Origin of the sequence: Morganella morganii (assembly GCF_019242955.1) — a bacterium.
In the GTDB taxonomy this organism is placed as follows: Bacteria; Pseudomonadota; Gammaproteobacteria; order Enterobacterales; family Enterobacteriaceae; genus Morganella; species Morganella sibonii.
This window is the reverse complement of record NZ_CP066129.1, coordinates 3,575,630-3,690,972: the sequence shown is the minus strand read 5'-3', so window position 1 is coordinate 3,690,972 and position 115,343 is coordinate 3,575,630. Positions and strand designations below refer to the sequence as shown.

Here is a 115,343-nt window from a genome sequence, read left to right as displayed (position 1 = left end):
AATGTCTCCGCCAACCTGGCTTACTGATTTACGCATTTCTGTATCAGAATATTCTGGTTTTTTAATTAACTTATTTTCAATAGCAATTAATAACTTTATTTTTTCTTGAATATTGTTACCGGTATTATCGCTATCGATACCCTCTAATTGCATTCCAAGATAAACATCCTCCTTTTTATTGTAATTTTTTATAAGCCAGTCATGCAATCGTTTGGCTTTCCCGTCATCACTATTATGTATAATCTCCGGCTTTCCGGTTGTTACATCTGTTCTCATTGTTGTTATCCTGTTTTGTATCATTATAAGCAATCACCTGGAATAGATACGGAATTTACGGAAACAATACCGGCATTTATCTGCGATATTTTTTCATGTGCAAACGTTTCCGGTGTCAGATAAAGCAACTTTTTTCCGGTACGCAATATAATGTTGTGATTAAAGTGAAAAGAAACCGGAACAGCAATATCCGGATATTCAGCCATTACACTTTTAAGCGCTGCCGGAAGCATTAATTCACATTCGCACTCTGCGGAAAACTGTTCAACTAATTGGCGAATCAGCTTAAAACGTATTCCGGTATCATCAAAAAATGCAGATAACTCCGTTTCCAGGCCGGAAATGGCGCCGGCGAGGTTTTGATGAATAACCCATTTATATTCATTTATCACCCGCATCAGTTCAGGCATTGCCTGCGCCAGCCCTTGCTGAAAACCGGCATCAAATCCCGCTTTGCGATGTTGTTCTGCCCTGTCTTCAGCCTGTTTTATCAGGCGGGCAGCATGATGGTTTGCCTGCCGGGTCAAATTAGTGAGACGGCAGAGTGCGGAGATATGACGATGTTTGATCAGCACGCCGTGTCTGACGTGTGACAGCAGAGAATCAGGCAGTAAACGGCACATAATGTAATACCAGAGGTAAAAGGGAATCGGGCAGATGCGGCAGCCGTATATCTGCCTGCGGTAAAGTGGCATCTGTCATCAGCTGAAAGCGGGCCGCCAGTGCGGGAGAAAAACCGGATAATAATTGTGTCATGGCGATCAGGCCCGGCAGAACGGCCGGAATGTCCTGCAGTGTCTGTGCTTCCGGCCACGCGGGGAGTGACAAAACAGAACACAGAGACAGGAATGCCTGTTGCACCTGATCTGATTCAGTCTCACCGGGCAGATCATAAACGTGACGGATAAGACTACTCAGGTAGTGACAGACTGCCGGAAGTTGTATCCAGTGGCGCAGCAGCGGGATCGTCAGCGGGGAATAAAGATCAAAATCCCGTTCATGCGGCAGCCGGTAGTAATCCATGATGGCTGCATTCTGCATTCTGCGGTATGACGCCGATTGTGCTGCGGGAGGCAGTCCGGCAAATAAACGGCTGCTGTGCAGATAATCTGCCGGCTGGTACATCACCCTGGTAACAGCGCTCTGTATATCAAACCGGTTATTCATGATGTTTTACCTTCTGCCGCATCAGAAATGCCCGCAGTTGCGCGCGCCGGAAATAACCGGTGACTGCCAGCATTAAACCGGCGGGAAACAGCAGGAAAAAGGGTGACAGGCCTGTGCTTTCCGGTTGCAGCGGAAGGGATATCACCGGTTTTCTCGGATACAGGATCACCGAAACAGTTTCATCAGTCAGTCCGTTAAAGGCATTCATCACAAAGAGCTGAATATCCCGGGTGAACTGCACTTCATCCTCAATCCCTGAATGATAAATCAGTACTGAAGCCCGCGGAATTTCCGGCTGTTTTTTAGCACTGCCGGGCCCGGACAGCGGATAACTGAGATGAACACGGGCTTCGGTAACCGCATCAAATGACAGCAGCGATTGTTCCAGGCGTTGTTCAATAGCGGAAATCAGGCGGGCTTTTTCTGACTGCGGGGAGGCAATCAGTGAATCTGACGGAAATATACCTGCAATTTCGATTCGTTCATTACTGGGCAGATGGTATTCCTGCAAAATATGAATGGCATGACGACTCTGTTCTTCCGGCACTGAAATCGTAAACAGTCCTTTTCCCTGCGGGATCTTCACCGCCTGAATCTGGTGTTTGTGCAGTGCGGCCAGCACTTCATTAGACTGACGCTGATTCAGTGATGACAGAATGGTACCGTCATTACAGCCACCGAGCAGCAGTCCCATTCCTGCTATTATTAGTATAAACAATATATTGCGCATTACTGACCCTTAATCACCGTATCGGCGGCATTCAGGGTCAGATGCAGCATACGTGAATAAAAGCTGATCTCAGTATGCCATTTGGCCATCACCGCCTGGTTTTCCAGCATCATCATGACATCGCTGGTATCAGTGGCAGTTTTTTTTGAGGCCAGAGCCTGCGTTTTCCGGTGAAGATTTTTTCCTGCACTCTCCGGTAATACCAGGTTCCGGTTAGCGGACTGCTCCCGGCCGGCGAGATCGGCCAGTAACTCTGTCACACCGGTGATGTTTGAAACAGGTAAAATCTGATTAATTGATGACATCATAAAATCCTTTTTACGGAGAATGACAGGCGTGCAGCTGTCTGCATCCTGTCATTTTTACGCCATAAATCAGCGCATATTACCGATCGGTGTTGAGAGGTTTTCTTTGTGCTGGCGAATCATTGCCGAGAGGGCGGAGCACTTAATATTCAGTGATGATGAACAGGCTTGTAACATCGCCATATCATAAGCATTGGCGGTGTCTTTATTACCCGACTGCAAATTGTTCATCAGTTTGTTCAGTTCTACATTGTCTTCATGAATCGGTGACTTAAACTGCTCCGTCAGTGTGGAAAATGTAATTGCAACATTTTTTGGGGCAATATCCGGCATAAATATCCTTATTTATTATCAGAGATAAATTTTGTGTGGTTATCAGACAGATGAATATAATTGACTGATCCATATACTCCCGGATGAATTTCGCGGGAGGGGATTTCCTTGTACTGTACCAGCGTATTTCCCGGGGCTGAGAATATCGAGGTATTAATATCTTTAATAATATCGTTTATTTCTTTATTTCTCCTCGTGTCTGCATAAATGAAAATGGTATTTCCTGATTTTTTTACAGAATACCTGATTGACGTCTTTCTGAACCGGTCATTTATTAATTTAACAATATCACTGAATGATAATGTTTTGATGGTAATGTCGTCTCTGAACTCATCAGGGATAGTCAGTATTTCCTGGTTAACAGTTTTATTTTCATCATGTATATGAATGATTTCTTTTCTTTTATTAATGTCAAGCATGATAATAATATCATTTTTATCTGTTTTTATGTCTGATTTATTAACTGAATAAATGGTATACCCCGGGAGATCATTCTTTATCTTGTTGATATTGTTTTCGGTTGATGTAAATACAAGGATATTATTATTTTTTATAATGTATTCATTGTTATTTGTATGACTGCGTATAATATCTTCGTGATTTATCGTATGGTTGTTCGCATCTGTATTATTTTTGTTCTTCCCGGATATGAAGCCTGCTGTCAGTATGGCCGATAATATCAGTAACACATAAAAAAGAGGTCTCCGGGAACGTCTGCGACTGCCGGTTGTTCCTTTCATTGACAATATGTCCCCGCTCCAGGTGTCATGTTGTTCTTTTATAGCGAAAAAAGGTTTTCCCTGGTAAGAAAACGGCGTGTTATAGCAGATATCCATCGTTATCACGTCGTTACTGTGTGTGATGCAGGAAACATAATAATAGCTCTCATATAATTCTAGTTCGATACAGTACAGTGATGAATCAGGAACCGGGAGAGACAAGGGTATCAGCGCTTCATCAGATTCAATAGTATCGTTATTATTAATATGATATTTACCGGAAGGCAATGTTATTTCTTTTCCGGATGAATCTCCCATTATTATTATGTTATATAATTTATTCATTAATTATCCCAAGTGATAAATTTGTATGTTTTATAATTTGTGATTATCCTGATGCCAGTTTTTTTAAATGGTAGTGAGTTTTATAAAAAAATGGTAGTAAAAAGTAGTGTGATATTTTAAATTCACTCTCAATTTTTAGATTGTTCAATAAGCGTTTAATGTCGCACACGTATCTGTTATATATTCGGATGAAAAGGATGATGTGAATTCATATGGAAAAGATAAGTCGGATATATATTTATAATGATATATATAATACAGGCGGATGCAGCGGAGGTGGGCAGGCTGATTACTGTTTTCCGCTTTCAAAATGCATAAAATTATTGGCATTTATAGACTGTCATTATCATTTTCAACAAAAAGAGAATGATGAAATCGCAGAGAATACAGCCAGTCAGAATTACGAGGTAATTTTTTCTGTTCTGGGGGACGCGGATAATCCGGAATACCGGGTTGTCTGTGAGATGCTGAACGAAAACAGCGAGATAAAAACGTTTTTGAATACACTGCGTCACTCTGAGCATTACTGGCTGGTAAAACATCTGATCAGTGCCGCGGATTGCAAAAACAGTAATATCCGGGATATCAGCCAGCGCTACGGGTTATCCGGCACTCACTTCAGGCGTTTGTGTCAGCGTTATATCGGTAATCAGAGTAAGTATCAGCTGCGGCACTGGCGCGGCGTGGCTTCCGTGCTGGATATCCTGGTAAAAGAACACTCACTGACCCGTATCGCGGCAGATAACGGTTACTGCTCGGCATCCCATTTCTCTAATGAAATCAAAATACTATTTGGCATGTCCCCCCGGAAAATAAGGAATTTAAATCATGCGGTTAAAAAATAGTGCCGGGAAACTGCTCTGCTTCGTTTTCTGTCTGCTTTCCCTGCCGGTGATGGCGGAACAGGTCGTGTTATATGAAAAAAAACCGCCGCTTCAGGAGCAGTATGTGGCGAAAGAAACACGGCTGGACCATTTTTTCGATGCACTGGCAGGCAGGCTGGACGTCATGATTATTTCGTCGGATGCGGTGAAGAAAAAGAAAATTTCCGGCACATTTGATTTATCGGACCCGCAGGCTGCGCTATCGCAGATGCTGAAGACTATGTCACTGGTGTCATACAGGGAAAATCGCACTCTCTATATTTACAGCAGCAATGAGATTGAATCATCGATGCTGACGCTGAATGCCATCACCCGCCATGAACTGACGGTTTTTCTGAAACAAACCGGGCTGTTTGATGCGCAATATCCGCTGACATCTGACCGGCAGCAGCGGATTTTGTATATCACGGCTCCTCCGCGCTATTTGAGCCTTATCCGGTCAGCAGCGGATGCGCTTGAGGCACAGCACAGTATAGAGGAGCAGGGGATTTCGCCGGAAGATGAGCATATTCAGCTCGTTAAGCTGGAGAACAGTTTTGTGCAGGACAGGGAAATTACGTCGAGGGGAAAAAGCCTGATCTTGCCGGGGGTGGCGTCAGCATTGCGGGAATTACTGGACTCAGGGCCTGCGGCAAAAACCGGGCTGGTGCCGCAGGACGCAGAACAGGGCGATATTCAGCCGGCTGAAACCGTCTGGCTGGGTGGTGAGCGGGTGCGGATTGTACCGTTGCAGGGAGAAAACAGTCTGCTGTTAAAAGGTCAGCGTAATGCGCTGCACTTAATCAATCAGCTGATAAAGCAACTGGATACGGCCAAACCGCAGATCGAATTATCACTGTGGATTATTGATGTATCAAAAAATGAAGCCGATCAGCTGGGGATCAACTGGCAGGCCGATTACGGCACAGGAAACATGAAAGTGGCGTTTAATCTCAGCGAGCTTAATCAATTCACCGGTTTTTCATTCTTCAGTAAAATCAGGGCATTGTCAGCGAAAGGGCAGGCCAACATGGTATCCCGGCCGATTATCCTGACTCAGGATAACACCCCTGCTATTTTTGATAATAACACTACATTTTACAGCAAGTTACAGGGAGAACGAATGTCATCTCTGGAGAGTATCACGTATGGTACAAAGGTGAGTGTGACACCGCGGATAGCCAACCAGCGAAAATCAGTTGAGATGATCATTGATCTGGAAGACGGTGCACAGAAAAAAGAGGCTGACGGAACCGGCAGCGAAGATGCCTTACCTGTCATTAACCGGACAAATATCAGTACGATAGCCAGGGTCGCTCAGGGGAATACATTGCTGATTGGCGGATACACACGGGAAAATACCCGGCGCCATAACGATAAAATTCCGTTGCTGGGGGATATCCCGCTGGCTGGCCGGTTGTTTCAGTTTGAATCAGTGAAGACAGAAAAAATGGTCCGGCTTTTTCTATTGCAGCCCCGTATTCTTCAGCAGGATTTTTTCAGTGATACAGAGATCTCCGGACATGTCCCGTTTAATAATGAGAATAAACAAGGGATTGAGATGATGAAAAAACTGAAGCAGGACTATTGATATGATAAATGGCTTATCCGGCTCGTTCCGTCCGCCGGTCGCACCACAAAAACAACAGGGTGAGAGGGTTGCGGAGCAGCGTCCGGCAGAAAACCAGACAGAAAACCATGCCGAGCAGATGATGGACGTGATGGATGATATGGCTATGGTGTTGTCGCAGTTTAACCGCCGGCAGTACGGAAAAGAAGAGCATATCAGTCAGTTACCGGCATCGGAGCAGAAAAACAGCATGGGGGGCGCGGAGACAAAATTGGATCGGGTTGTGAAATGGTTTACCGCTTCCGCATGTTCAGTACGTGAGTTTCTTGATTATGTGCGCAATCTGTTTCCGGACCCCAGCGACTATGTGATGGCACTGCGCGCCCTGTTGCGGAAGCTGCCGTTTTCTGCGGAAGAAGCGGCTGAAATTGATGCGGAAATTGAGCAGTTGCTTTATGGCGAATATGCGCAGGAAACCCGTGCCGGAATCAATATCGCACTGAAAATCCGCCAGTATGCACCGGTGACACAGCTGGATTGCGCGCAGCTGAGAATGGTGTACCGCAGTTACATCAGCTGGAAGTTCGATATGCTGTATTTGTGGAAAGTATGGCTGGAGCAGTACCGGAAAAGCCGGGTCAAAAGCCTGCTGAATTATGTCCGTGACTCACTGGTGTGTGATATGGCGGCCGCGCTGCCGAGTTGCAGCCATCACAGTGAGTTCGGGGAACTGACCACCCGGCTGCATACACTGAATCAGCTTATTTCACTGAATGATATGTTTCATCAGAAAATTGCTTCACTTGACTGTACAGAGCCGGTGCTGGCGGAGGAAACGCGGATGAATCAGTTACTGATTTCCGGGTTGGGTGACTATGAAGCATTTCAGACAGAAACCGATGCGTTGCTGGCGGCGGCAGAAGATGACAAAAACAGACCGCGTATTTTACAGCGTCTGATTGTGATTTTTGGTGAGATACCGGAAGCGCTTTTTTTGCAGGAAGCAGGAAAAGCGGAAGTGGTTTCTTTTCTGAAAGCCCTTATGAGCAAAACTATTAATATCTTATAACTTTCACCGGCAATGGATTGCTATGCTGACAACTTTTATTCATGCGGTCAAAAGCAGGCCGGAGATCGCGGTACTGCTGATTATGGTCATGGTGATCGCGATGCTGATCATTCCGCTGCCGAAAATGCTGGTAGATTTTCTGATCGGCCTGAACATCGTGATCTCTATCCTGATGTTACTGCTCTCTTTTTATATTACCCGGATTCTGGGATTTACCTCTTTTCCCGCACTTTTGCTGATCACCACACTGTTCCGGCTGGCGCTGTCGATCAGCACCAGTCGTCTGATCCTGCTGGATGCGGACGCCGGGAATATCATTCAGTCATTTGGTGAATTTGTTATCGGCGAAAATATTGTGGTTGGTTTTGTTATCTTCGCCATTGTGACGGTGGTGCAGTTTATTGTCATTACCAAAGGTTCGGAGCGTGTGGCAGAGGTGGCGGCGCGTTTCTCCCTTGACGGTATGCCCGGCAAGCAGATGAGTATTGATGCCGATCTGAAATCCGGTCTGATTGATAACGAAGAAGTGCGTAAACGCCGTAAAGAGCTGGAGCAGGAAAGCCAGATGTACGGGGCGTTTGACGGTGCGATGAAGTTTATCAAAGGGGATGCGATCGCCGGTATTGTCATTATTTTCGTGAATTTTGCCGGCGGAATCGGTATCGGCGTCGCACAAATGTCGATGCCGTTCAGTGAGGCACTGAGCACGTACACGCTGCTGACGATCGGTGATGGTCTGGTGGCGCAGATCCCGGCATTGCTGATTGCTATCAGCGCGGGGTTTATTGTCACCCGGGTCAGCGGCACCAATCAGAATTTAGGGGCCAATATTGTCAGAGAACTGTTTTCTCATGATTTTACCCTGATTGTGACCGCCGTACTGGCATTATGTATGGGAATGCTGCCGGGGTTTCCGGCCGGTGTTTTTGGTCTGCTGGCGGCCGGACTGATGTTTTTCTACGGAATGCGTCTCAGACAGAACAAGCAGAAGCAGGCATCTGATCCGGCAAAAAGCCGCTCTGACAGCCGTTCTCCGGCCGCATCTGCGCCATCAGCAGGCGATTTTGCCCCGCGCGGACTGACGGCGGAAAATAATGAAGCTATTCCGCTGATTATTACACTCCACAGCCGCTATCAGACGCTGTTTGAAAAACAGAAGATTACGGATTGGTTACAGGAGGAATTTGCCTTCCGCTATGGTTTCTTTTTACCCGGTATCATCATCAATTACAGCCGGGAAATACCGGAACAGAAGGCGATGGTTTTAATCAATGAGATTCAGTCCGGTACGATTTACAGTTATCCGGATAAATACAGAATCACTGAAATTAATGATGCGTTTGATTCACTGAATATTGAGTCTGAGAGTATTCAGCCGGAAAGCGGCGAAAAAACAGTCTGGACAGATAAAAAATACGATGAGATATGCCGGGCTTCCGGGATGGTCACAGAACACGGGATTACCGTATTTTTTAATGAATTCAGCAAAATAATGACGCAAAACATTCAGGAGTTACTGGGCATCCAGGAAACCAAGACACTGCTGGATAATGTGGAAAATAAATATCCGGAACTGCTGAAAGAGTGTTACCGCTATTTATCTGTTCAGCGTATTGCCGATGTATTTCAGCGGCTTATTGCAGAGCAGATATCCATCCGCAATATCAAAATTATTCTTGGCGCACTGGTGCAGTGGGCTCAGAAAGAGAAAGATCCGCTGGTACTGGCTGAGCATGTCCGCAGCCATCTGGCCCGCTATATTTCGGAACACTTTGCCTGTGACCGGGTATTGCGGGCAGTGGTATTGTCAAACCCGCTGGAGGAAATGATCCGTCAGGGGATACGCCAGTCAGCGGGCGGCACATTTATTAATCTCGAACCGGCGCAGCTTGATCATTTCTATGATGCGATGGCGCTGGTGATGACACCACTGAAGCACCGGCAGGATATCGTGTTACTGACGGCCATGGATATCCGCCGTTTTGTCAGAAAATTGATCGAACTGCATTATCCGGGAATTGCTGTGCTGTCATTTTCTGAAATTGTGCCGTCGGCACAGGTGTCGGTGATTGACTCTGTTTAATGTCATAAAAAAGGAAATTAAAGATGGATCTTGCAACACTGGTAACAGAAGGAATGAAACTGATCGGGCGCGGCGATTTGGTGCCGGAAACTACAGCGCTGGATAATCACTCAACAATCTCATTATCACTGGGGGAGCAGCAGGTGATTCATATTGCGGTGGTTGATGAGTATCCGGTTATCTGGGCGCCGCTGCCGGCAGATTTACCGGCATTGCTGCCGGACGTCAAAGGCGCACTGCTGGATATCCTGACAGAAGAGCCGACCGCACTGTTTTGTCCGGGCTTACCGGCGCTGCGGCAGACGGATAACGGTGCGGAGCTGGTCGGCTGCTTCAGCAGCAGTGCTGTCAGCGGTGCGGAGTCATTTGTGCAGGCGCTGGATCAGTTTGTCCGTCTCAGTCAGCAGTGTCATGCGCTGATTCTGAAAAGCTGATTATGCTCAATGCATTACTCAGCCGGCGGGCATTTCCGGTGCATATCCGCGGGTATTACCTGGAAGCACCGCTGCCGGATGTCTTTATCGGGGAAATTTGTCTGTTATGGCAGGATTTATCCTGCCGGGTGCTGCTCGGCCGGGCTCAGGTGGTAGGGTTTAATGAGCACAATACCCTGCTGAGCCTGATCGGACAGGCATCCGGGCTGACGCTGACAACGGTGATCGCACCGACCGGCAGCGCGGTGACACTGACATTCACACCGCAGATCCCGGGCTCGGTGATTGATCCGTCCGGTAATACGCTGGCCAGGCTGAGTGAGATAACAGAACCGGATAACCGGGTTATCTCACGCCCCATCAATAGCGAAGCACCCGATGTGCTGTCCCGGCAGCGTATCACTGAGATCATGCCGACCGGTGTGAGAGCGGTGGATGCACTGCTGACCTGCGGAAAAGGTCAGCGGCTGGGGATTTTTGCCGGAGCCGGGTGCGGTAAAACGGTGCTGATGAATATGCTGATTACACACGCACAGGCGGATATTTTCATCATCGCCCTGATCGGTGAACGCGGGCGGGAAGTGACCGAACTGATTGATGAGCTGCGCAACAGTCCGCAGGCAGCAAAATGCATTCTGGTCTGCTCAACATCGGATAAACCGGCAGTGGATCGCTGTAATGCGGCGCTGGTGGCAACGTCACTGGCTGAATATTACCGTGACGAAGGGAAAGAAGTGATTCTGTTTGTTGATTCCCTGACCCGCTATGGCCGGGCATTACGGGATGTGGCGCTGAGTGCCGGTGAAGTTCCTGTCCGGCTGGGGTATCCGGCATCGGTATTTGAGCAGTTACCGGCACTGCTGGAACGCCCCGGCGCCACGACAACCGGGGTGATTACTGCGTTTTATACGGTTTTGCTTGATAGTGAAAATGAGCCGGATGGTTTTGGCGATGAAGTACGTTCGATTCTCGACGGGCATATTTACCTCTCCCGGCGGCTGGCGATGCAAAATCATTACCCGGCGATTGATATACCGGCCAGTATCAGCCGCGTTATGTCACAGATTGTCTCTCCCGGGCATCTGGCGGCGGCCGGGCGCTTCCGGGCATTACTGGCTAAACAGAATGAACTGAAACTGCTGGTGGAGCTGGGAGAATATAAACCGGGACTGAATGCAGAGAATGACAAGGCTGTTGAACTGACGTTACCGATGCGTCATTTTTTGTGTCAGTCACCGTCGGAATCCGTTGCAGCGGACGAAACAGGCAGGTTGCTTGAACAGCTCACGCAATGAATTGCAGCAACTGATCGCGCACTTCAGCCTGAAAGAGCATTATGCTCAGGCGGCACTGGCACAACTGCACCAGCGTCACCGGCAGGAACAGGAAAATAAAGATAAACTCTTGCTGTTAATCAATGGATTAGAGCAGCAAATTATTGATTTCGGGTGCCGCGGATTATTATCTTATACAGAGTTGAATGAGCGCCGGCGCAAGCAGGCAATATACCGCAAACACATTCTGGATGTCCGTGTCCGGGTTGATGAATCGTCTCTTCTGCTGGCGCAGATTGCGGATGATATCGCAGAAAGCCATAAAATGATAAATAGTCTGAAAAAGAAAGTGATTAAGTTCGGATTATATAGTGAGCGATAGTTTCATCCTATAAATACAAACAGGAAGCTATAATGAATATTGAATCTTATTGCGATGAGACGGAATTCGGGTTTTATGATAATGCTGATAATAAACAGATAGCCGATTTATTACCCGGGATGATTAAAAAAAAGGGAAAAAAACAGTATGACAATACTGCCCCGGTGAACTGCTCACCAATACAATTCAGTAATGATAAATATCATTATAGAAATAAAGTGTATTGTCAGATGACGAAAAAAAAAAGTGACTATCATTTCCGGGACAGACATAATATTGTACTGATATCAACACTATTACCGGAAAAAATAAAAAATACAGTATGTCTGAATAATATTGATCAATATTATTTATATGAAAATACTGGAGATACCCGGTCTGATAAAAGCCCTGCTAATGTGATATCTGCAGAAAAACCGGAAATAATCCCGGTAGAAAGCGTTCAGGCAGAAAGCGTTCAGGCAGAAAGTACTCAGGCAGAAAGTACTCAGGCAGAAAGTATTCAGGCAGAAAGTACTCAGGCAGAAAGTACTCAGGCAGAAAGCATTCCGGCGGAATATCGGCCGGACAGCGATTGTGCTGACCCCGGTGTCAAGCCGGTACAGATTATCGCCCCCGTGCTGCCGGAACTTCCTGTTTTCCGGCTTTCCGCTGTTTCCCCGGAGAGAAAACATCTTCCGTTGTGGCAACATGAGCAGGAAAAAGTATCTCAGACCATCTGCCACACCGGAAAAAATCAGGGTTCCCCGGAAAGCAGCAGGCCTGATTATTACTGTTCTTATTATTTCAGACAGAAACATCAGCCGCCGGAACCGGTGCTTATTTACCGGGAAAAACCGGGGCGGTTTAAACTGGAAACCTGTTCAGAGTCACTTAACAGGCGATTGAAATCCATAGTGAATATAAATGGAATTGATAATATTGATATATTATAAACGGATAAAATAAATGTATTATGATACATATCAGGCAATGGATTACCTGAGCTGTTACCTTCCTGAAAAAAAAGAAATTAACAGGCGTGTTATTTATTGTCGCCTGATTAATACACAGAATATATTGGATGTATTAATTGATATCGAATCATTTCTCCATTATTTAATTGGTGAAAATACCATTCCGTGGGAAATCATTCCGGAGAAATATCTGACTGAACTGATTAATGAACATAAAAAAGAGATCAGGCTGCCTTTTTTCTCTCCGGAATATTATTTCCCGGAACTCAGTACTGCAATACCCCCGGCAGATGGCATCCGTAAGCTTGCATTCAGCGGAGAGGGAGTTGATTTCTGTCTGATTGGCGCGAAAGGCAGGTTTGATATTACCGGCACACCGCTGGCTCAGGATCTTTCTGTTCCGGTAAATGCCGGAATTTATATAGGTTCAACCCGGACATTTACCGGGGTGATTCAGCAGATTACTGAAGGCGATGTCCTTTTTATTACACAAAACCAGCGGTTTCTGAGAGCAGGAGGCTATTTTCAGATGACACTGAAACAGGAACAGGATGAAACGGTTATCGCCGCACGCGGGATCGTTGCGGAAGAGCCGGTTTCCGTACCGGAAAATGCAGTGTTTGACAGCAGCAAAATACCGGTTCAGGTGGATTTTCTGCAATACCGCAGAGTGTTTCCGCTGTCTGAGCTGATGGCCTTGCAGCCGGGCGATAAACTGGTACTGCCGGCAGCGGATAATCACCTGATCACGCTGGAAATTAACGGACAGCGCTTTGCACAGGGTGAACTGGTGCGCATCGGGGAACAGTATGCCGTGGAAATTCATCATATTTTTCATAAGGGCGGATGATGACTGACAGCGCTGTTTCGATGATGCTGATGCTGGCTGCGGCATCTGTTTTACCGTTTATTCTGGCGGCGGGAACCTGTTACCTGAAATTTTCCATTGTCTTTGTGATGGTGCGTAACGCGCTGGGTGTGCAGCAGGTGCCGTCAAATATGGTGCTCAACGCCGTTGCGTTTATTCTGGCGATGGTGGTGATGTTCCCGCTGGTCAGTAAAACGTACCATTATGTAGCTGAGAACCCGGTGGAATTATCACAGCCGGAATCACTGTCACGTTTTGCGGATGAAGGATTGCAGGATTACCGGGACTATCTTTTCCGTTATGCGGACAAACCTTTGTTGTCTTTTTTTGCGCAAGCCGGCGTTGATGAAGATACGGACCCGGAACTGAATGATGCCCGTGAGATTGCCTTTTTTCCGCTGCTGGCGGCTTATGCGCTGGGGGAAATCAAATCGGCCTTTCTGATCAGCTTCTATCTCTATCTGCCGTTTATCGTGATTGATCTGGTGGTATCCAGTGTACTGCTGGCGCTCGGAATGATGATGATGAGTCCGGTGACACTGTCGGTGCCGATCAAACTGATCTTATTTATTGCGCTGGATGGCTGGTCATTGTTATCCACCAGTCTGGTGTCTCAGTATCTCGAACTTATGGATATTTAACATGGATGTTATTTATGCGGCAGATAAGGGCATTTATCTGGTGATTATATTATCGCTGCTGCCGGTGACCGTCGCCACCGTGGTAGGGCTGGTTGTCGGCCTGTTGCAGACTGTCACTCAGATCCAGGAACAAACACTGCCCTTCGGGCTGAAACTGATTGCCGTGTTTATCTGCATCTTAATGCAGCTCAACTGGCTGGGGGATTCCATGCTTAATTATGCCCGTGAAATGTTCTCACTCGCGCTCAGTACAACGGCGGCAGGTTAATTTCCGGTGCTGCTATTCTCCTGGTTTCATGATCTGCTTCAGAGCGTTCTGCTCAGCAGTGTGCGGTTATTTGCGGCTTTCTCTTTTCTGCCATTTCTGAATGATAAATTTATTCTCAGCCGTACCTCGCGGGGGATTGTAATTTGTATCCTGGCTTTGTGCCTTGGCGGCAATGACAGTCATTCCGGCGGGGATATTTCATGGCTCAGTGTACTGAGTGAAATCATTACCGGCACGGTGATGGGATTGATTTACAGCACACCGTTCTTTATTTTTGCCGCTTTCGGTGAGTATATTGATAACCAGCGGGGTGCGAATATCAGTGATACGGCTGATCCGACAACCGGGACAGATGCTTCGCCGTTTTCCACCTTCATGAATCTGTTTTCCGTCTCTTTTTTTCTGCTCAATGATGGTCTGGTATTATTGGTGGCCTCACTCCGGGACAGTTTCCGTTTATTACCGCCCGGCTCATTACTGACAGAAATACGGTACGCGGCGGTATTTGACTGGCTGACAAACAGTCTGTCATTTTCTTTGCTGTTCTGTATGCCGGTACTGATTATTCTATTTATTTCCGAGGTCAGTCTGGGCATTCTGGCGCTGTATAATTCACAGCTGAACCCGTTTTCATTATCGCTTTCAATAAAAAGTATTATTGCTTTTTTACTGGCGCTGATACTGTTCCGCAGTACGACGGTAACAGATGTGACCGTACTATTTGATACGTCCCCGGTAACACACTTTCTCAGGGGGAGCGATGGCTGAAAAAACCGAGAAACCTACCAGCAAAAAATTGCAGGATGAGTCCAAAAAAGGGAATTCATTTAAATATAAAGAATTGCTTTCCACAACCGGTTATATAACAGGTATCGCGTATCTGCTTTATGTTGCCGACTGGTCCGCCTTCAGCCATTTCTATCAGACGGTATTACGTAATGTGAATCATCTGTCTCTCCCGGTGTATATCCGGATGTTATCGGATATTTTTTTTCAGATGGTATTACCGCTGATTATTTTATGCAGTATGAGTGTCAGCTTTGTTTCCCTGATGCAGACCCGTTTTGCTGTGGCGACGGAAGCGATTAAATTTGATTTGAAAAAAATCGATCCGATTGCCGGGTTTAAACGGATTTTCACCAAAAAATCCCTGAAAAATCTGGTTAAGGCACTGATTTCAGTCATTATCTATTTATCCTCGGGTTATGCTTTTGTTTGTCTGTATACCGGCGATCTTTTTCAGGTCATTACGGCACCTTTCTCTGGTGTAAGTGACAGTTTTCTTTATTTCACCGGCCGTTATATTTTTATTTTCATCCTCTTATTACTGCCATTACTGGTGATTGATTATATTGTTGAATACTTTTTCTTTTTTAATGATATGAAAATGGAAAAGCACGAAGTTAAACAGGAGTATAAAAACAGCGAAGGTAATCAGGAGATAAAATCAGCCCGTAAACAGCAGCACCGGGAACTGCTGAATGCGGAAACCAAAGCGCTGATAAAAAACTCGGATGTTGTGGTGGTTAACCCGACACATATTGCTGTCGCGGTCTATCTTGATCCGGAAAATGGTGTTATGCCGCTGATTACCGTTAAAGAGAAAGGCGTATATGCACCGGCCGTCCGCCGGTATGCTGAAAAATACAAAGTACCGGTTGTCAGGGATATCCGTCTGGCCCGGACGTTATTCAGAAAATATCACGTTTTTGACACCATTATTGATGACGATCTGGATAAATTTCTGGATCTCTTACTGTGGCTGAATGAGGCAGAGCAGGCCGCATATGCCGGCGGCGATCCGCAGCAGCGTGCGCCGGCAGGATGATACTGAGGCGTATTTTATGAAAGTGATTATCAGTGCAATCAGATAGTATGGCCTGACTTGATAATCGGATATTATTAAGGAGTGTTGTTATGGATGACAATATTAATTCAGATATAAAGTCACTTGTGGAACAAATTTTTACTTATCTGGAGAATGGAACATTTTCTGATATATTCAGGCAGGATAAAGACCATGACTTCAGTAATGTTTACTCATTAGCCTGTGATTATTATGATAAAGGCCTTATCGAGCAGGCTGAGAAGATTTTCAGGTCATTGTGCCTTTATGATTTCAGTAATATTAACTATTTACTGGGTCTGGCTGCGGTAAAACAGGTTCAGAAACAATACCAGAAAGCGATTAATCTCTATTCACTGGCTATCAGTCTGGATAAAAATAATGCATCAGCTTATTTTTATATCGGTCAGAGCTACTTATTTTCGGGTGACAAGACTTTAGCAATGACCAGTTTCAGACAGTGTCTGTCAATGGCATGCAGCGACAATGAACGAAAAAGTGCGTTAGCATATTTATCAATGCTGGAAGGTGGTCAATGAATATAAATAATTATCATAATATTATACCTGATATCTCCGGGACTGAAGGTAAAGATAGTCTGAAAGAACCACGGGAACTGGCGGGTTTTATTGGTGATATATCCGGAATCATGCGTGCATCAGGTTATGATATTCAGCATTACGCTGATATCTTGTCAGAAAATAAAGATAATAAATATGTTTTAACCCGGTTTTTCTACGAGTTAAATGAAATAAATAAAGTATTATCAGATTCAGGGGTAACAGAGGAACAAGCACTGGAAGTATTGGATAAGTACAATAAACTGATCAGTGATCCTGTACTGAAAAAAATTCTGGCAACCACACAAAGTGAACTTGCTGATAAAATAAAGAATGTTCAGGATGATATTAAATATTTTTTCATGAAAAAAGAAATGATTACATTTGGCTATTTTGTGGAAAAAATGGATGTTGCATCAAAATACGGACATAATATCAGCGTAAGATGTTATCGTGACGGGTTTAGCCAGTACACTGAATTTTATAAGACATTAACAAAATTATTAAGTTCATATGGTGAGTACTCGAAAGGTGTCATTGATGACGGTAAAAAAACAAAATTCAAACAAAATTTATTTTACCATGACTTACATTTGGCATTAATGAAATATTATCCGGTTACAGGTGACTTAAAAAACAGTGATGGAAAAGATTGTTCACTCTATAAAGGACGATTTGAAATAGACACCAGTAAAGGAATAAATAATTGTTCAGTATATATTGATGGTGAGTTAATTGATTCAGGTGTTAACTACAATGATGCTGTAAGGAAAATGGAGTATTTCTTTTCTGTTATGAAAAAGCCGGTATCCGGAACCCAGGTTATTAAAAACATAAATACAGAAACAGACAGCAATGGCAAGTTAGTTAAGGTTGTTGGTATGGCAGATGTTATTGCTATGCCGGGTGCGCTGTTCAGGTGGCTGGAAATACCTGTAAGTAATGAAGATTACGATAAAGTAAATGCGGAGTTTGATGTTTCTCTTGAAACGCTGAAAAAATTTAATTTCATTAATGATGATTATTTGTCGGTATCTTCTTCGTATAACGAAACACTGAAAAAAACCAGTGAGATATTCAATGATAAACTAACGAAAAGTTATTTTGAAAAGGCAAAGAAAGGAATAAATGAAGAGTGGAAATTAGATCATGGGCAAATAAATTCATATAACACTATTATGGATGGGATAAAAAAAGAACTCCAGATGACGCTTGATGAATTTTCCCAGAGATATAACACGATTAACAGTAACTATGACAATATGCTCAGAGTAATTACCACAATGATTAGTGAATTAACTCAGGAGTTAAAAGGTTTTTTACGTATTTAAAAAGGGTGAATACATGGATGTATCAGGTATAAAATCAGCACAATTAGCCGTTTCCGGGGCATTAGCCGGGGAAATCGATGATACAGAAAAAAGTAAAGTTGTTAACCAGCAGGAAAATACATCCCATTCTGACAAAATTATTGAAGAACTGGGAGAACGATATAACCGGGATAATACGAAAAGAACAAAGCCACAGCTCAGCGGGAAACCAGCAGGAAAGCAACATGATGATAAAATGTCAGCAAAAAAAATATCAATCAGTGAACTGTTTTCATTGTTATCTGATAATCTTTCCGGTGAACAGATTAAAAATTCAGGCATAAATCAGAACATTAATAATAATGTAATGAAAAATATATGGTCAGAAAAAAAAAGAATCTGACTTATCTGAAGACATTAATAATTACGCCGGTATTCTTCTTGGCTGTGTTGACGAGTTATCAGAACGTTATTTTTCTGTCATTAATAACCATGGTGAGATATTTGATAGTATCAGATTATTCTTCACGGAAGATAAAAATTTAAAAATAAATAGCAAGGATGAGTTTTCTGTCTTTTTTAACAGGAAGCTGGGGGTTGATATTGTTCTGAAAAGTCTTTCGGAAAAAGGTGGCGATGCCGGAGCTAAAACAGCACTACTGGAAAAGTTACTGACTGACATTATTAGTCTTCCTGAAATACAAGATCAGATGTGGGTGATAGAACCTCAAAAATTAGCGTTGCTGACATCAGAGTTAAATACACTGAATACTATGGCCGGGATTTTGGCATCGGCAAAAGAGTGCCTGTCAGCCGCACAATCGCTGATCAGTATGAATAATAAAAATACCGTTGAGTATAATAATTCACTTGCGGTCCTGATGGGGAAACTGGCTGATTTACGTGATCAAATAGCGCAGAAAAAACTGGAAAATGATCGTGAGCTGGCCCGGCTTCAGCAGTTAGCATTACAGGTAAAAACAGATAAAGATGCAGCCGATATTGCAGAAAAAATAAAGAAAGCAGAACGCCTGCAAGCTCTATTTAAGTGGCTCGGACCGCTGCTGACTGTAATTACGGCGGTATTAACTGCCCTGACCGGCGGATTAATGGCAAAAGCACTGGCAGCGGTTATTGTTATTATGACCATTGTCAGTGAAGTCGTAAAAGCGACGGGTGGCCCTGATATTATGGCCAAAATCATGGAACCGGTGACCAAACTGCTGGAAAGCATCAAAAAGTTTATTAAAGATATCGCCATCGAAATCGCTAAAGAACAGGGGAAATCACCGGAAGAATTGAAAAAACTGGAAAAAACCATGGAAATCGTCGGTATGGTGCTGGCTGTTGTTGTGGTCATGGCATTATTTATTTCGGCTGCTTCAGCAGGGGCGGCAATCGTGGGAAAAATTACGGGCAGATTTGCATCAGAAGCAATGCAGACGGCAATGAACAGTATTTTCGCTCAAATACAGACTATGCTGACCACTTTAATGATGACAACAACAATTATAAACAGTGCCAGCTCTGTGACGAATGGCGTGTTACAGGCTGATATTATCCGTCATCGCGCAGATATGGATGTGGATTTGGTATTAATGGGCAGAATAACGGAACTCATGAATCAGATAATGGCCGTATTTTCTGAGTCGCAAAAGGAGCTGATTGCACTGAACGAAAAATTAAGTAAGTACGGAAATGAATCTTTTCAGAGAATAAAATCAATGCTGCAGCAGGGACAGCAGGCTGTTTAATTTATAAAGGGAATTGTGATGGAAATTACTAGTAATAACAGTACACAATCTTCTGGTTATATACCAGAGAATGACCTTGTACAGAAAAAATCGGTATTACCGGATAATATTGTTAACCAGGAAATCGTCAGATTAGTGGCTGAAAATCAGTATTCTCAGCAGAATACCGTCACCGGTAAAACGGCGGAAGAGATCATCAGGCCATTTTCACAGCATGTCATACCTCTTTTATTATCCGATTATGATAATAAACGAATGAGTGCCGTGATTGAGTTATGTAACGTGTTGCTGCTTGATGCTGTTAACCAGCAGGAGCGGCGGGATACATTAGAAAAGCTGGCTATGCAGCAGGCAACGCAATTAAAAAAGCTGAAAATTGAGGAAGCAGATTACCAGGTAGCGGCAGCTGTCGTCGGGGCTATTGTATCTGTGACGGTTGCGGTTATCGGCGGAAGTATGGCAATTAACGGGCTTAATCCGGCTAATCCGGGCGTATTGACGGCGCAAAGTATTGCCGGACAGGCAATATCCGGTTTATCACAGTCGCTCGGACAACTGGGTTCTCAGCCTCTTATGGCGATGGGAACACGTTTGCAGGGAGAAGGTGAGGTCGTTCGTGCTTTGAAAGATGTTCTGCTTAATACCATGTCTGTACATAATAAAGTGTCAGATGACCAGAAAGCATTCCAGAAAAAACTGCTGGAGATTCTGGTCAGTGAATTTGAGAATCGCAAAAATACGACACACAATCTGATCAATAACATGAAAGGATAATTTCTCACTCCTTTCATGAATCAAGGCCGCTTCCGACAGCGGCTTTTTTCTCATCATGAAGAAAATTCATCTTGTTTTGCCACTTCCGTTTTGATCTCTGCAGTGAATATCGGTATAAGAAAGGAATGTCTAAACGTCTGGACGTCTAAATAATAATATTCACCTGTGCGGTAAGGAAGAACACATGAAACTTGAAACGCTCTCTGTCCATGCCGGTTATTCACCGGACCCGGCCACAAAATCTGTTGCGGTTCCTATCTATCAGACCACCTCCTATGCCTTTGATGACACTCAGCATGGTGCGGATCTGTTTGATCTGAAAGTACCGGGAAATATCTATACCCGCATCATGAACCCGACCAACGATGTGCTGGAGCAGCGGGTGGCGGCACTGGAAGGCGGCATTGCCGGGCTGGCCGTGGCATCGGGCATGGCGGCGATCACCTATGCAATCCAAACCCTGGCCGGGGTCGGTGACAATATTATCAGTGTCTCCAAACTCTACGGTGGCACTTATAATTTGTTTGCGCATAATTTTCCGCGTATCGGGATCGACGTCCGTTTTGCCGATCATGATGACTTCGCACAGCTGGAATCCCTGATTGATAACAATACCAAAGCGCTTTTCTGTGAAACCATTTCCAACCCGGCAGGGCATATCGCGGATATTGAAAAACTGGCAGAGATAGCGCACCGTCACGGCGTCCCGCTGATTGTGGATAATACGGTAGCCTCCCCGGCACTGTGCCGCCCGATTGAGTTTGGTGCGGATATCGTGGTGCATTCACTGACTAAATATATCGGCGGGCACGGTTCCTCACTTGGCGGAATTGTTATCGACTCCGGAAAATTTCCGTGGCAGGAGCATGCTGAGCGCTTTGCGGTGCTGAATACTCCGGACCCGTCTTATCACGGTGTGAACTACAGCGAACACTTCGGTGCGGCGGCCTTTATTGCCCGCTGCCGTGTGGCTCCGCTGCGTAATACCGGTGCGGCATTATCGCCGTTTAACAGTTTCCTGATTTTACAGGGACTGGAAACACTGGCACTGCGCATGGAGCGCCATACTGAAAATGCTCTGCGTGTTGCGGAATATCTGCAACAGCATCCGCAGGTTGCCTGGGTCAAATATGCCGGACTGGCGGACAGCCCGGAGCATGCATTGGCGAAGAAATATGTGCAGGGCACCCCGGCGTCAATTATGTCTTTCGGCATCAAAGGCGGGGCAGAAGCAGGGGCGAAGTTTATCGATGCGCTTAAACTGATTGTCCGTCTGGTCAATATCGGTGATGCAAAATCCCTGGCCTGCCATCCGGCAACCACCACTCACCGTCAGCTGAATGAAGCCGAACTGGCCCGTGCCGGGGTATCACAGGATATGATCCGTTTATCCGTCGGTATTGAGCATATTGATGACATCCTGGCGGATATCAGTGCGGCACTGGACAGTGCGAAATAATATTATCAGTAAATAAAATATAACCATAACAATATGTTCCGGAGATAGTATGAGAAAAATTATTGTATCTGCACTGCTCGCCTGCACCACATTACTGGCAGTGTCCTGCTCACAGAATGAAGATGAAAAACCGCTGAAAGTGGCGATTAACACCGGGCCGGATCAGGCTATCTGGGATGAAGTGGTAAAAGTGGCCAAAGAGAAGCAGGGACTGGATGTTGAAGTTATCGCTTTCAATGACTATGTCCTGCCGAATGAAGCGCTGCGCAATAATGATGTTGATGCCAATGCATTCCAGACCGTGCCGTATTATGAAGCGCAAAGTAAAGAGCGCGGCTATCAGTTTGAAGTGATCGGCAAAACCTTTATCTTCCCGATAGCGGCATACTCGAAAAAAATCAAATCCGCAGCCGAACTGCCGGAGGGCGCAACAGTGGCTATCTCCAATGAAGCCACCACCCTCGGCCGCAGCCTGTTGCTGTTACAGGCTCAGGGGCTGATTAAACTGAAAGACGGCGTCGGTTACCTGCCGACGACACTGGATATCATTGAAAATCCGAAGAAACTGAAGTTTGCGGAAATCGACACCCCGCAACTGACACGTACACTGGATGATCCGGATGTGTATCTTTCCATTATCAACAATAACTTCTCATCTCAGGTCGGATTATCCGCTGCCCGTGACGGACTGTTTATGGAAGGGGCAGATTCCCCGTATGTGAACCTGATCGTGGTCAGAGCGGCAGATAAAGACAACGAGAAACTGAAAAAACTGGTCGCGGCATTCCAGAGTGATGAGGTTCTGAAAAAGGCGGATGAGGTTTATAATGGCGATGCTGTCCGGGCCTGGTAAATACGCGTCATCCTTCCGTCCATAGCGGCGTTGGCCGCACTCAGGGGCACGGGTGACGGGCAAAGAAAACAGAAAGCATGCGAGCCATGGATGGCGAGCCTGAGCGCACATGGAAGTGTTTACAGCGACTTTCTGTTTTTGCCCGTTGCCGGTGCAGGCACCGTAATCCCCGTTTTTACTCTTTCATCCTTATCTTGAATCCCCGGCGGATTGCCTGAATAATAGTCGCCACTGAGATAAGGAAAATACGATGAAACAACTGATTATCGGATTACTGGGTGTGGTGGTACTGGTCGGCGTACTGATGGTGTCCAACTACAACAGCATCCAGACACAGGACGAAGCGGTAACCGCATCCGCCTCTGAAATGCTCAACCAGTACAAACGCCGTGCTGACCTGATCCCGAACCTGGTGAAAACCGTACAGGCCTCTTCTGACTTTGAACGTCAGGTCTTACAGGATGTGGTCAATGCGCGGGCAAAAGTCGGGCAGATGAATATCAATGTCAGTGACCTGAGCGACCCGGCGCTGCTGGCTAAATTCCAGCAGGCACAGACTGAACTGGGTTCCTCGCTCTCCCGTCTGCTGGCGGTATCAGAACGCTATCCGGATCTGAAAAGTAACGCACTCTACAGCGACTTAATGGTACAGCTGGAAGGCAGTGAAAACCGGATCGCCGTGGCGCGCGGCCGCTATATCGAAAGTGTCCGTGAATACAACACCACTATCCGGAAATTCCCGGCAGTGATTATTGCAAACTATATGGGATATACCGCTAAACCCAACTTCAGCGTCGAAAACGAAGCAGAAGTCACAACAGTACCGGATGTGCAATTCAAATAAATAAAAAGGGATAACTGTTCAGTTATCCCTTCAGGCCGTTGACAAACCCGCAGGGGTTGGCGATGACCGACAGAGGTTGTAAAAATAAACCAGGAAAAACCACGTTTTATCCTGCTTTGTCAGCAATCTCAGGGGATAACCGTTCAGTTATCCCTTTTCTGTATTAATCAGCCGGTTTACAGGCTTTGTTTCAGTGCTTTCTCTGCGGCCTGTAATGCCCGGCTGCGTTCCGTGGCATTCATACCGGAATGATCACGGGCGAGCCGGGTGTAAACAGCCGGCAGAACAAACAGGGTAAAGAGTGTTCCGACCATCATCCCTGACACTATCACCACACCAAGACCGAAACGGCTGTTGGCACCGGCACCGGAAGCAAACAGCAGCGGGATAAGTCCTATCACCATCGCGGCCGTGGTCATCAGCACCGGACGCAGACGTATCTGTGCGGCGCGGATAATGGCCTGACGGCGGTCGAGCTTTTCATGCATCTGCAGTTCATTGGCAAACTCCACCATCAGAATACCGTGCTTACTGATAAGCCCGATCAGTGTCACCAATCCTATCTGAGTATAAATATTAAGCGTCGCATAGCCGAGCGCCAGCGGCAGCAGGGCACCGCAAACGGACAGCGGTACGGTGATCAGAATAATCAGCGGGTCTGTCAGGCTCTCATACTGTGCAGCCAGCACCAGATAAATAATGATCAGTGCCGCCGCGAAAGCAAACATCAGTGTATTTCCTTCCTGTTTGAACTGCCGGGCGTCTGACTGCCAGTCATAACTGAACCCGGCCGGCAGCGCCTGTCCGGCCTGCTCAAGGAAATTCACCGCCTCACCCAGCGTGACACCGGGGGCCGGTATTGCCTGAAAAACAGCCGCATTCTGCTGATCAAACTGGGTCAGTTTATTTGGTTCGACCGTGGTGCTGATTGTCACAATGGCAGAAAGCGAGATCAGCTGATTATCCCGGGTACGCACATACTGACGCTCCAGTGCCTGCGGTGTCAGGCGCTGTTCACGGGTACTCTGCGGAATGACATCATAGGAACGGCCATCCATCGCGAAGCGGTTAATATAGTTCTCCCCGACCAGCAGATTCAGTGATTCGCCGATATCACTCATGCGGATACCCAGACTGTTGGCTTTTTCACGGTTGATCTTCACCTGCACGACCGGGTTGTTGTAATCGAGATCACTGTCAACCACCATAAATAAACCACTCGCCCGCGCCTGCTGCTTGATGTCCTCCATGGCCTGATACAGCACCGGATAACCCAGCGGGCTGCGCAATACCATCTGCACCGGCAGGCCACCGGCTGACCCCGGCAGCGGCGGCAGCTGGAAGACAAATATCTGACTGCCTTCTATCTCACTGACCGCCTGTTGCAGTGACTGCTGAACCTGCGCTGCGGATGTGGTACGGGCTGACCAGTCAGACAGGTTGATCCCGCCGAAACTGGCAGACGGACCATCTGTACCGTTGATAATCCATGTGCTGTCACTTTCCGGCAGCGTCATCATGACCTCATGCAGCCGCTGGTTAAAACGCTCGGCATAGGCAAGATTGGCATGTTGCGGTGCTTTGACGGCGGTCAGAATACTGGCCTGATCTTCTGCCGGTGCCAGTTCCTGCTGTGCCTGCTGGTAAAGCAGCGGCAGGCTGATACAGACAGCGACAGCAAACAGGCCGGTGATCCAACGGTGATCGAGCAAAAAATTCAGGAGCCGGCCGTAGCCCGCAGCCAGTGAGCTGAAAACATACTCCGCACCCGCCGCCATCCGGCCTTCATTCTGTCCGGCGTTCAGCATAAAGGAGCTCATGACCGGAGACAGCGTCAGCGCGACAATACCGGAAACAATCACAGCACCGGCAAGTGTCAGGGCAAACTCTCTGAACAGTGCGCCGGTCAGTCCGGACATCAGGCCGATCGGCGCATAGACTGCCGCGAGAGTAATGGTCATGGCAATGACCGGTCCCGCAACTTCACGGGCACCGATCAGTGCCGCCAGCACCGGTGACTTACCTTCCTCAATATGGCGGTGGACGTTTTCCACCACCACGATGGCATCATCCACCACCAGGCCGATAGCAAGCACCATCGCCAGCAATGTAAGCAGGTTAATACTGAAACCGGCCGCCAGCATGATAATTGCTGCGCCCAGCATGGAGAGCGGGATCGCCAGTACCGGGATCAGCACACTGCGCAGGGAGCCGAGGCACAGGAAGATCACTGCGATCACGATCGCCAGTGCTTCCAGCAGTGTCTGCATTACCTGATCAATGGAGGCCTCAATAAAACGGGCGGTTTCAAAGGCCATCTCTGCCTTTACACCCGGCGGCAGCGTTTTTTCGATCCCCGGCAGTAACTTTTTCATACCGTCAACAATGACCAGCGGGTTACCGGACGGCGTGGAGAAAAGACCCAGATAAATCGCAGATTCGCCGTTCATCAGGCCGCTGGTTTCGGCTGATGCCGCACCGAGTTCGACGGTTGCCACATCTTTCAGCCGGACCAGGCCGTTGCCGTCACTGTGGATCACCATATCGCGGAACTCATCGACGCTGGTCAGATCGGTATTCACATATACGTTGGCTATCACAAACTCGCCTTTGACCTTGCCGGGCGCCGCCTGGTAGTTATTGCGCCGTACGGCATCCGCAACATCAGCCGCTGTCAGGCCGCGTCCGGCAAGGCGTTCTGCATCCAGCCACAGCCGCATTGCCAGCGTCTGTCCGCCAAAAACCTGTACTTTTGACACTCCCTCAATCGCAGAAAACTGCGGTTCAACCACCCGGGAAAGATAGTCAGTCAGCGCCGGCAATCCGATATCACCGCCGGAAAAACCGATATAGGCGACCGCTGTGGATTCCCCGGATGATAATTCAATCACCGGATCATATGCCTGCTCCGGCAGTTTATAGCGCACCTGGTTTACCTTGGCCATTGCCTGGGCAAGGGCTGCCGTCGGATCACGGTTCAGTTCCATCCTTACTGTCACGGTACTTTGCCCCTGTACAGAAGAGGAGGTGAGGTAGTCCACCCCCTCCACGGAAGAGACAGACTGAGCAATCGGCTGGGTGACGAAACCCTGTATCAGCTCAGCGGATGCTCCCGGATAGCTGGTGGTGATGGTGATAGCCGAGCTTTGCAGCATCGGATACTGGCGGACAGGTAATTTGCTTAATGCAAACAGCCCGAGCAGCACAATCAGGGCGCTGACAACCAGCGCCAGCACCGGACGTCTGACAAAAATATCAGTAAAGGTCATCACTTCCTCCGGGATGCGGTTGTCTGCGCGGCAGCCAGCGTGTCGCTGTCACTCTGTACAATGGGGCTGCCGTCAGATAACCGGAGCTGGCCGGATGTCACCACCTGCATACCGGCAGTCAGCCCTTCCGTAATTTCGGTTTTGCCATCCCAGCGTTTCCCGGTTTTGACCGCAATACGGCGGGCAATCAGCCGGTTATCCTCACTTTTTTGTGCCACAAACACGGTATCGCCGTAGGCACTGTAAGTTACCGCAGTTTCCGGCACCGCAAGTACCCTGGAAGCTTTTTTCTGCGAAACCTGCACGCCCGCATACATACCGGCTTTCAGTCTGCCGTCATGGTTCGGCAGTTCCGCCTGAACGCGCACTGTCCGGGATTTATCGATCAGGGGATCGACGGCCACAATTTTTGCTGAGAAAGTCTCACCCGGCCAGGCATCTGCCAGCACGGTGACCGGCTGCCCGGTATAAAGCTGAGGAACAGCCTGCTCATCCAGTGAAAAGTTGATTTTCAGTGTGTCAGCGTTGATCAGACTGACGACAGGATCACCCGCCTGAACATACTGACCTTCATGAACCTGACGTATTCCGAGTGTGCCGGAGAAAGGCGCACGGATTGTTTTTTGTGCGATCTGCGCCTGTGTCTGGCGGATAGCACCCCGTGCCATATCCCGTTCTGCGCGGGTATTATCCACCTGTGCGGCAGCCACCATATTTTTACTGAATAATTGTGTGGTCCGGTTATGAAGCTGCTCGGTATTGCGCAGCTGTGCCTGCAGTTTCGCGAGTTCTCCCTGTTCGATAGCATCATTGAGCTGCACCAGCGGCTGACCCTCTTTGACAGTATCACCCGAGACAAAACGGATAGCCGTAATACGCCCCGCGGTTTCCGGTGCCACCAGTACCTGGCGGGCGGCCTCCAGCTCTCCGACCCCGGCCAGTGTCCGGTTCAGCCCGGTTTCCTCAACCGGTGCCAGCGCAACCTGTACCGGCGGCATAACATACTGTCCGTCCGCGGTATCATCCTGCCCGGAGGCCATTACATAGGTACCGGCTGCACCGGCCAGGAGCACCGCGGCAGCCGCGGAACCGATCACATACTTTTTCTTCATCACTGTCAGCCCTTACAAAAAGCCATAAAACGGCATTAAAAAATAAAAAGAACCGGGATATTTGACACCGGAATGCCGTCGGACTATAAAACCTCAGGTTAAGTTGAGGTCAACACTCCGGATGCCGGAATAACACTAAAGGAACATTCATCATGAAAAATGCCGGAAAACCGATCGATTCCGCCCGGGTGCTGACGGTGGGGGAAGTGGCTAAACGGAGCGGTGTGACCGTCTCCGCGCTGCATTTTTATGAGGAGAAAGGGCTGATCACCAGCACCCGCAATCAGGGAAACCAGCGGCGTTATCCGTCTGTGGTGCTGCGCTATGTGGCATTTATCAAGGCGGCGCAGAGCACCGGGATCCCGCTGAAAGAGATTCAGGCGGTACTCAGTCAGTTTCCGGTCAACAGTAAGCTGACATCAGAACAGTGGCGCATCCTGTCGTCACGGGTGCGCCGTTATCTGGATGAGAAGATCACCCGCCTCACCCGGCTGCGGGATGAATTTGATAAATGTATCGGTTGTGGTTGTCTGTCTCTGACCGATTGCCCGCTGCGTAACCCGGAAGATAAGCTCGGTGCTCTGGGAGCAGGCGCTCAGATTCTGAACCGTCCGGCGGATGATGAGGAATTTACGGCGGGATAAATTGAGTTTCCGGGCAAAATCCGTTAGAAGGAGAGGATAATACTAAGGAGTTATCGTGATTACCGAAGAATTTCTCTCCAATAATGTGCTCAGCCTGATTGTGCTGGTGCTGTGTCTGCTCGGTTCCGGCGGACTGATGATTTATAACCGCAAGCGGGAAAAGGGCGAGCACGCCACATTAGTGCATGTTTCCCAGTTTATCATGTGGGCGCTGGGGGTGATTATCCTCGGGGATTTCACCGAACAGGGCATTGATCATTTTCAGTGGCGCTTTATCACCGCAGATACCGTCGGGATGATCTGCACCACACTGATCGTGCTGATGCTGATCCGCAAGCTGTTCCTGATGATAAACCGCCTGGCCGCCGCCCAGATCAAACGCGGCAGTGATGTCACGTCGGCGCATATTGTTTCCCGTGTGCTGAAAATCCTGATTGTGATAGTGGTTTTCCTGTTCTACGGTGAGCACTTCGGGATGAGCCTGTCCGGCCTGCTGACCTTCGGCGGTATCGGCGGTATTGCCATCGGTATGGCGGGGAAAGATATTCTCAGCAACCTCTTTTCCGGCATTATGCTCTATTTTGACCGTCCGTTTAAAATCGGTGACTGGGTCAGCTCGCCTGACCGGCAGATTGAGGGGACGGTGGTGGAAATCGGCTGGCGTATCACCAAAATCATTACTTTTGACCACCGACCGCTCTATATTCCGAACTCGCTGTTCTCCTCCATCAGTGTGGAAAACCCGGGGCGTATGACCAACCGGCGGATCAAAACCACAATTGGTCTGCGTTATGAGGATGCGGAGAAAATTTCACAGATTGTCAGTGAGATACGGGCCATGCTGAAAGCGGAGAGCAGCATTGATCAGCACCAGACGTTGCTGGTCTATTTTGATGAGTTTGGTGATTCCGCACTTAATATTATGGTGTACTGCTTTACCAAAACCACGGTCTGGGCGGAGTGGCTTGCGGCACAGCAGGCGGTGTATCTGAAAATTATTGATATCGTGCACCGCAACGGCGCAGATTTTGCCTTCCCGAGCCGGACACTCTATATGGAACGCAACAGTGTATCCCGCGAACCGCCGGGAGTGTGATCTGACGCCTTGCGTCATCCCCCCTGTTTCCGTTATTGTGCCGCCGGTTAATTCCTGAGAAGGTCATCAGAGGCGGCACAATATGGCGAAATATTTTTCCATCGGCGAGATGGCAAAGCTCCATAAAATCAGCATTCAGACACTGCGTTATTATGACCAGCTGGGGCTGTTCCGGCCGGTGTATGTCGATCAGGAAAGTAACTACCGCTATTACACTATCGATCAGTTTTCTCAGCTGGATATTATTAAGTATCTGAAATATCTGGGAATGCCGCTGAAAGATATCAAACACCGGCTGGAAGACAGTGATACGCAGATCCTCAGTCTGCTGACACGGAAAATTGCGGTGGTGGATGAAAAAATCCGCGAGCTTGAGCTGATTAAAAAGGTGCTCTCCACCAAAAAAGAGACGCTGGAAAAAGGGATTGATACCGACAGCATCGGTAAAATCACCCGGCGTTATATTCCGCGCCGCCATATTTTATCGATGGATTATGAGCCCGGTCTGAGCTTTGAGGAGACTATGGAGTTCTCGCGGCGGCAGATTGCCAATATCCTCGAAGAGAATATCTCTATTTTTTACGGCGGCGTCAGCGGGCTGGTCTCCCGCAGTGAGTTTCTTGCCACGCAGCAGGTGCATTATCTGAACAGTTTTGTGATTGTCGAGCGCGATCTGTTTAACCCGCAGGTTCAGGATAAAATCACGGAAATCCCGGACGGTGAATTTATCTGTCTGATGTATCAGGGACCCTACAGCGAAAATACCGCAGCGTTTAAAGCCCTGACGGATTATGCGGAATATAAACGCATTCCGGTGGATGACATGATGTATGAAATCCCGGTGATTGACCCGCTTTCCACCAATGATGAGCACCAGCTGCTGACTGAAATCCAGATCAAAGTGAAACGGCGTGAAATTGATACCCGCTGTCTGGTATAAAACTCTCCATATGCTATAGGTATTTATACTTTCAATACAAAAACAGGCTGATATTACTCAGCCTGTTTTTATTTTTAACACCGTATAATTACCCGTTTTGTGATGTGCATCCACTATATCGTAATTGACTCTATAGTAACTGGAGAGTCTATAGTTATCCACATTACAGCAATGGTTAAAAAGGTCATTACCGCCACACTATTACCCCCGCTGATCCTGAATCAGCCACCCGAACTGACTAATGATAATAAATGATGACATGCGGATCAGAGTGCTGATCTCATGAGGAGTCTGTTGTGCAAAAAAATACTGATTATGATTTGGAAACCAAACTGATCCACCAGGGTCATTCACCGGACCCGGCCACCGGCGCGCTGGCCAGTCCTATCTACCAGACCGCCACATTTGCGGCGCATTCTGTGGAGCACTTTGAAGAACTGTGCCGGACATGGGGCTATGTCTACAGCCGTGAGTGCAACCCGAACCTGACGGAGCTGGAAAGCAAACTGGCGATGCTGGAAGGGGCGGACAGTGCGATTGTCAGCGCATCCGGCATGGGGGCGATTGCCTCAACCTTGTTGTCACTGGTGAAAACCGGCGATCATATTGTCAGCGCGGACGGGATCTTCTCCCACACCCGCCTGCTGATGACAGAACTGCTGGCAAAATTCGGCGTGGAAATCACCTTTACTGATGCCACGAACAGCGACAATATCCGCGCCGCCATGAAACCGGCGACAAAGCTCGTGTATGTGGAAAGCCCGCTGAATCCGTCTCTGGAGCTGGTGGATATCCGCGCGGTGGCAGATATTGCCCATCAGAACAAAAGCCTGCTGATTGTTGACAGCACCTTCTGCACGCCGATCCTGCAACGTCCGCTGGAACTGGGAGCGGATCTGGTGGTTCACAGTCTGACCAAGTTTATGAACGGTCACGGTGATACCCTGGGCGGCGCGGTTATCGGTTCCCGCGAACTGATCGAACTGATCAAATGGCCGGGATTATGCTGCTTTACCGGCGCGGCACTGGCACCGAACAATGCCTGGATGATTATGCGCGGGATGAAAACCCTCGATATGCGCATGAAAAAACACTGCGAAAACGGCCTGGCACTGGCGGAATTCCTGGCCTCTCAGAGCGAAATCGAAGAAGTGCGTTATCCGGCACTGAAAAATCATCCGCATTATGAACTGTGTCAGTCCCAGATGAACGGCCTCGGCGGCGGTATTGTTTCTTTCCGTCTGAAAGAGGATATCCACGGCCTGACCCGCGACCAGGTGAGCCGCAAATTTGTGAACTCCCTGAAACTGACCACTATTGCCACCAGTCTGGGTGAAGAGCACACCCTGGTCCAGATGAACGGCGAAAACCTGATCCGTATTGCTGTCGGACTTGAGTCAGCAAAAGACATTATTGCGGATTTCCGCCAGGCCCTGGATGCAGTTCACGGCTGATAAGAAGAGATAACCATTATGGCAAATCACATGGCAAATCAATCCCGCGTCAGACGGATGCTGATTCTGTTTCTGCTGGCATTCGGCACCACCGCAATGTACAGCCTGCCTTACCTGAAGTCCTCGTTCTATGATCCGATGCAGCAGGCACTGGGGCTGACACACATTGAGATCGGTAACCTGCTCAGTCTGTATGGCCTGATCGGCATGTTTTCTTACTTTTTCGGCGGCTGGTTCGCGGACAGATTTTCTCTGCGTAACCTGATCACCTTCTCACTGATCGCATCCGGATCGCTGGGATTCTGGTTTGCGACTTTCCCGTCGTATAACACGATCCTGCTGATCCACGTTTTGTGGGGCGTCACAACGATCCTGACATTCTTCGCTGCGTCGATCAAAGTCGTGCGGATGCAGGGAACGGAGAAAGAGCAGGGGCGGATCTTCGGGTTTTACGAAGGATTATCCGGTGTGTCCGGTACACTGATCTCGTTTGTTGGTCTTTATTTCTTCGGCAAATTTGCCGAGGCGGCCATCGGCTTCCGTTATGTGGTCTGGCTTTATTCCGGTGCCTCGGTGATCTGCGGCATACTGCTGTTCTTCCTGATCGCGCACCGCAGCAGTACTGCGGAAAACGGCGAACCGGAAGAAAAAACCACATTCCGTTCTCTGATGAGTGTGGTGACCATGCCGAAAGCGTGGCTGATCGGGCTGATTATTTTTTCCACCTATGTGGTGTTCTCCAGCCTGACGTATCTCAGCCCGTATCTGTCACAGGTGTATGTGGTACCGATTACCCTGGTGACGGCGTTGTCGATTATCCGCACCTATGTGATCAAAATGGTGGCTTCTCCGGTGGCGGGGATCGTGACGGATAAAGTCGGATCATCTATCAGTGTGATGTTTGTCGGCTTTATTATCATGGCCGTGAACTGTGCTCTGTTCCTCGTGATCCCGAAAGGTAACGCCTTTATGTGGTTTGCGGTGGTGAATATGGTGGTGCTGAGTGCGTTACTGTTTGCATTCCGCGGTATCTATTTTGCCTCTGTTGCAGAATCGAAAATCCCGATGAAAACCACCGGTGCGGTTGTGGGCTTTGCCTCCTTTATCGGCTTCTCCCCGGATGCGTTCTATTATTCCGTGGCCGGCTACTGGCTGGATAAATACGGCGAAACCGGTTACAGCTATATCTTTATGCTCTCGGTCGCCTGTGCACTTCTGGGCGTGGTGGCAACGTTCCTGCTGCGTCAGATCAACCGCCGGGAAGCGGCAGGCAGCGGCATGACACTCTCACCGTCAGTCTGAAAATAAAAAGACGATACACAGCAGTTAAAAATATAAAACAGACAGCGCCCCCGGTAACGGGGGCGTTTTTTATGCATAATCGCGGTTTACGGATGAGGTACGGAGACAACGATATGAATCTGAAACCGGCAGGTGTTTTGCTGATGAGTCTGTTTACGGCACCGTATGCGGCGGCGGAGTCCGGCGGTTTACCGCCGGAAGTCGTACAGTTACAGCAGCAGGCACAACGTGGTGAGGCGCAGGCGCAATATCAGCTGGCAGTACGCTATCTCAGGGGAGATGGTGTGGAAAAAAATGAGGCGCAGGCGGTGACATGGCTGGAAAAATCGGCCGCACAACATAATGCGGATGCACAGTATGTGCTGGGATCGCTGTATGCACACGGAAACGGTGTGACGGAAGATAAGAATAAGGCAATTGAATTCTATGACAAAGCCAGAGAGCAGAATCATCCGGAGGCTCAATACATGCTGGGAATAATGTATCTGGAAGGAAAATATGTTGCCCCGAATTATAAATATGCCCGTTACCTGATAGGTGAAGCCTGTAAAGGCGGGGCAGGCGGTGCGTGTGATGCATTTTCCCGTCTGCCTCCGCCGTAAGCGGTAATAACCCCGCATAATTTATGCGGGGTTGTATGCGGAATTGTATGCGGCATCAGTAACGGTATTCCACGCCCAGCCAGAAGTTACGGCCCTCTTCCATATAGCCGTTGGTGTACCCGTAGGATTTATCAAACAGGTTATTGACGGAGGCATTGGCGGAAATGCCGTAACCGAAGTCATAATCCGCGCGCAACCCGGTGAGAGCATAACCGGCCACTTTCTCATTGCTGTCATTGTACTGATAGCTCCACGCGCGGAACTCTTCGGACAGCGTGATCGTCAGCGGCCCGATTGGTGTGACTTTCACCCAGGCATACATTTTATGCTTCGGCAGCCCTTCCGCGTGATCAACATCTTTCGGATCACTGTGGATGTAGCTGTAGTTGATCCCGGTTTTCAGCCAGTCACTGACTTCGCCTTTCACACCCAGATCCAGCCCGGTGTAATCCACACGGCCACTGTTCTGGTTCCGGAAGTAGCGGTCACCGTTTTTAATCACCGTGTGTGCGAGGATCGCATCATCCACGCGGTTATGATAGATGCTGGCCTGATAACCCCATTTATCGGTGATATTGCCTTCATAGGTTAAATCGAAGGTCAGTGCGCGTTCGGCTTTCAGGTTCGGGTTAATGATACCCGGCGAACCATCTTTTGGTTTCTCAGTGGTATAGCGCTCTTTTTGTGTCGGGAAGCGGCTGCGGTCAGAGACAGAGAACCGCACGTTATCCTGGTTGGCGAACGTGTATTTTGACATCACTTCCCAGTTAAACGCGTGCTGATCATTATCATCCGCACCTTTATCCGCCTGACGGCTTTCGCGCCAGTCATAGCCGATGGCACCGATAAAATCGAGATCAGACGTGGCTGCCCACTGGTATTCGGTGGCGACAGAATAAGTACGATCTTTGTAACGCAGAATATCCCCGTTGCGTTCTTTTTGCGCACGATGGACATCATCTTTCCAGTGTGCGGAGAACGACAGAAGATCGCTTTCGCGCATGTCGATCCCTAACTGGAGAGAGGCACCGTTGCTGAAATCATCGTAGTAGCTGTAATCGTACCCTTTGCCGTCTTTTTTATACATCAGCAGGGTATTTTCAAACTTATCATGGTACAGACGGCCCTGAAGATTCACGCCGTCTGTCAGCTGAGTGGTGCTGTTGAAATAGTAACTCTCTTTGTTGTAATCCGGCCATTCCCACCAGCTGTATTTGCCTTTGCCCGGCACAGCTGACGGTGAACTGTCTTTGCTGCCGTCCTGCTTCAGATAAGTAAAGACATACTGATCGGTTTCACGCGGGGTCCAGCCCACTTTCACCATACCGCGTTTATCATCGGATGAGGAGTGCGCACGGCGGCCGTTGCTGCCCGCCAGGGCATTGTCATCATCGGAGCCCGGCAGGCCGAGGAAACGCTGTTTGTACTGGCTGCCGCTGACCTGGATAAACCCGAGGTCGCTGCGTGCGCCGACACGGGCGCTGGTGTTATAGGCATTATCCGCACCGCGGGCGAAGCCCTGGCTGAATGACACATTGGCTTCAAACGGTTTTTTCGGGGTGGCGGTGGTGAGGTTGATAGCACCGCCCATCAGGTTCGGTCCCTGCAACAGCGAGGTATAGCCTTTGCTTACTTCAATGCTTTCCAGTTCGCTGGTCATAAAGCGGCCGAGGTCAAGGTTGCCGTCATACGGGACATATGTCGGGATACCGTCGAAGAAAACCGGTACCTGACGGCTGTCAAAACCACGGACTTTCACCGTCAGCTCATTGCGGTTGCCGGATTTTTCGAGAACCACACCCGGCATGGTGCTGATGGCTGTCGCCGCATTGGTTTTGTTCAGCGACTGCATCTGCGGCTGTGTGATGACATCCGGATTGGAGGCCACCGGGCTGCCCCAGACGGTCAGAATATCTGCGCTTTCTGCCTGTACCGCAGGCGCGGTTGCCAGCAGAATCGCTGAGCAGAGTAGAGTTCGTTTCATTATTATTTTTCCTGTTACCGATATGTATTTATTTATATAACGACTTGCCGGACAAAAGGATAAAACGGCCGGTTCAGTAACCTGACCGGTTTATCCTTTAACTCACTATAGGGTTGTGCGGTTTTCCGTCAGCGCGGATATAACCGGACTTTAATATCCGCCGGGGACGCATAATACGGCGCGGACGTGACAAACAGCTTCACGCCGGTGTCCGCATACCGCCCGATGGTTTCTGCATTCAGCCCGCCTGCGGCAGACAGTATGCAGTCCGGTGCCAGCACCGCGGCCTCTTTGACGAGACGGCGGATATCATCAGGACTGAATTTATCCAGCTGTAACACATCCGGGTGTCCTTTCAGCGCCTGACGGGCCTCATCCGGATTATCCGCTTCGACAATAATGGTTTTTTCCGGCGCTTCACGGCGCAGTGCGGCAATGGCTGTGCACCAGTTTTCCGGCTCTGCCAGGAAGCGGCGGTGATTGGCAAACAGCAGAATGGTTTCCGAACAGCCCTGACGGTGAATGATGCCTTTTCCGGCCAGTACGGCAGCCGTTGCCAGCAGCTTGGTGCCGGGGATATTTTTACGGGTGCAGGCCAGCTGCGCATCCGGCTGATACTGACGGAGGGTATCCGTCATGCTGCGGGTCATGTGTGTCACGCCGCTGCTCCATTCGATCACATTCTGGACAATTTTCCAGCCCTGATGCAGGGCATCAGCACGTCCGGTGGCTGTCAGAAGGAGAGTACCGGCTTCGGCATAATCGCCGTCGTTCGCGTATAATTGAGCCTGTAAACCGAGTTTTTCCAGTAATTTCTGACCCAACACTAATCCGCTGACATAACCGGCCTGCTTGCAGGAAAAGTGCATTTCCCCGCTCTGCGCGCCGAGGCCGAGTGCGCGGGTGGTGAGATCGCCGTAATGAATATCCTCCAGCAGGAGGCTGTCCAGAAAGGCATCACTGTAGTAGATCACTTCTGGCCTCCCGGCAGCAGCAGAGCAGATTCCGGTACCACACTCCATGAAACCATGGCCCAGTCGCGGGTGGCCGGTACCACCGGCAGGCCGTCAGCCGCCTGCTTGTCGTAATAACGGCGCAGCAGGGTCATTTCATGGTCATCAAGCTGTCCCAGCGACCAGACCACACCGTCGGCAAACTGCTCAAACGTCATGTTGTCGCGGCTCTGGCAGTTCGGGCTGCGGATGAACTCCACGTCCGGATGAATGCCGAGTTGATTGAGGATATTCACCGCATAAATGTACGTCGGCAGCGTGACCGGCTTGCGGCCGATGGCGCGGATCACACGGATATCGACAAATGTCGGGCTGACAGTATGCGTGGTGTAAACCCGCAGCCGCGCGTGGCGGTTCAGTTTCAGCAGTGCGGCCTGTAAATCCATCACCAGTGTGGAGCGTGAGGCCACGGCGATATCGCACGGCGGCAGGGCTGACCAGTCATCTTCCCAGGCGCAGTGGCGGAAAGTGACGTGTGAACAACCCTGAGTCTCGGCCCGCTGGCGGGCGACTTTCAGCATTCCTTCGCTGTAATCAATGCCGGTGACCTGCTCAAAGCTGTCTGCCAGCTGTAACGCGACAGAGCCCGGTCCGCAGCCGACATCCAGCAGGGTTTTCGCGCCGGTAGTATCGACGATCTCTTTAAAGCGGATCAGGTACGGATCGGAGGGGTTCGCACAGTTTTGTGCCATTTTCTCCGCACGTTTATCCCAGTGTTCCGGATCTTTGCGGGTTCGTCCGGCCTGTGCGAGATGGTCGCGGTAGAGTTGTGCGAAATCGATATCATCAATAGTCATGATCATCCCTTATAAGCGGGCTGCGCAAAGTGCGCAGCAATATGTTCTGGTGTCACATGATAAAGTGCCGCCAGGGTTTCCGGTGTGAGCAGCGCGGCAGGTTTGTCCTGGCAGGCGGGACGGTCTTTGCTGAGCATCACAATGCTGTCTGCCACCGCCGCCGCATGCTGCGGGTGGTGGGTGGACATCAGTATGGTGATCCCTCTCTCACGTAACTGTTCGATTTTATTCAATAATTTTATCTGATTGCCGAAATCGAGGCTGGCCGCCGGTTCATCCATAATCAGCAGTCCCGGTTGCTGGACCAGGGCGCGGGCAATCAGTACCAGTTGTTTTTCCCCGCCGCTCAGACAGGAGTAGGTACGTTGTGCCAGATGGGCGATCCCCAGATGAGCCAGTTCCTGCTCCGCCATCTGCCGTTCGGCACGTCCCGGGGCGGCAAACAGAGAAAGGTGAGCACTGCGTCCGAGTGCCACCATATCCGCCACGCAAAAAGAAAACGGCATGTTGTGCGCCTGCGGTACATAGGCAACACGGCGGGCGAGTGCGGCGGCGCTCCAGTCACGCAGCGGAGTGTCATCAATGCGGATCTCACCGGCTTTTGGCGGCAACAGGCCGAGCAGGGTTTTCATCAGCGTGGTTTTGCCGCAGCCGTTAGCCCCGAGCAGACAGATGATTTCACCCTGATGTAATTGCAGATTTATGTCAGTGAGTATTAACTTCTCTCCGTAACCGACCGCCAGGCCGCGGGTGATCAGGACATTGCTCATCCGTTCCTCCGTGTCTGCAACAGCAGAAAAATAAAGAAAGGCGCGCCGACAGCAGAGGTCAGAATGCCGAGCGGCAGTTCAATCGGGGCAATAGTACGTGCCAGGGTGTCGGTCAGCAGCAGCATGATAGCGCCGATCAGCAGTGATACCGGCAACTGGTGACTGAAGTTGGCACCCACTAACAAACGGGTGATATGCGGGACAATCAGCCCGAGCCAGCCGATAATCCCGGCGACCGAGACGGCCCCGGCGGTGATCAGGGTGGCAGAAGCGATAAAGATCAGCCGTGTCAGCGTGACATTCAGCCCGAGTGTGCGGGCTTCCTCATCACTCAGACTGAGCAGATTCATGCGCCAGCGCAGCAGCAGAAGCGGCACCATCCCCGCGAAAATCAGCGGCGCAGTGGTTTTAATATCATCAGGCGAAATAGCGGACAGGCCACCGAGCAGCCAGAAGGTCATGGCAGGCAATTGAGTGTAAGGGTCGGCGAGAATCTTCATCAGTGAAATAGCAGAGCCGCACAGTGCGCTGACGGCAATCCCGACCAGCACCAGTGACAGCACCGGATCATGCTGACGGGCCAGCCGGGCGACGGAATACACCAGTCCGACCACACACAGCCCGCCGGTAAAGGCAAACAGCTGGATAGTCAGCATTGACTGACCGGCAAAAATCCCGAAGATTGCACCGACACCCGCGCCGGCGGAAACACCCAGAATATCCGGTGACACCAGCGGGTTACGGAACATGCCCTGATACGCCGCACCGGCCATGGCCAGCCCGCCGCCGATAATCAGCGCGGCGGCAATACGCGGCAGACGGATTTGCCAGAAGACGGTCATATCGCGGCTCAGTGCCGGATCATCCGCACCGGTATTGCCGGTGATTTTCGCCAGCACCACATCCCACAGTTGCTGCGGAGTTAGTGAGAACTTACCAACATTCAGTGCGATACCGGTGAGTAATACCAGCAGCAGAAGCAGTAACAGCGTTTTGGCGGAAGTGGTCATCGGGCTGATAACAGAGTGTTAATCTGTGCCTCCGATAACGGGGAGTGATAAAACAGACTGAAAAACAATCCGGTATCTGTTTTCAGATCCGCACTTTCCGGTTCAAACTGTGCCTGAAGGCGGCGCAGTCCTAAAAGCCGGTTCAGTCCCGGCGGACTGTCGAGCCAGCCGGACGGCAGTCCTGCATAGTAAAAAACCTGCTTATTCTTCACCGCATTCAGGCTCTGCCAGACCTCACCCTGCATAATCGCGTCATAGGTCACAGCATCCTGAGCGATAATAAAATCCGGGTTCCACAGCAACAGCTGTTCGGATGAGACCTCCGCCAGTCCCTGCATATCCGGGACATCCGCGACATTTTCAAATCCCAGTAATTCCGGGGCTTCGCTGTGAATGGAGCCGCGCAGTCCTGTTTGCAGACCTTTTGCACCGCGCGCCAGATAAAAACGGCGTTGGTGAGTCTGACGCCCGGCAAAGGCCGCGGCATCCTGAAGCCACTTTTCGGCCAGTTGTGCCTGTTGTTCCGTGCGTTCTGCTTCTCCCAGCAGCGCACCGGCCCGGCGCAGCAAATCCGGTGTTTGTGCCAGATTGCCGGACAACAGAATATACGGGATACCGGTCTGACGGCTGAAACGGGCTGCCTGTGAGCGGTAAGTGTCATCGGTCAGCCCGCTGTCAACAATCACGTCCGGCGCCAGCGCCGGCAGGGTTTCGGGGGAGAGCGTGCTGCCGCGTCCGGAGAGGCGTCCGGTGACTGGCAGAGCGCGCCAGCGGGGGGCAAAATACGGGCTGTTTTTAACTGACAGAGAAGCAAAGCCCGGCAGTTTTTCCGGGGCAACCGCAAACAGCAGCTGATCAGTCGGCGGGCCGCTGCTGACCACACGGTGAATCGCTTCCGGCGGCGGAAGCTGACCATAAATAAAGACCTGAGAAGGGCTTTCCGGCACGGCAGATAATGCCGGGAAGGAGAGCAGCAGTGCGCAGCAGAAAAGAAATCCGGAACAGAGGCGGTTGAGTCTCATCGTCATCAGTCGTCATTATCGTTATATGTATTATTATATAGCGGACGTTAGCGCAGAGCATGAGGTGAGTCAATAAAATCAGCGGTAAACAGGGAAGTAAGTCAAAATAAGGTAAAATCCCGGGCGGAATACGGTATAACTACGGGCTATTTCGGCGGATATGACGACACACAGACCAGTCTGTATTAAGATAAGCACTATGAAGAAAAAACGCCCTTCGTTACAGGACGTGGCTGACCGCGTTGGTGTAACCAAAATGACTGTCAGCCGCTTTTTGCGCAATCCTGAGCAGGTTTCTGAAAAACTGCGCGGCACCATTGCCCGTACCCTGGATGAACTGGGGTATATCCCGAACCGGGTGCCGGATATTTTATCCAACGCCACCAGCCGGGCTATCGGTGTGCTGCTCCCTTCGCTGACCAACCAGGTCTTTGCGGAAGTGATCCGTGGTATTGAAACTGTTACTGATGCAGCAGGTTACCAGACGATGCTGGCGCACTACGGTTATCAGGCGGAGAAAGAAGAAGACCGTCTGGTCTCTCTGTTATCCTACAATATCGATGGTCTGATCCTGGCGGAACGCACACACACGCCCCGTACGCTGAAAATGCTGGCAACCGCCGGGATTCCGGTGGTGGAGCTGATGGACAGTGTGTCTCCCTGCTATGATTCCGCCGTCGGGCTGGACAACCGGCGCGCGGCATTTGAAATGACGCAGGCGATGATTGAGCGCGGCTGCCGCCGCGTGATCTACCTCGGTGCACGTCATGACGAACGGACATTCATGCGTCTTCAGGGTTACGAACAGGCGATGCGGGATGCGGGACTTGAGCCGGGTAATGTGATGACGCAGGAAAGTTCATCCTATTCGCTCGGGGCGAGACAACTGCACCAGGTCCGGGCTGATTATCCGGATGCTGACGGACTGTTCTGTACCAACGATGACCTCGCGATCGGCGCTATTTTTGAGTGCCAGCGCCTCGGCATCCGTATCCCGCAGGATCTGGCAGTTGCCGGGTTCCACGGCCATGATGTCGGCCGGGTGATGACACCGAAACTGGCGAGTATCCTCACACCGCGTGACCTGATGGGACGCCGTGCGGCAGAAGTGCTGCTGGCGCGTCTGCGCGGTGAACTGCCGTCTCAGCAGATAGTTGATGTCGGCTTCGAATTATTACCGGGAGAGAGTATTTAACGGCTCCCGGCCCCTCCTGATGTGACAGGAATTTCGTTTGAGATAACTGTCACAATTTATTCATCTGAAAACAGTGTTTGATTGCATTGTAACCATATCCGTTGGTAATGTTACCGGTAATAGTTACCGGTAACATGTCCGGTGATAATGACCGCATAAGAGGAATTGTTATGAGTGATAGCCAAAAACCACATCACGCCTTTGTATTGATGGGGGTTTCCGGCTGCGGAAAATCCGCTGTGGCTAACGGGGTTGCAACCGGGCTTAATGCGGCCTTTCTGGACGGAGATTACCTGCATCCGCGCGCCAATATTGAAAAAATGGCGGCGGGGCACCCGCTGAATGACGCCGATCGCGAGCCGTGGCTGAAAGCCATCAATGACGCGATTTTTGCCATGCAGCGGACGAATGAACTTTCCGTGATCGTCTGTTCGGCACTGAAAAAAAGTTACCGTGATATTTTGCGCCGCCAGAACAAAAATTTGTCATTTATCTGGCTGAAAGGGGATTTTGAGCTGATCGAAAGCCGCCTGAAAGCCCGCAAAGGGCATTTCTTTAAACCGGAAATGCTGATCACCCAGTTCGATACATTAGAAGCACCGGACACGGCCGACGAGCAGGATGTGCAGGTGCTGGACATTCAGCCGCCGCTTGAGGATGTGATTACGGGCGCGGTTCAGATTATCAGACAGGTTTCCGGAGGTCAGTCATGACAACATTAACCCTGGTATTAACCGCTGCCGGGTCGGTCTTACTGCTGCTGTTCCTGGTGATGGTGGCGCGGCTGCACGCCTTTGTGGCGCTGATGATTGTCGCTATCGGTGCAGGGCTGTTCTCCGGCATGCCGCTGGAGCAGATTACACAGACCATGCAAAACGGGATGGGCGGCACGCTCGGTTTTCTGGCGATAGTGGTCGCACTCGGGGCGATGTTCGGCAAAATTCTGCATGAAACCGGCGCACTTGACCAGATTGCGGTAAAACTGCTCAACTCATTCGGTGAAAAACGGGCGCATTACGCGCTGGGGATCGCCGGGCTTATCTGCGCACTGCCGCTGTTTTTTGATGTGGCGATAGTGCTGCTGATCGGTGTGGTTTTCGCGGTTGCCCGCCGTACCGGCGGTAACGTTGTGCGCCTGGCGATCCCGCTGTTTGCCGGTGTGGCGGCGGCTGCCTGCTTCCTGTTACCGGGACCGACACCGATGCTGCTGGCGGATCAGATGAATGCGGATTTCGGCTGGATGATCCTGATTGGCCTGTGTGCGGCGATTCCGGGTATGATCCTGGCCGGCCCGCTGTTCGGTAACTTTATCAGCAAATTTGTCACCCTGGAGCTGCCGAAAGACCTGACTGAACCTGCGCTCGGACAGAGCAAAATGCCGTCATTCGGCCTGAGTCTGGCGCTGGTGCTGTTCCCGCTGGTGCTGGTCGGGCTGAAAACGATTGCTGCACCGATGGTGGACCCGAAATCAGAGCTCCACGGCTGGCTGGTATTTATCGGACACCCGTTCCTGGCGATTCTGATTGCCTGTCTGGTGGCGATTTACGGCCTGGCAATCCGCCGTGGCATGAGCCGCAATAAAGTGATGGAAATCTGTTCTGCCGCTATCCAGCCTGCAGGGATTATCCTGCTGGTGACCGGTGCCGGCGGGGTGTTCAAACAGGTGCTGGTGGACTCCGGTGTGGGTCCTGCGCTGGGTGAATCACTGATTGGCGCAGGGCTGCCGATTGCCGCTGCCTGCTTTATTCTGTCTGCTGCTGTCCGTGTTATCCAGGGTTCCGCAACCGTTGCCTGTCTGACCACCGTTGGTCTGGTATTACCGGTTATCGGTGAACTGGGCTATTCCGGCGCACAACTGGCGGCACTGTCAGTCTGTATCGCGGGCGGCTCTATTGTACTGAGCCACGTGAACGACTCCGGTTTCTGGCTGTACGGGAAATTTACCGGCGCCACCGAAGCACAGACCCTGAAGACCTGGACGCTGATGGAAACCATCCTGGGGACCACCGGGGCCATCGTCGGTATGCTGTTCTTCGCCTTCCTGTAATATCTGCATTTTCATTCTCAGGCAGCGGATTGATAAGATCCGCTGCCTTTTTTATCACTCCCCGCCGTCCGCATAATATTCCTGTTTTTTCCGCCGATAGTAAATCTGTCCCCGGCGGCAATCCGCGCTATTTCCCAGTGTTATATTATCTGTATTAACCGGAATTAACATGCTGAATATAATGAAAAAATGGATTTTTTTTACAAAAAAAACAGCCCGTTGTCTTCCTGGAGGAACCGGAGGTTTATCCGGCACCGTCAGAGCACGTGATGACGGGAAATGCAGATGAACAGAAGCACTATCACGGTGAAATTTTGTGCCGTCACTTACTGGATGGTATCGCGGCGATAGAAATTATCCGCAACTCCCTGCTGGATTCCGGCACCCGCCTGGCGGGGGAACAGGGGACACTGGATGAAATCGCTATGCATAACAGTGAAACCCGCCGTTATATGCAGGAGTTGTGCAGTGTGCTGGATGATATCAGTGAGCATGCAGATAAAGGGCTTGATTACACTCAGAAGCTGGTCTCGGTGCTGGGACAGATTAATCAGAATATTAATAACATCGAGCGCCTCGCCAACCAGACTAACCTGCTGGCGGTTAACTCGGCGATTGAAGCGTCTCATGTCGGTAGCCGTGGTGCCGGATTCTCTGTTATTGCCCGGGAGATCAAACAGTTATCCGGAGAAATTCAGGATGAAGCCATCAATATCACCACATTTACCGGTAAAATCAAATCACACGCCAAAGCGATCCATACGGATGCGGAAGATAATCAGAAGCTGGTGAGCAGCATCCGCGATATTGCGGTTCAGGCGGAAGAGCGTTTACAGGATATGATCACCAGTTCCTCCCGGATGGAAGCAATTATCCGTTTTGTGGCAGTGCAGCAGTTTCTCAATACCGTCAAACTGGATCATGTTATCTGGAAAGGGGATATCTACCGCCGCCTGCTGGACGGAAATGCAGACTTATCGGTTAATGACCATACCCAGTGCCGTCTCGGCAAATGGTATTACGCTGACGAAGGGCAGCGGTTTATCGGCCATGATGCTTACCGCAGACTGGAAAGGCCGCACCGGATAGTCCATCTTTCCGGGCGCCTGGCGCTGGAAGCCAGGGCTCAGGGCTCGCTTCATGATGAGGAACGGCATTTATCCGCGATGGAGGACGCCAGCCGGGAAGTGATTGAGAACATCGATGATCTGCTGGCATCGATCAGTTACTGAAATCAGGTGAACAGTGTGATTTGTCTGTTTTTCAGTTGTGTGATTTTTTCGGATAACTGAATTTTCTTGTCTGCGGCGGCAAAGGCATCCGGTGGCATATGGCTGACCAGTTCACTGAGATGATCCGGAGATTTAACAACAAGAAATTGTTTTTTATCCCGGATAAACACCACGGAATATTTTTTCTGATTTAATAATTCCAGCACATTACTGAGAGTGCCGGTACTGCGGCTGTCCCAGATCATCAGTCCGCAATCCGCGTCAGCGGCCATCGCTAAGTCTTTCGCTGTAAAAAATGCCCTGCTTCCCGGCGCACAGGTGGTTTCTGTTACCTGTACAGGCCAGTTTCCGAGGTTATGTCTCGGAACCCGGGAACTGCTGAAGACGGTGACGTGATGATAACCGGATTGTTTCAGAAATTGCTGAACGGCTGAATCCGCCCCCGCGGCATCACCGACAATAATGCGGAGATGCCGGGCGGTTATTTTTTGCAGCCGTTCAGTGACCAATGGGTCTAATACTTTAATTTTAATCGATCCTGCGACGAAAATCGTCGTCATACCGGTCTCCAGGTGAGTGCAGCCACATAGATGTTATTCACTTTACTATAACCGCGAAGAACTTGACAGGCTGACTCCAGTGACGCACCGGTATGGTACAGGTCATCAATTACCACGACATTCCGGCATCCGTCATTTTGGATTTGATCAAAAACAGAAAAGCTTTCACCGATGGTATTCAGTTTTTCCTGTTTGTCAGTCAGATTTTTGAGCGGAGTGTTACCGGGTTCTTTCATCAGCAGATGATCAAAATGCGGCAGGTCTGTTATTTTTGAAACTATCCGGACAATTTCTGTTACCGGCTGGCGGGAACGGGCGGTAGAGGCGGGCATGGGAAGGACGAAACGCGCATCCGGAAAACGGATTTTTATATTATCCGCAAGGCACCGGGCGAGCGGGTCAAGCTGAGACCAATCCTGTTTATATTTCAGCCGGTATAGTGCTTCACCCACTTCTGTTCTTTTGGTATCAAACTGCATGTGCCCGGCGCTGTTTTCACCCAGTGGTTTGCTCCATTCGGTGTGTTTATCCAGGGCGAACCCCGCTTTCCAGCTCCCGTAGAGAGGTTTGATATTGGTCTTCATCATCAGTCCTTTGGTAACGAATACAACATGGTGATTGAAGGGTGATTAGAGATTATTCTTTTGGATGATGCACGTTTCCGGCGGATGTTTTGCGGGCAGAAGTGTAAAATAAGGGAGTAATACGTATAAAAAACCCCCGGAAACCGGGGGCTGAGTGAACATCGCTGTCGGGTAAACAGGCGGTGTATCAGGGGTGATGATGTAAAAATTCACTTAATTCACGGCGGGTAGGCGCACCGTCAGACCCCGGACGGCTGACCACAATGGCGGCAACCGCATTACCGATCCGGACGGCATCCGTGAGCGTCAGCCCGCAGGCCAGACCGGCGAGAACACCGGCGCAGTGACTGTCTCCGGCGGCGATGGTATCGGCCACCGGTACGCTGAAGGCCGGGATTTTTACCGGCTGCTGTCCCGGCTGACACACCACGGCACCTTCTTTATCAAAGCGGGCGATCAGCGGCAGTCCGTAACTGTCTGAAAACGCCTGTGCATCATCTGTCTGTATCTCAAACTGCCTGCCGCCCCGCGGATTAAGCTGTGCCAGCTCATCACGGTTGACGGTCAGCAGTGGTTTTTTCGTCAGCAGCTTTTCAATAAAGTCCGCATCAATATCCCGCAGACGAGGACCAAAATCCGCAAACAGGGTTTTATCATCACTCTGTGCCAGCAGCCAGTTACGCAGCGGCGCACTTTCCGGGCTGACCAGTTCATAACCGGAAACATAAATCAGCGCATTGTCCGGCACCGGGATTTGTGCGAGCAGTTCTTCACTCCAGTGCTGCTCACAGCCTTCGATAGTGATAAAAGTACGCTCTTTACTTTCTTCCACCAGTGCCAGACACCAGCCGTTATCATGCGACGGATGGCGCAGCAGAACCGGCAGATTTTCCTTTTCCATCGCGGCAATGACCTGCTTTCCCCAGCTGCCGTTTCCGGCGGGGATGCCGTTGACCGGCACAATACCGAGACGGCTCAGGGCACGGGCGACGTTAAAGGCGCAACCGCCGATCTGCTGCCCGAGGGGCAGTGCGCTGATATCATCCCCGCTGCGCGGCAATGCGTTCACTTCCAGCATCACATCACCGAAAGCGGCGCCGATAACCACAACCGGACGCTGGGGTGTCAGTAACGATACATCCATCAGTTCAGATTAACTCCGTGCCGGTTTCATCATCAGTGTCAGGCGGTATGCCGCCATGCTCACCAGGAAGGAGACAAACAGCCCCAGACTGGAATTCTCAAACACACCGGTGGCAAACGGCCCGTTAATAAAGCCGGTGTTGGTGACCAGCAGCCCGGCAACCGAGCCGCCGAGCCAGCACAGGAACGTCGGCAGGATAACGCCGGTGTCGCCGTACAGAGAAACTTCGTCGTAACCGGCTGTTTTGTGTTTGCTGTAGTAATCGGTGATAAAAATCGCCGCCCAGGACGCCAGGAACAGCCCGCAGAACACCAGGAATGAAATAAACGGCCCGAGGAAATCACCGGAAACAAACAGAACATAAATCGCGATAGCCAGCACAATCACACCATCAAGGGCAACGGCGGTGCGCTGTTTGAGTTTGATCCCCATACTCAGCAGGTTCAGACTGGCGGAATAGAGGCTGAGGACGGCAATAGTGACAATCCCCGCCACGGCGGCAGCCAGATACGGCACGGCCATCCAGGACGGCAGCAGACCGCCGATCGCGGCGATCGGGTTTTCTTCCGCGGCCAGATCAGGCAGTTGCGCGGTCAGCAGAATACCGGTCAGGATCAGCAGCAACAACGGCAGCGCAGCGCCGCCGACCACAGAACCGAAAATACGGCTGTGGGATGAGGACGGGCTCTGATCACGGCTGTAATCCGCCCCGGCAATCGCCCAGCTGATGCCGGTTCCGGCGGCGATGATGGAAACCGCCGGCAGGAAACCGGTGATCCAGCTGCCGGAAGGACGGCTGAACAGTGCCTGCCAGTCCGCGGTGGCCAGCAGCCAGAGTACAACAAACAGGGTCATTGCCCCGAAAATCCGCGTGATCCATTTCTGCATCAGCAAAACGGTGTTCTGCCCGAGAATACTGACCAGTACTGTCAGCCCGCCGAATAATACCAGCGCAACAGCCGTCATCAGGTGTCCGCTGCCCAGACCGATGGCGGTAAACAGCGCGGCGAGCGTCAGTGTGCCGGTGATGATATTCACGGCTTCCCAGCCCATCAGGTTAAACCAGCAGAAAGCGGTCGGCGCGATATTACCGCTTTTGCCGAAACTGGCGCGGGAGAGGGTGAGAGTGGTGGTCCGGCCGATTTTACCGGCGATACTGGTGATCCCCACTAAAATAAAGGAGGCGACACCTGCCATCGCTGCTAAAACGGACTGAAAGAAGGACAGCCCGAACGACACAATAATCGCGCCGTAGACCACGCCGAGAATACCGATATTGGCGGCACACCAGACAAAGAAAAGTTCGGCCGGTTTTTTGGTCTGCCGGGAGGGCGGGATCAGACCGATCCCCAGTTCTTCTATCGTCGGATCGGTTTTGTTCAATGCTGAAGGTGCAGATTGCTGACTCATGACATCATCCTGTTCGTCGCGGCATACTCCTGCCTGAACTGCGCCAGACGGCGGGCATACGGCGTAAAATCGATATTATTTGTATGATTTATCAATGCGATACTGTCAGCATCAAAACTGTCAATGCCGTGAATTGCGCCGCAGATAGCCGTTGCCATGGCACCGATGGTGTCCGTGTCTCCGCCCAGATTTGCAGCCAGTACCGCACAGCGTACGGGATTGGTGTTGGCTAAATCCGCGAGTGCAATTGCACACGGGATAGATTCAATATTATCCATACCGGCGCCGACTATCTCATAAAGATCGGTCAGTGCCTGTTCTTCGTCCGTACGCCCGCGGACCACATTGAGCGCGTACATAATCCTCCGTCCCAGCAGCGGGCTGAAGGTGGATTCGAACCGGCGCTGAACAGAATCAGCCAGCGGTATGACAGCTTGTTTTATCGCAGACCAGTCAGTGCCCTCAACAGCCAGACTGACGGCCCGGGCAATCACGACAGCACCGGCAATGGCGATATCGGATTTGTGGGTCGGCAGACAGGAGAGCCTGACCTGCTCAATAAAACGTTCTGTATTATATGATGGCATCAGGCAACCGACGGGCGCGACACGCATCGCGGAACCGTTGGTCACACCATTTGCCTCTATTTTATCTAAAGGTATTCCCTGGTGTATGGCATTCAGCGCAGCTTTTGATGTCGGCCCCAGAATATTTTTTTCAAACGCCTGTATCCGGGTAGCCCATGCCATGATGTGGCGGGCGATCGTCTGCGGGACGACCGCACCGTGCTCCTCAATAATGGCATCCATCAGGGCAACACACTGACTGGTATCATCGGTAAATTCCCCGGCAACAAACTCGTTGGCGGCAATATTCTCCTCCGGGCCCGGCAGGAAAGTGTCAATCCAGCCGAAGTGCTGACGGACACGGCTCTTTGGCCAGAGTTCCGACGGCATGCCCATGGCATCTCCGGTTGCCTGCCCGTAAAGACAACCGAGAATACGTTTTTCTGTCACACTTAACGGGACTGCTGCTGATTGTGTCATTTATTATTATCTGAACTGGTGTTGAATGAATTAAGAACAAAATATTTGTTATTGGTATGGGACTGCTGTGTGGCCTTTGTCTTTACTGAGTATATAATAGACTACAAATAAGTCCAGTTGAAGTCCAGTTGGGGCGATTTTAATCAGTATGTGATAGCGGACACAAAAGTTGCTACACTGTTTTCAGCCGTTATCCGCAGCATGACAGGAACCTATTTGTGGAACATGATTTTCTCACTTTTTTACAGCACCGGTTTGATCAGCAATCAACTGTTCCGTTATATATTCAGTTAAAACAAGGGATTGAAGACGCCATTACACAAAAGATGCTGACGCACGGCTGTGTTCTGCCGTCTGAGCGCCGTTTGTCTCAGTCGCTGGGTGTATCCCGCGTTACGGTAGTAAAAGCACTGGACTTACTGCTGAAACAGGGACTGGTGGTGAAACATCACGGCAAAGGCACGCAGATTAATCTGCCGGTACAGTACAACCTGTCCGGCGGGGGATTTTCCGCACAGGCGGCCGGCAGCGGCAAGGTGTCCAACCGCTGGCTTATTCGTCAGCTGGACTCTGTACCGGACTCTCTGGCCCCGGAACTGGAATTATCCGCAGGTGATACCATGGCGGTGATTAAACGTGTCCGGCTGGTGGATGATATTCCGGTGTCGCTGGAAACCATGTTTATTCCGGAAGCCTTTCTGCCGCGCCCTGATTTGCTGGACGGTTCACTGTACGCACACTGGCTGGCACAGGGTATTGAGCCGGATGTGCAGGAGTATGCGCTTTCTATCTGTCATCCGTCAGAAGAAGAGGCGAAACTGCTCTCTATCCCGCCGACAGCGTCACTGATGAAAATTATCCTCAGAAGCCGCGATAAAGCGGGCAGAGTACTGGAATACGGTACAGCTATCTGCCGCAGTGATTTCTATCATTTCCACTTTACAGTAAAAGCCTGACAGCAAAAAAATCAGAAAGCAAAAAAGCACTGCAAAACAGTGCTTTTGATAATATTACGTTGCTGTTTATCAGGCCATCGCGGTGATGGTTTTATTCAGTAACGCATTGGCGAGTGTCTCTGCGGTCACCGTTTCATTGGTGTTCGCGGTAAGATCCCACAAGCCTATCTGTCCGTCATGGTTAAGCGTCACAATGTAACGGCAGCCGGATTTCAGCGCGCTGCTGTGCTGACGCTTCAGTTTGGCACGGGTGAAATCATTCAGGATTTTATATTGCGGTAACTGATGGCGCAGTGTGTTAGCCAGTAATAATGCTTCCACATTCTGTGCCGGATCTTCATAGGTCACCACGATATCCGGCTGATTAACAATCGCTTTATCCAGGCCAAGGGTCTGGATCAGCAGTAACAGCCGTTCGATCCCGATAGCAAACCCGGAGGCCGGTAACTGTTTGCCGCTGAATAATTCAACCAGACCATCGTAACGGCCGCCGCCGCAGACTGTCCCCTGTGATCCCAGCTCTTCGGTGATCCACTCAAACACGGTGCGGGTGTAGTAATCCAGCCCGCGCACCAGACGCGGATTGACCACGTAGGCGATGTTTTCGCTGTCCAGCAGACGGCGCAGTTCATCAAAGTGCTGTTGTGATTCTTCGCCGAGGAAGTCCAGCAGGCGCGGTGCCGCTTCAATCATCTCCTGCATATCCGGATTTTTGCTGTCCAGGATACGCAGCGGGTTGGTTTCCAGACGGCGCAGGCTGTCCTCATCCAGCAGTGCCTTGTGCTGCGTAAAGTAATTCACCAGTTGCTGACGGTGCTCTGAGCGCTCTTCCGGTGTCCCGAGGGAGTTAATCTCCAGGCGGACGTGTTTATCCACGCCGAGCGCCTTAAAGATATCTTTCACCATAAAGATAAGCTCCGCATCCACATCCGCCCCCGGCATACCGAAGGTTTCCACCCCGAACTGGGTGAACTGGCGCAGACGGCCTTTCTGCGGACGCTCATAGCGGAACATCGGGCCCTGATACCACAGGCGCTGCGTGGTGTTGTAGCACATGTTGTTCTCAATCACGGTCCGGACGCAACCACTGGTACCTTCCGGACGCAGGGTGATGTGCTCGCCGCTTTTATCGAGGAAGTTATACATCTCTTTTGAGACGATATCGGTGGATTCACCGACAGCGCGTTCAAACAGGGCAACCGGTTCCAGAATCGGCAGCCTGACCTCCTGATAGCCGTAGCGGGAAGTGATATTCCGGATCCGGTTTTCCAGCCACTGCCAGACCGGTGTTTCTTCCGGAAGCACACTTCTCATCCCTCTGATTGACTGAATCTTTTCCATTTTTAGTCCTCTATATACAGTTTCTCTGTGAGAAATTCCGGCTGTCATCATTGTCAGCCGATAACGCCATCTCAGCGGTCTGCTCAGTGCAGATCCCCGGGATGTACGACAGGGCGAGCCCGGGACAGGGATCAGTAGTGTTTTTTTCACGGCGCATTATAAAAAACAGATACAGCGGAATGGTCACCATTTGCAGCACCATGCCCCAGAACAGCGGTTTGGTGCCGGCGCCTGTCAGCGCGACCATAATGAATCCCAGACCGATCAGGCTCAGAGTGGCGTAAATAATAAAAGTACGTCCGTACTGCATTTTTTTGGCGATCATGGCGATCGGCAGGGAAATCACAGCAAATGCATACGGGATCAGACTGGCGGATACCGCAAGAATAATGATGTTGCGGAACTGCTGTTCCAGGCTCGGTGAGATGGTAAGTAACAACACGGCGCTCATCATCCCGGCGGTGCAAATCAGTCCTTTATACGGGACACCATGACGGTTCACATCGGCAAAAAAACGGGGAAATGTGCCTTCTTCCGCCGCAGAGCGGGGAACTTCAGTCTGTAAAATCTGCCAGCCCGGCAGTGCGCCGAAGCAGGCAATAATCGCGAGTGCAGAGATAATCTGTCCCGCATGTGCGCCCCACAGATAGCGGGCGGTATCCGCAAACGGCGCGGTGGAGTTAACAAGCTGTTCGTGGGGCAGAATCCCCATCATGACATTGGTGGAACTGAGATAGCAGGCGGCAGCAATCACCAGCCCGATAATCGTTGCCAGCGGAATATTGCGGTGCGGATTAATCACCTGGGCAGATGAAACCGACGCGGATTCAATTCCCAGGTAGCCCCACAGCGAAATAGCGGCGGCGGCAAAAATAGCATCTGTGTTACTGGTCTGAGTAACATTAAAACTGGTGATGTAACGTGTGTAATCAAAACTGGTCCAGCCGAAAATACTGATGCTCAGAATAACGGTGAGCATACAAAGGCCGGTAAAAATCTGCGCATAGCCGACGACTTTTGCGCCCTGCAAACCCAGCAGAACGAAAGCCCAGAGAATAATAATAGCGGTAATAGCGGCGTAAAGCGGAGTGTGAAGTTGCGGAAAGAAGTAAGAGAGATAACCGACACCGGAGATCAGTAAGGCACAGTTGCCTATCCAGGTCGAAAGCCAGTAAAAAAGTGATGTCTGTAACCCGATATACTGCCCGAATGTCCGGCCGATGTTGGCAATCACGCCGCCTTTACAGGGGGAGATTTCACCGGTTTTGGCGAACACCAGCGCCAGTGCCAGCACGCCGCAGAAGGTCAGCAGGCCGCCCCACAGCGCGACAGAGCCGATATGCGCCAGGGAGGAGGGTAACATAAACACGCCGCTTCCCATCATATTGGAAGCCGTCATAATGATCAGGGCTGTCAGGCCCATGCGGTGGGTGGGTTTACCATTGGGAACCATACCATTTTGTCCTCACAGAAATACTCCAGCTGCGGATGAGGGAGCAAAAAATCTCACGATCAGAGAACTGAGCCGTGTTTTTTGGTCTTTTTTCTTGCATCATCCTGTGTCGCTGTATAGGTTAGAGAGCGTTGCCGGCAGGATTGGCGTCTGCGCCGGCAACGAACCGTAAGGGGGCAGTGGATATTTACCACTGCCTTTTTTTATGCCGCGTGTAAGTTAAAATCTGCGATAACATCGTCGATCAGTTTGTCGATCTCTGCGGTATCCAGATGGTGTGCGGTGGTGATCAGGTGAGCCACGTCGCCGGATGTTGCCAGGCAATGTTCTTTCCAGACGCGTTCTGACGGGCAAGGGAACACAACAGTGATGGAGTTCTTGTTGCGCCATGCATTGATGCCGGCTTTCTGCATACGGTCAACAGCGTACTGCGCCATATCCAGGCTGCGGGTGATGCGGCGTTTCCACTCTTCAGTTGAGTGTGAACGGACAGCTTCCCACAGCATCAGTGGTGTGTGACCGTTACGTGAACCGGTGATGGTTTTGTCGTGTGCGGAGATGTAGTCGATTTCAACAGAAATACGGTCTACGTTTTCTTTCTTCGCAACAACGATACCGCAAGGGATTGGTGAACCAATCATTTTGTGGCCGGACACACCGATGGAGTCGATACCGTCTGCAAAAGTGAATGGCTGTGCATCATCAACGAATGGCAGGATCATGCCGCTCAGTGCCGCATCGGCGTGCAGATAGTAATCTTCACGTTTGATACCGGCTGCTTTCAGGCGTTTCTGAATTTCTGCGATATCATCGATTGCACCGCGGACAGTGGTACCGATGTTAGCAAAGATGATCGGATGCGCTTCTTTATCGTCAGCGATTTTTTTCATCAGATCGTCATAGTCGATTTCGCCGCTTGGCAGAGATTCAACAACCTGAGATTTGATGCGCAGTAATTTAACGATTTTTGCAACGGAATAGTGAGTATCTTTTGAATAGTACAGGGTACCGTCAGGGAAGATTTCACGGCCCAGGTAGCAACCGAACATATTACCTTCGGTACCGCCGTTGGTGACATAACCCCAGCTTTGTTCAAACGGAATTTTGAACAGGTCTGCGAAATACTCCATCACTTCTTTTTCGAAATCGAAAGAGTTCAGCAGGTAGTTGCAATATTCGCCCCAGTCACCGCAGTTATTGATAGAGAAACGTAAGAAGCGTTCCAGATTGGTGTAATCAAAATCCGCTGATTCAGGATAGCCGATGTTGAAATACTGGTTTTTTACGCAATAAGCCCAGAATGCATCAAGTTTGTTTTGATCATTGATAGACAGAGTCATACTTAATTACCTCTTGTTTTTCAAAATTGAAGACTGTGAAGCGGAGCAAATCACGCTTTGTTTTGTTCGTCATTGATATACAGGATGTCGTTGCCTTTTTTCGCACGGCCGGCAGCCACGAAGCTGAACAGCGGGATAGTGACGGACATCATGACCAGACCCCAGAACATAGAATCAGAACCGGAACCTAACAGGGCAAAGACACAGTAGATAATGCCGATAACCACCAGGACGTTATAGAAAATGAATGTTCTGCCGCGATTCATTTTTTTGGAAACCATGATGATTGGCAGAGAAATCAGTGCATACATGTATGGCAGCAGAGATGCGAAGACAGACATCAGAATGACGATTTCAAACTGTTTGGCCAGGTTTGGTGATGCGGTCATTAACAGCACCAGGCTCATCAGCACACCGGTGAAAATCAGGCTTTTCATCGGAACGTCATTTTTGTTCACATCGGAGAAGAATTTAGGGAACAGACCCTGGTCGGCACCGGCACGCGGACCTTCAGACTGAAGGATTAACCAGCCGGAGATTGAACCGAAGCAGGCGATGATACTCAGGATAGACGCAACAGTACCGGCGGTTTCACCGAACATGTAACGGGCAGCATCCGCAAACGGCGCAGCAGAGTTAACCAGTTCTTCATGCGGAACCAGACCCATGATAACGGTGCAGCTGCCGACGTAGCAGACTGATGCAATCAGCAGACCATAAACGGTGGCACGCGGAACAGTGTATTCGGGTTTGTCGACCTGGCCGCTGGAAACCACTGCGGATTCAACACCCAGGAAGCCCCACAGTGCGATAGATGCCGCAGTAATAATAGCAGTGGTATCACTTTTACCGGTGCCGTTATAAACCTGAGAGAACATCTGCGGATCGAACCAGAACCAGCCGATGACACCGACACCGAGAACAACAACCAGCATGCAGCTTGCAGTGAATGACTGCGCACGACCGGCGACACGGGCACCGAAGCTGGCTAACACCACGAAGCCCCACAGAATCGCGATAGCAACGACACTGCCGATAGCCGGGTTTTTCAGTTCAGGGAAGAAGTAGCTGAGGTAGCCGACACCGGCAACCAGCAGCGCGACGTTACCGACCCAGGCACTGATCCAGTAACAAACTGTGGTCTGGAAACCGATAAACGGACCGAAAGCATCGCTGGCGTAAGCCACGATACCGCCGTTACGCGGTGTGATAAGACTGGTTTTGGCGAAAACTAATGCTAATGCGATAACACCAATGATTGTAAATAACCATCCCCATAAGGAGATGTAACCGACGCCCGCGAGGTTAGTCGGCAGCATGAACACACCGGAACCCATCATATTTGATGCGGTTACCAGGGTCAGCGCGACCACCCCCATTTTATGGGCGGAACTGGCACTCATGTTTCCCATAATGCTTTTCCTGTAATGATTGTTTAATTGGAAAGGTGCACCCGATGACAATTACCGAGATAGGGGAAACTTAATTTTTAAATGTCGTTCTAAATTTGATGTTGATCAAAAAAAACAGCGCTTCCATAACAGTTTCGGCTGAAAATGAATATTTTATGAGCCGTTTTTCAGTAAGTGACTCTGTCCCCCTTTTTTGGCGTTAATAGTTCAGCTTTTTGTGTGGTTATTATTTTACTTTTGTCATGCGGGAATGAACAAACAGGTTAAGTAAAAAATAAATATACTTTTTTCAATACGATAAAAAATAATGGCATTCAGAAATAAAAACGGGTTTTATGATATGAGTTAAAATAACAAAACCGGTTTTGTATTATATTACTCATTAGATAAATTGATTACTTTTAGCGATTGGAGCGCTGACCTATGCCAAGAAGAGAGCGCCTTTATTTTCCGGGATTACCACAGCTGATTAAACTTAACGGGCACAATCATGAAAAGCTCTTTCAGGAAGAGAATGATTACGCCCGCTTTCTGACCTGTATTGACAGGTCTTTAGAATCATACAATTGCGAGCTTCATGCATATTCACTTCAGGCTGATACCGTATTATTGCTGCTGACACCAAAATCAAAAGAAGATTTAAGCCGCTTCATTCAACACATCGGACGCCAGTATGTTCCTTATTACAATAATAAATATCAGCGCAGCGGTGCATTATGGGATCGGCGTTATAACAGTTGTCTGATTGAAGCAAATTCCTATTTTCTTTTGGTCTCTCAATATGTTGATACACTCACATCCGACCAGTCAGAATATAATGACAGACATAACTTAAATTATTCAAGCTATGCTCATAACGCCGGGGAATGTACTATTCCGAGAATGACTGAACACCAGTGTTATTTACAATTAGGAAAAACACCGGAAGAGCGTGGTATCCATTACCAGCATTTTTTATATACCACCATCAGCCCGTCAGTTATTGAGCGAATCCAAATCTGTCTGAATCAGAATTGCGTACTGGGCACGAATCAGTATTGCCAGAAACTGGAATTTGAAGTGAACCGGACCGTGCGCCCGCATCAGAGCGGACGGCCGCGCAAACATTACAGTAATGATGTGGCGGACTGGATCTGGCTGGAGAACCGCGCCTCTAAACTGCTGGCACGTTATTGTTATCAGGAAATCCGTTTTCCGCTGCTGGAATACTGGGATGACCATATGAAGAATACGGCCGCATTCGCAGAGGATAACCATAACGGACCTAAGCTCAATTGCAGTCATCCGGCACTGTTGCGCGGTGAGGGGACGATGGGCTGCCTGCGGGTGATTGCACAGCATCAGCGTTTACAGTCGAAAAGTAAGTTATGGTATATCGGTGCGATGTTCCGCAATGTGGCCGGACAGAAGCAGGATTTTGAACAATATCACCAGATTGGTGTGGAAGCCTTCGGCTACGATAATATTGATATCGAGCTGGAGCATATTTTAATGCAGTATGATTTTTTCAGCTCATTGCATCTTACGCCGTATATTGAACTGAAAATAAATACCGCGGGCAGTGAAGAAGAGTTCAGCTGTTTCCGTCAGGCACTGAGAGACTATTATCAGCCGTTTCTGCCGTTCTTTGAGGAGCCGTGGCTGGCCAGACTGAAAGATAAACCGGAGCAGTTATTATCCGTACCGCACAAGCTGCTGGATATCGTCAATAAAAAAGCCCCCCGGCTCAGTGAGTTTCTCTCTGAAACATCCGCCGCCCGCTTCCGTCAGTTACTTGAATCCCTTAACCGCCTGAAAATTCCGTACAGCGTAACGCCGGAGCTGTATCCGGTGAATAATTACTGCCATACCCTGTTTGAATGGCGCACCACCCATCCGGACAGTCACGATGAACTGTTATGCCGCGGCGGGCGCTATGATGCCAGCGCGTCACATCTGCTCGATAAACAGATGGCGGTCAGCGGTTTTGCCTTTATGCTCGATCCGATTATTTTCCTGATCCGCAAATGCCACAAACAACTGCTGCGTCAGAATGCAACCGATGTGGTGCTGATCCCGGAAAACACCCGTGCCGCCGGACACGCGCTGATAGTCGGCCGTCGTCTGCGCACACTGTTCCCGCAGTTCACCATTAAAAATGATTGTTCGGGGATGCGGATCAGTACCTGCCGCAAGAATGCGGAGCGTAACGGCAGCCGTTTTATTATTGTGGTGCCGTCAGAGAATGATAAAGAGCTGGAACTGACCGATAAAGATAACGGAATGATTCAGTTTGTGAATGAGAATGCCATGATCGGGGTTCTGGGACACAGCGTAAACGGCTGAGAGGAGAGACTCCGCAGATAATCAGTTATCTGCGGAGTAGCGGGTTACTGTTGACTGAGCAGGGCTTCCAGCGCGTTATAGAGTGCGGTGGCACTCTTCTCATAACCCGGACCGGAGAGATGGACTTTATCCGGCCGTGCGAGATCACGCAGCACCCAGCTGTTGATCGCACAGTCGCCGCCCATGAACTGCTGCCAGTCCCAGTAGAGTAAGCCTTCATTTTTCGCGACAGACTTCTGGATCTGCATTACATTGTGCAGATTGGCCGGCTGTTGTGAACGGCAGTCAGGTGCGGTTTTGTTCTTGATGCTGTCGCCCGGGCCGACCAGCAGGATCACCGCATCCGGCATGGTATTGCGGATATTGCGCACCACATTGGTCAGCTGCTGACGGTAGAGATCCAAATCCAGCGTATCATTAAAGGCTTCGTTGGTGCCGTAAGCCAGGATCACCATTTCCGGATCGGTCTGCGCCAGGGTATTCACCCACTGCGGCTGCCATTTTTCCGTCATGGCGATGGTGGCACCGTTGATACCGACAGATGAGAGCATCACACCCGGATGATTGCGGGTAATAAACCAGCCGCCGATATTCAGCGGGCTCTTCTCATTCGCGGTGATGTCTGCCGGGAAGGTCACCGGCACACTGTCAGAAAAACGCCATTCTGAGGACGGCGTCAGGTTCAGCGTGCCGCCTCTGCCGCCGCGTACCGCAACGGAGGCCGGATAACCGGTCTGGTACAGCACCTGCATATCATACTGATAAGAGGACGGATTGCGCTCTTTCATCGTCAGGGTGCTGTGCGGGGTCAGCGGCGAAATAATAAAACCGCCCAGAGGGAAGTTTGGTGCATCATCTTTACGGCTGGTCAGGAATGACCACTGTTTTTTCGGCTCAGTGAAGACGAAGTTTGCTGTGCGCTGCCCGGCAATAATGCTCGGCGGCACAAAGCCAATCCCCGCATTGCCGTAACGCGCCTGGAATTTATCACGCAGCGTGCCGGAGAAAAAATCCGCCGCGGTGTGAGAGTCACCAATCTGGACAATATGAACACGCGCGGACGGGTCCCGCAGGCGGTGTGCCAGGCGGCTGAGATTCGGATCGCCGTAGTTGGTCAGATCATTGCGCGACACCGGTGCCGGTGTCTCCGGCTGTATCCACGGTTTATCCTGCGTGTTCTGGCAGGAGAGCAGGGAAAGCGCTGCGGCAAACAGGGCTCCGGCTCCGGCCAGCTTAAGGGGCCACGACGGGCGTTTTTGTTGTTTCATCATGTGTTTCTGTGTTTTCCTGCGCCGCCGGGGTTTCCTCCGGCGCAGCATTAAATTTAATCAGATCAAATACCGTGTCAGCAATGGCTTTCTGACCTTTGTAGGTAAAGTGAATACCGTCACCGCTGCGCAGCTTGATATTGCTGCTGCCGTCACCGGGGTAGTCTGAATAGATATTATCCTGATATTTGAAAATGGTATTCGCGGACAGCCAGATTTCACCGGCATTGTTAATTTCCGTCTGATAAACACCACTCAGATAGTGTACACCATCCGACAGCTTATCTTTTCGCATATTCGGCGGTCCGATCCAGATGACGTCCACACCCTGTATCCGGGCTGTTAACAGAATATCCTGAATCCGCTTGCGGTACTGTGCTTCCCATTCCGGCGACTTAAAGCGCAGATAACGCCCGCCACCCTCCGGCGGCATGTCCCACGGATCATTCGGGCCAAGGAACACCACCAGCAGGCGGATATCCGGGTTGGCTGCCAGAGTGGTTCTGATAGTCTCCGGCCAGTTAAAAAACTTCGGATACGTCAGGCCGGTACTCTGTTTGCTGAGGTTGATACTCTCAATGCCGTAGGCTTTGGCCAGACGGGATTGTAACACAGGCGCGACCCCCTGCATGAGGGAATCACCCGCGAAGAAAACTTTATCCCCGGCGGCCAGGTCAATAACGGATTTCGGTGTCTTTTTCGTCAGGATGTGTTGTGCCACCTGTTCCGGGTTGAGCTTCAGCACAGAACCGGCGATGGCCGGACGTTCCCGGTTCAGCAGTTCAGGGAAGGTGACTGACAGCGCGGCAGCCGGATAACGGTAGCCGTTGATAAAATGCAGCCCCACCTGAAACTCTTCCGGGAATGCCGTATTGCCGGGAACTGCCTCTTCTGCTTCCTCAACAATATGATTGCCCTGTGCATACGTCCACAGCGTCTCTCCGGCGGCCACCACGCCTTCCTGAAGGTAACCCCCGAGATCCCATCCGTAATGCCCCTCCAGCTTCGCCCACGGCGCAGGCTGGTGGTAGGTCTGTTCCCAGTAACGGGCCAGCGGGTTCTGATTCAGCCAGACCAGTGCCACGGTCGCTGTCAGCACAATAAAGACGACCTTCAGTGCCCGCTCGAGATTTTCTGTAAAATCAAAAATTCGCATAGATAAAACCCGGCATTCCTGAAGGAGAGAAAATAAAGACCAGCGTCATAAAGAGTGCCAGCGGTAAAGGATACCAGACCCATGAGATCCGCCGGTAATAGTGTCCGGCGCGGTGATACAGACTGACGCACAGCGGATAGATAATCAGCAGCAGCCAGAAAGCGATAATCAGCGGTGCGCTGGCCGTCACTGAGGCAATAAAGCCGTCAGCAGTCAGCTGAGTCAGCATGGTGACCGCATCACTGAGGGTGGCGCTGCGGAAGAAAATCCAGGTCAGACACAGCACATGGAAAGTGAAAATCCGGGCGATCCAGACCCCGGTTTTCTGCCACAGAGTCTCTGCCGGATCAGTGCGCGGCGGCAGCAGTTTGTGTTTGATATTCATCAGCACAATCCCCAGCCCGTGCAGTGCACCCCAGATGATAAACGGCAGTCCGACACCGTGCCAGATCCCGGAAATCACCATCGCGATAAAGGCATTGAGGTTCATCCGCAGCCAGCCCTTGCGGTTACCGCCGAGCGGGATATAAATATAATCACGGATAAAGGTGGAAAGACTGATGTGCCAGCGTGCCCAGAACTCTTTCAGGTTGGTGGCAAGATACGGTGCATTGAAGTTCAGCGGAACCCTGAACCCGAGCAGCATGGCAATCCCGGTAACCAGGTTGGTGTAACCGGAGAAGTTAAAATAGATATTCCAGGCATAGGCGTAAACGGCCACCAGAATCTCACCGGCACTGTAATTGACCGGTGAACTGAAGACCGGGTTGGCGAAGTTTTCCGACAGATAAGCACTGAATAAAAACAGTTTTACCATCGCCAGCGTGATCAGCAGCAGCGCTTTTCTGTAATCAATGATTTCCCGTGAGGCCGCCTGCACCTGCGGCATAAAGGCTTTGGCGCGGTTTATCGGCCCGGCGACAATGCTCGGGAAGAAGCAGAGATAGAGTACCACATCCCAAAATGGCGCTTTTTCAATCTCTTTGCGGCAGACCGACACCACATAGCTGACAGAATGAAACGCGTAGAATGATAAGCCCAGCGGAGCCAGCACGGAGAGCACCGGCAGTTCAACCTCGACACCGGCCTGCAGCAGCGCGCTTTGCAGGGATTCCTGCATAAATCCGTAGTATTTGAAAACCGTAAAACAGCCGATGATCCCTGCTGCCAGCAGGCTGTATATGGCCCGTGCGGACAGGCGGCTGCTCAGAATATTGGTCAGCAGATAAATGAACAGGGTATAACCGGCCAGCACATAGGCGAAGCTTGCCTGAAATGAGAAAACAAACAGGTAACTTGCTGCAATTAAAAGAATATTCTGTAAACGGGTCTTTTTTTGACAGAGCCAGTAAATCAGAAAAAAAGCAGTAAAGGAGGCAAGGAATTCAAATGAAAAGAAATTCATATCAGGCTCTGTGCAGGCTTGTTGAAAATGTCATAATTAGCGTGCTGAGTATAATATAAGTTATCAACCACGATTCAATAAGAATGATGAGATGCGATAAAAAAACCCGCGTAATACTCGGATTAGCGCGGGTTTTCGGGTGCCTGTTGCAGTGAACAGAGCAATTATGTGTTTTGGGCGACCTTCTGTGCCGATGTGATCAGTTTTTTGTTACTGTCATACATCTGGCGGAGGTAACGGTTATAAGCATCTCCCTTCTGCGAATAACCTTCCAGCTGACTGATAAGTTCCGGTGTACTCAGTGAGTCATCATCACCCAGACGCTGTTTTGCCCTTTCTGAACGCAGTGAATTATAAGCACGGTGCGTATTCAGATTTTTCATATAAGCAGTGACACTATCCTCAATAGTGCTGTACGCGTAGTAGCCCTGAACCTGTCCGGCTTTGGCACTACAGCCCCGTCCGCAACGCATACCAAAAAGGTTATTGTTGGACTGAGCCAGTTTTGATGTTCCCCATCCTGACTCGGTTGCCGCCTGTGTGGCAACGAAGTGGGTGGGCAGGATATCGACACGGCTCAGCAGCGCGTTCCAGTTGGTGCGCTTAGGCGAGCTGCATGTCATATCATAGCTCCGGCAAAGCTTTCCGAGCTTTGCAATATCACTCTGTGACCAGTGTTTGGCATTCCGGCGTTCCAGTAACCAGGTGCGGTCATTCATGATTTCGCGATTCACTTTGTCAATCGCAGGGACAATGGCATTTAAAAACGCTTTCTTACGGGGTGTACCTGACGCGTATTTCTTCAAATCAGGCAGTGTTTTCAGCAACTGCTTGTTTTGAGACGAATACGGCAAGCTTGTCGTGGTACTGGTTGAGGCAAAGCCCGAACCGGTAAAGAATAGTAAAATCAAGAAAGCGAAGACTGCATTTGTCCTCATCGTATGAGAGGGCATTGCCTTTTCCTCGTTTTATTGTCTGAACAAAAATCGAACGAATACTAGCAAAATACAAAATCCAAGGCCAGCCTTATTATCCATCGTTTAATATTAATGGGGAATGCTTTGACAGGATAAAATCCTGTTTCCTGATTTTATGTATGTCTATTAGTAAGTTAAAACGGACATGAAATGGCGGCCGATTTTAGTAAAAATGGCGGAATAATCCGGGAAATTAATGTTTTTTACGTCGTGCCGCGCCCTGTTTTGCCTCTTTCCCGCGATTTTTGCCGGATATTTTTATCAAAATTTGTGGTCAGTAATACTCAAAATTGAGGATTGCAGTGGTATTGATACGGCCTGCACTGAGCCGGGAAGCATCATAAACATAGTAATATGCCCAGAGACTGAAGCCATTGTTTACTTCAATAAATTTGTCCTTTCCCCATTCAAACAGGTAGGAATCTGCGCGTGGCTGCCGTCCCGGCGGGGTGATCACCAGCGCGCTGTTGTCATTGGTATCCGCATAACGGCCGACCCGGATACCTGCGCCCTGCGCCGCACCCGGTGACGTATCCACAAGGGTTTTCATGTCCCGCAGCCAGACCTGATTGCTGGCCAGGTAGGCTTTCACCGGCCGGCTGGTACGGCCGTTCAGGCGATCATGACAGGAGATATCCAGATAAAAGCGGGTCATCCCGGCGGTTTTATTGCGCAGCAGCTGCGCTCTGTCGATTTGCGGCAGTTCGACCAATAAATCTGCATTATTAAAGGTGCAGGTCGTTTCACGCGGCTGATAAATGACATCCAGCGGTTGCAGGAACAGATCTTCGTTATGCTCCGGCCAGTGACCGCTGAGCAGATAACTGATGATATCGAATCCGAGGCGGATAAAAAATGAAATGAGTCCGATCCGCGTGGTGTCTGCCGCTATCACCGCACCGTCAAAACGGTACTGACTGCCGGGAACGGTCACATCGCTGCGTGAGTTTTGCGGCATGACCCGGGCGCTGAGTGTAAAACTTGTCTGAAGGCGATCTGCCGGATACGGATTTCTGCTGTAACCGAATTTCTGTGTGTTGTCCGGACGGATATCGATCACACGGAACTCGACCGGATAACGTCCGTTCTGAAAACCGACCACCACCGAACGTTTTTGCAGATAAGAGGCGTTGGAGACACTGTTGCTGCGTGCGTTGCAACTGAATTCCCCGCTGTAGCGGGTATTGAAATTGAGCGTCGTTTCCGTCTGACGGTAAAAGGTTTCTGACAGATCGGCGATCAGCGGCGGAGCCTGTTTATTGCCGTCGTTGGTGCACTCCGCCTGTGCATAACCGGTCAGCAGTACCAGCAGCGCGGTAAAAAGATACGATTTTCTGAGCATCGGTGATGCCTCCTTATTCCGCACAGCGCAGAGGTGTGCTCTGCGGACCCGGCGTGAGTGTGATGCGGCAGTAACCGCTGTCCGTATCCGTCAGGCGGACATTAATCTGCGCAGGCTGTGTTTCGCTTCTTATATATATGAGGCTGTTCTGCCCGACATAACCGATGCTGTTATTGTCTCCGTCAGTGACTTCCGTTCCGAACGGCAGAGGTTTTCCGTTATGACGTACCGCGTGCAGATAAAATTCCTGCCGGTTATCTGTTCTGAAATTCACGAGTGTCACCGCACCGGCGTAAGGCACGATATCCTGCACATTCCCCAGCAGTTCAGCTGCATTTTCCGGTGCCTGTGAGGCGTCCAGGATCAGCGCATTTTTGCGGTAGGCGGACAGGTATGGTACCAGTACCTGTCCCTGTGTATTGGTGGTGACATTACGGTCATTGTTGACGATGGCATTAGCGGTGCCCGGGACATTCACAATGGCAAAGGTTTCCCCCGGCTGATTGGCGGTGAGAATACCGCCGGACCAGACCACCAGGCTGCCGGTGGCACCGGCGCCGAGCTGGCGGTAACGGCCGGATTCACTGTAAGACGCATTCAGTGTCGCCGGGGCCGCACGGTAAGCGGCACTGGTGCTGAAGGTTGTGCCACCGGCCTGCTGATGAGCGGCATTGACGTTATAACTGAGAGCATTACTTTGCCCGGCGGTGCCGCTCAGACCGATATTGCTGCTCTGATAACGGCTGTCTTTTATCATGCTGTTTGCGGTCAGGTACACTTTGCGGCCGGATACCGTCAGCGGGACAGAGAGTGTCAGGTTAATCCGTGTCTCTTCATTATTACTGCTGCCTGCCGGATTGCTGCTGTCTTTACTGTAACGGGTCCGGCCCGCACTGAGGGTGTAATTGATATCCTGCCAGTTATTGGCATAACCCAGCTGATATTCGCGGGTGCTGTCCTGACCGCCCCAGTAATCACGCAGCGTACCGGCGAGATACACCGAGCCGTAATCCGCGCCGATCCGCTGGTTGATATTGATATTAAAGGTGCTGCGCTGGCGGTAACTCTGTGACTGCGGTGATATCTCACCGGCGGACGCCTGCCGGTTGAGCAGTTCCTGATACTGTACCGCGTCAGTCAGGCTGAAATAGCCGCTGGTGGAGTAACGGTAAGCCGCCAGGGAAAAATTGGTATTGGTCTGATGAATAAACCGGCTGTAGGCCACTTTGTAGCTTTCGCCCCGGTAGCGCGGCATGTCCTGATCAAACCGGGCATCAGAGTGTGTGACATCCAGCGACAACGCGCCGATTGGCAGGTTAAAGCCGCTGCCGAGCAGAAACGCCTGATAATTTTTTGCCGCAATCATGCCGCCGTAGCCGGTCAGCGTATTGTTAATGCCGTACCGGATATTGAGCTGTGCAAAATCCGGATGGTAAGCATTATCTGTCAGCTGAACTTCACCGGCATTCAGCTCATAGTTAAAAAGACCTTCTTTTAACATGTTCGGAACGGCGGAGAAGGGCACCATAAAGTGATTGATCTGCCCGTCCGCTTCATTGATTTCGACCTGTAAATCCCCGCCGGAGCCGGTCGGGAGCAGTGAATCGACCACAAACGGGCCGGGGGGAACGCTCTGCTGCCAGATAAGCTGCGAGTCCTGATAGATTTTTACCAGTGCGTTTGTCTGCGCCACGCCGCGTATCACCGGGGAAAAACCCTGCCAGGTATCAGGATACATGCGCATATCTGTTTTCAGTGTCGCACCGCGGAAACGGACGGAGTCGAACAGATCTCCGGAGGTGTAGCTGTCTCCGGCACGGAAATCAGATTTGATCGCCGGAAAGCCCCGTTGCAGATAGCGGGTGTTGGTATTCCACTTCGTACTTTGCCCGCTGCTGTAGGTCAGGGAAGATTGATCGCGGAACTGCCAGCCGGCCAGATTCAGACCGCTGCTCAGCGTCAGATACGCATTGTCATTATCACTGCCGTCACGTTTATTGGCGGCGTGATAATAGTTAGCGTTATAACTGACCATTGCGGCATTAACGCCCTGATCCCACAGGGACGGATCGACATACCCTTTGAGCACACTATTCAGCATGGCCTGCGGCACATTCAGCATCAGCTGAAACTGCCCGGTGTTCAGGGTGTAACTGTCCGGCGGTATCAGACTGCTCAGCGCGATATAACCCTCTTCATCTGCCTGCGGCGGCGGAGTTGTGTTACGCAGCCCCAGTTTCGGCACATCATCCTGCGGTATCAGAATGGTGTGTCCGCTCTGTTGCAGACGCAGGGGGAAGCGTCCCTTCCATTCGCCGTTTACACTGATCTCAACGGTGTATTCGCCGTCGGGCAGAGTATCGTTACGATCAAAACGGGACAGATCTGCTTTGGCAGAATCGCCGTAAAGGAAGTTGGTGTTAAATCCGGCCGCGGCTGCCGGTGTGCTGAACAGCACCGGCAACAGTGAAACAAGGACGGGAAAACGGCAGATATAACGTGACATCAGGCGGCTGTTCAGTTCAGTGACAGCGGATAGGTATTGATGGCACCGAAATCGTCGATCAGTGTCAGTGCATAGTGATTCCCGGCCGGTAATCCGGATACGGCAGGCAGGGTAAACTGAGCGTAAGGTGCAATCATCGTGCCTTCTTCCGCCAGATCACGGTTGTTCGCGGTCTCTTTCAGGCCGAGAATATTAATATGATACGGAGAGTCATTTTTCAGAATATAGTGCTGACCGTCACGGGTGAACGTCAGGCGGGTATGGGCTTTATCCGCACTCAGGGTCAGACCGGAAGGACGGTAAAACAGTTTGATGCGTGAGCGGATAGCAATCTGCATCATATTTTTATCTGCACTGTTTTCCGGCAGTGGCGGAATATCCAGTAAATTCAGATAGAAAAGAGATTCTCTGTCCGCAGGAAGCTGTACCGGCGTCATTTTCACCCGCAACTGCTGACCATTTTTGCCGTCGATTTTCACCACCGGCGGTGTCAGAATAAACGGAACATTGGCCGTTTCCGGGGTGGAATCGGCATTGCCGTCATCAATCCACGCCTGCACTAATGCCTGCTGTGTTCCGGTATTAAATAATTGCACCGGAACTTCCTTGCTGCCCTGCGGATAAATAACACGGGTGGAATTAATAATAACATTTGCCCGGCTGACAAATGTCATCGTTAATAACAACAATGTTAAGATTATTTTTTTCATGATGTGTATTTTCAAAAAATCAGACCCCTTTATTAAAAGAGGCCTGAAAATATCAGAAGTAAGACAGGTTATATGTCAGCATGGTATTAATTTTACCGGGCTGAGCTGGTTCGCTGCCGACTTTATAATATTTAGCGTAAAACTGCATAGCGCCGCCGGTGGCTGCAATTTTAGTATCATATGGCATATTTAAATTAATGACTTCATTCGTTTTCTGTGAGGTCAGTGCAATCCCGACATTTTTAGGATTACCTTTCTCATCAGTTTCCTGATTGATCAGATAATTACCGTTATTGGAAATCAGATTAGTGGATGCAAAATTAATATGCAGTGATTTACTGTCTTTATCACTGGCGTTACAGTCTGATAATTCAATGGAAAATGCTTTTTTCCCTTCATCGATAGCACCCTGTCCGCTGATCTGCTTAACCGTGATTGGATCTAATAATACCGACATGTTCGCATTACCGTTATTAATAGTACAGGTGGCATCTGTAATAAAACCGGTAAAATTGATGGAACCACCGGATGCGGTAGTCGCCGCAGACGCAGAGTTAGCAACAAAAATAAGAGAAACAGACGCTGCAAGAGCGAATTTTTTATTCATTATCCTCTCCGGGATGGAATATATAATAAATTCAGCAGCGGAATTAATTACTCCGCCTGTAAATTTATTTTCTGTCTGTAATGGTTTTTAGCTGATTCTGAAAAAACAAATCAGCAGGGTTTATTTAGTTAGTAGCATCAATAAGAAATAGTTTCCCCCGGTAATTTTTATTACCGCTGACAGGAAAGAAGATTCTTATACATCAGAATGGAAGGCATAACTAAAACGAAACAGAGTATATAGTCATGAAATGATTAATTGAAGTGTTTTTCTGAACCGGGAATTAAAAGGTGAGTTTTATCTGTAATATCCGGATACAGATAGTTACTTATGGTTTTATATACTGTGTTTTTATGTTACTGCGATGTTATGCGTCAATTGTTGTTAATAGTTTTAAATATTCATTTAAAATATGTTAAAAATCGCAGCATTTAATATTATTTTTTCTTTATGATTATTGTTTGCAATTATTAAGAATAATTATCATTAACTGTATTAACAGCGTAAAATCAATCACTCAGAATGATTCCGGTATAGAATATCGGCACAGTGACAGAGAACTTTAATTATTTTCAACTTTATTTTAGGCGTGACAGGATAGCTATCAGAATTGGCTGATAACGAATGTAATTATTTATATAGATATTATTTCAGGCCGGATCTGAGGGGCGGGCAGCGTACAGCTGCCCGGGCAGGATCAGTTTTTGTTCTGTTTATGGAATGTCAGACGTTCTTCAAAGTAGTCTTTCAGGTGAGATGCCAGCCCGTGGATTTTGTCATCCAGCTGACGAACCAGAAATTCATCACTGTTCATATCATCAACCCGCTGCATCGCGAGGTCATCAACATATACTTTTTCTTCCGGCGTCAGTTGTGCCATTGTCTGTCTCTCTGAATATAGTGGGAATATGGTATGTTACCACGATTTTAACGGATAACACGCAGGTGTCACGATGGATGAAAAACAACTATATCATTATGCTATATGGCTGCTGGGCCGCCGGGAATACGCCGGGGCGGAACTGGCCCGGAAACTGAAACGAAAAATTGCTGAAAAGCAGGAAACGTCTCCGACAGACGAGCATGTTCTGCCCCGTGTGATGACACGGCTGACCGATTCTCAGTATCTGGATGATACCCGCAGTATCGTGCTGTTTTTTCAGGCAGGAGTGAGAAAATTACACGGGCCGGTGAGGATACGGCAGGAATTACGTCAGAAAGGCTTTTCCGGTGAACTGATTGATTCCGTTTTTTCTGCACAGGAAACCGACTGGTTTGAGCAGGCCCGTGAGGCAAAAATGAAGAAATTCGGGGAAAGCCGCCCGGCAGACTATAAAGAGAAACAAAAACAGATGCGTTATCTGATGTACCGCGGTTTTACCTCTGATCAGATTTATGAATTGTACTGACGCGATCAGGAATTATTTATTTTTATTCAGTGCCTGCTGTATTGCCTCATGGTAGCGCTGATACAGAAAATCCGTATTGAGCCCAGCCTGCTGTAACTGTACCGCCAGCAATCGTAACCGCTTATTTGTCTGTTCATATTCTGTGCTGTCCGGCGGCAGAACGGACAATAATTCCGCCAGAGAAACGGCTTCCTGCCGGGCCAGTAATGCCGGAGGAAGGTAGCCGGCATTTTTCAGTAAACGGTAGCCGACCCGCAGTTCCGGCGGAACGTGGCTGTCATCATCAAGTGCGAGTGGTTTCCCTTCCCCTGTCAGTCCCTGCAATTCCCCGCTTTCGAGTGCGGCCTGAATATGGCGTTCTGCCAGTGTGTCAAAAATAGTCATGTTGTGTCTGTTTCCTGTCACCGGTCACGGCTCCCGCATTATAACAGAACCGGTTTTTGCCGTATAAATAACCTGTTTTAGTCATAAACACCCGCTTTACTACTGAATAATAATTGAATCCTTGTGATGGGTTCAATGAATAAAAATGCATTTTATAGTGTGCCGGTATGTGTTTTTGGTGTTTTTTGAGTAACAGGTGTTATTTGTATCGGAATACGTATTTAAGGAGTATTTTATCGTAATTGTGTATTTTTTTGTTCTGTCTGTGATGGTGTATTTCTCTGGTGTTTTTAATTGTATCGGATAAAAATCCCGGCAATAGTTATTATTTGGTCAATATTGTTAGTTTAAACGCATCAAATAAGTAATTTGGCTTAATGGTAACGCGGGTGTTTTTCATGATAGTAATACTTTTTGTTAATATTGTGTTTATTTTTTATTTCTTATTTGATCAGTGATTTGCTGTGATTTGTATCACAAAGGCTGTTTTTGAGTTAATTTTGTTACCATTGTTACGCGTAAAATGAGCTATTTGTGCTTTTCGTCAAAAAAAGACAAGAAAAAATTAAAGTTTTTTAAATTCGTATTTTTTTGCATAAAAATTCATATTTGTACGTGAGGGTAGTATGTATTTTGTTATGTTTTGAAACAAATTGAATAAAGTGTGCATTCATAAACTGTTGGTTTGTTGTTTTGATATTTGATATTTAATTGAAATTAAATTTTGAAAATTAGTATTATCTCGGGTTTAAAATCTTAACGAAGTCAATATTCGGGTTAAAATAAGTAGTATTACTCATCAGAACATACCATTAGTTTTTACTCATTCCATTTGTATTTTTATGGTTATTTATCTTATTACGATTATTTTGTAGTAAATTTAGCTTAGGATGATTCCTAAAACCGCTATAGACATTCGAAATCCCCTCCCTATAATACGCCGCCGATTCAACCATAAGTAAAATTTTCTAAGTCCGGATACAGGACAATTCAGGTGAACGTTAAATAAATTAATTAAATAACCCAATCGCGTTTATAGCCGTCAGTGATTCAGATGACGGTACATTTTTTTCTGTGATGCATTAAATGCGTCAGGGTTTCCTGCACCCGGAATTTCCGTATTCACGTCCTTCAATTTTGAGAAAAATAAACAATGAATAAAATATTCAAAGTCGTAAAAAATCAACGGACAGGGAATTCTGTTGTCGCATCTGAATTCGCAAAGGGTGCAAAAAAAGGGAAAAAACTGGCACTGTTATCTCTGGTAATGCTGATGGGGAGCGGGCTGAGCGTATCTGCACAGGCAGATGACCCGGATGTTTCTGCGGCGCAATGGTTAGAAACTGAGTATCTCCCTGCACAATATGACAGTACAACTAAAACATGGGTAAATAATTCAAACGAGAAATCACAAGCCAGGTTTATTAACGGTGGCAGTGTTAAAGATCTTAATTTAAATAACGAAAAGACTAAATTCACAAATAACCTTGATTATCAGCAAACCTGGTTTTCTTTGCAGGAGTTGTGGGATAAGAATACTGAAACAAATAAGGTTATCTCCATTACAGAATACCGGAATGGTGAAGCGGTGGAAGGTGATGTTTCTCTGGGTACAATTGAGGACTGGTCTGTTCCGCACAACACGTCAGCCATGGAAGAAATCACCTGGACGAACGAAGACGGTGAAAAGGCCGTTATGCAGGTGTATAAACCGGATGCTTTCAAAACCAAAATCGACCCGCAACTGGGTGTTTACCTGCTGGAAAAACAGCCGGAATTATCGCCTTTCTATCATCTGACACTGGCTGAGGTTAATAACGGCACGCTGAATATGACCGCCGCTGACAATGTCGACTGGACGATTAATCATATCAAAGACAGCTCATTGTTTGTGGCCAAAGCGGAGGCAGGCAAATCGGCGGTGATCAACACCACCAGTAAGCTGCATGTCACGTTCGGTGAAGCGTACGGCATGAACTTATCATCCGGTCAGTATAATTATAAATTTCAGCCGCAAAATCAGCTGGTTGAAAGTGTAGACCTGCCGAAAGAGCTGGATGATTTTGTTGATTCGAAAGGACTGACTTACAGAATCGGTGATACGTTTATCATTCATGATGAACAGGGGCTGGAAGCTTATAACGCCCTGCTGATCGAAGCGGTTAAAGAGAACGTTTTACCCGGCGCTGAATACAAATCACTGATTGAAGCAACCATTGTCCCGCGTCCGCAGGATAAAGATTATTATGATGTGAATATCGACCTTAAATGGCTGGAAAATAAAGATATCAATCTGAATAAGGCGGTGATGGCAGATATCGGCAGACGCTCCGTTTTTGAGGCTAAGGGTAAAGGCAGTGTACTCAATATTGAGGGCGGTGCGGATATTCGTGGTGAAACTGCTTCAGATTCAGGTCGTTACAGGGCGTATCATATTTTTGCTCATGACGGCGCAGAAGTGTTTCATAAAGCCACCACATCAGTGCCCAATTATAAAGGTCAGAACGCCTTAATCGATAATGCGGAATTTACCAATAGCGGCACATTGCTGCTGGGTGATGGTCAGACCCGTATTCACGGTGATCAGGTCACCGGGAATAATGCAAAATACACTAACCTGGGTGACATTGCCGTTGAGGCATTTAATCTCGCCAATAATGATCCGGGTGATAAAGATGTCACTGCGAATACCGGGATCTCTGCATCCGGCGGGGCTGCTGTTACCAATGAAAAAGGTGCGGTTATGCGTCTGGGGCAGAAAGGAATTGGCCGGGGAGAAGGGACCGTTACCGGGGTTGAAATAACCGGTGCATCGTTTACCAACGAAGGCGGGATCCTGATGGGTAAAGAGGGTGTTACCCTGGAGGGCGGCAGTCCGGATAATACCTGGGACATGCGTTTTATGTCGAATGCGGTTGCTGCGCTGCTGGATGATAAAACCACGGCAGGCGAAAAATATAACATTGTGAATAACGGTAAAATTGATATCAGCAAAGGTGTGCGTAACGCCGTGGGTATCAATGTGGCTTCAACAACCCGCCGTAATAACGATTCTGCGCTGACGGTTATCAACAACGGTGAAATTGATAACGCGGGTTCAAACAGTGTCGGGATGCGGGTATCCGGAGACAACCGGAAGAACGATGTTATCGAAAACCGCGGCCTTATTGATGTGTCCGGAGAAGGTTCTATCGGGTTGTTTGCACTGGGCAACTCAACCATTAAGCATACCGGTAAGGTTATCGCTAATAACACCGGTAAAGTGACCAACGGTGTTAAACCGGCCCGTACAACCGGTATCCGCGCGGATGCAGCCAAAGTCATTATTGACGGCGGTACAGTTGAGCTGAAAGGCGATAACACTGTCGGGGTATTTGCCCGTATCGGTGGTGAAATTGATCTTAATAAGGGGCAGGTATTATTTGATAAAAATTCTGTCAACCAGACCGGTTACTGGATTGCGGGGCGTAAAGGTGCGGATGAAACGGACAGTTCCCGTATTAATTTCGGCGGCGGTGATGTGAATCTGACACTGGATAACAATGATTCCACTCTGTTCCGTGTCGATCAGAAAGCGCAGTTCCTGGCACTGGAAGATGCCGGTACAAGCTACCGTTTTGATATCAATGGTGAAAAAAGCCGTGGTTTTTATCTTGCCGATAAAGGAACGAAAGTTGAAACCGGCGATATGGAGCTGAATGTTAACGGTAAGGGTGCAACCGGTCTGTATCTGGCAAATGGTGCCGGTGCGGATGACAAAGTGATTCTGGATAAAGCCACCACGATTAATGTTACCGGCGAAGACGGAACCATCGCGGTGATCGACGGCAATTACTATGATCTTAATGGTAATCAGATAGCACAAGGATCGGATAAAACCACACTGATATCCCACGCTAATCTTAAGTCAGGTGCTGTGGGCGGTAATATCGCGAAGAATGCCATCGGCTATAAAGTAATCAATGGCGGCGTGCTTAATCATGACGGTGATATTGAATTCAGCACCGCAGATAATGCCACCGGTATCCGCGCGGAAAGCGGGACGGTAAATAACAGCGAACAGGCCGGTATTATGGTTAACGGTGTGGGTGTTGATATTTACGGTAAAAATTCTGTTGTGAATAATACCGGTAAAATTACCGCCAATGACGGTATCGCGGCTGTCCGCCTGAACAAAGATGCGTCAATGACCATCGGCGGCAACGGTACTATTCTCGGTGAAAAATCGGCAGATGCGGTACGGGCACACTCCGGCTCAAACGTGAAGCTGAATAACGCCAATATCGACGTTACCGGCAGCGGCAGCGGTCTGCATCTGCTGAATGTTGATGATGATGCCGGTGCGTTTCAGTTAGAGGGCAGCGGCACGATCACGGTCAGCGGTGAAAATGCCTCCGGTCTGAGACTGGAAGCGGATGACGGCAAAGGCGGTATGACGATGGCGAAAAGCGATCTTGATACCTCCGGCGCCAAAGATACCACTATCAATGTGGAAGATAAGGGCGGTAACGGTATCGTGACCAATACGTCCGGTAATGTTACCAGCGGTATGAATGTCAATATCGCGTCTGCGGAAGGTGAGTCCGCACTGGTGGTGCTTGGCCAGACCAAAAACATCACACAGAGCGGTATGCTGACGTCAAAATCCGACCACAGTGTGGTGGATCTGACCGCGCTGAAAAATGCGTTCAGCTTCACCAACACCAACAGCGGCGAAATTATTGCGGCGGATATAAAAAACGGCATCGCGGTTGATGCGGGTCAGAACAGCAATATCAGCTTCGGCAACAGCGGGACTATCAGCGGAAAATCCATACTGGGCAACGGCACCAACAGGATTGATCTGAGCGGTACAACCAGCGAGCTTATCACCGGTCACGGCGACAATACCGCGACGATGCGCGGCGGCGCAGAAACCGGAATATTGTCTGCCGGTAACGGTAATAACACTATTGAAATGAAGGATGCTGCTAAGACTGACACACTGATGACGGGTCACGGGAATAATACCCTCACTCTGAATGGTGGTACGCAACTGGAAAACGGTATGCTCGGTAATGGCCGCAACAATGTAATTCTGCAAAATGTCTCTGCCGTACAAAGCAGTGCGCTGTTCGGTAATCTGACAGCAGGCGGCGGTGCGCAGGATACGCTGACGCTGAAAGGGAATACGAGCCACTATGTATTACAGGACAGCAGTAAAATCAGCGGCTTTGAAAAGCTGAACGTTGAAGAAGGCCGTTTCGAACTGCGCAATACCGATATCACACTGAATGAAGTGACAACAGATGACGGTATCACAGTGAAACAAGGCGGTGAGCTGTTTATCAACCGGGATAACGCGCATACCTTTGCTCATCAGTTACAGGGTGATGGTCTGGTCACGACGGCAACCGGCGGACAGGCATTTGCCTTTGATAATAAGAGCGCGGATTTTGCGGGGAATAACTTCACCGGCACACTGCGTCTGACAAACGGTACGTTTGATATCGCCGGTGATAACACCCGCGCTCTGCAAAAATCCCGTCTGGATATCAGTGATAAATCTGTTGCGACCGTTCGTGAGGGCGTCGGTACACAGTCATTCGATCGTCTGGCAATGAGCGGCGGGACACTGGCCTTTAAAGACAATATTACCGGCAGCCGGATCATTGATGACAATATCAGTGTGAATTCACTGGAGCTGAATAACGCCAAAGGGACTGTTCAGGTGAAAGCGGATGGTTTTGATAACCTGCCGGCGCCGTCAGCCAATAATAAAGTGCCTCTTCTGGAGCAGGATGAGGGTGATTCCGTCGCTCAGCTGGTGAATGCCGGTCAGGCCTCGGATTACACCGGCGGGCTGAATCTGGAGCTGACCGATAAAGACGGCAATGTGATCCCGTCAAATACCAAAACAGAGCAGGATCTGCGCCAGGACGGCAACGTTGTTGCGAAAGGTACCTATGATTACGGCTTACAGACCAGTGCTCAGGCAGGTGGTAAAGCTGACGGGTTGTATGTGGCTTATCAGCTGACTGAAGTGGATTTGCTGGGCAAAGGTGGTGATGCACTGGTGCTGGCGGCACAGGCCGGAAAATCCGGTTCGGCGGCTAACCTCGGGGCGAAAATCACCGGACAGGGTGATCTTGCGATTGATACCGCAAGCGAATATGTCACGCTGTCTAATAACAATAATGATTACACCGGCAGCACGTTTGTCCGTCACGGCAAATTACGGGCAGAAGCCGATAATGTGCTGGGCAACACGCAGTTACTGGATCTGGCATCCGGCACTGCGGCTGAGCTGACCAGTACCGCCGGAGCCGGTACAGAACAGACTGCCGGGAAACTCACGTCTGCGGCAAACAGTCTGGTTTCACTGGGTAACGGTAAACTGACCGTGAAAAACGGCGGTGAGGTAAACGGCTATCTGAGCGGTACTCAGGATGGTCAGCTGGTGGTCAATAATGACACGCTGACTGTCACCGGGGCGAACAACGGGATGCATTCCGCCGTGACCATCGATCAGCCTGCGCAGATCACTATCCGCAATATCGCGGGTCTGGGCGACAGCCTGATTGCGGTGGCCGGCACACTGCGCACGGAAGGTGCACAAGGCCTGCTGCGTAATCAGCTGACCGGCAATGGCACCACGGAAATTGCACAGAAATCGGATGCACAGCTGACGGCAGATAACAGCGGCTTCAGCGGACGCTTTACCACGGATACTGACAGCACACTGCGTGCTTCACAGGCAGAGCATATCGGCAGCGCGGCGATTGAAAACGCCGGTACGCTGGTACTGACACATAATGACGGTAAACAGGCGTGGGATCTGACCAACAGCGTCACCGGCAGCGGGACTCTGGTAAAACAGGGCGCGGGCCGTATCACGCTGACGGACAAATCCGCACAATATACCGGGACCACTGAGATCCTGAACGGGACATTACAGGCGGGCAGCTATGATTCCGCACTGGTGATGAACAGCGGCCAGGTCAATATCGGCAGTCAGGGTACATTTGCCGGTCAGGGAACCCTGAAAGGTAATGTGAATAACGCCGGTCAGTTCTATGTCGGTGAGTTGGACAAGAAAGATCTCGGCCGTGCCACTGAATATCGTGTTGACGGTAATTTTGTCAACAACGGCGGCAGTATCTGGCTTGCCAGTCAGAAAGACACGGAAAGCCGTCTGAATGTCGGCGGTGACTTCACGGCGAACGGCGGTTCGATCACACTGAACACCGTGCTGAACAAAGGTCATGAGGAAACCATGACTGACCAGCTGGTGGTTGACGGTAATGTCAGAACCGGTGCAAACGGCGCGACCACGCTGAATATTAATAACGCGGGCGGTGAAGGGGCGGATACCCTGAAACAGCCGGATGCGATTAAAGTGGTTCATGTCGGCGGAAAATCAGATAAAGATGCCTTTAAACTGGGCGGGCCGGTTGCTATCGGGGTGTACGAATACCTGTTACACAAAGGGTATAAAGATGACAGCTGGTATCTCGATTCCTTCGATACCAATATCTATCCGCCGGATGAAAACAAGGAAGATCCGGAACGTAACGTGAACCCGGGTACCGGTGGTTATATGGCGAACCGTACCGCAGCACTGGGTATGTTTACCATGACCCTGCATGATCGTCTGGGTGAACCGCACTATGCCGACAGTTTCAAAGGGGATGACAATGCCTCCTCTGTCTGGCTGCGCATCACCGGTGACCGTCAGCGTCATGATGCGGTTAACCGTTCCATGCGTATCAAAGGGGATACCTACACCACGCAGCTGGGCGGCGATATCATCAGCTGGAACAATGATGCGCAGGACACTACAATCCGCGGCGGTATTATGGGGGCTATCGGTAAATCCGATTACACCAGTACCGCCAAACGGACCGGGACGAAATCAGATGCCAAAATTGACCGTGCATACAGCGTCGGCTTATACGGCACCTGGTATCAGAACCGTGAAGATGAAAACAATGCGTATGCGGATGTCTGGGCGCAGTATGCCTGGTTTGATAACAAAGTCTCTGTGGCGGGTAACTCATCCGACTATAAGAGCAACTTAATCAGTGTCTCTGCGGAAACCGGTTACAGCATGGCGGTCTACAAACCGGATGCGGATAAACAGTGGCTGCTGACACCACAGGCACAGGTTATCTTCAACTCTTATGATGCGGATGACAGCAGTAACGGTACCGGACTGAAAATGAAAGGTGAGCGCAGCAACAGTGTGGATACCCGTCTGGGTGCCCGCCTGACTTACGCAAACCAGAAACAGTCCGATAAATCCGCTCAGCCGTTTGTTGAGGTTAACTGGCTGTACAGTAATGCGAAAAGTGATATGACCTTCAACGAGCACTACACTTTCAATGATGATATGCCGGCCAGCCGGGTGGAAATCAAAGCGGGTGTGGAAGGGCAAATCTCACCAGACTGGACCGTCTGGGGTAACGTCTCTCACCAGATGGGGGCGGATAATTACTCCGGTGACCGTGCGATGATCGGTGTGAAATACCAGTGGAAATAAGCTGAACCGCTGAGATAAAAATCCCCCTGTGTTGCCACAGGGGGATTTTTTTTATCAATAACTTTCCTGATGTCAGCGCCGCGGCGCGAAAGGGTAACTAACAGTGTGAAATCAGTTTGCAGAAGCGGGTTCTAATTTAGCTTTTTTGCTTTTTTCTTCTGACAGTGCCTGCTGGCGGTTACGTTCCAGTTCCAGTGCACCGAAGTGAGACAGAACACAGAAGATAATGCAGCAGACGATACCGCCTAACAGCAGATAGAAACCGCCGTGCCAGCCCATACGGTCAACAATGAAACCGAACAGAGTGGTACCCAGGGTTGCACCCAGGATGTAGCTCATGAAGCCGCGTAAACCAACAGCTGAACCGACCGCGAAGCTTGGTACGATTTCCATGGTCTGAACAGATGCCAGGAACTGAGGCACATAAATCAGGCAACCGACAACCGCAGCGAAGAAGGTCACGACAGCCAGGGACTGGCTCTGCCAGTAACCGATCAGGCAGAAGAAAATCAGAACCATACAGACGATCGCCAGCGGCATTCTGCGGCCTTTGAACAGTTTGTCGGTCAGCCAGCCTGCCAGCAGGGTGGACGGAATTGCAGCCCATTCGAAGAACAGGAACGCAACACTCATCTGATCTTTGCTGAAGTTTTTCTCGGTCAGCAGATAAATCGGCAGCCAGCTGATGATCCCGAAACGCACCATGTACACGAACACATCAACAAAAGAGACATACCAGGCATTTTTGTTTTTCAGCACATAGGTGCAGAAAATCTGGAATGCCGTCATATTTTCCGGAGACTGCTCTTTCTGAGCGTCAGATAACACCACTTCTTCTTCCGGCATCATTTCAGCCAGAGCCGGTAAGCCTTCCTGTTCAGGAGAACCTTTACCCAGCAGCAGGACGATCACCGCAAAGGCCACCGCGATAACAGCCGGAACCGCATAGCTTGCCGCCTGCCAGTGTTCAGTGCCGAGAACCGCAAATGCCGCACCCACGATTGGCGCAACGATACCGCCGCCGACGTTATGGGAGATATTCCAGAACGCCCCGATACGGCCGCGTTCACGGCGCGGGAACCATTTGGCGATAGTAATAAAAGAAGGACCGACGCCCATCCCCTGGAACAGGCCGTTGAGGGCAACGAAACCGACGAACAGCCAGAACGCGTTGCTGAAGCCCATACCGAGGTTAACGATGGCACAGAGGATCAGACCAAAGGCCATAAAGGCTTTCGGGCTGGCTTTATCTGCCAGGCTGCTCATAATCCCTTTACTGATCCCGTAGGTGATCAGCATGCAGCTGGTTAACATACCGATCTGTGTTGTGGTCAGATCGAGGTTTTCTTTCAGATACGGAGTGGAGAGCGTAAAGTTATTACGGACAATATAATACGCTAAGTAACCGAGGAACACGCTGAGCAATGCCTGAACGCGATAACGTTTGTAAGTGGCAGGCACTTTTCCGGGTGCTACTTTATTTTTTGCCATAGCCGGCTTTAAAAATGACAGCATAATTTCACCTGCAGAAATGTATTTTAAAATAGGATTACTGTATGTATGGTCTTTTTTTTTCTGACAGGGTTATCATGTTCCGCCTGAATAAATATCTCAATATCATGGTTTTGAGTCACTTCTGACTCAATATTAAAAATGAGAGGCATAAACTGACACAAATAAGTTTATTTATATGTTTGCTTCGTATCGTTATGAAACAGAAAGGAAAATCAATGTAGTGAATGATAAGTGAAAGTGAATGAATAGCTTTTATATTGAACTGTAAGGCTTTTATTCTTATTTTGTTGTTCCTGTGATTTATTGCTATTATTGTTTCCTGCATTGTTATTATCTGTTTATGACGACGATTTAAAATTTCACGCAAATTACCGAACCCATTTGTTATTTCCTTTAATAACTGCGTTACTGATGCCGGTAAACAAACGGGTAATATTTGTCTCAAACAGGCTTTTGCGACAATCTGAAAAAGATGTCATTTTTTTGATGTGAGTCACACCCCGCAAACGAATACAGAACTCAGCTTATGCCACAACTCCGAATCCGCCGCTTTGCGGCCTGTATGATAACCGCCGCCGCGCTGATATTCAGCCTGTCAGCTGCTGCGAAAAAGGATGAACTGGTGATTGCCACCACGTTTTCACCGGAAGCGACTGCCCACATTATCAGCAGCTGGCAGCAGCAGCCCGGTGCAGCCCGTATCCGGACGATTAACCGCACCAGTGCGGCGCTGGAGCGTCTGCTGGATACCCCGGCACTGGAAGATGTTGATCTGGTGGTGACCTCATCCCCGATGTTATTGCAGCATTTGCAGGAACATGACCGGCTGGCGGAACTTTCCGGACTCCCGGACGTTTCGCGGCGTCTGGTGCCGTTGCGGCTGCGCGATAATGCGGCAGCGGTGGCCTTTTCCGGTTACGGGATTCTGGTGAATAAACGGCGGATGGCGGAAAATAACCTGCCGGTTCCGGTGTCATGGGACTCCCTGACAGACAGCCGCTACCGCGGATTACTGCTGATGAGCAGCCCGTCACGCTCGGATACGTATCATCTGATGGTCGAGTCACTGTTACAGCAGCGCGGCTGGGATAAGGGCTGGGCACTGCTGCTGAATATCTCGGGTAACCTGGCGACGATTTCGTCACGCAGTTTCGGTGTGGCGGACAAAATCAAAGCCGGGCTGGGCGGTGCCGCCCCGGTGATTGATAACTACGCCCGGCTGCTGCTCGGCGATCCGGAGCTGGCGTTTAATTATCTGCCGGATTCCGCCACATCCCCGACTTTTGTTGCGATCAGCCGTTACAGCCTGAATAAAGAGAATGCCCGTGCGTTTATCGGTTTTCTGCTCAGTGAACAGGGACAGAAAGTCCTGGCTGATAGCAGCACCGGCAAATATCCGGTCACTCCGCTGCCGCGGGAAAATCCGCGTGAGCCGGTGCAGCGCCGTCTGCTGAATTCCCCGTATCAGATGGATGAGAATCTGGTACTCAAACGCCAGCGTATGGTGCAGCAGCTGTTTGACACCGCGATCACCTTCCGCCTGACCGAATCCATTGATGCCTGGCGTGCGCTTTACACAGCGGAAGCCCGTGTGAAACGGCCGCTGCCGCATATCCGTGCGTTGCTGACGGCCATGCCGGTTTCGGCACAGGAGAGCGCTGACCCGGCTTATTACTCCCGCTTTGACGATAACCGCAAAGCCGAGGAAGAATATATCCGCTGGCAGCAGTTCTTCCGCGAACAGCAGCGAAAAGCCATTGCTGAACTGGAAAAAGTCCGATGAAACACCGTATTTCCCGTTTTATCGGCCGTTTCAGTATCAGTGCTATTCTGCGCGGTGCGTTTGTGATCGGCACACTGATGACGCTGATTGTCAGTTGCGTGAGTCTGTATGCCTGGCAGGCGCAGAACCGGCAGATCCGTTATGCGCTGGGCGATTATTTCCCGCGTATTCAGGCGTCGTTTCTGATCGAAGGACAACTGAACACGCTGGTGGATGAACTGAATGAGTTCCTGAAAGCACCGGACACGGTGGCGCGTCTGCAACTGCGTAACCAGATCACACTGCATTTGTCGCAGATCGAATCGATCAACCGGAAACTGAGCGGGCAGGATCAGGTGCAGATCGCCGCGATTGTGCAGCAGGGACAGGCACTTTTGCAGCGTCTTGATAATGCCCTGTATACCCTGTTTCTGGCACGGGAGAATGTGAATACGCTGTCTGCCCGGATCGCCTGGCTGCATGATGATTTCAATACCGAGCTCAGTTCGCTGTCACAGGATATCAGCTGGCAGCAGGGATCACTGCTGGATCAGATAGAGCAGGACCCGTCCCGGGCTATCGCCTTACAGGGCAGTCTGCGCAAAGTGCAGGGGGAGCTGCAGCTGATTTACACCCTGGCTAGGCTGGAGGGGCAGATAATGGATGATCTTACCGGGCGTCTGCGTGATGAGCAGAATGAAAATACGGAAAGCAGCACCGACTCACACAGTTATGTCCGTTATCTCACCTATCTGAAGTCCGGAGCGGAATCAAATGAAGCCGCACTGGATCTGTATCCGAGCACGGTAACACTGCGGCAGACCATTGATGAACTGCTGGATATCGGTTTGTCTGACAGCAAAATGCCCGGTGTAGTGAAAAATTACCGGGCGGCGAAAGCCGAACTGGCGGCGGCCACGGCGGAGAAAGAGCGTATTCTGGAGCGGTTCCGCACCCAGCTGGATGTTCAGCTCGATAACAGCCACAGCCAGTTACAGTCCCTGAATCACCATCTTGCCAGCATTATGAGTTACAGCGGCACCATCATTATTATTACCGCTTTGCTGGCTCTGCTGCTGGCGGTGATCTTTAACCACTATTTTATCCGCACCCGGCTGGTCCGGCGTTTTACGGTTCTGAACCGGGCCGTTGCGCGGATCGGACAGGGTGATCTGACGGCGGATATTCCGGTTGAGGGACGGGACGAAATCGGCCGCGTGGCGATGCTTCTGCGTCAGACGCTCAACCAGATCAACCGGCAGAAAGTGCAGCTGGTGCAGGAGATCACTGACAGAAAAGCCATTGAGGAGAATCTGCGCGCCACACAGAATGAACTGATCCAGACCGCCAAGCTGGCGGTGGTCGGGCAGACGATGACCACACTGGCGCATGAAATTAATCAGCCGCTGAATGCGTTATCCATGCATATCTATATGGCGAAGCGGGCGCTGGCGACAGAAGGGAACACCAATGCGGTAAACGCACTGAATAAGTCCGCACAGCTGATCACCCGGATGGACGGCATTATCCGCTCCCTGCGCCAGTTTGCCCGGCGGCGGGACGACGGTGCGACATTGCAGCCGATTGATTTGCACCAGAGCATTCAGGATGCCTGGGATATCCTTGCGTTACAGAACAAAATGCGCGATGTCACCCTGCATCAGCCGGACTTCCTGCCGCAGGTACAGGGGGATGCTATCGGGATACAGCAGGTGCTGGTCAATATGCTGTCCAATGCGCTGGATGCATCGCCGGCGGCAGCGGAAATTGTGATTGATTTTACGGAATCCGCCACGGAACTTTCTCTCTTTATCAGTGATAACGGCTGCGGCTGGCCGGCGGAACTGGCGGACTCACTGATGAAACCTTTCACGACCAGTAAAGAAATCGGCCTGGGGATCGGCCTGTCAGTCAGCAGCTCGATTATGCAGCAGCTGGGCGGCAGTCTGCTGATCGCATCCACACTGACCCGCAACGGATGTGTGATCCTGAGCTTTAAAAAGGTAACTGAATATGCTTGATGATAACTACGATATCTTATTAATTGATGATGATACGGATGTCCTGGAAGCTTACTGTATGTTGCTGGAACAGGCCGGATACCGTGTTTATGCCTGCCATGACCCGCTGGTGGCCAAAGAGCTGGTTCACCGCGACTGGTGCGGTATTGTGCTCAGTGATGTCTGTATGCCGGGATGCTCCGGTATTGATCTGATGGCATTATTCCTGGAGAAAGACAAATACCTGCCGGTACTGCTGATCACCGGTCACGGTGATGTACCGATGGCTGTGGAAGCGGTCAAACAGGGCGCGTGGGATTTTCTGCAGAAACCGGTGGACCCGGAGTATCTGCTGACGCTGACAGAAAAAGCACTGACGGCCCGTAAACAGCGGGTGACTCAGCGCCGCTGGAGTTCAGAACAGCTGACACTGAATTTTGCCGGTGAAAGCGAGTGGACAGAGCATGTCCGTCAGCAGCTTCAGGGACTGGCGGAAACACATGCGGCAGTATTTCTGCATGGTGAGCTGGGATGCGGCCGGACTTACCTGGCGCGCTATCTGCATCAGATCAGTACCAATAAACGCGGGCCGCTGGTGATCAAAACCCTGTTCAGCGGCGGGGATATTCCGCTGGACGCCTGGCTGGATGAAGTGGCGGACGGCACGCTGGTGATTAAAAATATCGATCTGATGCCGCTCAGCCAGCAGCGCTGGCTGGTGCAGCATATCCGCCAGGAGCAGCGGACATTCCGGCTGGTGGGTATCGCAGATACACCGCTGATTATGCTGACCAAACAGCAGAAGATTATTGCCGAACTCTATTATTGCTTCTCCATGACACAGATTGCCTGCCTGCCGTTATCCCAGCGCAAAGCCGATATCGCACCGTTATTCCGCTATTATCTGGAGCAGGCCTGTTTCCGTCTGAATCATCCGCTGCCGAATCTTGCGGAAGCGCTGGTGAAAAAACTCACCCGGCGGCACTGGCCGGGTAATGTGAGTGAACTGGCGAATGCGGCAGAACTGTATGCCGTCGGGATTATGCCGATGGGGGATACCGCAAACCCGCTGTTACCGTCAGTGGCTCCCACGGCACTGGATCAGCGGGTGGAGAGCTATGAGCGGCAGATTATCACTGAAGCCCTGAATATCCATCAGGGGCGGATCAACGATGTATCTGAATATCTGCAAATCCCGCGTAAAAAACTCTATCTGCGGATGAAGAAATACGGACTGGATAAGCATCACTACCGTATATAGTATAAATAAATCTGATAACTATCTTCCGTAAGCCGGTTTATGAAAAATAAACCGGCTTTTTTCTTTATTTTTATTGTTTTTTAATTTAAAAAATTTGAATGATTTGTTCTTGTTATTTGGTGATAGGGTTAATAATTGAAATATATCGCCTACCACTAATGTAATTATCAGAATTAGCGATTTGTGCGCTTTAGAGGGTAGTTATTTAACAATAAATGCGCCTGTTCTGAAACTATTTGTCACATTATACATGCAATAAGTGCTTTTTTTGACATATATTGCTATTTATCGCCAAATGAAGCCGTAATCGTGTTGTAAAATGAACTTTCCGGGTGAATAATCTACAAGGCTTTATGTCAATAGAGTCAGAGAGTAGTGGTTAATATAATAGGAATATAAAATGAAAAAGACATTATTAGCTGTATTAGTCCCGCTTGTTGCATTAAGCGGCGCTGCAAACGCGGCAGAGATTTATAACAAAGACGGTAACAAACTGGATCTGTACGGTAAAGTCGATGTTCGTCATTTATTCAGCGACAATGACCGCAGCAGCAATGCTGAAAGTCAGGACGGTGATGATTCCCGTTTCCGTATCGGTCTGAAAGGTGAAACTCAGATCACTGATCAATTAACCGGCTTTGGTCGTTTCGAAAACGAAATCAAAACCAACGGCACTGAAGGCGACAACAAAAACAAAGTTCGTTTAGCCTATGCAGGTCTGAAATTTGCTGAGTTCGGTTCACTGGACTACGGCCGTAACTACGGTGTTATCTATGACACCAACGCATGGACCGATGTGCTGCCAATCTTCGGTAACGATACCATGACTCAGACCGACGTCTACATGACCGGTCGTGCTGCAAACCTGCTGACTTACCGTAACTCTGATTTCTTCGGTTATGTTGACGGCCTGAGCTTCGCATTACAGTATCAGGGTGCGAACGACGATAACTCTATCGCAAACCGTGGTTCTTACGACCAGTTCAATGATACCTACAGCTACGATAACACCGCTAACGGTGACGGTTTCGGTTTCTCCACCGCGTATGACATCGGCTGGGGTGTGAGTGTTGGTGGTGCGTACTCAAGCTCCGCACGTCCGCAGGGTCAGAAAGATAACCTGGCAAGCGGTGCTCTGGGCGACCGTGCAGAAGCATGGAACTTCGGTGCTAAATTCGACGCTGACAACCTGTACCTGGCAGCAGTTTACGGCGAAACCCGTAACATGACTCACTACGGTAACAACGACGATAACCGTGGTTTAACTGCTAACAAAACTCAGAACATCGAGTTAGTGGCTCAGTATCAGTTCGATTTCGGTCTGCGTCCGTCCATCGCTTACCTGCAGTCTAAAGGTAAGAGCCTGAACAGCGCTTACGGCGATGACCAGGACCTGGTGAAATATGTTGATTTAGGTGCGTACTACTACTTCAACAAAAACATGTCTGCTCTGATCGACTACAAAATTAACCTGTTAGACGAAAACGACTTCACCCGTTCTGCCGGTATCAACACCGACAACGTACTGGGCTTAGGTTTAGTTTACCAGTTCTGATTTAGTTCAGAGAGCGTATAATGAAGAAGGAGGCGAAAGCCTCCTTTTTTTATATCTGAGAACCAGTGAAATAATCACTTTATAAAATTGTCATTATACGGGATGTTATTAATCCGGTTTTCTTCAGGCAGTAAAAAAGGAGGCGGCTGCCTCCTTTTTTGGCTTATTGCTTGTAATTTGAATCGACACAGACAAATCACCAATAAGAATTTGTTCGAACGCAGTAATAATAGCCCATGTCAGAAAAAAACATTTAACTATTGATGTTATTTTCGGTTTTTCTTTTATTCATTTTGTGCTTATGATTAATTAATACGGAATGTAAGAGAATATGAATAGTATTTTTGATGTTTTGGTTTGAGTGTGGCTGCTTATCACCGATCAGATTGTTTTATGTATTTGTGCCGGCGAACCGGCACATCAGCGGGGTTATGCAACCCGTACATCCCCGATCCGCCGCAGGGCATCAGTGACCAGTTCCCAGAAACGGGTGTGATCCAGTTTCACCGCAACCTGAGTCAGGCAATCCGCCGGAGCCGGTGAACGGAAATCCGCAACAGTCATACCGAGAGTCAGTGTACCGGTCAGCTCCACGTCCAGCGGCACTTTGCGGGTGGTCATCACGGACGGGTCGATAACATACGCCACCGCGCAGGGGTCATGTACCGGCGGGTAATCAAATCCCTGGGCGCTTTTGTACATGGTGCCGAAAAATTCCAGCAGTTCGAGGACAAACTGCGCCGGTGCAGTGCCGACCGCCGCGATTTTACTGATGACTTCCGGAGTTGCCAGCGCCTGATGCGTCAGATCCAGCCCCACCATGGTGAGTGGCCAGCCTGCATTGAAGACAATGTGTGCCGCTTCGGGATCAATTTTTATATTGAATTCAGCAACGGCACTCCAGTTGCCGGTGTGATACCCGCCGCCCATCAGCACCACTTCCTTTACCCGGTCAATAATGCGCGGCTCCAGCCGTGCTGCCAGCGCGATATTGGTCAGCCCGGCAGTGGGAACCAGGGTAATGGTTTTCGGCGGATGCGCCATAATGGTATCAATGATCAGCTGAACCGCATGGCGCGGATCTAACGCCAGCACCGGCTCCGGTAATACCGGTCCGTCGAGGCCGGAATCGCCGTGAATATCCGGTGCGGTTTCAATCTCCCGGATCAGCGGGCGCGGGCAGCCTGCCGCAAACGGAAGACCGGTAATACCGGCAATCCGTGCGACAGCCAGTGCATTGCGCGTCACTTTCTCCAGTGTCTGATTGCCGACGACTGTAGTGACGGCCAGCAGTTCAATCTCCGGATTACCATAAGCAAGTAATAGTGCGATGGCATCATCATGGCCGGGATCGCAGTCAAGAATGATTTTTTTCTTCACATATTCCTCTTTATTATTTGTCCGTCTGAATATCAGGCTATGTTACACACTCTGTACCCGGAAAAATAATAAGCCACCCGAAAATCTGATCGGTGACCGGGATAATCACGGAAATGACACAATAATACCGGAGAATATATGCAGTTCCGGGGCGGAGAAAATTCAGGGACAGGCCGGCGGATTATCCGCGGAGAGGGTCCCAGATTTGCTGAAAACGTTTTGAATTACTGGCGGTATAAATAACGGTATGGGAAATATTCCGGTGTCCGAGATAATCCTGGATCAGGCGGGTATCCCGGCCGAGATCAGCAAGAGAATAGCCGCAGGCATGGCGCAGCATATGCGGATGGGGAACCACGGAAATATTGGCGGCCTTACCGTATTGTTTTAATAATGTATGTACCTGCTGCCGGGAAATGGCCCCGCTTTTCTGCGATAAAAATACCCATTCCAAATCCTGGTTACGCCAGGTCTTTCTTATATTGAGCCAGGATACCAGCGCATTATATTCAATATCAATAAGGGGCTGTGTGGTGGAAAGCCCGCCTTTCAGACGCCGGACGTAAATAAGACGGCTGTCCAGATCAATATCAGAAAGTGACAAATGACATAATTCGCTGACGCGGAAGCCGTGCAGATAGCACATTAAAATCATGCAGTAATTTCGCTCGGCATAACGGCTTTTCCGGGCTTGTTTCAGAATAGCGTCAACTTCAGAACGGGTCAGAAACTTACGTTTAGCCATGATTTATTCCTGTTTATTGTCCGATAAGTTCATAAAAACCAGAGATAGCACTATAGCAAGTAATAAAAATGAATAAAGACAACGGACAGGAATGAAAATACTACAAAATGTTTACGTATTGACAATATATTCATAAAAACCAATTAGGAATTATCTTCTTTAAATCCGGCACAAAACAATTTCCGTCTGTTTTACAGAGATAAATATTACAGATTTAAAAAAAGACAAAATACATCAAATTGTTTGTAATTATCACTAAAGGTTTCACCTTAGTCAAATATTGATGTGTTGGCCGGATCTCCAGTGTATAACTCATTAATTTTCAAAAGGATAATATTTTATCCTGCCTTATACCAACTGCCCGCGTTGAGTTCATTCGTGTTTTTTACAACTGCTGAAAACACACAGGGGTTAAAATAAAATATTGTACTGTTTTATTTAACATTAAATAATTTATGCGGCATTTTTTATGAAATCACAGGGTTTTATTTCAAACTGGACAATTTGATGTATTTTGTCCCGTTTTTTTATATATCCGGATAACGGTGAAGACATATTCATCAAATAACGATAACGCCGCGCGGAGCCATATTTTCGCGTGTGAGTGCGTTATTTTTAATATCAAAAAAAACAGAACGCAATATAGGAAATAACATGAATCTGAATAAATTAGCATTGGTGCTGGGTTTTGGTATGTCTGTCGTTGCAGGTGCAGCATCTGCTGCTGATCAGGGACACGGTACTGTTAAATTCACCGGTTCAATTATTGATGCACCTTGCTCAATTACACCTGATACCGAAAACCAGACTGTTCCGTTAGGCCAGATCTCTACTGCTGCATTAAAAGATGGCGGCCGCAGTAATTCCCGCGATTTTAAAATCTCATTAGAGAATTGCACAACAGAAACTTATAAAACCGTACAGACCACATTCACCGGTTCAGAAGATGCCGATATTTTAGCCGGTGCTCTGGGTATTGAAGGTATTGCCAAAAACGCAGCCGTTGTTATTACCGATGCGGGCGGCAAACAGATCAAATTAGGTACTCCGAGTGCAGCACAGACACTGCGTGACGGTAATAACGATCTGAACTTTGCGGCGTATTTACAGGGATCTTCTGCTGAAGCGGCTGTTCCGGGTGACTTCACTGCTATCGCGACTTTCGCACTGACCTATCAGTAATTAATGCCGGTACAGTTCAGGGATGAACTGTATCGCTTTTCAGTTGTGTGCGTTTAGCGGAGGCAGGAAATGGCGTGCAGAGTCATCACTCAGGGATTGCTGATAACGATAGTGTGTTTTTCCTCTTATACAGCAGCAGGTGAAACAAAACAGGATGCAAAAACCAGTTTGCGTTTCGGCGCGGTACAGATGCAGGGCACGATTTTCGAGCCGGTTTGTACTATCTCGACAGCCAGCCGTGAGCAGGTGGTGGCGCTGACAGATGTTTCCGTTCCGCAGCTGCGCGACGAAGGGCAGGGACCCGCAGACTATTTCTGGATCAGGCTGGCGGAATGCACCGTACTGCCGGTGAAGGGCGGGACGGCAGATAACCTCCGTTTCCGGGTCACTTTTGAGGGCGCTGCACAGGACGGGCATTTTCAGCTGAACGGTTCCGGCAAAGGCGCTTCCCTGGCGATTACTGATCGCAACGGGAATGAGGCAGTTCCCGGTAAACCCTTACCGCCGGCAGATATTGACCCCGATAATATGGCGCTGCGATATCAGGCGCGTCTCGTGAAAAACAGCGACGAACTTCAGTCCGGTCATTACCGGGCAACAGTGGGCTTCAAGCTGGAATATTATTAAACCGAGCTGACTGGATCCATTATGGTAATTCCGCTGAGTACCGTCTCCCGACGGAGACTGACAGTGCTGATTTCATTTATTCTGACCGGTATTTCGCAGGCCGCTTATCCGGATAATCAGGATATTGAATTTAATACTGATATTCTTGATGTAAACGACAAACAGAATATTGATCTGTCCGATTTTTCCCGTGCCGGCTATATCATGCCCGGTACTTACGACTTTTTTATCCGGGTGAATAACAGTGAGTTGCCTGATATTTATCCGGTTTCCTATATTGTGCCGCCGGATGATCCGAAAGACAGTAAAGTCTGTTTATCGCCGGAACTGATGGCGCAGACCGGGCTGAAACCGGAATGGGCAGAGCGCCTGCGCTGGTGGAATGACGGCAAATGCCTGGATACCGCATCACTGCCCGGGATGTCAGTAACACCGAAACTGGCTGACAGCGGGCTTATCCTGACACTGCCGCAGGCCTATCTGGAATATACCGCCGCTAACTGGGACCCGCCTTCCCGCTGGGATGAGGGGATTTCCGGCGTGTTGTTTGATTACAACGTGAATGCCGGTGTTAATGATCCCGCTCACGGTAAGCAAACACAGCAGGTCACCGGGAACGGGACGCTCGGGGCAAACCTGGGGGTCTGGCGTGTCCGTGCGGACTGGCAGGCGAATCTCCGTCATACCACCGGTGCCGGGGAACGTTCCGAACGTGACTGGACCTGGAGTCAGACCTACCTCTACCGGGCGATAGCTCCGTTACAGGCAAAACTGACCATGGGGGAAACTTTCTCCCGCTCCGATGTTTTCGATAATTTCCGCTACATTGGTGTCAATCTGGCCACAGATGACAACATGCTGCCGCCGAATCTGCGCGGCTATGCGCCGGAAGTCACCGGCGTGGCAAAAACAAATGCCAAAATTACGGTCAGTCAGCAGGGACGGGTGATTTATGAAACCCAGGTCGCCCGGGCCGTTCCGTATTCAGGATATCAATGATGCGGTCAGCGGTAAGCTGGATGTCAGGGTGGAAGAGCAGGACGGCTCTGTACAGTCCTTTCAGATGGATACCGCCAGTATTCCTTACCTGACCCGTCCGGGCCGGGTGCAGTACAAACTCTCCGCCGGGCAGCCGTCCGAAATCGGCCGCCACGGGAAAGGCCCTGTCTTCGGAATGGGGGAATTCTCGTGGGGGATCAGCAACGGCTGGTCATTGTACGGCGGCTCCCTGGTTGCCGGGGACTATAACGCAGTTTCTCTTGGTGTTGGTCGTGATTTGATGGCCCTCGGGGCCATCTCTTTTGATGCCACCCAATCTTTTGCCAGTCTGCCGCAGGAGGATAAAAACTACCGCGGCGGTTCATATCGTCTGAGTTACTCCAAGCGGTTTGAGGAGCTGGACAGCCAGGTCACCTTCGCCGGATACCGTTTCTCTGAACGTGACTTTATGAGTATGAATCAGTATCTGGATCGCCGCTATTACGATAACAGTGCGGATAACAACAAAGAGCTTTACACCATCATGTTCAGTAAGCAGTTCCCGGATGCCGGGCTGAGTACCTATCTGAACTACAGCCACCAGACTTACTGGAACCGCCCGGATAACGATAACTATAACCTGTCGCTGGCGAAGTATATGGATATCGGCAGTTATAAAAATATCAACATCAGCTTATCGGCTTACCGCAATAAATATCAGGATAAGAATGATGACGGGGTGTATCTCAACATCAGTATGCCGGTGGGCGATCGCGCGACAGTCAGCTACAACAGCATGATCAACCGTCACGGTAACTCCCATAACGTCAGTTATTTCGACCGTCCTGATGATAACAACAGTTACCGTCTGGGGACGGGGCTGAGCAGCAACGGTAAAGCGTCTGTCGACGGCTATTACATGCACTACGCTGACAGTGCGCTGGTCACCGCCAGTGCCGGACATATTGACGGGGAATATACCTCGGCATCGCTCTCGCTTCAGGGCGGGGTGACGATGACGCCGCAGGGCGGGGCATTCCACCGGATCAATATGCCGGGCAGTGCCCGCCTGCTGGTGGATACCGGTGGTGTGGCGGATGTGCCGGTCAGAAGTACCGGGGCACTCAGCTATACCAACCGCTTCGGGAAAGCCGTTCTGCCGGATATGAATAACTACTTCCGCAACAGTGCAGCTATCGATATCAACAAACTGCCGGAAAATGCGGAAGCACGCCGCTCTGTTCAGCAGCTGACATTGACGGAAGGGGCTATCGGCTACCGTCAGTTTGATGTGCTGTCAGGACAGAAAGCGATGGCCACTATCCGTCTGGCAGACGGCAGTGAACCGCCGTTCGGTGCAGTGGTTACCTCTGCGGATAACCGTGAACTGGGTATCGTCAATGACGGCGGGCAGGTCTACCTCAGCGGTATTAACAGCGGGGATATTCTGACGCTGCGGCGCGGCAGTGATACAGCGTGCCGGATGACGGTACCTGAACTTCCGCCGGGACAGCCGCTGCATACCCTGCTGCTGACCTGCGGCGCAGAGCCGCAATCCGTTCCGGACAAGCCGCAGCCGGTTGCGCTGCCGTCTTCCCCGCTGCCGGCTGACCGTCCGCAGCAGGGAAAGTGGCTGAATATTACAGGCCGGACAACTCCGGCACCTTCCACACGTAACGAAATGAGTGATTCATTATGATGTCAGTTAAACACACCCGTCTCTTTGTCCCGGCCATTGCGGCTGTATTGCTGGCATCAGCACAGTCTCATGCCGCTATCGCGCTGGACAGAACCCGTGTCATTTTCAACGGGGCGGAAAAATCCGTCAGTCTGAATGTCAGTAATATGAACAAAGAACTGCCGTATCTGGCTCAGGGGTGGATTGAGGATCAGAACGGGCAGAAAGTGTCGTCGCCGCTGGTGGTGCTTCCGCCGGTACAACGTATTGAGCCGGGTGATAAAAGCCAGGTGAAAATTCAGTCATTACCGGCGATCGCCGCGCTGCCGCAGGACAGAGAAAGTGTCTTCTATTTCAATCTGCGGGAAATCCCGCCGCGCAGCAACCGGCAGAACGTTCTGCAAATCGCCCTGCAAACCCGGATCAAACTGTTTTACCGCCCGGAAGCTATCTATGCCTCACAAACGGATCTGACCAATCCGTGGCAGGAGAAAATCACCCTGACACGCCGCGGTGACAGCTATGAGGTTAATAATCCGACCGCTTATTACGTGACAATTGTGGATGCACTCAGCGGGCTCGGCGGCAAAAGTCTGGACGGATTTTCCCCGCTGATGGTGGCGCCGAAAAGTCAGGGTACGCTCGGCCTCAGCGCATCAGCACTCGGCAGTGCACCGGTGCTGAGTTATATCAACGATTACGGCGGCCGTCCGCAGTTGCAGTTCAGTTGCAGCGGTACAGAGTGCCGTGTGACAAAAACGGCTGCCGGTAACTGAGCAGACAGAGGATAAACCATGGATGAGCGGATCAGAAAAATAAGCTCTCTCCGGCGGATACTGGCGGTTGTGCTCTGTATTTCGGCGGGAGGTGCTGCGGCACTGCCGGAACGGGTGGCCGGTATCCGGGGTGTTCCCGGGATCACCTATATCACTATTCGCGGCAATGTTATCGCACCGCCGCCGTGTGTTATCAACAACGGCAACACCATTCTGGTGGATTTCGGTGAGGTGCTGAGCACCCGTATTGACGGCCGGCGCTATAAACAGCCGGTCAATTACACGGCGGAGTGCACAAAGATGCCAACCAATGCAATGACACTTGCCATCACCGGCAATACCGCCGGATTTGATTCCGGATTGCTGCAGACCGAAATCGCCGGGCTGGGGGTGCGCATGCTCTATCAGGGGCGGCAGCTGAATCCCGGTGAAAAAGTGAAATTTACCTATCCGGTCTTTCCGGCGCTGGAAGCCGTACCTGTCCGTGACATGACAGCAGTGCTGACCGGCGGGGATTTCTCTGCGGTGGCAACGCTGGAACTGGACTATCAGTAAGGAGCCTGACAATGGCAAAACATGACCGGTGGTTACAGAGGGTGCTGCTGACCGGGCTGCTGTGTGCTGCCGCAGGAAGTACCGCCGCGCCGAATATGAAGCTGTTCGGCACTCTGCTGGTACCGCCCGCCTGTACGATCAGTGATAACGGAGTGATTGATGTGTTTTTCGGTGACAACGTCGGCGTGCATAAAGTGGATGGCGTTAATTATACCCGTGCCGTTAATTACACCCTGGTGTGTGAGGACAATAACAAAGGCTGGGATCTGGGATTGTCCGTCACGGGGCCGGTCAGCGGGTTTGATGATGCGGCCTTGCAAACCAATATTCCGGATCTGGCTATTCATCTGACGCAGAACGGAAAGCCCTTCACGCTCAACAAACGCATTGCGGTATCACCGGATAACCCGCCGGTTATTCAGGCGGTGCCGGTGAAACGGCCGGGCAGCACACTGCCGGAAGGCGCATTTGATGTGACCGCCACATTGCTGGCGGAATATCAGTAGGAGCAATGCAATGAATGAGACAGTAAGGCGCTTTTTTATCAGTACCTGCGGGGTATTTCTGTTATCACTGCCGGTTGCGGATGCCGGGGCTGCCGCTGATAACCTGTATTTTCACGGCACACTGGTGGATGAACCCTGCACGATACGTCCGGGGGATGAAACTGTGGAACTGCCGTTCGGGAATATCCCTGATAAAAATCTGTACGCTTATCAGCGGACACCATCAAAAGAGTTTCAAATCCGGCTTTCGGAGTGTGATACCTCCATCGGCAAGCGGGTCACGGTGATGTTTGCCGGGGATGAAAATCCGTTTATCGGCGGGGCGCTGGCCATCAGCCCGGGCAGTCAGGCGGAAGGGATTGCCGTCGGGCTGGAAAATGCTGACGGCACGGCGCTGGCAGTTAATGAAGCATCACCGCAGATCACGCTGAACGACGGACTGACACTGCTGAACTTCCGTGCCTATGTGCAGGGCGAACCGGATGCACTGGCAAACAAAACCATTAAACGCGGGCCGTTCAGTGCCATTGCGACTTTTCATCTCAATTATGACTGACGGGTAACCAGAGGCACGCTATGAACAGATTTCTGAAAATAACAGCGGCGGTTGCGCTGCTCTGGTCCGCTTCGGCGGGGGCATCCATCTTCTCTTATATTACGGAGTCATCAGGGAAACCGACGGATGCTGTTTACACCTACATTATTGAGCGCTGGGATCCGGAAGACCCGTCGGCTCCCAACCCCTGTTACGGCTGGTCTGTCTGCTGGATCAATATCAACCATAAACATGATGTTGACGGTTCCCCGGGCAAATCAACCAAATCGATTGTCCGTGTGGAAAAACTGAGAACACTGGCAGAAGTACGGGAAGCAGTTTTTCAGAATATCTCTCTGCCCTATCAGGGAAAAGCAGAACACAGAGGGCCGTCTCTGAATTCCAATCAGGAGTGTGTGGGGCTGTTTTATGAATCAGAATCAGGCGGCTGGTCGAAAAACGGACGTCTGCTGCCGGGATCATTGTGCGGGATCGCACCGCCGCCGGTGGGCGCCTGTGAGGTGACCAGCGGCTCAGTGATTCTGGATTACGGCGATATTGATGAAGTCAGTCTGCCGGATGCCGCGCGCAATAAAAGCATCACCGTCACCTGCAATCTGGACATGGATATCCTTGTGATTGCCTCCGGTTCTGACAGCGGCCGTGTACCGCTGCGCCCGGATAACAGCCTGTACGCGGATCTTTATCTTAACGACAACCCGGGTGAGAGGGGCGCTCCTATTCATGTTCCGGCCGGCGGTGCGACACAGGTGGATGTGAAATCGGTTCTGAAAGTGAACGGACGGGTTGCCCCGGGAGCCTTTGAAGGTTCCGGCTCCATCATTCTTGTCATGCCGTAATTTCTTATTTTTATCTCATGGCGTTGCAGAAACCGGCAGCGCTGTGGGCCCGGAGTGAGACTAAAATATGATTACAGAAGATACTGATTTAACCGTTAATAAATCTGTCGGCTACCGGATCTTCCGCAAACGGAAAGAACTGGGCTGGTCCGGCAGCCGCCTGGCAGACCAGCTGGGGATCAGCCAGCAGCAGTTCTCGCGCTATGAGCGGGGATGCAGCCAGATTAATGTCAGTCTGCTGGTCAGGGCGGCTGACATTTTACAGACACCGGTCAGCTGGTTTTTCGCTGACTGTCCGGAAGCGCGTTCATACCGGGAGTGCTTCCGGGGAAAAGCGGATATTTATATGGCGGAATCTGTTCCTGAGTATGACCTGCCCGCACAATCCCGGTACAAAAGGAAACCGGATGAAGGAAAACAAACGTAAACACCTGATGCAGTCTGAGGTGGAAAAAATGATGGCGGCTGCGGAAAACGGCCGTGATCCGGAGCGGAATACCTGTCTGCTGTGGATGTGTTTTGTCCACGGCTTCCGCGTCAGTGAACTGGGACAACTGAGTTTATCGGACATGGATGTCGCCGCCGATAATCTCTATATAAGACGGCTTAAAAACGGCCTTTCCACCACCCATCCCCTGAGCCGTACAGAAAAAAATCTGCTTACCCGCTGGCTTAACTGTCGCTCCCGTTATCCCCGTGCTGCTGAAAATCACTGGTTGTTTTTATCCCGCAAAGGCGGGCATCTTTCCCGATCCCGTATTTACCGGATCTTAAAAGAACTGGGGGAAATGGCGGGGCTGCCGGTATCAGTCCCTCTGTCCGCTAATGCATAACCGCAGGCATGGCGCAGCATATGAGGATGTGCCGCAATATTGAGATCGGCGGACAATCCGCTGTCACGGATAATACGGAATATCTGCTGGCGGGATAAACGACCGCCCTTGCGGGAAAGAAAAAGCCAGGGCTCGGCATAATGAACGGATGAATTCCGCTGTGCCAGCCACTGTATCAGCAATTTATATTCAGGGGACTGTAATGGCTGATTGGTACTTAATCCGTTTTTCAGCCGGGTAATATGAATGGTCTTTTCATTGATATTAATATCACTGAGCATTAAGCCGGTCAGTTCACTGGCGCGTAATCCGTGACTGAAGCAAACTGCAATCAGGCATTGATTACGGATATGATTAATTGAGTCAGGTAATGATGATATTAAGGAATGAACCTCCTGTTCACTCAGGTGTTTTCGTTCTTTCATAAAAATATTTAGTCTGATAATGGTGGTCAGGTTTAATTCGTTTCCGACGTTATCACAGAATAAACGGATGACCTATTTTTCATCATTATCATCATAATGTTATCAGCAGGTAAAATTGATCGTGTATTGCTGATTTATCTGAAGATAATAAACGTAGTGTATTACTTGTTTTTTATATTGTCGTTATATATTCCATTTTTCCGTGTTTTTTATGTTTCATTTATTTCCGTGGTATTTATTGTTAATCAGCGTTATTTTTTATTTTTGTTAATGAAATAAACTTCATTTTATTTAGACAATAAATGCTTTTTTTTCTTTATTGGTCTCCGGAATATATTTCCGGATGATTTTATTTCTGAAGGTAATGAATATGACAGAAATTCAATCCGGCGCGGATATGGCGTCGGTAAATCGTGCTGTCGGTGACCGGATTTTCTGCAGACGAAAAGCACTGGGTTATTCCGGGCAGCAGGTTGCTGCCTGCCTGGGAATAAGTCAGCAGCAGCTATCCCGTTATGAACGGGGACAAAGCCGGATTAATGTGGGTATGCTGGCCAGAGCGGCTGATGTTTTACAGACACCGGTCGGCTGGTTTTTTGCCGGGTGTCAGGACAGATCGTTATACAGGGAAAGTCTCAGCGTTCAGTCTGATATCTATACTGCGGAGTCTGTTACGGCCGGCATAACGGCGGCAGACTGAACAAAGCGGCTCCGCCGGTATGGCGGAGCCTCAGATTGTTGGCAAAGTCCGGGAAAAAACAGGCCGGGATTTTGTCAGCAATCTTATGTCAGAAAATCAGTTCTTTTTCACAAACTCAGATTTCAGTTTCATCTGACCAAAGCCGTCGATTTTACAATCGATGTTGTGGTCACCTTCCACTAAACGGATGCCTTTGACTTTTGTGCCGATTTTCAGCATGGATGAACTGCCTTTGACTTTCAGGTCTTTGATGACTGTCACGGCATCGCCGTCCGCCAGTAAATTACCGTTGGCATCTTTGACAATCAGCTCGTCGCTTTCTGCTGCCGGTTCGGCATCATTCCATTCGTGGGCACATTCAGGGCACACGTACATTGCACCATCTTCATAGGTGTATTCAGAATTACATTTCGGACATGAAGGTAATGACATAATGAGACTCTCAGATTTTTACAATGGGGAGCAGCAAATTGTCACGTGATGGTGTGATATCTGCCCGTGGTTATGTGCACTGTCTTCAGTGCGGGCGTCAGTATAGCGGGATCGCTGCCATTTTGCAGCTTTTACCGGATAAAGAGTGTGGTTATCACCTTTCCGCTGACCGGGGAATAAACAGGTAAATAACGCAATAACGGCCTCAGGTTTCCTGATAAATCCGTCAGTGCTGAAAATAACCGGAGTTTATCGTTTTTTTCTGAATAAGTACTCAGGGGGAGTACTTAATTACGCAACAGACTCTTATATATTATGACTGCATTATTTTAATAACCGGTTTCTGACTTTCTTGTTTATTTGTCTGTGGCACATCAGGAGTGAAATATGCGTAATGTTGTCCGTTCTTTATTATTGTCTGCGGCGCTCGCGGTGGGTTCCTTAAATACCGCCTTTGCCGATCCGCATTTAAATTTTGCCTGGCCGGTAAATGTGGGGCCGTTAAATCCGCACCAGTATGCACCGAACCAGATGGCCGGACAAACCATGGTGTATGAACCGCTGGTCCGTTATATGAATGACGGAACGGTGAAGCCGTGGCTGGCAGAGTCATGGACGGTTTCAGATGACGGAAAAACCTATATTTTTACCTTACGTGATGATGTGAAATTCTCCAACGGCGAAAAGTTTGATGCCACCGCAGCCAAAGTAAATTTCGATGCTATTCTGGCAAACCGCGAACGCCACGCCTGGCTTGAGCTGGCCAATCAGATTACCGGCGTTGAGGATATCGCGCCGAATCAGTTAAAAATCACTCTGAAAGATGCGTATTACCCTATTTTGCAGGAGCTGGCACTGCCGCGTCCGTTCCGCTTTATTGCACCGTCACAGTTTAAAGATGGCGGCACCAAAGACGGTATTATGAAACCAATTGGTACCGGTCCGTGGGTATTAACGGAATCCCGTCTGAGTGAGAAGGATGAATTTGTCCGCAACGAATTATACTGGGGTAAAAAGCCGGTTTATGAATCCGTCACATTTAAAGTGATCCCGGACCCGAATACCCGTGCGGTGGCATTTGAAGCCGGTGAAGTGGATTTACTGTACGGAACGGACGGGATTATTTATCCGGATACCTATCAGCGTTTTAAAAATATGCCGGGATATACCACCAAACTGTCCGCGCCTCTGGAATCTCTGGTGCTGGCAATTAATACCAAAACAGGTCCGACCCGCGATTTAGCTGTGCGTAAAGCGATTAATCACGCAGTCGACAAAGATAAAATGATTGAAAAGGTGCTGTACGGCACGCAGTTAAAAGCGGACACCCTTTTCTCAGAAAATGTACCGTACGCGGATGCCGGTTTGACACCGTATTCTTATAACGTTGAAGAAGCGAAATCCCTGCTGGAAAACGCCGGCTGGAAAGCGAAAACCGAAAACGGTATCCGTGAGAAAGAGGGCGAGCCTCTGGTGGTCGAGCTGAATTTTGTCGGTACTGATGCGGTGGCGAAGTCGATTTCTGAGGTGGTACAGGCAGATCTGCGCCGCGCCGGGATTGATGTGAAACTGGTCGGGGAAGAGGAAAGCAGTATTTATTCGCGCCAGAAAGACGGCCGTTTCGGGATGATTTTCAATGGCACATGGGGTGCGCCGTTTGATCCGCACGCGTTTGTCAGTTCCATGCGCATTCCGTCCCATGCCGATTATCAGGCACAGCAGGGACTGGCGGATAAAGCGGAAATCGATGCCAAAATCACACAGGTGCTGACCACCACGGATGAAAAACAGCGCCGTGCGCTGTATCACGACATCCTGACCCGTCTGCACGAAGAAGCGGTGTATCTGCCGCTGACCTACATCACCGCCATTGCGGTGGCAAAACCGGAAATCGGTGATGTGCCGTTCAGCGCGATGTCGAATGAGATCCCGTTTGATCAGCTGACACCGGCTGTTAAGTGACAGGCCCGCGATTATGATGCGATTTATTTTCCGGCGGGTGCTGCTGCTGATCCCGATGCTGCTCGGCACCTCGCTGTTTATCTTTCTGATCCTGCGCCTGGGGCCGTCAGACCCCGCGCTGGATTATCTGCGGCTGTCTAAAATTCCGCCGACCCCGCAGGCGGTGGAAAGCGCCCGTGAGCTCCTTGGCCTGGATAAGCCGGTTATGACCCAGTATTTTCACTGGCTGTCTGACGCGCTGCATCTGGATTTTGGTATCTCTTATGCCACGCAGAAACCGGTACTGCCGGATCTGCTCTATTTCCTGCCCGCCACGCTGCAACTGGCGGGGCTGGCGCTGGCGCTGACGATTATCCTGTCTGTGCCGATGGGCATGCTGGCGGCGCGTTACCGGGAGAAATGGCCGGATCAGCTGGTGCGTGTGATCGCGTTTATCGGGGTTTCCATGCCGAATTTCTGGCTGGGATTCCTGCTTATTCTGCTTTTTTCCATGCATCTTGGCTGGCTGCCGCCGATGGGGAAAGGTGAAGCAAAACATCTGGTGATGCCGGTGATTGCTATCTCGCTGATGTCACTCGCGATTAATGCCAGGCTGCTGAGGGCAAGTATGCTCGAGGTCGCCGGGCAGCGGCATGTCCGTTATGCGCGGCTGCGCGGGTTGTCCGAAATGACGGTGGAGCGTTCGCATATTTTGCGTAACGCCTGGCTGCCGATCATAACGGCTATCGGAATGCATATCGGGGAACTGCTCGGCGGTGCGCTGATTATAGAGAGTATTTTCAGCTGGCCGGGTGTGGGGCGCTATGCAGTCTCCGCTATTATGAACAGGGATTACCCGGTAATTCAGTGCTTTACTTTGCTGATGGTGGTGATTTTTGTTCTCTGCAACCTGATTGTGGATATTATTTATGCGATTGCGGACCCCCGTATCCGCCTCTCTGCGGAGGGTATTGAATGAGCGATATGATACTGAAAGCCCCGTCCGCCGGGCGGACACTCAGCCGCAATCTTCTGCTGTGGTTTGCGCTGGCCGTGGTGGCGCTGCTGGTTCTCGCGATGATTGCCGGGCCGTGGATCTCTCCGCATGATCCGGATCTGGTAGAGTTATCGAACCGGCTTCAGGCACCGGACAGCCAGTACTGGCTCGGTACCGACCATCTCGGGCGTGATATTTTTTCCCGCCTGATTGCCGGGGCGCGGATTTCTCTCGGAACCGTAGCAATCACGCTGGTGATTATTATGACACTCGGGCTGGTGATCGGCGGTATTGCCGGGTTTACCGGCGGGCGGACGGATCAGATTATCATGCGGTTTACGGATGTATTTCTGACGTTCCCGACACTGGTGCTGGCGCTGTTTTTAATCGGGATACTCGGTACCGGGCTGACAAACGTGATTATTGCGATCGCACTTTCACACTGGGCATGGTATGCGCGGATTGTCCGCGGAATTATTCTCTCGCTGCGTCACCGGGAGTTTCTGCTGGCGGCACGTCTGAGCGGTGCCGGTAATGTGCGGATCTTTCTCCGGCATCTGTTTCCCGCCACTATTTCCCAGTTGATCGTACTGGCGACGCTGGATATCGGCCATATGATGCTGCATGTCTCCGGGTTGTCATTCCTCGGACTGGGCGTGGCGGCACCGACCGCAGAGTGGGGCGTGATGATCAGTGATGCCCGCCAGTTTGTCCGGACATCACCGATGCTGATTTTCTGGCCGGGTTTAATTTTATTTTTCAGTGTGATGGCGTTTAACATCCTCGGGGATGCACTGCGCGATCGTCTGGACCCGACACTGAGGGCCGGAACATGTCATTAAATCATTCTGTACTGGATATCAGTCATTTATCGGCAGGCTATCTGCATAATAATCATGCGCATTTCCTTATTTCTGATCTGTCATTTTCCCTGCGGCGCGGCGAAGTACTGGCGCTGGTCGGGGCGAGCGGTTCCGGTAAATCGATGACCTGCTCTGCGGTACTGGATGTTCTTCCTCCGGGCGTGCAGAAAACACAGGGTACTATCCTGCTGGACGGGCAGGCGGTCACCGGCCAGGCTCTGCGCGGCAGGCAGGTTGCATCGATTATGCAGAATCCGCGCAGTGCGTTTAACCCTGTACGGACAATGCATCAGCATATTATTGAAACACTGAAAGCGACCCGGCAGCCGCTGCATGGCATTGATAAACGCATCCGTGATGTGCTGGCAGAAGTGGAACTGGGGGACAGTGAGCATATTCTGAAGCTCTATCCGTTTGAGATGAGCGGCGGCATGTTGCAGCGGATGATGATTGCGATTGCTATTCTCAGTGATGCGCCGTTTCTGTTTGCCGATGAGCCGACTACCGATCTGGATCTGGTGGTGCAGATGAAAATCCTCGACTTGCTGGATCATGTTGTGGCTGACCGGCAGACCGGACTGCTGCTGATCACTCACGATATGGGCGTGGTGGCGCGTCTTGCCGACCAGGTGGCGGTGCTGTCAGACGGGAAAATTATTGAAACCGGCCCGGCGGAGGATATTTTTGCCCGGCCGCGCTCGCCGGTGACCCGTAATCTTATTTCCGCGCACCTTTCACTGTATGGTCTGGAGCTTTCCGCATGACACTGATCTCTGTTGAACACCTGAGCAAAAGCTACCAAAGCCATTCACTGATGGGGGCGGGAAAACCGCGCTGTATTCTCGATGACATTTCCCTGACCCTGAATGAGGGCGAAACGGTTGCGCTTCTCGGGCGCAGCGGCTGCGGAAAAAGCACGCTGGCGCGTCAGATCTGCGGGCTGGAATATCCGGAAAAAGGGGATGTTTTCTACCGGGGGATGCCGGTACGCAAACTGGATAAAAAACAACGCCGGCAGTTCCGCTCGGAGATCCAGATGGTCTTTCAGGATCCTCCCGGGGCGGTTGATCCGCGGTTTACTCTGGAGCAGACCATTGCCGAACCGCTGAAACTGCTGACCTCACTTGATGAAATACAGCGCAAAGCCCGGATAGCGGAGTTGCTGGATATGGTGGAACTGCCGCTGTCAGTACTCGGTAAACTGCCGTCACAGATCAGCGGCGGGCAGTTACAGCGTATCTGTATTGCGCGGGCGCTGGCACCGGACCCGCGTCTGATTATCCTGGATGAGGCCGTGTCAAACCTGGATATTCATTTGCAGGCATCTCTGCTGACACTGCTTGGTCAGCTGCAGAAAACCCGGGGCATTGCCTATCTGTTTGTCACTCACGATTTGCGGCTGGTCAGCAAATTTGCGGCACGGGTGGTGGTGATGGATGAGGGCAAAATTGCCGAAACCTCACCACAGGGCTGTATTGAACAGCTGCGCCATCCTGCATCACTGGCGCTGAAAAATGCCGTATTACCACCGTTTCCGTCTTCCCGGAGACGTCAATCCGCCTGAAAATAGTACAGAAAAAAGCGCCGTGATATCAGCAGGGCGCTTTTACTCTCATTTTATGGTTTACAGCGCTCAGACTTTATCTGAGCAACTGCATTTGGCGGCGGTTTCTTTGTGATGATGAGTATCTGTGCTGCAACAGGCATCAATAGCTTTGTTGATGATATCCGCCAGCTTATTGACGGTGGAAATAATAGAAGAGAGTTGTTCGCACACATCGCGGCAGTCCGCATGTGAATGGCCGTTATCCGGGATCACCGGCGGAGTCAGACTGTCACAGAGAATTTCCTGTAATACCAGCAGGAAGTTCGCAATACCGGTGGTGTAGATATAAGAACGTCCGCCGGTCTGCTCTGCCAGCCGCTGATACTCCTTTGTCACTTTGTCTCTTTCTGCAACAGACGGGAAGCGGTCAAGGTTTTCCGGCCGGTCATCCGGCGTTCCCTGGTAAGTGTATACTTTAACGCCGTGGAGCTGCGCGACACTTATCGCTTCACTGTTTTTCATCACGGCAGCGTTAGTCAGTATTCCGCCGCCGCCCTCCATACCTTCATCGCCGAGTACAAAAACTGCCCGCCGTGCGCCGGGACGCCAGTCGAAATATCTGCAGGCATCGATAACGGCACGGCACAGATCTTCTTTATTTCCCGCGTGATCACGGCCGTCGGCTTCCGGAAACGGTTCCCGGGCCTGCAGATTTCCGGCGGGAGCGCCTTTGCCCATCAGATAATCACTCAGCGACTTATCAAACCTTGTCCCTGGCCAGGTATCCTGAATGCCCAGGAATGTAGCCCTGAGCTGAGACGGACAGCGGGCAGCCGCTTTTTCTATCGCCGCATCTATTTCCCGGCTGAGATCGGCGGATTCATCAGACATTGAACCGCTGGTATCAATGATAACCACCAAATCCAGAGCAATATCACTGTTACCGCCCATGACGAACACTGACGGGTCAATACCGGCAGCCGGTGCTGACAAATCCTGTGTGCTGAGATCCTGATTCATTGTTTTTCCTCTGTGTTTATTGCAGTGACAGACAGCGGAGGAATAACCTCCGTGTGTTACAGGTGTGTGTTTTCTGTGCAATCTGTTGCGCAGAGGAGCAGTATCTTTTTATTTTTCAGTGATGTATTTCCTAAAAAATAAAAGAGTCAGGCTATTTATTGAGGGGATCATGGCCCCGGTGACAGTGGCATGGCCGGGGCAGAAAGGCGGGGGTATTTTTACAATAAGAAATCAAATCTGTTAATATTTTTATTTAAAAACAATGAATTATCTATATCTAATAATGTATGAACAATATCTGAGGAATCATATTGTTTTCTGAGTTCGTTCAGGAAAACGATCAGTGAAATATCCAGAGCTGTGAGTATCCGGAAAAGCAGGCTGACCGTCAGATTACCTTTACCCAGTTCATAGCGGGAGACTTGCTGCTGACTGATTTCAAGTGTAAAGCCTAATTTTTCACCGCTTATTTTTTTCAGCTTACGAAATCTGTACAGTACCTCCCCGATATTTTTATTGAGTAAATCTGAATTTATGCATTGAAATTTCTGCACCATTTATCTCCGTAGATTAAATCTGTCATAGCAGGAATGGTTGTTATTCCCGATAAATAATTACCGGTTGTGTTTTGGGGTTTTATTTGTATCTCTGGTATTTTTCAAAAAAACTAATTTTGTATCGAATGATTAAAATTAAATAACACATGTTATTTTTTGATGCAAATATAATATCCGTGTGTTTTGTTATTTTCATAAATTTACAAAATTGGTGTGTAGTTTAATCGCTTTTATTTGATGTAGTGCAAAATATAAAGGATTTCTCATGTTTTACATGTTTTTTTTGTTGAAATTTTTTATTCGATCAGATTTGCATCTTGTCTGATAAGGTATGTTAAGTAAATATAGATACAAAAAACGCTATTTTATCTAAAAAACACGTATATTTTCAGTGCATTATGTTTTTCGTGAACATGGGATATAATCTTATTACTTATTATTTTACAGTGTGTTATATCGAAATTTGCATGATTTGAGTTGTTTTTTAGTGACATCATATAAGCGTTAAGATTGATACCGGAATTTGTTGTAAAAAATAACATTTATAACAAAATTCTGTTTGATTTGGTTTCAATACATTAAATTTTGTGTAAATTGCAGTATTTTGGTTTTTTGTTCTATTCTTAATCCAAATATAGATAAATAAAGAATAAACACTCCGGGTTTTTTGTTACTAAGTAATGTTTACTTACATCTTTCATATTAATTCATTGAAATATCAGTTAAAAATAATAAAAACAATTTATTAACATAAGTATCATTAACACGGCTTATGTGTATATGCGGTTGTAATAACATATAAATACACGTAATGTTACTCATGCATATAACCTGAATAACGTCCGATAATAATATAAATCTGCTGACTTTATATATTTATAAAGCCACGGATATTTTTTTAAATTTATTTTTATATTTATATCCTGCTTTTATTGTTACGCCGGGAGGCTTTCCCCTATGAAAAAATATAAATCTGTAAAAAGATTCGCATTACCGGTATCTATTATACTGGGGTCGGGATTATATTCTCTTCCCGGTATGGCGGATCCCTGCACATCGGTTACAGACGGAGACGGACAAAAACATCTGACCTGTAGCTCAACCATCTATTATTACAGCGCCGGTGATCACGGCGGAACCCCGTTATCCGATTATGCAAGTGTGACCATTAATACCACGCCGGACGCGTCAACCTCTCCACTCCAGGGGTGGGCGGTTTACGGGAACAGCAGCACCTATAATTTTAAAGAACTGAATATTGAGACCAGCGGCGCCAAAGCTGACGGAATTGTGACAAAAAACGGTGCCAGTAAGATCAATATTGATAAATTAACCATTACAACCACCGGGTCCTCTGCGGATGGCCTGAACGTTGGCAAGGAAAGCAACGGCACAATTATTACTGTAGGTGACAATGCCTATATTGATGCCTGGGGCATGGGCGTCCGCGCTAACTCATCAACCACGGGAACAAATGAAAACCTGATCACTCTCGGGAAAAATGCGGTCATTATTTCCCATGAAGCGGGCAGTAATCTGGAATTTTTGGGTCGGGAATTAGGTACCGGCTATGCGGTTTATGCCGGGAATACTAATTCAGCAGCAACCGGCGATGCCCGTGTGGTGATTGGCGATAACAGCACTATTGTGGCAAACGGCAGCTCAGCGCATGCGGTTTATGCCAACAAAGGCGGTATTATCGAGCTGGGTTCAACGGATATCCGCGCCGAAGGTACGACGGCGCACGGTATTTATGCCGAAGCCGGATCGAAAAAGGTCGGCGGTGCAACAGTCACTGCGGGCAGTCAGGTGTATCTCGGTGGTGATACCACCATCAATGTAATCAGTGACGGCCGGAAATTTTCCCTGTATGCCAAAGGCGCGGATTCACAGATCACCTCTTCTGATCGCTTGTCCGGTGACAGCATCCGCAGCGTATTCACCGTTGACGGTGATATGAAAGCGGAGACAAAAGGAATTATTGATCTGCAGATGGCGGATAACAGCCGGTTTACCGGCAGTACCAACTCACTGGAATACAATGCGGCAGGCGCGCCGAATACATCCACAAACGGTACCATTAACATGGATATTGCCGGTGCAAACAGTATCTGGAATATGACGGCTGATTCTGTGCTGTCAAACCTGACACTGACCGGCGCAACACTCCGTTATAACGCACCGGATGATCTGACCGATCCGGACGCCTTTGTGCCGAAAACACTGACCGTAGCCGGCGATTACACCGGTAACGGTGGCCGCCTGATTCTGAACACGGTACTGAACGGGGATGATTCACCGACGGATAAATTGCTGATCAAAGGTAATTCTGCCGGAACCACGACAGTCAGTTTTGTGAATATCGGCGGGCAGGGCACACTGACGACGCTTAATGGTATTGAAGTTATCACCGTTGACGGTACTTCTGACGGTACTTTCTCGCAGGACGGGCGGATTGTTGCCGGGGCGTATGATTATTATCTGGGACGCGGTAAAAACGGTAATGAGAAAAACTGGTATCTGACATCAGACTACAGCCCGGTGACACCGGGTCCTGATCCGGAACCAGAGCCGGAACCGAAACCAAAACCGGAGCCGGAGCCGAAACCGATAGTCCGCCCGGAAGCCGGGGGATATATTAATAACCTGTATACGGCAAATAACCTGTTTAATGTGCGTCTGCATGATCGCCTCGGGGAAACCCAATATACCGATGTGCTGACCGGTGAGCGCAAGGTGACCAGTCTGTGGCTGCGGAATGTGGCCGGACATTCAGTGGTGAAAAGCGGTGACGGGCAGTTAAAAACCGGAACAAACCGTTATGTGGTACAGCTGGGCGGGGATATCGCGCAGTGGTCTGATAATGATCTTAACCGCTACCATATCGGGTTAATGGCAGGTTACGGCCGGATCAGCGGCAAGACCACAAACCATATTACAAATACCCGGGCCAGCTCTCACGCAGATGGTTACAGTGCAGGGATCTACGGCACCTATTACGCCAATGAGGCGGATAAAACCGGTCTGTATGTTGACAGCTGGGTGCAATATAACTGGTTTAAAAACCGGGTTGACGGGGATGAATTACCGGAAGAGAAATATAACTCTGACGGTATCACGTTGTCTGCTGAAGCCGGGTACAGCTTCCTGATCAATGAAACACAGGGCAGTGAGGGCAGTATTAACCGCTGGTATATTCAGCCGAAAGCACAGGTGACTTATATGGGTGTGAAAATGGATACACACACAGAAAGGGGCGGTACCCGCGTATCCGCAACCGGTGAAGGGAATATCCAGACCCGTCTCGGGGTGAAAGTATACGGTCTGGGACAGGCATTGCAGGATAAAGAAAATGATCGTCACTTCCAGCCGTTTGCTGAAATTAACTGGCTGAATAACAGTAAGATGACCGGTGTTTCCATGAATGGTGAGCACGTCAGCCAGTCCGGTACCCGCAATATTGGTGAAATCAAAGTGGGGATTGAGGGACAACTGACCCGCAATGCAGATATCTGGTTTAATGTGGCACAGCAGGCCGGCAGTGATAACTACTCGGATACACAGGGTATGTTAGGTCTGAAATACCGCTTTTAACTGTAAATAAGACTTCCGGCCGTGATAACAGCGATTCTGTTATCACGGCTTTTTTGTGTCCGGCGGCAACAGAGATTTAATCGTTACCCCAGCGGTTAAGAAACTCTGCGATATCATCGATACGCTGTTTATTGATACCGGCTTCAGCCGCCATCTTTTTCTGAGCATCCTCACTGATTTCTTCGCCGTTCGTCAGACAGGTGATCAGCAGCTGGAAATAGTGCGCCAGCCCGTCGTACTCCTGCTCTTCAACCGGCTCTTCCGATTCCAGCGCATACTCATCCGCGATGTCATAGTATTTATCCGGTACTATATTTTCCATAAATCCCTCCGGGGCTAACGCCGGTGTCAGTGGTTGGTATTGTCCCATTGTATCTGATCCGGCTTCTTTTTCGCACCAGGCCCGGTGTCCGATCGCTGAATAAAACAGCGTCTCTGTTTTTATGTCCGGATTCAGACATAAAAAAAGACCCCCGATCATTATCGGGGGTCTTGTCGCGGAGCCGGTTTTGCTATTTCCGCTGTATTATCAGAAGCTGTAACGGATACCCAGGTTGCCGCTGTAAGGTGTTTCCACATGGCTGCCTTTGGCATAGTTGAACTCTGCATAGGCTGACCACTGATTATTCATCTGTGCAGTCAGACCCACACCGTATTTACCGACGGTTCCGGACATATCGTTGCTGAATGATTCGGTGTCATTGATCACCACGCCGTTGTTCTTTTTAAACTCGTGGCTGACTGCCAGACGGGCGTAAGGTTTAATCAGTCCGCCGTTTTCAGTGATAAACGTTTTACCGAATGTGGTACCGATTTCACCTTTCACAGATTCAGCAGCATCAGCTTTCACTTTCATATCGCTGCTGAAACGGTAGTCCGTTTTTTCGCCGCGGAAGTAAGATCCCAGTACATAAGGCTCGATAAAGTAACTACCCGCTGTGATGTGTTTACCGCCTTCCACAGAGAAACCGATACCGTTGGTGTTATCTTTGGCAGTGGTTTTGCCGTCATTAAACTGCGCGCTGTTTTTGGTTCTGAAATGGTTGGCTTTCAGCACGCCGTCCACATAGTAGCCGCTGTTGTGCATCCAGGTGGTGTAAACACCAAGACCCAGGCTGTCCACTTTACCGTCACTGGTGCGGGCATCCAGTTCAGAATGCGTGTAGGAGAACATTCCGCCGATCAGCAGGCGGCTGTTATCCAGCGCAATCGCGTGGTCGCTGCCCAGCATCAGTCCGTTCATATCCTGGGTGTAACCGACATTGCCGGTTGAGATACGGTTACGGCTGCCGATATATTTACCCCACACACCATCCTGCGCAGTCTGGTTATCACGCAGATCACCCAGGCGGGTTCTCAGTGTGGATAATTCGCTGTTCCAGATAGTTGGCGTTACGTTTGCCATTGCGATGGCGTTTTTACCGCTCTCGGAGATTTCAGGCTCCGGTTCCGGTTTTGGTTCCGGATCAGGACCCGGGTCCGGATTTGGTGCCGGTTCATTTGCTTTCGGTGATAAATACCAGTTATCACTGTCCTGCTCATCACCCTGTACCAGGTAATATTTATAAGCACCGAGGTCAACACTGCCGTTCACCAGTGCAAAACTGTTGCTGTCACTGCCGTTGGCAAAAATCAGATGGTGCGGATTCACACCGCCGCGGCTTTTCAGCTCCTGACCGGAATCCATCACTCTGACATTAAACTCACCGCTGATACTGTTGCTGATATTCAGGAAATCACCGGTACCGCCGTTAATATTGGTGTTCATGACAAAGGTGCCGGAACCGGTCAGATCTGAAATCTGCAGGCGGCTGTATTTACCCGCATCACTGCCGTCGCTGCTGCCGAATACCACAGTTCCGTTGTTGGTCAGTTTTTCAATGGTCGCTTCGGATTCACTGGTGGTGTCATTATGCTTCAGATACAGGAACGCATTATCACCGGCCAGATTAAGGCGGGTAACATACGCGCCTTTCGCATCCAGTGCACCGGTCCAGCTGTGAAGGCTGCCGCCCTCCATGGTTACTGAACCGTTATTCACATTCAGGTCACCGGTGGAATATGCGCCATAGGCAATAAAGGATGAACCGCCATTTTCAACGGTGGTATCCTGAATATGACCAAATTCCCTGACCAGTTGTGTGCCGCCGTTAACCAGCGTACCAACCGCATCGGCATAGTATTCAACAATCTGCTGACCGCCCTGATGGATCACAGACCCGGTGGCAACCTGATCTTTGCCAATCCATCCGTCCCGTTCAACCCACTGCCCGCCGGTCCAGCCGCCTTTTTTACCGCTGACAATCTGCTGTCCGTAAACCTGAGTATCAATGGCTTCACCGGTCTGAATACGCTGCACACCACCTTCATAAATAATGGCATTCTTTGCTGTCTGCTCATCAATCCGGAAAGCATCATCGGATGTCCATTTGCCATTCAGCCATTCGCCGTCAACACCGGTAATAATCTGGGTACCATAAACACGGGTATCTTCAGTATTACCGTGGGTAACAAATTGCAATGCTCCGTGGTTAATTGTTGTATTGCTGTCGGTCACTCCGTCCTTTCCGGCATAGATCTGCTGAACTGCGCCGTTATACAACACGGTATCTATCGTGTTACCGCTGCTCATCTGATAGCTGCCGCCACCGATATGGCTGTTGGTTGCGGTGCCGCCATAGATAATATGCTGCCCGCCATTGACGACGATGACATCTTTGGTATTTGAGGTACTGGTAACGGATTGTTCCAGATAACCGCCGTCGATTAAAATTGCCTGGGCATAGCCCCGCGTACCGACTACCATTTTCCCGCCGGTATTTACCGTGGTGTTATACGCCTTGGCATCATTGTTCAGACTGATGCTTCCGTTATTTTCAACAATTGTGTTATACGCTACGGAATCGTCCATCATCGACATAAAGCCGCGGTATATTTTGGAAGGATCAGATGGATTAGCAATTCCGCCTTTGACAATATTCCCGATAGCAACACTACCGCTTCTGAATGTGGTCTGGAAGGAATCGATCGTATTATTCAGACTGTAAGAATTATTCTCGACATAAAGTATTTGCTCGGGAAACCAGGTGCGGGTTAATGTCTGCCCGTTAATATATTGGTTACCGGTGATAATAGATTGGTATTTATTGTCCCATTTATCCTTTGCGATTGGCCAGCCGTCAGTCGCACTGCTGAGAATCGCATTAATATCAGGAGTTTCAGCCTCTGACTGAAAAGGTGGTGGTGGTTCCGGTGTATCCGTGGCATAAGCGCTGAAAGAAACAGAAAACAGTGCAATCAGCACTGAATTATTAAATGTCATATCCAAGTCCTGGTTATAAAAATGAATTAAAATTATTTATCAGATTTAATATGGTGTTGCGGGCTATATAAAAATCGTCCGGAAATAAAACGGAATAATATTTTTTAATTGGTAATAAAATAATGAGGAACCCGGGGAAATACTGTCTTCCGGTGATATATCGGATATACAGCCCGTGGATAAAAAATATCACGCAGAGGATAATGCCTCTACTCATGTCTGTTGTAATGAGAGATTAATGTGTAACAATTTAAGAATAGTAAGGAAATAATCTGAGGGTATGAGGAATATTAAATTATTTAACCGCAGAGTATACCTGAAGACTGACAGTCGCGTTTTATTATTGAAAGTACCGGGTTGTGGTGGAAGTATCCCGGTGCGCAGATATCAGCTGAAACACAAATGTACGGATTAACCGCGTCACCGGGATATATGTATCCATCAGTTAATTTTCTGATTTCACTGAATTAATATATAAGTATTAGTGACGTATTCTGTCATTTTCCTGTTTACACTGAATATGACTGTAAAATGTCCTGATGTTCATATTGGCGACATATTATCTTTTTTTAACTATTCGTGCGTATTTTCACTTTCCCGCATCCGGTTTCCTCCGGTAAAATTTCACTTAGTGCAATACCGCATCCGCTTTCCGGCAATACTCCGCGCCGTTATTTAATTATGAATAATATGAAAAACAGAGTGACCAACCGCATCTTACCCGGCGCGGTGCTTATTTTTGTGACCGGTTCTGCTTTCAGTGCACCCGGTGATCAGCAGTTTATCCATCAGCAACAGCAGCAGGATGCACTGGAAGAAAAATTTGGTGCAAAGGCGCCGGATGTTCGTCTGGCAGCACCCGCAGCCCCGGCCGGTAAGCTTGCGTTTCCGCAGGAAACACCCTGCTTTGATATTCAGCAGGTGACAGTCAGCGGGACGGAATCCCTGCCGCACTGGCTGCCGTTACAGCGTCTGGCCAATGAGGGCGCGGGACAGTGCCTTGGTGTACAGGGCATTAATCTGCTGATGTCCGATATACAGAACCGCCTGATCAGCCACGGCTGGGTCACCACCCGGGTGCTGGCGCCGCAGCAGGATCTGACACAGGGGAAATTGTCGCTGGTTGTGGTTCCGGGCCGTGTGCGCCAGGTGCGCTTCACGGATGATTCAGATAAGTACGCCACTCTTTACACCGCCATGCCTGCCCGCGAAGGCAACGTGCTTGATTTGCGGGATATTGAGCAGGGACTGGAAAACTTACAACGCCTGCCGACCGTGGAAGCCTCAATGGAGCTGGTGCCCGGTGATGAACCCGGTGAAAGTGATATCGTTATCACCCGCAAACAGAAAAAAATATGGCGGCTCAATGCCTGGGTGGACAACTCCGGCACGGACAGTACCGGGAAAAATCAGGGCGGGCTGATGTTCGCACTGGATAATCCGCTTTCCCTCAGTGACCTGTTTTATGTGACCGCTACCCGTGACCTGCTGTTTACCGGCGGGAAAGAATCCGCCAACTACAGTGCCCACTATTCTGTACCGCTCGGTTACTGGCAGTTTGCGCTGACCGGCAGTAAGTACGACTACGTGCAGACCGTGGCACTGCTCAACGGCGACGCGCGTTACAAAGGCCGCAGTGAAACCCTCAATGCACAGCTCAGTAATGTGCTGTACCGCGACGCGACGGCCAAAACCTCACTGAACTACGGTGTGAATCTCCGCCAGACCCGTAACTATATTCAGGAAACTGAAATTGAGAACCAGAAACGCCGCACCAGCACCTGGAAAATCGGGCTGGATCACCGGCAGTACATCGGGACATCGGTTCTGGATGCGGGTGTCAGTTATCAGCGCGGTACGCGCTGGTTCGGCGCGATGCCTGCGTGGGAGGAGTACCGTCCCGCCGGCAGTGACGATTACGCCACGGCGCTCTCCCGTATCTTACAGTTCTCCGCCTCTCTGACTGTACCCTTTGCACTGGGTGAACAGCAGTTTCAGTATCAGGGCGAGTACCTGCGCCAGTTGAGCGGTACTCCGCTGACCCCGCAGGATCAGTTTTCTATCGGCAACCGCTGGAGTGTCCGTGGTTTTGACGGCGAACGGACGCTGAGCAGTGATGACGGCTGGTATTTCCGCAACACCCTCTCCTGGAACACGCCGCTGCCGCAGC

At 49.8% G+C, this 115,343-nt stretch carries 98 protein-coding genes and 2 pseudogenes (2 of these 100 running past the window's edge); 57 read left to right on the top strand and 43 right to left on the bottom strand.

Translation table 11 applies throughout. The annotated features are described in order from the left end of the window. From JC793_RS17315 to JC793_RS17285, 7 genes are all read right to left on the bottom strand, one after another. Positions 1-276, bottom strand: partial view of a hypothetical protein gene (locus tag JC793_RS17315; RefSeq protein ID WP_218426829.1) — the 5' portion only. 138 nt of this gene lie to the left of the window's left edge; the window shows 276 of its 414 coding nt (coding positions 1-276); the start codon lies at positions 274-276; its stop codon lies beyond the left edge, outside the window. 23 nt (positions 277-299) lie between these two features. Next, the gene (locus JC793_RS17310) at positions 300-803 is read right to left on the bottom strand and encodes a hypothetical protein (protein ID WP_247717280.1); all 504 of its coding nucleotides are present in this window, start codon (positions 801-803) and stop codon (positions 300-302) included. 76 nt (positions 804-879) lie between these two features. After that, the gene (locus JC793_RS17305; protein ID WP_166708676.1) at positions 880-1,443 is read right to left on the bottom strand and encodes a hypothetical protein; all 564 of its coding nucleotides are present in this window, start codon (positions 1,441-1,443) and stop codon (positions 880-882) included. Beyond that, positions 1,436-2,173: a type III secretion system inner membrane ring lipoprotein SctJ gene (gene sctJ, locus JC793_RS17300; protein ID WP_166708675.1), complete on the bottom strand. Its 738-nt coding sequence runs from the start codon at positions 2,171-2,173 to the stop codon at positions 1,436-1,438. Before sctJ ends, JC793_RS17305 begins: the two co-directional genes overlap by 8 nt. After that, positions 2,173-2,481 (bottom strand): hypothetical protein, encoded by a 309-nt coding sequence (locus tag JC793_RS17295; RefSeq protein ID WP_243846903.1) that lies wholly within the window; start codon positions 2,479-2,481, stop codon positions 2,173-2,175. The genes sctJ and JC793_RS17295 overlap by 1 nt, the downstream gene beginning before the upstream one ends. Before the next feature lie 66 nt (positions 2,482-2,547). After that, positions 2,548-2,811: a hypothetical protein gene (locus tag JC793_RS17290; protein ID WP_166708674.1), complete on the bottom strand. Its 264-nt coding sequence runs from the start codon at positions 2,809-2,811 to the stop codon at positions 2,548-2,550. An 8-nt stretch (positions 2,812-2,819) separates the two neighbouring features. Then, positions 2,820-3,875 (bottom strand): hypothetical protein, encoded by a 1,056-nt coding sequence (locus JC793_RS17285; protein WP_218426827.1) that lies wholly within the window; start codon positions 3,873-3,875, stop codon positions 2,820-2,822. 464 nt (positions 3,876-4,339) lie between these two features. Between JC793_RS17285 and JC793_RS19675 the strand changes: the two genes are divergently transcribed. The 20 genes from JC793_RS19675 (at position 4,340) to JC793_RS17185 (ending at position 23,683) form a co-directional block, all read left to right on the top strand. After that, positions 4,340-4,720, top strand: a complete 381-nt coding sequence (locus tag JC793_RS19675; protein WP_247717279.1) for a helix-turn-helix domain-containing protein — start codon at positions 4,340-4,342, stop codon at positions 4,718-4,720. Further along, complete coding sequence (sctC, locus tag JC793_RS17275) at positions 4,704-6,329, top strand: type III secretion system outer membrane ring subunit SctC (RefSeq protein ID WP_218426824.1); 1,626 nt, start codon at positions 4,704-4,706, stop codon at positions 6,327-6,329. The genes JC793_RS19675 and sctC overlap by 17 nt, the downstream gene beginning before the upstream one ends. 1 nt (position 6,330) lies before the next feature. Continuing rightward, the gene (gene sctW / locus JC793_RS17270; protein ID WP_218426822.1) at positions 6,331-7,377 is read left to right on the top strand and encodes a type III secretion system gatekeeper subunit SctW; all 1,047 of its coding nucleotides are present in this window, start codon (positions 6,331-6,333) and stop codon (positions 7,375-7,377) included. A gap of 22 nt (positions 7,378-7,399) precedes the next feature. After that, positions 7,400-9,460, top strand: a complete 2,061-nt coding sequence (locus JC793_RS17265) for an EscV/YscV/HrcV family type III secretion system export apparatus protein (protein WP_218426820.1) — start codon at positions 7,400-7,402, stop codon at positions 9,458-9,460. A 23-nt stretch (positions 9,461-9,483) separates the two neighbouring features. Then, entirely contained in the window at positions 9,484-9,894 is a 411-nt protein-coding gene (locus JC793_RS17260; protein ID WP_218426818.1) for an InvB/SpaK family type III secretion system chaperone, read from the top strand. A gap of 2 nt (positions 9,895-9,896) precedes the next feature. Then, complete coding sequence (gene sctN / locus JC793_RS17255) at positions 9,897-11,189, top strand: type III secretion system ATPase SctN (protein WP_218426816.1); 1,293 nt, start codon at positions 9,897-9,899, stop codon at positions 11,187-11,189. Continuing rightward, entirely contained in the window at positions 11,170-11,550 is a 381-nt protein-coding gene (locus JC793_RS17250; RefSeq protein ID WP_218426814.1) for a hypothetical protein, read from the top strand. The genes sctN and JC793_RS17250 overlap by 20 nt, the downstream gene beginning before the upstream one ends. A 1,059-nt stretch (positions 11,551-12,609) precedes the next feature. Further along, positions 12,610-13,356, top strand: a complete 747-nt coding sequence (locus JC793_RS17245) for a FliM/FliN family flagellar motor switch protein (protein WP_247717278.1) — start codon at positions 12,610-12,612, stop codon at positions 13,354-13,356. Continuing rightward, the gene (locus JC793_RS17240; protein ID WP_166708664.1) at positions 13,353-14,015 is read left to right on the top strand and encodes an EscR/YscR/HrcR family type III secretion system export apparatus protein; all 663 of its coding nucleotides are present in this window, start codon (positions 13,353-13,355) and stop codon (positions 14,013-14,015) included. Before JC793_RS17245 ends, JC793_RS17240 begins: the two co-directional genes overlap by 4 nt. A 1-nt stretch (position 14,016) precedes the next feature. Next, on the top strand, positions 14,017-14,283 hold the full coding sequence (sctS, locus tag JC793_RS17235; protein WP_166708663.1) for a type III secretion system export apparatus subunit SctS: 267 nt from the start codon (positions 14,017-14,019) through the stop codon (positions 14,281-14,283). Positions 14,284-14,289: 6 nt separating this feature from the next. Then, positions 14,290-15,051: a type III secretion system export apparatus subunit SctT gene (gene sctT / locus JC793_RS17230; protein ID WP_247717277.1), complete on the top strand. Its 762-nt coding sequence runs from the start codon at positions 14,290-14,292 to the stop codon at positions 15,049-15,051. Further along, complete coding sequence (locus tag JC793_RS17225) at positions 15,044-16,111, top strand: EscU/YscU/HrcU family type III secretion system export apparatus switch protein (RefSeq protein WP_166708662.1); 1,068 nt, start codon at positions 15,044-15,046, stop codon at positions 16,109-16,111. The genes sctT and JC793_RS17225 overlap by 8 nt, the downstream gene beginning before the upstream one ends. 89 nt (positions 16,112-16,200) lie before the next feature. Further along, the gene (locus JC793_RS17220; RefSeq protein ID WP_166708661.1) at positions 16,201-16,668 is read left to right on the top strand and encodes a tetratricopeptide repeat protein; all 468 of its coding nucleotides are present in this window, start codon (positions 16,201-16,203) and stop codon (positions 16,666-16,668) included. Next, a complete protein-coding gene (locus JC793_RS17215; RefSeq protein ID WP_218426810.1) occupies positions 16,665-18,020 on the top strand; it encodes a hypothetical protein in 1,356 nt (451 codons plus the stop codon). Before JC793_RS17220 ends, JC793_RS17215 begins: the two co-directional genes overlap by 4 nt. Before the next feature lie 13 nt (positions 18,021-18,033). Continuing rightward, complete coding sequence (locus tag JC793_RS17210; protein WP_218426809.1) at positions 18,034-18,402, top strand: hypothetical protein; 369 nt, start codon at positions 18,034-18,036, stop codon at positions 18,400-18,402. A gap of 370 nt (positions 18,403-18,772) precedes the next feature. Then, a complete protein-coding gene (gene sctE, locus JC793_RS17205; RefSeq protein ID WP_218426807.1) occupies positions 18,773-19,753 on the top strand; it encodes a type III secretion system translocon subunit SseC family protein in 981 nt (326 codons plus the stop codon). Positions 19,754-19,771: 18 nt separating this feature from the next. Next, the gene (locus JC793_RS17200) at positions 19,772-20,527 is read left to right on the top strand and encodes a hypothetical protein (RefSeq protein ID WP_218426805.1); all 756 of its coding nucleotides are present in this window, start codon (positions 19,772-19,774) and stop codon (positions 20,525-20,527) included. 184 nt (positions 20,528-20,711) lie between these two features. Continuing rightward, on the top strand, positions 20,712-21,986 hold the full coding sequence (locus JC793_RS17195) for a bifunctional O-acetylhomoserine aminocarboxypropyltransferase/cysteine synthase (protein ID WP_218426803.1): 1,275 nt from the start codon (positions 20,712-20,714) through the stop codon (positions 21,984-21,986). A gap of 49 nt (positions 21,987-22,035) precedes the next feature. Beyond that, positions 22,036-22,839 carry a MetQ/NlpA family ABC transporter substrate-binding protein gene (locus JC793_RS17190; protein ID WP_218426802.1) on the top strand — a complete coding sequence of 268 codons (804 nt, stop codon included), beginning with the start codon at positions 22,036-22,038 and terminating at the stop codon, positions 22,837-22,839. A 250-nt stretch (positions 22,840-23,089) separates the two neighbouring features. Next, a complete protein-coding gene (locus JC793_RS17185; RefSeq protein ID WP_046894696.1) occupies positions 23,090-23,683 on the top strand; it encodes a LemA family protein in 594 nt (197 codons plus the stop codon). 176 nt (positions 23,684-23,859) lie between these two features. Here the strand turns inward: JC793_RS17185 and JC793_RS17180 are convergent, their stop codons facing one another. Both JC793_RS17180 and JC793_RS17175 read right to left on the bottom strand, forming a co-directional pair. Beyond that, positions 23,860-26,952, bottom strand: a complete 3,093-nt coding sequence (locus JC793_RS17180) for a MexW/MexI family multidrug efflux RND transporter permease subunit (RefSeq protein WP_218426800.1) — start codon at positions 26,950-26,952, stop codon at positions 23,860-23,862. Further along, positions 26,952-28,064 (bottom strand): efflux RND transporter periplasmic adaptor subunit, encoded by a 1,113-nt coding sequence (locus tag JC793_RS17175; RefSeq protein ID WP_218426798.1) that lies wholly within the window; start codon positions 28,062-28,064, stop codon positions 26,952-26,954. Before JC793_RS17175 ends, JC793_RS17180 begins: the two co-directional genes overlap by 1 nt. Positions 28,065-28,216: 152 nt before the next feature. On the opposite strand from JC793_RS17175, the gene soxR reads away from it, so the two are divergent. The 6 genes from soxR to JC793_RS17145 all read left to right on the top strand — a co-directional run bounded on the left by soxR (position 28,217) and on the right by JC793_RS17145 (position 34,102). Further along, positions 28,217-28,708, top strand: a complete 492-nt coding sequence (gene soxR / locus JC793_RS17170; RefSeq protein WP_052926708.1) for a redox-sensitive transcriptional activator SoxR — start codon at positions 28,217-28,219, stop codon at positions 28,706-28,708. Positions 28,709-28,766: 58 nt separating this feature from the next. Next, positions 28,767-29,804, top strand: coding sequence for a mechanosensitive ion channel domain-containing protein (locus JC793_RS17165; protein ID WP_410795814.1), 1,038 nt, complete (start codon positions 28,767-28,769; stop codon positions 29,802-29,804). An 82-nt stretch (positions 29,805-29,886) separates the two neighbouring features. Beyond that, positions 29,887-30,744 carry a MerR family transcriptional regulator gene (locus JC793_RS17160; protein WP_182105572.1) on the top strand — a complete coding sequence of 286 codons (858 nt, stop codon included), beginning with the start codon at positions 29,887-29,889 and terminating at the stop codon, positions 30,742-30,744. A 296-nt stretch (positions 30,745-31,040) separates the two neighbouring features. Then, positions 31,041-32,198 carry a trans-sulfuration enzyme family protein gene (locus tag JC793_RS17155; protein WP_046894690.1) on the top strand — a complete coding sequence of 386 codons (1,158 nt, stop codon included), beginning with the start codon at positions 31,041-31,043 and terminating at the stop codon, positions 32,196-32,198. 30 nt (positions 32,199-32,228) lie between these two features. Continuing rightward, positions 32,229-33,500 (top strand): MFS transporter, encoded by a 1,272-nt coding sequence (locus JC793_RS17150; RefSeq protein ID WP_107679240.1) that lies wholly within the window; start codon positions 32,229-32,231, stop codon positions 33,498-33,500. A 113-nt stretch (positions 33,501-33,613) separates the two neighbouring features. Next, the gene (locus JC793_RS17145) at positions 33,614-34,102 is read left to right on the top strand and encodes a tetratricopeptide repeat protein (RefSeq protein ID WP_166708650.1); all 489 of its coding nucleotides are present in this window, start codon (positions 33,614-33,616) and stop codon (positions 34,100-34,102) included. 55 nt (positions 34,103-34,157) lie between these two features. Here JC793_RS17145 and JC793_RS17140 read toward each other — a convergent pair whose 3' ends face one another. From JC793_RS17140 to JC793_RS17115, 6 genes are all read right to left on the bottom strand, one after another. After that, a complete protein-coding gene (locus tag JC793_RS17140; protein ID WP_218426796.1) occupies positions 34,158-36,086 on the bottom strand; it encodes a TonB-dependent receptor plug domain-containing protein in 1,929 nt (642 codons plus the stop codon). Between the two features lie 128 nt (positions 36,087-36,214). Then, positions 36,215-37,060: a ModD protein gene (gene modD / locus JC793_RS17135; protein ID WP_218426794.1), complete on the bottom strand. Its 846-nt coding sequence runs from the start codon at positions 37,058-37,060 to the stop codon at positions 36,215-36,217. Further along, positions 37,057-37,896, bottom strand: a complete 840-nt coding sequence (locus tag JC793_RS17130) for a class I SAM-dependent methyltransferase (RefSeq protein ID WP_218426792.1) — start codon at positions 37,894-37,896, stop codon at positions 37,057-37,059. Before JC793_RS17130 ends, modD begins: the two co-directional genes overlap by 4 nt. A gap of 2 nt (positions 37,897-37,898) precedes the next feature. Then, positions 37,899-38,666, bottom strand: a complete 768-nt coding sequence (locus JC793_RS17125) for an ABC transporter ATP-binding protein (RefSeq protein ID WP_218426790.1) — start codon at positions 38,664-38,666, stop codon at positions 37,899-37,901. After that, complete coding sequence (locus JC793_RS17120; RefSeq protein ID WP_046894684.1) at positions 38,663-39,676, bottom strand: FecCD family ABC transporter permease; 1,014 nt, start codon at positions 39,674-39,676, stop codon at positions 38,663-38,665. Before JC793_RS17120 ends, JC793_RS17125 begins: the two co-directional genes overlap by 4 nt. Then, the gene (locus JC793_RS17115) at positions 39,673-40,698 is read right to left on the bottom strand and encodes an ABC transporter substrate-binding protein (RefSeq protein ID WP_218428486.1); all 1,026 of its coding nucleotides are present in this window, start codon (positions 40,696-40,698) and stop codon (positions 39,673-39,675) included. Before JC793_RS17115 ends, JC793_RS17120 begins: the two co-directional genes overlap by 4 nt. 199 nt (positions 40,699-40,897) lie before the next feature. Here JC793_RS17115 and gntR point away from each other — a divergent pair, with 199 nt between their 5' ends. The 4 genes from gntR to JC793_RS17095 all read left to right on the top strand — a co-directional run bounded on the left by gntR (position 40,898) and on the right by JC793_RS17095 (position 45,172). Continuing rightward, the gene (gene gntR / locus JC793_RS17110; RefSeq protein ID WP_166708643.1) at positions 40,898-41,893 is read left to right on the top strand and encodes a gluconate operon transcriptional repressor GntR; all 996 of its coding nucleotides are present in this window, start codon (positions 40,898-40,900) and stop codon (positions 41,891-41,893) included. Between the two features lie 170 nt (positions 41,894-42,063). Next, a complete protein-coding gene (gntK, locus tag JC793_RS17105; RefSeq protein ID WP_046894681.1) occupies positions 42,064-42,606 on the top strand; it encodes a gluconokinase in 543 nt (180 codons plus the stop codon). Further along, positions 42,603-43,940 (top strand): gluconate transporter, encoded by a 1,338-nt coding sequence (gene gntU / locus JC793_RS17100; RefSeq protein ID WP_166708642.1) that lies wholly within the window; start codon positions 42,603-42,605, stop codon positions 43,938-43,940. The genes gntK and gntU overlap by 4 nt, the downstream gene beginning before the upstream one ends. A 269-nt stretch (positions 43,941-44,209) precedes the next feature. After that, positions 44,210-45,172, top strand: coding sequence for a methyl-accepting chemotaxis protein (locus JC793_RS17095; RefSeq protein ID WP_247717275.1), 963 nt, complete (start codon positions 44,210-44,212; stop codon positions 45,170-45,172). A 2-nt stretch (positions 45,173-45,174) separates the two neighbouring features. Here JC793_RS17095 and JC793_RS17090 read toward each other — a convergent pair whose 3' ends face one another. From JC793_RS17090 to JC793_RS17070, 5 genes are all read right to left on the bottom strand, one after another. Beyond that, on the bottom strand, positions 45,175-45,732 hold the full coding sequence (locus JC793_RS17090; RefSeq protein ID WP_166708640.1) for a hypothetical protein: 558 nt from the start codon (positions 45,730-45,732) through the stop codon (positions 45,175-45,177). Then, positions 45,729-46,319 (bottom strand): ComF family protein, encoded by a 591-nt coding sequence (locus JC793_RS17085; RefSeq protein WP_247717274.1) that lies wholly within the window; start codon positions 46,317-46,319, stop codon positions 45,729-45,731. Before JC793_RS17085 ends, JC793_RS17090 begins: the two co-directional genes overlap by 4 nt. A gap of 184 nt (positions 46,320-46,503) precedes the next feature. Next, complete coding sequence (locus JC793_RS17080; RefSeq protein WP_166708639.1) at positions 46,504-47,460, bottom strand: PfkB family carbohydrate kinase; 957 nt, start codon at positions 47,458-47,460, stop codon at positions 46,504-46,506. 9 nt (positions 47,461-47,469) lie between these two features. Then, positions 47,470-48,870, bottom strand: a complete 1,401-nt coding sequence (locus JC793_RS17075; RefSeq protein WP_166708638.1) for a purine-cytosine permease family protein — start codon at positions 48,868-48,870, stop codon at positions 47,470-47,472. After that, on the bottom strand, positions 48,867-49,886 hold the full coding sequence (locus JC793_RS17070) for an ADP-ribosylglycohydrolase family protein (protein WP_247716807.1): 1,020 nt from the start codon (positions 49,884-49,886) through the stop codon (positions 48,867-48,869). The genes JC793_RS17075 and JC793_RS17070 overlap by 4 nt, the downstream gene beginning before the upstream one ends. Positions 49,887-50,134: 248 nt before the next feature. Here JC793_RS17070 and JC793_RS17065 point away from each other — a divergent pair, with 248 nt between their 5' ends. Then, positions 50,135-50,872, top strand: coding sequence for a GntR family transcriptional regulator (locus JC793_RS17065; RefSeq protein ID WP_218426789.1), 738 nt, complete (start codon positions 50,135-50,137; stop codon positions 50,870-50,872). A gap of 69 nt (positions 50,873-50,941) precedes the next feature. Here JC793_RS17065 and hisS read toward each other — a convergent pair whose 3' ends face one another. From hisS to hdcC, 4 genes are all read right to left on the bottom strand, one after another. Beyond that, positions 50,942-52,213 carry a histidine--tRNA ligase gene (gene hisS / locus JC793_RS17060; protein ID WP_107679223.1) on the bottom strand — a complete coding sequence of 424 codons (1,272 nt, stop codon included), beginning with the start codon at positions 52,211-52,213 and terminating at the stop codon, positions 50,942-50,944. A gap of 10 nt (positions 52,214-52,223) precedes the next feature. Further along, positions 52,224-53,666 (bottom strand): amino acid permease, encoded by a 1,443-nt coding sequence (locus tag JC793_RS17055; protein WP_166708634.1) that lies wholly within the window; start codon positions 53,664-53,666, stop codon positions 52,224-52,226. A gap of 203 nt (positions 53,667-53,869) precedes the next feature. After that, positions 53,870-55,006, bottom strand: a complete 1,137-nt coding sequence (locus tag JC793_RS17050; RefSeq protein WP_166708633.1) for a histidine decarboxylase — start codon at positions 55,004-55,006, stop codon at positions 53,870-53,872. A gap of 50 nt (positions 55,007-55,056) precedes the next feature. Further along, entirely contained in the window at positions 55,057-56,418 is a 1,362-nt protein-coding gene (hdcC, locus tag JC793_RS17045) for a histidine-histamine antiporter (RefSeq protein WP_166708632.1), read from the bottom strand. A 423-nt stretch (positions 56,419-56,841) separates the two neighbouring features. Between hdcC and JC793_RS19670 the strand changes: the two are divergent. Then, positions 56,842-57,147, top strand: a pseudogene (locus JC793_RS19670) (transposase); the annotation flags it as partial. Between the two features lie 153 nt (positions 57,148-57,300). Then, complete coding sequence (locus tag JC793_RS17040; RefSeq protein ID WP_243847067.1) at positions 57,301-58,743, top strand: ATP phosphoribosyltransferase regulatory subunit; 1,443 nt, start codon at positions 57,301-57,303, stop codon at positions 58,741-58,743. Positions 58,744-58,787: 44 nt separating this feature from the next. On the opposite strand, the gene JC793_RS17035 is transcribed toward JC793_RS17040, so the two are convergent. From JC793_RS17035 to JC793_RS16995, 9 genes are all read right to left on the bottom strand, one after another. Then, a complete protein-coding gene (locus JC793_RS17035) occupies positions 58,788-60,014 on the bottom strand; it encodes an SGNH/GDSL hydrolase family protein (RefSeq protein WP_247717273.1) in 1,227 nt (408 codons plus the stop codon). Next, positions 59,977-61,167 carry an SGNH/GDSL hydrolase family protein gene (locus tag JC793_RS17030; protein ID WP_218426787.1) on the bottom strand — a complete coding sequence of 397 codons (1,191 nt, stop codon included), beginning with the start codon at positions 61,165-61,167 and terminating at the stop codon, positions 59,977-59,979. Before JC793_RS17030 ends, JC793_RS17035 begins: the two co-directional genes overlap by 38 nt. Next, positions 61,154-62,572: an MBOAT family O-acyltransferase gene (locus JC793_RS17025; protein ID WP_046894668.1), complete on the bottom strand. Its 1,419-nt coding sequence runs from the start codon at positions 62,570-62,572 to the stop codon at positions 61,154-61,156. The genes JC793_RS17030 and JC793_RS17025 overlap by 14 nt, the downstream gene beginning before the upstream one ends. Positions 62,573-62,736: 164 nt before the next feature. Further along, the gene (locus tag JC793_RS17020) at positions 62,737-63,525 is read right to left on the bottom strand and encodes a protein bax (RefSeq protein WP_046894667.1); all 789 of its coding nucleotides are present in this window, start codon (positions 63,523-63,525) and stop codon (positions 62,737-62,739) included. 298 nt (positions 63,526-63,823) lie between these two features. Then, on the bottom strand, positions 63,824-64,891 hold the full coding sequence (locus JC793_RS17015; RefSeq protein WP_054426245.1) for a fimbrial protein: 1,068 nt from the start codon (positions 64,889-64,891) through the stop codon (positions 63,824-63,826). Between the two features lie 13 nt (positions 64,892-64,904). Further along, a complete protein-coding gene (locus JC793_RS17010; protein WP_218426785.1) occupies positions 64,905-67,397 on the bottom strand; it encodes a fimbria/pilus outer membrane usher protein in 2,493 nt (830 codons plus the stop codon). 11 nt (positions 67,398-67,408) lie between these two features. Then, positions 67,409-67,993, bottom strand: coding sequence for a fimbrial biogenesis chaperone (locus JC793_RS17005; RefSeq protein ID WP_431739821.1), 585 nt, complete (start codon positions 67,991-67,993; stop codon positions 67,409-67,411). Between the two features lie 166 nt (positions 67,994-68,159). Further along, a complete protein-coding gene (locus JC793_RS17000) occupies positions 68,160-68,714 on the bottom strand; it encodes a fimbrial protein (protein ID WP_218426783.1) in 555 nt (184 codons plus the stop codon). 697 nt (positions 68,715-69,411) lie between these two features. Further along, the gene (locus JC793_RS16995; protein WP_107679211.1) at positions 69,412-69,594 is read right to left on the bottom strand and encodes a hypothetical protein; all 183 of its coding nucleotides are present in this window, start codon (positions 69,592-69,594) and stop codon (positions 69,412-69,414) included. Between the two features lie 73 nt (positions 69,595-69,667). Between JC793_RS16995 and JC793_RS16990 the strand changes: the two genes are divergently transcribed. Continuing rightward, the gene (locus JC793_RS16990) at positions 69,668-70,123 is read left to right on the top strand and encodes a regulatory protein RecX (protein ID WP_107679210.1); all 456 of its coding nucleotides are present in this window, start codon (positions 69,668-69,670) and stop codon (positions 70,121-70,123) included. Positions 70,124-70,135: 12 nt separating this feature from the next. Here JC793_RS16990 and JC793_RS16985 read toward each other — a convergent pair whose 3' ends face one another. Then, positions 70,136-70,507: a DnaJ family domain-containing protein gene (locus tag JC793_RS16985; RefSeq protein WP_166708627.1), complete on the bottom strand. Its 372-nt coding sequence runs from the start codon at positions 70,505-70,507 to the stop codon at positions 70,136-70,138. Between the two features lie 1,153 nt (positions 70,508-71,660). Here JC793_RS16985 and JC793_RS16980 point away from each other — a divergent pair. Next, the gene (locus JC793_RS16980; RefSeq protein WP_218426781.1) at positions 71,661-79,028 is read left to right on the top strand and encodes an autotransporter outer membrane beta-barrel domain-containing protein; all 7,368 of its coding nucleotides are present in this window, start codon (positions 71,661-71,663) and stop codon (positions 79,026-79,028) included. A gap of 111 nt (positions 79,029-79,139) precedes the next feature. Here the strand turns inward: JC793_RS16980 and pgtP are convergent, their stop codons facing one another. After that, on the bottom strand, positions 79,140-80,543 hold the full coding sequence (pgtP, locus tag JC793_RS16975; RefSeq protein WP_107679208.1) for a phosphoglycerate transporter PgtP: 1,404 nt from the start codon (positions 80,541-80,543) through the stop codon (positions 79,140-79,142). Between the two features lie 526 nt (positions 80,544-81,069). Here pgtP and JC793_RS16970 point away from each other — a divergent pair. The 4 genes from JC793_RS16970 (at position 81,070) to JC793_RS16955 (ending at position 87,121) form a co-directional block, all read left to right on the top strand. Beyond that, positions 81,070-82,326, top strand: a complete 1,257-nt coding sequence (locus JC793_RS16970; RefSeq protein WP_166708625.1) for an ABC transporter substrate-binding protein — start codon at positions 81,070-81,072, stop codon at positions 82,324-82,326. After that, positions 82,323-84,326 (top strand): two-component system sensor histidine kinase PgtB, encoded by a 2,004-nt coding sequence (gene pgtB / locus JC793_RS16965; protein WP_218426779.1) that lies wholly within the window; start codon positions 82,323-82,325, stop codon positions 84,324-84,326. The genes JC793_RS16970 and pgtB overlap by 4 nt, the downstream gene beginning before the upstream one ends. Next, positions 84,319-85,566, top strand: a complete 1,248-nt coding sequence (gene pgtA / locus JC793_RS16960) for a two-component system response regulator PgtA (protein ID WP_046894656.1) — start codon at positions 84,319-84,321, stop codon at positions 85,564-85,566. The genes pgtB and pgtA overlap by 8 nt, the downstream gene beginning before the upstream one ends. A gap of 400 nt (positions 85,567-85,966) precedes the next feature. Continuing rightward, positions 85,967-87,121 (top strand): porin, encoded by a 1,155-nt coding sequence (locus JC793_RS16955; protein WP_166708623.1) that lies wholly within the window; start codon positions 85,967-85,969, stop codon positions 87,119-87,121. A gap of 429 nt (positions 87,122-87,550) precedes the next feature. Here JC793_RS16955 and uriH read toward each other — a convergent pair whose 3' ends face one another. Together uriH and JC793_RS16945 are read right to left on the bottom strand one after the other, a co-directional pair. Next, the gene (gene uriH / locus JC793_RS16950; protein ID WP_218426777.1) at positions 87,551-88,501 is read right to left on the bottom strand and encodes a uridine-preferring nucleoside hydrolase UriH; all 951 of its coding nucleotides are present in this window, start codon (positions 88,499-88,501) and stop codon (positions 87,551-87,553) included. Between the two features lie 181 nt (positions 88,502-88,682). Next, positions 88,683-89,246 carry a tyrosine-type DNA invertase gene (locus JC793_RS16945; protein WP_218426775.1) on the bottom strand — a complete coding sequence of 188 codons (564 nt, stop codon included), beginning with the start codon at positions 89,244-89,246 and terminating at the stop codon, positions 88,683-88,685. A gap of 654 nt (positions 89,247-89,900) precedes the next feature. Here JC793_RS16945 and JC793_RS16940 point away from each other — a divergent pair. The 10 genes and pseudogenes from JC793_RS16940 (at position 89,901) to JC793_RS16895 (ending at position 97,776) form a co-directional block, all read left to right on the top strand. Next, positions 89,901-90,428, top strand: coding sequence for a fimbrial protein (locus tag JC793_RS16940; RefSeq protein WP_046894652.1), 528 nt, complete (start codon positions 89,901-89,903; stop codon positions 90,426-90,428). Positions 90,429-90,497: 69 nt separating this feature from the next. After that, on the top strand, positions 90,498-91,055 hold the full coding sequence (locus JC793_RS16935) for a fimbrial protein (protein ID WP_046894651.1): 558 nt from the start codon (positions 90,498-90,500) through the stop codon (positions 91,053-91,055). A 21-nt stretch (positions 91,056-91,076) separates the two neighbouring features. Beyond that, a pseudogene (locus tag JC793_RS16930) lies at positions 91,077-93,732 on the top strand (outer membrane usher protein). After that, positions 93,729-94,487: a fimbria/pilus periplasmic chaperone gene (locus JC793_RS16925; RefSeq protein WP_046894649.1), complete on the top strand. Its 759-nt coding sequence runs from the start codon at positions 93,729-93,731 to the stop codon at positions 94,485-94,487. The pseudogene JC793_RS16930 and the gene JC793_RS16925 overlap by 4 nt, the downstream one beginning before the upstream one ends. Before the next feature lie 18 nt (positions 94,488-94,505). Next, positions 94,506-95,042 (top strand): fimbrial protein, encoded by a 537-nt coding sequence (locus tag JC793_RS16920; protein ID WP_218426773.1) that lies wholly within the window; start codon positions 94,506-94,508, stop codon positions 95,040-95,042. An 11-nt stretch (positions 95,043-95,053) separates the two neighbouring features. Next, a complete protein-coding gene (locus JC793_RS16915) occupies positions 95,054-95,548 on the top strand; it encodes a fimbrial protein (protein WP_107679200.1) in 495 nt (164 codons plus the stop codon). A gap of 10 nt (positions 95,549-95,558) precedes the next feature. After that, complete coding sequence (locus JC793_RS16910) at positions 95,559-96,104, top strand: fimbrial protein (RefSeq protein ID WP_046894646.1); 546 nt, start codon at positions 95,559-95,561, stop codon at positions 96,102-96,104. A 20-nt stretch (positions 96,105-96,124) separates the two neighbouring features. Continuing rightward, positions 96,125-96,943, top strand: coding sequence for an MrpH family fimbial adhesin (locus JC793_RS16905; RefSeq protein ID WP_218426771.1), 819 nt, complete (start codon positions 96,125-96,127; stop codon positions 96,941-96,943). Between the two features lie 67 nt (positions 96,944-97,010). After that, positions 97,011-97,370 (top strand): helix-turn-helix domain-containing protein, encoded by a 360-nt coding sequence (locus tag JC793_RS16900; RefSeq protein WP_046894644.1) that lies wholly within the window; start codon positions 97,011-97,013, stop codon positions 97,368-97,370. Next, on the top strand, positions 97,351-97,776 hold the full coding sequence (locus tag JC793_RS16895) for a tyrosine-type recombinase/integrase (RefSeq protein WP_243846891.1): 426 nt from the start codon (positions 97,351-97,353) through the stop codon (positions 97,774-97,776). The genes JC793_RS16900 and JC793_RS16895 overlap by 20 nt, the downstream gene beginning before the upstream one ends. Here JC793_RS16895 and JC793_RS16890 read toward each other — a convergent pair. Further along, positions 97,704-98,201: a tyrosine-type recombinase/integrase gene (locus JC793_RS16890; protein WP_166708615.1), complete on the bottom strand. Its 498-nt coding sequence runs from the start codon at positions 98,199-98,201 to the stop codon at positions 97,704-97,706. The genes JC793_RS16895 and JC793_RS16890 overlap by 73 nt on opposite strands. Positions 98,202-98,571: 370 nt before the next feature. Between JC793_RS16890 and JC793_RS16885 the strand changes: the two genes are divergently transcribed. After that, complete coding sequence (locus JC793_RS16885) at positions 98,572-98,901, top strand: helix-turn-helix domain-containing protein (RefSeq protein ID WP_218426769.1); 330 nt, start codon at positions 98,572-98,574, stop codon at positions 98,899-98,901. Between the two features lie 96 nt (positions 98,902-98,997). Here the strand turns inward: JC793_RS16885 and JC793_RS16880 are convergent, their stop codons facing one another. Next, complete coding sequence (locus JC793_RS16880; RefSeq protein WP_025152572.1) at positions 98,998-99,333, bottom strand: zinc ribbon domain-containing protein YjdM; 336 nt, start codon at positions 99,331-99,333, stop codon at positions 98,998-99,000. A 387-nt stretch (positions 99,334-99,720) separates the two neighbouring features. Here JC793_RS16880 and nikA point away from each other — a divergent pair, with 387 nt between their 5' ends. Genes nikA through nikE form a run of 5 tightly spaced genes read left to right on the top strand, consistent with a single transcriptional unit; the run spans position 99,721 to position 104,698 of the window. Then, positions 99,721-101,295, top strand: coding sequence for a nickel ABC transporter substrate-binding protein (gene nikA, locus JC793_RS16875; protein WP_218426767.1), 1,575 nt, complete (start codon positions 99,721-99,723; stop codon positions 101,293-101,295). 13 nt (positions 101,296-101,308) lie between these two features. Further along, positions 101,309-102,253 (top strand): nickel ABC transporter permease subunit NikB, encoded by a 945-nt coding sequence (gene nikB, locus JC793_RS16870; RefSeq protein ID WP_166708611.1) that lies wholly within the window; start codon positions 101,309-101,311, stop codon positions 102,251-102,253. A 5-nt stretch (positions 102,254-102,258) separates the two neighbouring features. Next, positions 102,259-103,113, top strand: a complete 855-nt coding sequence (nikC, locus tag JC793_RS16865) for a nickel ABC transporter permease subunit NikC (protein ID WP_200906987.1) — start codon at positions 102,259-102,261, stop codon at positions 103,111-103,113. Beyond that, positions 103,104-103,898: a nickel import ATP-binding protein NikD gene (gene nikD, locus JC793_RS16860; RefSeq protein WP_166708610.1), complete on the top strand. Its 795-nt coding sequence runs from the start codon at positions 103,104-103,106 to the stop codon at positions 103,896-103,898. The genes nikC and nikD overlap by 10 nt, the downstream gene beginning before the upstream one ends. Continuing rightward, positions 103,895-104,698: a nickel import ATP-binding protein NikE gene (nikE, locus tag JC793_RS16855; RefSeq protein ID WP_046894630.1), complete on the top strand. Its 804-nt coding sequence runs from the start codon at positions 103,895-103,897 to the stop codon at positions 104,696-104,698. The genes nikD and nikE overlap by 4 nt, the downstream gene beginning before the upstream one ends. Before the next feature lie 69 nt (positions 104,699-104,767). Here the strand turns inward: nikE and JC793_RS16850 are convergent, their stop codons facing one another. Both JC793_RS16850 and JC793_RS16845 read right to left on the bottom strand, forming a co-directional pair. After that, entirely contained in the window at positions 104,768-105,700 is a 933-nt protein-coding gene (locus JC793_RS16850; RefSeq protein WP_218426765.1) for a VWA domain-containing protein, read from the bottom strand. Between the two features lie 218 nt (positions 105,701-105,918). Continuing rightward, positions 105,919-106,257: a helix-turn-helix domain-containing protein gene (locus JC793_RS16845; RefSeq protein WP_166708608.1), complete on the bottom strand. Its 339-nt coding sequence runs from the start codon at positions 106,255-106,257 to the stop codon at positions 105,919-105,921. Positions 106,258-107,214: 957 nt separating this feature from the next. Between JC793_RS16845 and JC793_RS16840 the strand changes: the two genes are divergently transcribed. Next, complete coding sequence (locus tag JC793_RS16840; protein ID WP_218426763.1) at positions 107,215-109,851, top strand: autotransporter outer membrane beta-barrel domain-containing protein; 2,637 nt, start codon at positions 107,215-107,217, stop codon at positions 109,849-109,851. A gap of 76 nt (positions 109,852-109,927) precedes the next feature. Here JC793_RS16840 and JC793_RS16835 read toward each other — a convergent pair whose 3' ends face one another. Both JC793_RS16835 and JC793_RS16830 read right to left on the bottom strand, forming a co-directional pair. After that, positions 109,928-110,173 carry a DUF2543 family protein gene (locus JC793_RS16835; RefSeq protein ID WP_046894627.1) on the bottom strand — a complete coding sequence of 82 codons (246 nt, stop codon included), beginning with the start codon at positions 110,171-110,173 and terminating at the stop codon, positions 109,928-109,930. Between the two features lie 207 nt (positions 110,174-110,380). Next, positions 110,381-113,173: an autotransporter outer membrane beta-barrel domain-containing protein gene (locus tag JC793_RS16830; protein WP_218426761.1), complete on the bottom strand. Its 2,793-nt coding sequence runs from the start codon at positions 113,171-113,173 to the stop codon at positions 110,381-110,383. A gap of 690 nt (positions 113,174-113,863) precedes the next feature. Between JC793_RS16830 and JC793_RS16825 the strand changes: the two genes are divergently transcribed. After that, on the top strand, positions 113,864-115,343 hold the 5' portion of the coding sequence (locus tag JC793_RS16825) for a ShlB/FhaC/HecB family hemolysin secretion/activation protein (protein ID WP_247717272.1). It continues 218 nt past the right edge of the window; 1,480 of the gene's 1,698 nt are visible here — the first part of the coding sequence; the start codon lies at positions 113,864-113,866; its stop codon lies off the right edge, out of view.

Coding starts and splice junctions, on each gene's coding strand:
- JC793_RS17305 (WP_166708676.1), bottom strand. CDS start 1,443: ATGAATAACCGGTTTGATATACAGAGCGCTGTTACCAGGGTGATGTAC.
- sctJ (WP_166708675.1), bottom strand. CDS start 2,173: ATGCGCAATATATTGTTTATACTAATAATAGCAGGAATGGGACTGCTG.
- JC793_RS17295 (WP_243846903.1), bottom strand. CDS start 2,481: ATGATGTCATCAATTAATCAGATTTTACCTGTTTCAAACATCACCGGT.
- JC793_RS17290 (WP_166708674.1), bottom strand. CDS start 2,811: ATGCCGGATATTGCCCCAAAAAATGTTGCAATTACATTTTCCACACTG.
- JC793_RS17285 (WP_218426827.1), bottom strand. CDS start 3,875: ATGAATAAATTATATAACATAATAATAATGGGAGATTCATCCGGAAAA.
- JC793_RS19675 (WP_247717279.1), top strand. CDS start 4,340: ATGCTGAACGAAAACAGCGAGATAAAAACGTTTTTGAATACACTGCGT.
- sctC (WP_218426824.1), top strand. CDS start 4,704: ATGCGGTTAAAAAATAGTGCCGGGAAACTGCTCTGCTTCGTTTTCTGT.
- sctW (WP_218426822.1), top strand. CDS start 6,331: ATGATAAATGGCTTATCCGGCTCGTTCCGTCCGCCGGTCGCACCACAA.
- JC793_RS17265 (WP_218426820.1), top strand. CDS start 7,400: ATGCTGACAACTTTTATTCATGCGGTCAAAAGCAGGCCGGAGATCGCG.
- JC793_RS17260 (WP_218426818.1), top strand. CDS start 9,484: ATGGATCTTGCAACACTGGTAACAGAAGGAATGAAACTGATCGGGCGC.
- sctN (WP_218426816.1), top strand. CDS start 9,897: ATGCTCAATGCATTACTCAGCCGGCGGGCATTTCCGGTGCATATCCGC.
- JC793_RS17240 (WP_166708664.1), top strand. CDS start 13,353: ATGATGACTGACAGCGCTGTTTCGATGATGCTGATGCTGGCTGCGGCA.
- sctS (WP_166708663.1), top strand. CDS start 14,017: ATGGATGTTATTTATGCGGCAGATAAGGGCATTTATCTGGTGATTATA.
- JC793_RS17225 (WP_166708662.1), top strand. CDS start 15,044: ATGGCTGAAAAAACCGAGAAACCTACCAGCAAAAAATTGCAGGATGAG.
- JC793_RS17220 (WP_166708661.1), top strand. CDS start 16,201: ATGGATGACAATATTAATTCAGATATAAAGTCACTTGTGGAACAAATT.
- JC793_RS17215 (WP_218426810.1), top strand. CDS start 16,665: ATGAATATAAATAATTATCATAATATTATACCTGATATCTCCGGGACT.
- JC793_RS17210 (WP_218426809.1), top strand. CDS start 18,034: ATGGATGTATCAGGTATAAAATCAGCACAATTAGCCGTTTCCGGGGCA.
- sctE (WP_218426807.1), top strand. CDS start 18,773: ATGGCCGGGATTTTGGCATCGGCAAAAGAGTGCCTGTCAGCCGCACAA.
- JC793_RS17200 (WP_218426805.1), top strand. CDS start 19,772: ATGGAAATTACTAGTAATAACAGTACACAATCTTCTGGTTATATACCA.
- JC793_RS17195 (WP_218426803.1), top strand. CDS start 20,712: ATGAAACTTGAAACGCTCTCTGTCCATGCCGGTTATTCACCGGACCCG.
- JC793_RS17190 (WP_218426802.1), top strand. CDS start 22,036: ATGAGAAAAATTATTGTATCTGCACTGCTCGCCTGCACCACATTACTG.
- JC793_RS17185 (WP_046894696.1), top strand. CDS start 23,090: ATGAAACAACTGATTATCGGATTACTGGGTGTGGTGGTACTGGTCGGC.
- JC793_RS17180 (WP_218426800.1), bottom strand. CDS start 26,952: ATGACCTTTACTGATATTTTTGTCAGACGTCCGGTGCTGGCGCTGGTT.
- JC793_RS17175 (WP_218426798.1), bottom strand. CDS start 28,064: ATGAAGAAAAAGTATGTGATCGGTTCCGCGGCTGCCGCGGTGCTCCTG.
- soxR (WP_052926708.1), top strand. CDS start 28,217: ATGAAAAATGCCGGAAAACCGATCGATTCCGCCCGGGTGCTGACGGTG.
- JC793_RS17160 (WP_182105572.1), top strand. CDS start 29,887: ATGGCGAAATATTTTTCCATCGGCGAGATGGCAAAGCTCCATAAAATC.
- JC793_RS17150 (WP_107679240.1), top strand. CDS start 32,229: ATGGCAAATCAATCCCGCGTCAGACGGATGCTGATTCTGTTTCTGCTG.
- JC793_RS17145 (WP_166708650.1), top strand. CDS start 33,614: ATGAATCTGAAACCGGCAGGTGTTTTGCTGATGAGTCTGTTTACGGCA.
- JC793_RS17140 (WP_218426796.1), bottom strand. CDS start 36,086: ATGAAACGAACTCTACTCTGCTCAGCGATTCTGCTGGCAACCGCGCCT.
- JC793_RS17130 (WP_218426792.1), bottom strand. CDS start 37,896: ATGACTATTGATGATATCGATTTCGCACAACTCTACCGCGACCATCTC.
- JC793_RS17125 (WP_218426790.1), bottom strand. CDS start 38,666: ATGAGCAATGTCCTGATCACCCGCGGCCTGGCGGTCGGTTACGGAGAG.
- JC793_RS17120 (WP_046894684.1), bottom strand. CDS start 39,676: ATGACCACTTCCGCCAAAACGCTGTTACTGCTTCTGCTGCTGGTATTA.
- JC793_RS17115 (WP_218428486.1), bottom strand. CDS start 40,698: ATGAGACTCAACCGCCTCTGTTCCGGATTTCTTTTCTGCTGCGCACTG.
- gntR (WP_166708643.1), top strand. CDS start 40,898: ATGAAGAAAAAACGCCCTTCGTTACAGGACGTGGCTGACCGCGTTGGT.
- gntK (WP_046894681.1), top strand. CDS start 42,064: ATGAGTGATAGCCAAAAACCACATCACGCCTTTGTATTGATGGGGGTT.
- gntU (WP_166708642.1), top strand. CDS start 42,603: ATGACAACATTAACCCTGGTATTAACCGCTGCCGGGTCGGTCTTACTG.
- JC793_RS17095 (WP_247717275.1), top strand. CDS start 44,210: ATGACGGGAAATGCAGATGAACAGAAGCACTATCACGGTGAAATTTTG.
- JC793_RS17090 (WP_166708640.1), bottom strand. CDS start 45,732: ATGACGACGATTTTCGTCGCAGGATCGATTAAAATTAAAGTATTAGAC.
- JC793_RS17085 (WP_247717274.1), bottom strand. CDS start 46,319: ATGATGAAGACCAATATCAAACCTCTCTACGGGAGCTGGAAAGCGGGG.
- JC793_RS17080 (WP_166708639.1), bottom strand. CDS start 47,460: ATGGATGTATCGTTACTGACACCCCAGCGTCCGGTTGTGGTTATCGGC.
- JC793_RS17075 (WP_166708638.1), bottom strand. CDS start 48,870: ATGAGTCAGCAATCTGCACCTTCAGCATTGAACAAAACCGATCCGACG.
- hisS (WP_107679223.1), bottom strand. CDS start 52,213: ATGGAAAAGATTCAGTCAATCAGAGGGATGAGAAGTGTGCTTCCGGAA.
- JC793_RS17055 (WP_166708634.1), bottom strand. CDS start 53,666: ATGGTTCCCAATGGTAAACCCACCCACCGCATGGGCCTGACAGCCCTG.
- JC793_RS17050 (WP_166708633.1), bottom strand. CDS start 55,006: ATGACTCTGTCTATCAATGATCAAAACAAACTTGATGCATTCTGGGCT.
- hdcC (WP_166708632.1), bottom strand. CDS start 56,418: ATGGGAAACATGAGTGCCAGTTCCGCCCATAAAATGGGGGTGGTCGCG.
- JC793_RS17040 (WP_243847067.1), top strand. CDS start 57,301: ATGACTGAACACCAGTGTTATTTACAATTAGGAAAAACACCGGAAGAG.
- JC793_RS17035 (WP_247717273.1), bottom strand. CDS start 60,014: ATGATGAAACAACAAAAACGCCCGTCGTGGCCCCTTAAGCTGGCCGGA.
- JC793_RS17030 (WP_218426787.1), bottom strand. CDS start 61,167: ATGCGAATTTTTGATTTTACAGAAAATCTCGAGCGGGCACTGAAGGTC.
- JC793_RS17025 (WP_046894668.1), bottom strand. CDS start 62,572: ATGAATTTCTTTTCATTTGAATTCCTTGCCTCCTTTACTGCTTTTTTT.
- JC793_RS17020 (WP_046894667.1), bottom strand. CDS start 63,525: ATGCCCTCTCATACGATGAGGACAAATGCAGTCTTCGCTTTCTTGATT.
- JC793_RS17015 (WP_054426245.1), bottom strand. CDS start 64,891: ATGCTCAGAAAATCGTATCTTTTTACCGCGCTGCTGGTACTGCTGACC.
- JC793_RS17010 (WP_218426785.1), bottom strand. CDS start 67,397: ATGTCACGTTATATCTGCCGTTTTCCCGTCCTTGTTTCACTGTTGCCG.
- JC793_RS17000 (WP_218426783.1), bottom strand. CDS start 68,714: ATGAATAAAAAATTCGCTCTTGCAGCGTCTGTTTCTCTTATTTTTGTT.
- JC793_RS16995 (WP_107679211.1), bottom strand. CDS start 69,594: ATGGCACAACTGACGCCGGAAGAAAAAGTATATGTTGATGACCTCGCG.
- JC793_RS16990 (WP_107679210.1), top strand. CDS start 69,668: ATGGATGAAAAACAACTATATCATTATGCTATATGGCTGCTGGGCCGC.
- JC793_RS16985 (WP_166708627.1), bottom strand. CDS start 70,507: ATGACTATTTTTGACACACTGGCAGAACGCCATATTCAGGCCGCACTC.
- JC793_RS16980 (WP_218426781.1), top strand. CDS start 71,661: ATGAATAAAATATTCAAAGTCGTAAAAAATCAACGGACAGGGAATTCT.
- pgtP (WP_107679208.1), bottom strand. CDS start 80,543: ATGCTGTCATTTTTAAAGCCGGCTATGGCAAAAAATAAAGTAGCACCC.
- JC793_RS16970 (WP_166708625.1), top strand. CDS start 81,070: ATGCCACAACTCCGAATCCGCCGCTTTGCGGCCTGTATGATAACCGCC.
- pgtB (WP_218426779.1), top strand. CDS start 82,323: ATGAAACACCGTATTTCCCGTTTTATCGGCCGTTTCAGTATCAGTGCT.
- pgtA (WP_046894656.1), top strand. CDS start 84,319: ATGCTTGATGATAACTACGATATCTTATTAATTGATGATGATACGGAT.
- JC793_RS16955 (WP_166708623.1), top strand. CDS start 85,967: ATGAAAAAGACATTATTAGCTGTATTAGTCCCGCTTGTTGCATTAAGC.
- JC793_RS16945 (WP_218426775.1), bottom strand. CDS start 89,246: ATGGCTAAACGTAAGTTTCTGACCCGTTCTGAAGTTGACGCTATTCTG.
- JC793_RS16940 (WP_046894652.1), top strand. CDS start 89,901: ATGAATCTGAATAAATTAGCATTGGTGCTGGGTTTTGGTATGTCTGTC.
- JC793_RS16935 (WP_046894651.1), top strand. CDS start 90,498: ATGGCGTGCAGAGTCATCACTCAGGGATTGCTGATAACGATAGTGTGT.
- JC793_RS16925 (WP_046894649.1), top strand. CDS start 93,729: ATGATGTCAGTTAAACACACCCGTCTCTTTGTCCCGGCCATTGCGGCT.
- JC793_RS16920 (WP_218426773.1), top strand. CDS start 94,506: ATGGATGAGCGGATCAGAAAAATAAGCTCTCTCCGGCGGATACTGGCG.
- JC793_RS16915 (WP_107679200.1), top strand. CDS start 95,054: ATGGCAAAACATGACCGGTGGTTACAGAGGGTGCTGCTGACCGGGCTG.
- JC793_RS16910 (WP_046894646.1), top strand. CDS start 95,559: ATGAATGAGACAGTAAGGCGCTTTTTTATCAGTACCTGCGGGGTATTT.
- JC793_RS16905 (WP_218426771.1), top strand. CDS start 96,125: ATGAACAGATTTCTGAAAATAACAGCGGCGGTTGCGCTGCTCTGGTCC.
- JC793_RS16900 (WP_046894644.1), top strand. CDS start 97,011: ATGATTACAGAAGATACTGATTTAACCGTTAATAAATCTGTCGGCTAC.
- JC793_RS16895 (WP_243846891.1), top strand. CDS start 97,351: ATGAAGGAAAACAAACGTAAACACCTGATGCAGTCTGAGGTGGAAAAA.
- JC793_RS16890 (WP_166708615.1), bottom strand. CDS start 98,201: ATGAAAGAACGAAAACACCTGAGTGAACAGGAGGTTCATTCCTTAATA.
- JC793_RS16885 (WP_218426769.1), top strand. CDS start 98,572: ATGACAGAAATTCAATCCGGCGCGGATATGGCGTCGGTAAATCGTGCT.
- JC793_RS16880 (WP_025152572.1), bottom strand. CDS start 99,333: ATGTCATTACCTTCATGTCCGAAATGTAATTCTGAATACACCTATGAA.
- nikA (WP_218426767.1), top strand. CDS start 99,721: ATGCGTAATGTTGTCCGTTCTTTATTATTGTCTGCGGCGCTCGCGGTG.
- nikB (WP_166708611.1), top strand. CDS start 101,309: ATGATGCGATTTATTTTCCGGCGGGTGCTGCTGCTGATCCCGATGCTG.
- nikC (WP_200906987.1), top strand. CDS start 102,259: ATGATACTGAAAGCCCCGTCCGCCGGGCGGACACTCAGCCGCAATCTT.
- nikD (WP_166708610.1), top strand. CDS start 103,104: ATGTCATTAAATCATTCTGTACTGGATATCAGTCATTTATCGGCAGGC.
- nikE (WP_046894630.1), top strand. CDS start 103,895: ATGACACTGATCTCTGTTGAACACCTGAGCAAAAGCTACCAAAGCCAT.
- JC793_RS16850 (WP_218426765.1), bottom strand. CDS start 105,700: ATGAATCAGGATCTCAGCACACAGGATTTGTCAGCACCGGCTGCCGGT.
- JC793_RS16845 (WP_166708608.1), bottom strand. CDS start 106,257: ATGGTGCAGAAATTTCAATGCATAAATTCAGATTTACTCAATAAAAAT.
- JC793_RS16840 (WP_218426763.1), top strand. CDS start 107,215: ATGAAAAAATATAAATCTGTAAAAAGATTCGCATTACCGGTATCTATT.
- JC793_RS16835 (WP_046894627.1), bottom strand. CDS start 110,173: ATGGAAAATATAGTACCGGATAAATACTATGACATCGCGGATGAGTAT.
- JC793_RS16830 (WP_218426761.1), bottom strand. CDS start 113,173: ATGACATTTAATAATTCAGTGCTGATTGCACTGTTTTCTGTTTCTTTC.